The sequence below is a fragment of the Psychrobacter sp. D2 genome (genome assembly GCF_013608135.1).
GTDB lineage: Bacteria > Pseudomonadota > Gammaproteobacteria > Pseudomonadales > Moraxellaceae > Psychrobacter > Psychrobacter cryohalolentis.
The window spans coordinates 173,015-288,357 of record NZ_JACDXZ010000004.1 but is presented as its reverse complement, the minus strand read 5'-3'; the positions used below and the strand labels follow the sequence as shown (position 1 = coordinate 288,357).

92 protein-coding genes, 2 pseudogenes and 2 riboswitches (2 of these 96 running past the window's edge) are annotated in these 115,343 nt (G+C 43.9%); of the genes and pseudogenes, 61 read left to right on the top strand and 33 right to left on the bottom strand.

Translation table 11 applies throughout. The features are described 5' to 3' along the window. The 3 genes from H0262_RS07755 to gcvT form a co-directional block, all read right to left on the bottom strand. A protein-coding gene (locus H0262_RS07755) for a nitroreductase family protein (RefSeq protein ID WP_259275431.1) crosses the window boundary here: on the bottom strand, window positions 1–694 show its 5' portion. 65 nt of this gene lie to the left of the window's left edge; the window shows 694 of its 759 coding nt (coding positions 1–694); its start codon is at window positions 692–694; its stop codon lies off the left edge, out of view. A 349-nt stretch (window positions 695–1,043) separates the two neighbouring features. Next, window positions 1,044–1,424, bottom strand: a complete 381-nt coding sequence (gcvH, locus tag H0262_RS07750) for a glycine cleavage system protein GcvH (protein ID WP_011280078.1) — start codon at window positions 1,422–1,424, stop codon at window positions 1,044–1,046. A 66-nt stretch (window positions 1,425–1,490) separates the two neighbouring features. Beyond that, a complete protein-coding gene (gcvT, locus tag H0262_RS07745; RefSeq protein ID WP_020443087.1) occupies window positions 1,491–2,663 on the bottom strand; it encodes a glycine cleavage system aminomethyltransferase GcvT in 1,173 nt (390 codons plus the stop codon). A 169-nt stretch (window positions 2,664–2,832) separates the two neighbouring features. Next, a riboswitch (glycine riboswitch) is annotated at window positions 2,833–2,971 on the bottom strand. 56 nt (window positions 2,972–3,027) lie between these two features. Further along, window positions 3,028–3,165, bottom strand: a riboswitch (glycine riboswitch). 383 nt (window positions 3,166–3,548) lie between these two features. On the opposite strand from gcvT, the gene H0262_RS07740 reads away from it, so the two are divergent. From H0262_RS07740 to H0262_RS07725, 4 genes are all read left to right on the top strand, one after another. After that, window positions 3,549–3,872, top strand: a complete 324-nt coding sequence (locus H0262_RS07740) for a YcgL domain-containing protein (RefSeq protein WP_011513153.1) — start codon at window positions 3,549–3,551, stop codon at window positions 3,870–3,872. Between the two features lie 222 nt (window positions 3,873–4,094). Then, entirely contained in the window at window positions 4,095–4,682 is a 588-nt protein-coding gene (locus H0262_RS07735; protein ID WP_149492819.1) for a hypothetical protein, read from the top strand. Window positions 4,683–4,910: 228 nt separating this feature from the next. Then, complete coding sequence (locus H0262_RS07730) at window positions 4,911–5,765, top strand: MoxR family ATPase (protein WP_181210335.1); 855 nt, start codon at window positions 4,911–4,913, stop codon at window positions 5,763–5,765. Between the two features lie 132 nt (window positions 5,766–5,897). After that, entirely contained in the window at window positions 5,898–7,121 is a 1,224-nt protein-coding gene (locus H0262_RS07725) for a VWA domain-containing protein (RefSeq protein WP_181210334.1), read from the top strand. Between the two features lie 791 nt (window positions 7,122–7,912). Here the strand turns inward: H0262_RS07725 and H0262_RS13145 are convergent. The 5 genes and pseudogenes from H0262_RS13145 to H0262_RS07705 form a co-directional block, all read right to left on the bottom strand. Further along, window positions 7,913–8,089 (bottom strand): annotated as a pseudogene (locus H0262_RS13145) (glycine zipper domain-containing protein); the annotation flags it as partial. Window positions 8,090–8,179: 90 nt separating this feature from the next. Next, window positions 8,180–8,650: pseudogene (locus H0262_RS13290) on the bottom strand (hypothetical protein); the annotation flags it as partial. A gap of 597 nt (window positions 8,651–9,247) precedes the next feature. Further along, entirely contained in the window at window positions 9,248–10,078 is an 831-nt protein-coding gene (locus H0262_RS07715) for a phosphodiester glycosidase family protein (RefSeq protein ID WP_181210333.1), read from the bottom strand. A 64-nt stretch (window positions 10,079–10,142) separates the two neighbouring features. After that, window positions 10,143–11,945, bottom strand: a complete 1,803-nt coding sequence (locus tag H0262_RS07710) for an FMN-binding glutamate synthase family protein (protein WP_181210332.1) — start codon at window positions 11,943–11,945, stop codon at window positions 10,143–10,145. An 843-nt stretch (window positions 11,946–12,788) separates the two neighbouring features. Continuing rightward, the gene (locus tag H0262_RS07705; RefSeq protein ID WP_181210331.1) at window positions 12,789–13,616 is read right to left on the bottom strand and encodes an IclR family transcriptional regulator; all 828 of its coding nucleotides are present in this window, start codon (window positions 13,614–13,616) and stop codon (window positions 12,789–12,791) included. A 175-nt stretch (window positions 13,617–13,791) separates the two neighbouring features. On the opposite strand from H0262_RS07705, the gene H0262_RS07700 reads away from it, so the two are divergent. Both H0262_RS07700 and H0262_RS07695 read left to right on the top strand, forming a co-directional pair. Continuing rightward, a complete protein-coding gene (locus H0262_RS07700; protein ID WP_020443096.1) occupies window positions 13,792–14,976 on the top strand; it encodes an acyl-CoA dehydrogenase in 1,185 nt (394 codons plus the stop codon). 223 nt (window positions 14,977–15,199) lie between these two features. Further along, window positions 15,200–16,471: a CaiB/BaiF CoA-transferase family protein gene (locus tag H0262_RS07695; RefSeq protein WP_181210330.1), complete on the top strand. Its 1,272-nt coding sequence runs from the start codon at window positions 15,200–15,202 to the stop codon at window positions 16,469–16,471. A gap of 184 nt (window positions 16,472–16,655) precedes the next feature. Here the strand turns inward: H0262_RS07695 and H0262_RS07690 are convergent, their stop codons facing one another. Then, window positions 16,656–17,414 carry an IclR family transcriptional regulator gene (locus H0262_RS07690; RefSeq protein ID WP_011513163.1) on the bottom strand — a complete coding sequence of 253 codons (759 nt, stop codon included), beginning with the start codon at window positions 17,412–17,414 and terminating at the stop codon, window positions 16,656–16,658. A gap of 285 nt (window positions 17,415–17,699) precedes the next feature. Between H0262_RS07690 and H0262_RS07685 the strand changes: the two genes are divergently transcribed. From H0262_RS07685 to H0262_RS07675, 3 genes are all read left to right on the top strand, one after another. Next, on the top strand, window positions 17,700–19,166 hold the full coding sequence (locus H0262_RS07685; protein ID WP_181210329.1) for an NAD-dependent succinate-semialdehyde dehydrogenase: 1,467 nt from the start codon (window positions 17,700–17,702) through the stop codon (window positions 19,164–19,166). 155 nt (window positions 19,167–19,321) lie between these two features. Beyond that, entirely contained in the window at window positions 19,322–20,581 is a 1,260-nt protein-coding gene (gene gabT / locus H0262_RS07680; protein ID WP_181210328.1) for a 4-aminobutyrate--2-oxoglutarate transaminase, read from the top strand. Between the two features lie 269 nt (window positions 20,582–20,850). Then, window positions 20,851–22,293 carry an APC family permease gene (locus H0262_RS07675; RefSeq protein WP_181210327.1) on the top strand — a complete coding sequence of 481 codons (1,443 nt, stop codon included), beginning with the start codon at window positions 20,851–20,853 and terminating at the stop codon, window positions 22,291–22,293. 96 nt (window positions 22,294–22,389) lie between these two features. Here the strand turns inward: H0262_RS07675 and H0262_RS07670 are convergent, their stop codons facing one another. Both H0262_RS07670 and aguA read right to left on the bottom strand, forming a co-directional pair. Further along, the gene (locus H0262_RS07670) at window positions 22,390–23,763 is read right to left on the bottom strand and encodes an NAD-dependent succinate-semialdehyde dehydrogenase (protein ID WP_181210326.1); all 1,374 of its coding nucleotides are present in this window, start codon (window positions 23,761–23,763) and stop codon (window positions 22,390–22,392) included. Window positions 23,764–23,833: 70 nt separating this feature from the next. Then, window positions 23,834–24,970, bottom strand: a complete 1,137-nt coding sequence (aguA, locus tag H0262_RS07665; protein ID WP_310502983.1) for an agmatine deiminase — start codon at window positions 24,968–24,970, stop codon at window positions 23,834–23,836. A 5-nt stretch (window positions 24,971–24,975) separates the two neighbouring features. On the opposite strand from aguA, the gene H0262_RS07660 reads away from it, so the two are divergent. Further along, a complete protein-coding gene (locus H0262_RS07660; protein WP_259275430.1) occupies window positions 24,976–25,353 on the top strand; it encodes a cupin domain-containing protein in 378 nt (125 codons plus the stop codon). A gap of 208 nt (window positions 25,354–25,561) precedes the next feature. Here the strand turns inward: H0262_RS07660 and H0262_RS07655 are convergent, their stop codons facing one another. From H0262_RS07655 to H0262_RS07620, 8 genes are all read right to left on the bottom strand, one after another. Beyond that, window positions 25,562–26,860, bottom strand: coding sequence for a glycosyltransferase (locus H0262_RS07655; protein WP_181210325.1), 1,299 nt, complete (start codon window positions 26,858–26,860; stop codon window positions 25,562–25,564). Window positions 26,861–27,012: 152 nt separating this feature from the next. Next, complete coding sequence (locus H0262_RS07650) at window positions 27,013–27,897, bottom strand: TIGR03915 family putative DNA repair protein (protein WP_181210324.1); 885 nt, start codon at window positions 27,895–27,897, stop codon at window positions 27,013–27,015. A 55-nt stretch (window positions 27,898–27,952) separates the two neighbouring features. After that, window positions 27,953–29,221: a putative DNA modification/repair radical SAM protein gene (locus tag H0262_RS07645; protein ID WP_181210323.1), complete on the bottom strand. Its 1,269-nt coding sequence runs from the start codon at window positions 29,219–29,221 to the stop codon at window positions 27,953–27,955. A gap of 402 nt (window positions 29,222–29,623) precedes the next feature. Beyond that, window positions 29,624–30,568: a hypothetical protein gene (locus H0262_RS07640; protein ID WP_181210322.1), complete on the bottom strand. Its 945-nt coding sequence runs from the start codon at window positions 30,566–30,568 to the stop codon at window positions 29,624–29,626. A gap of 387 nt (window positions 30,569–30,955) precedes the next feature. Further along, the gene (greA, locus tag H0262_RS07635) at window positions 30,956–31,432 is read right to left on the bottom strand and encodes a transcription elongation factor GreA (protein ID WP_011513174.1); all 477 of its coding nucleotides are present in this window, start codon (window positions 31,430–31,432) and stop codon (window positions 30,956–30,958) included. 351 nt (window positions 31,433–31,783) lie between these two features. Beyond that, window positions 31,784–35,053: a carbamoyl-phosphate synthase large subunit gene (gene carB, locus H0262_RS07630; protein ID WP_181210363.1), complete on the bottom strand. Its 3,270-nt coding sequence runs from the start codon at window positions 35,051–35,053 to the stop codon at window positions 31,784–31,786. Between the two features lie 144 nt (window positions 35,054–35,197). After that, window positions 35,198–36,430: a glutamine-hydrolyzing carbamoyl-phosphate synthase small subunit gene (gene carA, locus H0262_RS07625; RefSeq protein WP_181210321.1), complete on the bottom strand. Its 1,233-nt coding sequence runs from the start codon at window positions 36,428–36,430 to the stop codon at window positions 35,198–35,200. A 400-nt stretch (window positions 36,431–36,830) separates the two neighbouring features. Beyond that, on the bottom strand, window positions 36,831–37,400 hold the full coding sequence (locus H0262_RS07620) for a phosphatase PAP2 family protein (protein ID WP_011513177.1): 570 nt from the start codon (window positions 37,398–37,400) through the stop codon (window positions 36,831–36,833). Between the two features lie 174 nt (window positions 37,401–37,574). Between H0262_RS07620 and H0262_RS07615 the strand changes: the two genes are divergently transcribed. The 4 genes from H0262_RS07615 (at window position 37,575) to H0262_RS07600 (ending at window position 40,436) form a co-directional block, all read left to right on the top strand. Beyond that, the gene (locus H0262_RS07615; RefSeq protein WP_020443115.1) at window positions 37,575–38,111 is read left to right on the top strand and encodes a gamma carbonic anhydrase family protein; all 537 of its coding nucleotides are present in this window, start codon (window positions 37,575–37,577) and stop codon (window positions 38,109–38,111) included. Window positions 38,112–38,197: 86 nt separating this feature from the next. Continuing rightward, window positions 38,198–38,905 (top strand): HAD family phosphatase, encoded by a 708-nt coding sequence (locus H0262_RS07610; RefSeq protein ID WP_020443116.1) that lies wholly within the window; start codon window positions 38,198–38,200, stop codon window positions 38,903–38,905. A 94-nt stretch (window positions 38,906–38,999) separates the two neighbouring features. Continuing rightward, window positions 39,000–40,095, top strand: a protein-coding gene (gene prfB / locus H0262_RS07605) for a peptide chain release factor 2 (protein ID WP_181210320.1) whose coding sequence is annotated in 2 segments (ribosomal slippage) — window positions 39,000–39,071 and window positions 39,073–40,095 — 1,095 coding nt in all. Because the reading frame shifts where the segments join, the coding sequence is not laid out codon by codon here. A 56-nt stretch (window positions 40,096–40,151) separates the two neighbouring features. Beyond that, window positions 40,152–40,436, top strand: coding sequence for a pyrimidine/purine nucleoside phosphorylase (locus H0262_RS07600; protein WP_020443118.1), 285 nt, complete (start codon window positions 40,152–40,154; stop codon window positions 40,434–40,436). Between the two features lie 116 nt (window positions 40,437–40,552). Here H0262_RS07600 and H0262_RS07595 read toward each other — a convergent pair whose 3' ends face one another. Continuing rightward, complete coding sequence (locus H0262_RS07595) at window positions 40,553–41,029, bottom strand: GNAT family N-acetyltransferase (RefSeq protein WP_181210319.1); 477 nt, start codon at window positions 41,027–41,029, stop codon at window positions 40,553–40,555. A gap of 174 nt (window positions 41,030–41,203) precedes the next feature. Here H0262_RS07595 and H0262_RS07590 point away from each other — a divergent pair, with 174 nt between their 5' ends. The 8 genes from H0262_RS07590 (at window position 41,204) to H0262_RS07555 (ending at window position 54,095) form a co-directional block, all read left to right on the top strand. Further along, the gene (locus H0262_RS07590; RefSeq protein WP_181210318.1) at window positions 41,204–42,331 is read left to right on the top strand and encodes a DNA topoisomerase IB; all 1,128 of its coding nucleotides are present in this window, start codon (window positions 41,204–41,206) and stop codon (window positions 42,329–42,331) included. 202 nt (window positions 42,332–42,533) lie between these two features. Then, window positions 42,534–44,267, top strand: coding sequence for an AMP-binding protein (locus tag H0262_RS07585; protein WP_181210317.1), 1,734 nt, complete (start codon window positions 42,534–42,536; stop codon window positions 44,265–44,267). A gap of 87 nt (window positions 44,268–44,354) precedes the next feature. Then, window positions 44,355–45,146, top strand: a complete 792-nt coding sequence (locus H0262_RS07580; protein ID WP_181210316.1) for an SDR family NAD(P)-dependent oxidoreductase — start codon at window positions 44,355–44,357, stop codon at window positions 45,144–45,146. Window positions 45,147–45,413: 267 nt separating this feature from the next. After that, window positions 45,414–45,983 (top strand): murein L,D-transpeptidase family protein, encoded by a 570-nt coding sequence (locus H0262_RS07575; protein ID WP_181210315.1) that lies wholly within the window; start codon window positions 45,414–45,416, stop codon window positions 45,981–45,983. A 242-nt stretch (window positions 45,984–46,225) separates the two neighbouring features. Continuing rightward, the gene (gene clpB / locus H0262_RS07570; RefSeq protein WP_181210314.1) at window positions 46,226–48,823 is read left to right on the top strand and encodes an ATP-dependent chaperone ClpB; all 2,598 of its coding nucleotides are present in this window, start codon (window positions 46,226–46,228) and stop codon (window positions 48,821–48,823) included. Window positions 48,824–49,025: 202 nt separating this feature from the next. Continuing rightward, a complete protein-coding gene (locus H0262_RS07565) occupies window positions 49,026–50,249 on the top strand; it encodes a PQQ-dependent sugar dehydrogenase (protein WP_181210313.1) in 1,224 nt (407 codons plus the stop codon). A gap of 241 nt (window positions 50,250–50,490) precedes the next feature. Continuing rightward, the gene (locus H0262_RS07560; RefSeq protein WP_181210312.1) at window positions 50,491–52,140 is read left to right on the top strand and encodes a BCCT family transporter; all 1,650 of its coding nucleotides are present in this window, start codon (window positions 50,491–50,493) and stop codon (window positions 52,138–52,140) included. A gap of 299 nt (window positions 52,141–52,439) precedes the next feature. Continuing rightward, entirely contained in the window at window positions 52,440–54,095 is a 1,656-nt protein-coding gene (locus H0262_RS07555) for a BCCT family transporter (protein WP_181210311.1), read from the top strand. 289 nt (window positions 54,096–54,384) lie between these two features. Here H0262_RS07555 and H0262_RS07550 read toward each other — a convergent pair whose 3' ends face one another. The 8 genes from H0262_RS07550 to dnaQ all read right to left on the bottom strand — a co-directional run bounded on the left by H0262_RS07550 (window position 54,385) and on the right by dnaQ (window position 63,523). After that, window positions 54,385–54,729 (bottom strand): hypothetical protein, encoded by a 345-nt coding sequence (locus H0262_RS07550; protein ID WP_020443128.1) that lies wholly within the window; start codon window positions 54,727–54,729, stop codon window positions 54,385–54,387. Window positions 54,730–55,253: 524 nt separating this feature from the next. Further along, a complete protein-coding gene (locus H0262_RS07545) occupies window positions 55,254–55,610 on the bottom strand; it encodes a DUF3144 domain-containing protein (protein WP_011513191.1) in 357 nt (118 codons plus the stop codon). A 96-nt stretch (window positions 55,611–55,706) separates the two neighbouring features. Then, window positions 55,707–56,873: a methionine adenosyltransferase gene (gene metK, locus H0262_RS07540; RefSeq protein ID WP_133105351.1), complete on the bottom strand. Its 1,167-nt coding sequence runs from the start codon at window positions 56,871–56,873 to the stop codon at window positions 55,707–55,709. A gap of 464 nt (window positions 56,874–57,337) precedes the next feature. Beyond that, window positions 57,338–58,033, bottom strand: a complete 696-nt coding sequence (nth, locus tag H0262_RS07535) for an endonuclease III (protein WP_011513193.1) — start codon at window positions 58,031–58,033, stop codon at window positions 57,338–57,340. A 52-nt stretch (window positions 58,034–58,085) separates the two neighbouring features. Further along, window positions 58,086–58,928: an RnfABCDGE type electron transport complex subunit B gene (locus H0262_RS07530; protein ID WP_181210310.1), complete on the bottom strand. Its 843-nt coding sequence runs from the start codon at window positions 58,926–58,928 to the stop codon at window positions 58,086–58,088. Between the two features lie 99 nt (window positions 58,929–59,027). Then, window positions 59,028–60,023: an NAD(+) diphosphatase gene (nudC, locus tag H0262_RS07525; protein ID WP_181210309.1), complete on the bottom strand. Its 996-nt coding sequence runs from the start codon at window positions 60,021–60,023 to the stop codon at window positions 59,028–59,030. Between the two features lie 68 nt (window positions 60,024–60,091). Then, the gene (locus H0262_RS07520; protein ID WP_259275429.1) at window positions 60,092–61,774 is read right to left on the bottom strand and encodes a hypothetical protein; all 1,683 of its coding nucleotides are present in this window, start codon (window positions 61,772–61,774) and stop codon (window positions 60,092–60,094) included. 150 nt (window positions 61,775–61,924) lie between these two features. Then, window positions 61,925–63,523: a DNA polymerase III subunit epsilon gene (dnaQ, locus tag H0262_RS07515; protein ID WP_181210307.1), complete on the bottom strand. Its 1,599-nt coding sequence runs from the start codon at window positions 63,521–63,523 to the stop codon at window positions 61,925–61,927. Window positions 63,524–63,801: 278 nt separating this feature from the next. Here dnaQ and H0262_RS07510 point away from each other — a divergent pair, with 278 nt between their 5' ends. Together H0262_RS07510 and H0262_RS07505 are read left to right on the top strand one after the other, a co-directional pair. Continuing rightward, complete coding sequence (locus H0262_RS07510) at window positions 63,802–64,359, top strand: hypothetical protein (protein WP_181210306.1); 558 nt, start codon at window positions 63,802–63,804, stop codon at window positions 64,357–64,359. A gap of 105 nt (window positions 64,360–64,464) precedes the next feature. Then, entirely contained in the window at window positions 64,465–64,770 is a 306-nt protein-coding gene (locus tag H0262_RS07505) for a hypothetical protein (RefSeq protein ID WP_010196130.1), read from the top strand. Between the two features lie 146 nt (window positions 64,771–64,916). On the opposite strand, the gene H0262_RS07500 is transcribed toward H0262_RS07505, so the two are convergent. After that, window positions 64,917–65,408: a YkvA family protein gene (locus H0262_RS07500; protein ID WP_181210305.1), complete on the bottom strand. Its 492-nt coding sequence runs from the start codon at window positions 65,406–65,408 to the stop codon at window positions 64,917–64,919. A 315-nt stretch (window positions 65,409–65,723) separates the two neighbouring features. On the opposite strand from H0262_RS07500, the gene H0262_RS07495 reads away from it, so the two are divergent. Continuing rightward, window positions 65,724–66,953: an LD-carboxypeptidase gene (locus H0262_RS07495; protein ID WP_181210304.1), complete on the top strand. Its 1,230-nt coding sequence runs from the start codon at window positions 65,724–65,726 to the stop codon at window positions 66,951–66,953. Between the two features lie 221 nt (window positions 66,954–67,174). Here H0262_RS07495 and H0262_RS07490 read toward each other — a convergent pair whose 3' ends face one another. Next, a complete protein-coding gene (locus H0262_RS07490) occupies window positions 67,175–68,221 on the bottom strand; it encodes a GlxA family transcriptional regulator (protein ID WP_181210303.1) in 1,047 nt (348 codons plus the stop codon). Between the two features lie 199 nt (window positions 68,222–68,420). Between H0262_RS07490 and H0262_RS07485 the strand changes: the two genes are divergently transcribed. The 5 genes from H0262_RS07485 (at window position 68,421) to H0262_RS07465 (ending at window position 74,203) form a co-directional block, all read left to right on the top strand. Continuing rightward, window positions 68,421–70,241: an acyl-CoA dehydrogenase gene (locus H0262_RS07485; RefSeq protein WP_181210302.1), complete on the top strand. Its 1,821-nt coding sequence runs from the start codon at window positions 68,421–68,423 to the stop codon at window positions 70,239–70,241. Window positions 70,242–70,462: 221 nt separating this feature from the next. Beyond that, entirely contained in the window at window positions 70,463–71,470 is a 1,008-nt protein-coding gene (locus H0262_RS07480) for an NADP-dependent oxidoreductase (protein ID WP_181210301.1), read from the top strand. A gap of 3 nt (window positions 71,471–71,473) precedes the next feature. After that, the gene (locus H0262_RS07475; RefSeq protein WP_133105364.1) at window positions 71,474–72,268 is read left to right on the top strand and encodes an SDR family NAD(P)-dependent oxidoreductase; all 795 of its coding nucleotides are present in this window, start codon (window positions 71,474–71,476) and stop codon (window positions 72,266–72,268) included. 181 nt (window positions 72,269–72,449) lie between these two features. Then, window positions 72,450–73,211: an SDR family oxidoreductase gene (locus tag H0262_RS07470; RefSeq protein WP_181210300.1), complete on the top strand. Its 762-nt coding sequence runs from the start codon at window positions 72,450–72,452 to the stop codon at window positions 73,209–73,211. A gap of 158 nt (window positions 73,212–73,369) precedes the next feature. Beyond that, complete coding sequence (locus tag H0262_RS07465) at window positions 73,370–74,203, top strand: CoA ester lyase (RefSeq protein WP_181210299.1); 834 nt, start codon at window positions 73,370–73,372, stop codon at window positions 74,201–74,203. Window positions 74,204–74,234: 31 nt separating this feature from the next. Here the strand turns inward: H0262_RS07465 and uvrA are convergent, their stop codons facing one another. Further along, window positions 74,235–76,796, bottom strand: coding sequence for an excinuclease ABC subunit UvrA (uvrA, locus tag H0262_RS07460; protein WP_181210298.1), 2,562 nt, complete (start codon window positions 76,794–76,796; stop codon window positions 74,235–74,237). A gap of 361 nt (window positions 76,797–77,157) precedes the next feature. Between uvrA and arfB the strand changes: the two genes are divergently transcribed. Next, window positions 77,158–77,571, top strand: coding sequence for an alternative ribosome rescue aminoacyl-tRNA hydrolase ArfB (gene arfB, locus H0262_RS07455; RefSeq protein ID WP_181210297.1), 414 nt, complete (start codon window positions 77,158–77,160; stop codon window positions 77,569–77,571). Between the two features lie 97 nt (window positions 77,572–77,668). On the opposite strand, the gene H0262_RS07450 is transcribed toward arfB, so the two are convergent. After that, window positions 77,669–78,868, bottom strand: a complete 1,200-nt coding sequence (locus tag H0262_RS07450; protein ID WP_181210296.1) for a sugar transporter — start codon at window positions 78,866–78,868, stop codon at window positions 77,669–77,671. 249 nt (window positions 78,869–79,117) lie between these two features. On the opposite strand from H0262_RS07450, the gene H0262_RS07445 reads away from it, so the two are divergent. The 8 genes from H0262_RS07445 to H0262_RS07410 all read left to right on the top strand — a co-directional run bounded on the left by H0262_RS07445 (window position 79,118) and on the right by H0262_RS07410 (window position 89,056). Then, the gene (locus tag H0262_RS07445) at window positions 79,118–79,795 is read left to right on the top strand and encodes a cupin domain-containing protein (RefSeq protein ID WP_181210295.1); all 678 of its coding nucleotides are present in this window, start codon (window positions 79,118–79,120) and stop codon (window positions 79,793–79,795) included. A 28-nt stretch (window positions 79,796–79,823) separates the two neighbouring features. Continuing rightward, the gene (locus tag H0262_RS07440) at window positions 79,824–80,930 is read left to right on the top strand and encodes an FAD-dependent oxidoreductase (RefSeq protein ID WP_259275428.1); all 1,107 of its coding nucleotides are present in this window, start codon (window positions 79,824–79,826) and stop codon (window positions 80,928–80,930) included. A gap of 320 nt (window positions 80,931–81,250) precedes the next feature. Next, window positions 81,251–81,595 carry a multidrug efflux SMR transporter gene (locus H0262_RS07435; RefSeq protein WP_011513213.1) on the top strand — a complete coding sequence of 115 codons (345 nt, stop codon included), beginning with the start codon at window positions 81,251–81,253 and terminating at the stop codon, window positions 81,593–81,595. A 20-nt stretch (window positions 81,596–81,615) separates the two neighbouring features. Beyond that, complete coding sequence (locus H0262_RS07430) at window positions 81,616–82,188, top strand: TetR/AcrR family transcriptional regulator (RefSeq protein WP_181210293.1); 573 nt, start codon at window positions 81,616–81,618, stop codon at window positions 82,186–82,188. Between the two features lie 175 nt (window positions 82,189–82,363). Further along, entirely contained in the window at window positions 82,364–83,878 is a 1,515-nt protein-coding gene (gene betB / locus H0262_RS07425) for a betaine-aldehyde dehydrogenase (RefSeq protein ID WP_181210292.1), read from the top strand. Between the two features lie 114 nt (window positions 83,879–83,992). Then, complete coding sequence (gene betA / locus H0262_RS07420; RefSeq protein ID WP_181210291.1) at window positions 83,993–85,693, top strand: choline dehydrogenase; 1,701 nt, start codon at window positions 83,993–83,995, stop codon at window positions 85,691–85,693. A 283-nt stretch (window positions 85,694–85,976) separates the two neighbouring features. Further along, window positions 85,977–88,022 carry a choline BCCT transporter BetT gene (gene betT / locus H0262_RS07415; protein ID WP_181210290.1) on the top strand — a complete coding sequence of 682 codons (2,046 nt, stop codon included), beginning with the start codon at window positions 85,977–85,979 and terminating at the stop codon, window positions 88,020–88,022. Between the two features lie 401 nt (window positions 88,023–88,423). After that, entirely contained in the window at window positions 88,424–89,056 is a 633-nt protein-coding gene (locus tag H0262_RS07410) for a hypothetical protein (protein ID WP_181210289.1), read from the top strand. Between the two features lie 147 nt (window positions 89,057–89,203). On the opposite strand, the gene H0262_RS07405 is transcribed toward H0262_RS07410, so the two are convergent. Next, complete coding sequence (locus H0262_RS07405) at window positions 89,204–91,090, bottom strand: autotransporter domain-containing protein (protein WP_181210288.1); 1,887 nt, start codon at window positions 91,088–91,090, stop codon at window positions 89,204–89,206. A gap of 329 nt (window positions 91,091–91,419) precedes the next feature. On the opposite strand from H0262_RS07405, the gene H0262_RS07400 reads away from it, so the two are divergent. The 22 genes from H0262_RS07400 to H0262_RS07295 all read left to right on the top strand — a co-directional run. Next, complete coding sequence (locus H0262_RS07400; protein WP_181210287.1) at window positions 91,420–92,064, top strand: glutathione S-transferase; 645 nt, start codon at window positions 91,420–91,422, stop codon at window positions 92,062–92,064. Window positions 92,065–92,584: 520 nt separating this feature from the next. Continuing rightward, window positions 92,585–93,493, top strand: coding sequence for an urease accessory protein UreD (locus H0262_RS07395; protein WP_181210286.1), 909 nt, complete (start codon window positions 92,585–92,587; stop codon window positions 93,491–93,493). Between the two features lie 95 nt (window positions 93,494–93,588). After that, complete coding sequence (ureA, locus tag H0262_RS07390; RefSeq protein ID WP_011513222.1) at window positions 93,589–93,891, top strand: urease subunit gamma; 303 nt, start codon at window positions 93,589–93,591, stop codon at window positions 93,889–93,891. 28 nt (window positions 93,892–93,919) lie between these two features. Then, window positions 93,920–94,255 carry an urease subunit beta gene (locus tag H0262_RS07385; RefSeq protein WP_181210285.1) on the top strand — a complete coding sequence of 112 codons (336 nt, stop codon included), beginning with the start codon at window positions 93,920–93,922 and terminating at the stop codon, window positions 94,253–94,255. Continuing rightward, window positions 94,252–95,955, top strand: coding sequence for an urease subunit alpha (gene ureC / locus H0262_RS07380; RefSeq protein WP_181210284.1), 1,704 nt, complete (start codon window positions 94,252–94,254; stop codon window positions 95,953–95,955). Before H0262_RS07385 ends, ureC begins: the two co-directional genes overlap by 4 nt. Window positions 95,956–96,004: 49 nt before the next feature. Next, window positions 96,005–96,553 (top strand): urease accessory protein UreE, encoded by a 549-nt coding sequence (gene ureE, locus H0262_RS07375; RefSeq protein WP_181210283.1) that lies wholly within the window; start codon window positions 96,005–96,007, stop codon window positions 96,551–96,553. After that, on the top strand, window positions 96,543–97,250 hold the full coding sequence (locus tag H0262_RS07370) for an urease accessory protein UreF (RefSeq protein WP_181210282.1): 708 nt from the start codon (window positions 96,543–96,545) through the stop codon (window positions 97,248–97,250). Before ureE ends, H0262_RS07370 begins: the two co-directional genes overlap by 11 nt. A gap of 34 nt (window positions 97,251–97,284) precedes the next feature. Next, window positions 97,285–97,923, top strand: coding sequence for an urease accessory protein UreG (gene ureG, locus H0262_RS07365; RefSeq protein ID WP_181210281.1), 639 nt, complete (start codon window positions 97,285–97,287; stop codon window positions 97,921–97,923). A gap of 257 nt (window positions 97,924–98,180) precedes the next feature. Next, window positions 98,181–98,765 carry a HupE/UreJ family protein gene (locus H0262_RS07360; RefSeq protein ID WP_181210280.1) on the top strand — a complete coding sequence of 195 codons (585 nt, stop codon included), beginning with the start codon at window positions 98,181–98,183 and terminating at the stop codon, window positions 98,763–98,765. A 174-nt stretch (window positions 98,766–98,939) separates the two neighbouring features. Beyond that, on the top strand, window positions 98,940–100,205 hold the full coding sequence (locus H0262_RS07355; RefSeq protein WP_181210279.1) for a RidA family protein: 1,266 nt from the start codon (window positions 98,940–98,942) through the stop codon (window positions 100,203–100,205). Window positions 100,206–100,501: 296 nt separating this feature from the next. Beyond that, window positions 100,502–101,200, top strand: a complete 699-nt coding sequence (locus H0262_RS07350; protein WP_181210278.1) for a hypothetical protein — start codon at window positions 100,502–100,504, stop codon at window positions 101,198–101,200. Between the two features lie 95 nt (window positions 101,201–101,295). After that, window positions 101,296–102,504, top strand: a complete 1,209-nt coding sequence (gene chrA / locus H0262_RS07345) for a chromate efflux transporter (RefSeq protein ID WP_181210277.1) — start codon at window positions 101,296–101,298, stop codon at window positions 102,502–102,504. A 364-nt stretch (window positions 102,505–102,868) separates the two neighbouring features. Then, entirely contained in the window at window positions 102,869–103,582 is a 714-nt protein-coding gene (locus tag H0262_RS07340; protein WP_020443166.1) for a DUF6977 family protein, read from the top strand. A gap of 152 nt (window positions 103,583–103,734) precedes the next feature. Then, window positions 103,735–104,712, top strand: coding sequence for a LysR substrate-binding domain-containing protein (locus H0262_RS07335; RefSeq protein ID WP_149492592.1), 978 nt, complete (start codon window positions 103,735–103,737; stop codon window positions 104,710–104,712). Window positions 104,713–104,875: 163 nt separating this feature from the next. Further along, on the top strand, window positions 104,876–106,147 hold the full coding sequence (locus H0262_RS07330; RefSeq protein ID WP_181210276.1) for an aspartate aminotransferase family protein: 1,272 nt from the start codon (window positions 104,876–104,878) through the stop codon (window positions 106,145–106,147). A gap of 132 nt (window positions 106,148–106,279) precedes the next feature. Next, entirely contained in the window at window positions 106,280–107,665 is a 1,386-nt protein-coding gene (locus H0262_RS07325) for a VOC family protein (protein WP_181210362.1), read from the top strand. Window positions 107,666–107,933: 268 nt separating this feature from the next. Continuing rightward, window positions 107,934–109,424: an aldehyde dehydrogenase family protein gene (locus tag H0262_RS07320; RefSeq protein ID WP_181210275.1), complete on the top strand. Its 1,491-nt coding sequence runs from the start codon at window positions 107,934–107,936 to the stop codon at window positions 109,422–109,424. Window positions 109,425–109,846: 422 nt separating this feature from the next. Then, window positions 109,847–111,316, top strand: a complete 1,470-nt coding sequence (nhaC, locus tag H0262_RS07315; RefSeq protein WP_181210274.1) for a Na+/H+ antiporter NhaC — start codon at window positions 109,847–109,849, stop codon at window positions 111,314–111,316. Window positions 111,317–111,333: 17 nt separating this feature from the next. After that, window positions 111,334–112,620 carry an FAD-binding oxidoreductase gene (locus tag H0262_RS07310; protein ID WP_181210273.1) on the top strand — a complete coding sequence of 429 codons (1,287 nt, stop codon included), beginning with the start codon at window positions 111,334–111,336 and terminating at the stop codon, window positions 112,618–112,620. Window positions 112,621–112,801: 181 nt separating this feature from the next. Next, window positions 112,802–114,208: an FAD-binding oxidoreductase gene (locus H0262_RS07305; RefSeq protein WP_259275433.1), complete on the top strand. Its 1,407-nt coding sequence runs from the start codon at window positions 112,802–112,804 to the stop codon at window positions 114,206–114,208. A gap of 58 nt (window positions 114,209–114,266) precedes the next feature. Further along, entirely contained in the window at window positions 114,267–115,292 is a 1,026-nt protein-coding gene (locus tag H0262_RS07300) for an ornithine cyclodeaminase family protein (protein WP_181210271.1), read from the top strand. Window positions 115,293–115,296: 4 nt separating this feature from the next. Next, window positions 115,297–115,343 carry the beginning of an FAD-binding oxidoreductase gene (locus H0262_RS07295; RefSeq protein WP_181210270.1) on the top strand. It continues 1,207 nt past the right edge of the window, so only the first 47 of its 1,254 coding nucleotides appear in the window; it begins with the start codon at window positions 115,297–115,299; the stop codon falls past the right edge of the window.

The following is a 115,343-nucleotide window of genomic DNA, read 5'->3' as shown; positions in this document are numbered from 1 at the left end:
CACGCTCGCCAGCACCAATCATCATAACGATATGATGATGATCGCTCAGTTTTAATAAGCGCTTCATCGCAGGCTCATCGAATCCGCCCATCGGACAGCTATCAAAGCCATGCGCGCGCAAGGCAAGCATTAGGTTTCCAGCCGCTAAAGCGGTGTTATTGGTTGCCCAATTTTTGGTGTCTTCAAAGGTATAATAAGGCGATTTTATGGGACCTTTTATACGTCTGACTACTTGAATGGCGCTCCACTTAGCTACTGATACCACGTTAGCAGGTCCACGTAAAAAATCTAAGGCAACGACTTTGTTGTAGTAGTCTTTGACTTTTTTTGGCACCGGCATATCAGGGTATTCACGCAATATTTGCTTTGCATGGTCATGCCAAACATCAGTACGAGCAACGACCGCGATTAGGCGTGCTGAGGTTTTTGCTGCGTTTTGATTCATGCAGTTTTTGACTGCGCTCTTGCGCTTACCAGCATCATCAATAACATAAAATTCCCATGGCTGAAGATTGCTTGAGTTTGGGGCAAGCATCGCCAAACGCAGGCAGTCTGCTAATACATCGTCAGGTATCGGCGCATCTGTAAATCGGCGTACCGAACGGCGCGACTCTACCACGTCACAAAATGCTTGCAGCTGCGGAGTGTGACTAGGCGTCGCAAGACTGTCTTTATTGCCAGTATTAGAATTCATAGTAGGATCCATGCTGAGGAATGAGTAATCAGCTTCAGGCATTATCGATTGCATATCTTCAATAGTGTCTGACAAGTGATTAATATGAATAAATCAGATAGCAGTTGGGCGTCATAAATTGAGTGCTGATTGTCTTGAAAATACTGCATTGAAAACACGGTCTTGCCATTATTGTCTTAAAAGTAAAGCGCACAGATACCAGCGCTTGCCAGTATCTGTCGAGTTGCTTTTTTTAATCAGTAAACATTTTATAAATGACAATCTTATCAAAGACTGTCTTATCAATAAAAATATTAAGGGCAGCAATACTAAAGTTAAATGCTGCCTTTAAGAGAGCGTAAGACTGATATTACAGCTCGTTTTCGTACTCATCAGCGGTTAGCAGTGCTTCATAGTCAGCGATATTGTCAGGCTTCATTCTGAAGAACCAACCTTCACCATATGGATCAGAGTTGATGATTTCTGGATCATCTTCTAAGGCTTCATTGATAGCAACCACTTCACCTGAAATAGGCGCGTAAACGTCAGATGCTGCTTTTACTGATTCAACAACAGAGATTTCGTCATCGACAGCGATGATGTCACCTACGTCTGGCAATTCAACAAATACTACGTCACCCAATAGGTCTTGAGCATGATCAGTGATACCAACCGTGATAGTACCGTCGTCTTCTAAGCGTAACCACTCGTGGCTGGCGATGTATTTTAGTTCTGCTGGGATATTACTCATGGTTTCTCTCCTAGGTGATAGAGGTTAATTAATAAAAAAGAAAGCTAATAATAAATTTTCTGTTGCCTACGAGTCAAACTGCTGCTTGCCATTACGGACAAACGGTAGTTTAAGCACGCGTACATCGACGAACTTACCTTTACCGCGCAGATCAATTTGCACATTGTCATCTTCTGCTAGGGTAGCAGGAACACGGGCGATAGCGATAGAATTTTTGAGGCTAGGAGAGAAAGTACCACTGGTAATGATACCTTTTTGCTCTTTATCAGTGCCTTGATTAATGGTCACTTCCATACCTTCACGTAATACGCCACGGCTAGTCATTAATAAGCCCACTTGCTTCATAGCGGTATTGTCATCTTTTGACTGTTTGCGTTTACTGACCATAGCATCGCGACCAATAAAGTCACGATCGTCTTTCAGCGCCAGTGTCCAGCCCATGTTGCACTCATAAGGGCTAACATCTTCATTCATATCATGACCATAGAGGTTCATGCCCGCTTCCATACGCAAAGTATCACGAGCGCCAAGACCGGCAGGCTTTATACCATTGGCTTTTAATTGCTCAAAGAACGCCGGCGCATCATCGCCATGCATAATGACTTCGACGCCATCTTCACCGGTGTAGCCCGTACGAGCGACGAACCAATCTGTGCCTTCGATGTCTGTTAAATCAGCACCAACGAAAGGCTTAAGACCAGCTAAGGTATCTGCCCAGCTAGGTTTGGTTTGCGCCAGTTTTTCAACGGCGTTTGGTCCTTGCACGGCAATCATGGCAAGCTCTGGACGCTCAGTGATGCTGATGTCAAAACCTTCAGCGACTTTGTCAAATTGCGCCATGTCTTTATCGCGAGTAGCAGCGTTTGAGACGATACGGTATTCAGTAGCGTTTTCGTTCATCAGGTAAACGATTAAGTCATCGATGACGCCACCTTGCTCGTTGAGCATGCCAGAATATAGCGCTTTACCGACGGTTTTGAGTTTATCGACATCATTAGCCAGTAGCTTTTGTAGCCATGCTTTGCTGTCAGCACCTGTGACATCAGCGACGACCATATGTGAGACATCAAACATACCAGCATCAGTACGCACCGCTTCGTGCTCTTCGATTTGTGAGCCATAATGGATTGGCAATTCCCAACCAGAAAAATCCACCAGTTTGCCATCACTCTCGACATGAGACTGATAAAGGGGTGTGCGTTGAGGAGCTTGGCTGTTAGTATTTTGAGTATCGGTCATAACAAATCCTTATGTGGACATTAGCTATACTTAGTAAAAGTATTAGGGCTGATGTACATGATCATAGTAGCGAGAAGCAATATTGCAGGGTACAAGCATTGCAACCAAGGGTAGTACAGAAATAATATAAAACTATCCGCCAAACAAACGCTTAACGTCAGTTTAGAGGGAAGCCCTATCTGTCCTGTGACCTGAGATTTTCAACACGATCCATCATCGTAATTCTTCAACAGAGCAATGATGTCGCGTTTTCTCCCCTTCGGTGGGTAAGACGTCGTCCGTCCTTACCGCTCTCCAGATTTGTTATGCCTAAGGTTTAAAGAGCAATACGCCAATCAGCGTGATGCAAATAAACCGTTATGACATGTGTTTTTCAGTCCTTTTACCTGAGCGATTAGCAGGGTGGATGCGCCTTCGGTGGTCATGTAGCGGCTGTCAGTACAAACTCGTTAATATGAGCATTACTAACATTAGGCTAAAGACTCTCTCCTGAAAAACGCTTTTATTATGAAAGGTTCACAGCTTTTTTACAACCCATCATATAAATTATAGTGAATAATTTTAGCAAACATGCTTTTTTATACGGACAATACACCGAACGACAGCAAAATAGAGTACATGTGTTTCTGTAAAATTACATAGCGTCAATAAAAAATAAAGCTGAAGCATTTGTTATAAAAATTTAAAAGTATAAAATTTATCTATGAGCATCATGCCTGACGGTACAAGGGATACAGAGTGCTCATATGAAGATGCTCCTTACTTTCTCTTAAGCTAAGTTGCGATAGTATTTGGGATGCTTTACCTTATCTGAACGTAAAGTCACTACTGATAATGGCTTGAAATATGCTAATCTATAACGATAGTTTCTGATAGGTTGTTTTTATGCATTGCGATATTTATAAATTCCTTAAACATGATGATATGTATATCTATATTGCCCGTCCTGATTATCCGAATGATACGGATGAAATCAAAGATTGGCTGGGTGTGTTACCCAAAGACTTTCGTGCAGGCTTAGGTCGTAGCAAGTTTGTCATGCATCTGGATTTGGCTACAACGCCTACACTTGCTAGAGTGGACAAAGAAGAAGTGCTAGCAAAGCTTGCGTCGCAAGGGTATTTTGTACAATTACCACCGCAAGATGTCATGCGCCGCCAAGCAGAATTGCGTGCCCGTGAATCTCAAGACAGTATTTATAATACGTAATAGTTATAAAATTATATTTTAACAAGGTTTACGTCGATATTTTGCAGCTCGTTTTATCAAGTCTAATTTCTTAGCTGGCTTTTTTGAACAGAGTGGATAGATACAGATGAAATATCAAAATCTATAGTGTCATGCATTTTGGTGAAGAGTCATGATAAACTAGCAGTTTATTAATATAATCACTATCCCGCACTATTTACGAACGCAGGTAATAAAACACGCATGGACTGGTTAAAAAATATCTTACACAGCTTACCACTAGAAGCCATCAGCGATATTCTCGGTGAGATTGCTATTTGGTGGGGGCAGCTGGTAAAAGACGTACCGGTAGCAGATTTACCAATGTATGCTTATCTTGGTGGCGTCATTATCGTGTTAGTACTTTGGCTACTGGTCGCGCGCATATTACCACGTCCATTAGGCGGCATGAGTTGGATGATACTGTTTGCTGTATTATTAGCACCAGGTACAGCACTGGGCGATCCAAGCGTGATTGCACCTGCTAGTATCAGCGTGGTCTATGCGATTATGATGAAGGACACGACTGGTGCGATTGCTAATATGCTGCCCATCATGGTGGTATTATTTGTTGGTTTATTTGTTGGTTTTGTTTGGCAGCTTATTCGCGGCGCCTTTGAATCAAGCTTAGATAAAGCTCGCAGTCGTACCGCCCAGGACACGCAAGCAAATATGCAGCTAGCTTCTGGCAATTATTTGGCGACAGAATCTGATGAAGTGGTGGCAGTTAAAGATATTGATCCAGCAATTAATCTAAAAAAGGATACACCTGTATCTAAAAATAACGATTAGCCTGAATGCGATTGCTTTAACCTTTTAAAGTATTTCCTTTCTAGTTGACAGTGTTGATTCCTGCATTTTTCTAATGATTATAAAAGACACCATGCGTGTCTTTTTTTATATGATAAATATCTGCGAACGCATGAGTATTTTGGCAATCAATAAGGCTGTGCTAATCTAAATGACAATTTATTAACGCTCTTAAAACCTTTTAACGATAACAATAAATGAGATTGTATTATGACCGATAAAAAAACCAAATTTACGGGTACGCAAAGCTATATCGCTACTGATGATTTGCAATTGGCAGTCAATGCGGCAATGACGCTACAAAAACCGCTACTTATCAAAGGTGAGCCGGGTACAGGCAAGACTTTACTAGCAGAAGAGGTTGCTGAAAGTTTAGGTATGCCACTGATTACGTGGCATATCAAGTCGACGACTAAGGCAGAGCAGGGTTTGTACGAGTATGATGCGGTATCGCGTCTGCGTGATTCGCAAATGGGTGACGATAAAGTCTATGAGATTGGCAATTATATCAAGCCGGGTAAATTGTGGGATGCCTTTACCAGCAAAGAGCGTAGTGTATTATTGATTGATGAAATTGATAAAGCGGATATTGAGTTCCCAAATGACTTGTTGCACGAGCTTGATAAGATGTCTTTTTATGTTTATGAGACGGGCGAAACCATCACAGCGGCGCAGCGTCCCGTGGTTATTATCACCTCAAACAATGAAAAAGAGCTACCGGATGCGTTTTTGCGTCGTTGCTTCTTCCACTATATTGATTTCCCTGAGGAAGAAACCATGCGCCAAATCGTTGAGGTACATTTTCCCAATATTCAAGAGAAGCTGGTCAATGACGCGCTTGATATTTTTTATAAATTGCGTAATGTTCAGGGGCTTAAAAAGCCACCATCAACTTCTGAGCTGGTCGATTGGTTGACCTTGTTACTTGCGGATGATATGGCACAAGCAGAGCTAGAAGAAAACTTGCGTGGTGAAAAGTCTATTCCGCCACTATATGGTGCGTTACTGAAAAACGAAGCCGATGTGAATTTGTTGCAGCGTTTTGCTAATATGATGCGTCGTTAATATTTGTAGCTTGCATTGATTTTAACTTCAGATATCAAAGTCAATGCAAGCGCTTAGCCTATGACTGTATCAATTCATGATGTCAGCAATATCACCAGATAATAATGTCAGCCAATAAGTGATACGACTCTTATGTTTATCAAACTATTTTACACCTTGCGTACTTACGGCGTTCCAGTCAGTACGCGCGAGCTGCTCGATTTAAATGCTGCATTAGAGCAAGGGCTGATGATGCAGCCGCACCCTGAAGATCCAGCATTGACTACTTTTGCCAGTCGTGAAGACATGTATCGTCTGATTCGATTGTGCATGGTCAAAGACGAGCGCCATTTTGATAAGTTTGATCGTGCCATGGCGGATTATTTCGAAGGCGTCGATAGTCTAGACATGGATGAGCTGTTGGCCAAGCTAACGGACGTGCCCAAAGAATGGCTCGATTTAAAGCTCGATCCAAAGAACCTGACCGATGAGCAGAGACGTCTGCTAAAAAAGTACGGCTCGCTTGAGGAGTTGATGAAGGCGTTGGAAGAGCGGTTAAAAGAGCAAAAAGAGCGTCATCAAGGTGGTAGTAAATGGGTCGGTACTGGTGGCACCTCACCGTTTGGCGCTTATGGTGACCATCCTGAGGGCGTGCGTGTCGGCGGTGAGTCACGCAAACGTAGCGCTGCCAAAGTTTGGGAGCAGCGCAAATATCGCAATCTTGATGATGACAGTCAGTTGGGAACGCGCCAAATTCAGATGGCGCTACGCAATCTGCGCCAGTTTGCACGGACGGGCAGTGCTGATGAGCTGGATATTCATGAGACGATTAAACGTACCGCAAAAAAAGGTGTGCTCGATATACATATGCAAGCAGAGCGCCGTAACCGTGTCAAAGTACTGATGTTGTTTGATGTGGGCGGCAGTATGGATATCCATGTCGAAGCGCTCGAAAAACTGTTTTCTGCGGCGAAAAATGAATTTAAAACCTTAGAGTTTTTTTACTTTCATAACTGCCTGTATGATTATGTTTGGAAGGACAATAACCGTCGTCATAGCGCACCGATGCCAACGTTTGAATTGCTTAATAAGTATGGCCGAGAGTATCGGGTCATCTTCGTTGGTGATGCGTCGATGTCACCCTATGAGCTCATGACGGTAGGCGGTAGCGTTGAATATATGAATAATGAAGCAGGCATCGTCTGGTTAAAGAGGGTTCTCGCGCACTTTGATAAAGTCGCTTGGCTCAATCCTGAGACTCCAACCTATTGGCAATATACCCAAACCATTGTTGAGATTAAAAAACTGTTTGATAATAAGATGTATCCGATGACGTTACATGGCGTGGAAGATATGACCAATTATATGGCGCGTTAGTACCCTATTAGCTTTAGAGTAACTCAATGTTAGCTTTGCAGTCAGTTTTTAAATGATATAAATCAGAATAAAAAACAGCTTCTATTATTTAATAGAAGCTGTTTTTTCATAACATTTTAATTGTCTACGATAAGCAATCATTGCCTCATCATTAATAATTAAATAATAGGACGATTCCACGCATCACGTACGGCAAATCTAGCATCTGACCATTCTAAGCGTGAGTTGCCACGTGAATTTAACCAATCTCTCTGCAAGTCTTGCTCTACCAGCTCAAACGTTTGGTCGTTACCATACTGCTTGCGCTGCGCATAACCATAACCATAGGCATTACGATAGTCGGTATCGTAATCATATTGCGGATTATAGTAGTCAGTCGTCGCATGCTGAGTACGCCAGTAAGTGTCTTCTTCCATATTGCCTTCAAACGCATTGGCAACGGCGTTACCAGCTGTTGCACCGACGACTGCACCAACGGCACCGCCTACGACTGAACCTACTGGACCACCTACTGCACCGATAGCTGCGCCTGCTGCTGCACCGCCGACCATACCTGTACCACTACTAACAGGATTTGCTTCTCGTTGTACTTCATTTTGATCAGTAGGATTAACGGCTTCACCAACTTCTTGGCCACCAGCACCACCAGCAACTGCGCCTGCTAAGCCGCCGATTACTGTACCGACTGGACCACCAACTGCCGTACCTACAGCAGCGCCTGCTGCTGCACCGCCCAGTGCACCAGTACCACTAGCAATAGGATGTGGCTTCTCATGAGCTTCTAAGCTATCGGTAGGATTGACCATCTCGCCTGCTTCATGTCCAACTTTGCTACCTGCGATTGCTCCAACAGCGCCACCTACTAAGGTGCCAACTGGACCTCCGACTGCTGTGCCTACGGCTGCACCTGCTGCTGCGCCACTAAGCGCGCCAGTACCAGTGGCTACTGGGTGCGGCTTATCTTCACCATGATGGATCGGCTCAATAGGCTCTCTATGACCTGCATAATGGACGTACTCTTTTGGCTCATAGTTTTCACCATTCATACGGGCATGGGTCTTATCCCAACCATCACGTACCATGTCTTTTGCTTGTAGCCAGGTCATGCGTGAGTCGCCTTTTACCTCATACCAGCGCTGTTCAAGCTCAGCTTCAACTTCTTCAAAGCGTGTAGTATTTGGATAATGCGCACGGGTGGCATAACCTACTGCATAGGCTGGATGATAATCGGTATCATAATCATAATCTTCATGATAATAAGGGCGCGTGGTATGAGTTTCTTGCCAGTATTCATATTCTACTGTTGGGTCTAGCATTTCACCGACTGAACTACCTGCGACACCACCGACGATAGCACCAATAGCACCACCAATCAGCATGCCTAATGGACCACCAATAGCACCAATAGCTGCGCCTGCTGCTGCACCGCCTGTACCACCAAGAGCTGTACCTATTGGATGTGAGCCTGGCTCACCTGTAATGGGGTCAGCGTTGTCATTGACTACTACTGTACGATTGATATTATCCATGAGCTATTATCCTTTTTACTATTATTGTTAAGTTATGAAGAATGATATAAGTAGCCTGCAGTCTAAATGACATTAAAATAAAGGTCATTTTTGACATCCAATCTTAGCTTGTCCTCTAAATCAGTGATTGTTAGCTAGCTATTGAAGCTTGCTAGCAATCACTGTGTAGCTGTTCAAATTTCTAATACTTATTTTAATACTTCGCATTGGCATTACCCTTAAGAAATATAGTAAGCCTTGCTTGCTAAGTAATATAGCCTAAGGGTGCTGGACTAGTCTGTAGCACATAGCTGCTACCTGTATAGCATCTATGTAAACGATACTTCTATAATGAGCATTATTGTTAACCAATGATTATCAAGGCGCACAAAAGTAAATAAGATGTAAGTCGAGCTTATTGGAATCGTTATTTCCAATTACTGATATTATGAGAAGGTTTAAGTAAGCACAAAAACGGCACTATTATTAAGAATAATAGTGCCTTCATTTTTATTAAAAAATACTTAATGTGGCTCAGTGAGTCTAAAAAGATGCAGTCTCAGTAGGCATGGTATTACTGATGATGAATTGGTGGGGTGTAAGTAACCATACTATGGTCTATTGTGCTGACTCAACCAGTCCAATCATCACGCCCATCTCTTTTTTGTCATGCTTATCTATCGTGGGTGCGTATAAAGCGGATGCAATACCGCCATCTAAAAATAAAGCATTCGGACACTTCAATTGGTTTTTAAATAGTGCGGCAAACTGATAAAAGGTCACGGGTGCTTCGCTATTGACAAATTGTAGACTGCCATCGCTACACACGCCTATACCATTGCGAATTTTAGCTGAGGTGCCATCAGGGTCAAACTGCGGATGGATAGCGTCGTTAATAACCAGCATAGGACCAGATTGGGTAGCATACAATGGCTGTGCAGTGCCGTTTTTTAGCTGCTCGGCTAAGGCATTACTTTCAGTGATTTGTACCTTGCCAGACTTATCCCACCACAGTACGCCATTGGGTAAGAGGTGAAAATTGCCGCCGCCTTCTTTCAGGTTTAATGCACGTATCTCTTCAGATTTGATGACGGTATAGCCAATAGGTGCATAATTTTCATTGTACATGCCCGCATTCATGGCAAACTTCAAAGATTGCGACGAGGGCAGGCTGCTCAAGAGATTATCGAAAGTCAGTAGCGGTTGACGACTGTCAGATTGTTGCCAAAACAACTGTAATGAATAGCGCTTATCTGTCAACAAATCAGACTGAATATGACAAGTGCTATAAGCAAACGGTGTGTTGTGTGATTGACATGACCAATCAGTAGAAGCAGTGTCCGTCTGATTGCTATCAGTTGGTTGGCAAGCACTTATACCAACAGTCATAAACGCCATGAGCATCATTGGCAGTACATGAAGAAGTTTTTTGAAAACAGTGTTTGGCATCAATCATCTATCTTTTATAAGGAAATAAATTGCGTGATTGTCACAGCCAAACACTGTTAAATGGTTAAACAGTTGGCGGTATAAAATCGCGGACGGTATTATTGACATTGCCAATCATTTTACCACCATCAATATTGACGTCTACCTCTCCAACCGTTTTTTCTGTTGGCGCACCGGTTTCTTTACCGATATCGCGCGAGTCTTTATTATAAGCAATCAGCGCATCATTATTGGCTAAAAAGCTCGACGAATCTGCCATTACCCACATCTGATTAAAGACCTCTGATCGCGCATTATGATCAAGTAAGGCACCTTTATCGGTGAAATAAAAGAACTTCGACAATAGCTTAATTTGTCCATCATCCAAACGGCGTGCAATGTGATAAGGCTGCAATTGACTTGGGTGCTGTAAGCCGACTGCGCCAACGATGCTGGCAAGCGATTTTAGGGTATTTTTATGATAACTGGCAACGCGTTCAGCCTTACTTGGTACATCAAGTGCTTTTTGACGATAAGGGTCTTGGGTTGCGACACCTGTCGGGCAGGTATTGGTATGACAAGAGCGCGATTGGATACAGCCGACGGCAAACATAAAGCCGCGCGCAGAGTTACACCAATCAGCGCCCAATGCCAATAGGCGGGCGATATCAAAGCCTGATACGATTTTGCCACTCACACCAAGTTTGATTTGGTTGCGGATGCCTGCTCCAACTAAGGTGTTATGAACGAATAAAAAACCATCGATCAATGGCATACCGACGCTATCCATAAACTCAACAGGTGCAGCACCCGTGCCGCCTTCAGCACCATCAATAACGATAAAATCAGGATAATTATCTGCCTCAAGCATGGCTTTGACAATCGCCATAAACTGCCAAGGCTGCCCAATACATAGCTTGAAGCCAACTGGCTTGCCTTCTGATAAATCCCGTAGCTGCTGTAAAAACACAACCAATTCGCGAGGCGTACTAAAAGCAGAATGCGACGCAGGTGATACGCAGTCTTGACCCATCGGCACTTGACGGGTTTCAGCGATTTCTGGGGTGATTTTTTCTGCTGGCAACACGCCGCCCTGACCGGGCTTAGCACCTTGTGAAAGTTTGATTTCAATCATTTTTACTTGCGGGTCAACAGCTTTTTCGGCAAATGACAGTGGGTCAAAGTTGCCATTGTCATCGCGGCAACCGAAGTAACCTGTACCCAGCTCCCAAATCAAATCACCACCGAATTTACGATGATAAGGACTGATAGCACCTTCACCACTATCATGAGTGAAGCCGCCCATTTTTGCGCCTTGATTGAGCGCCATAATGGCATTAGCAGACAAACTGCCAAAGCTCATCGCTGAGATATTAAACACTGACATATCATGCGGCTGCTTACACCGCTCACCGCCCACAATGATGCGGAAGTCTTTATTCTTAATCGGCTCACTGACAGCAGATTGCAAAAACCATTCTTTACCATGAGCATATAAATTGTCCAAAGTGCCAAAAGCATTGGTATCGCTGACGTTTTTGGCGCGCTGATAGACCAAGGCCCGCTGCTGACGTGAGAACGGCACTTGCTCTTTATCGTCTTCGAGCAAATACTGGCGAATCTCAGGACGGAAATCCTCTAACACATAGCGGATGTGACCGGCGATAGGATAGTTGCTTAGGATAGAGTGCTTAGATTGCAATAAGTCATAAATACCTAGCCCAACGGCGAGACCACCGATGATAATGAGTACCCAGTTGACGAGGAGTAATCCTGCTAAAAACAGCAAGATTGCGGCGCCAAAGGTGCTGTAGCGTAGCAAAACACCGGTTAGGTAAGGGGAGTTGTGTTCAGGCTCAGGGTTCAAATTGGTTCTGGAATCGGGCATAACAAGGCTCAACTATAAAAAATAGGAATTAAAAAATGCGGCAGTAAGTTATTTGGTAACTTTGCCGCTATTCATGATTCAATATAGAAAGATTAAGTAAGAGTTTTAAAATGAGCGAAAGCGCTAAAAGCCAACATGCTAAAAGCAGGCCAAACGCCCTTAGGGGCTCAAATTTGTGGTGTGTATCATACGCCTATAATATCACGGCTCCATATCAATTAAGTAACGGCAGACCAATAAAGACCTTGCAATTGCTACTCTCAGGCTTTAATAATTCCAAAAAAATCTTAAGCTTATGTTTTAATGACCGTTTGTCGCGTAGCTATGATTAAATTGTCTATAATCAATGGCAGAAAATATTAAAAATAAAATTGAAACCGACTGTCAGTATCTTGTAGCAAGGTATGAAAAGTACCTTGTAAGGTGTGACGAGGACGATGCATAAAGGTTAAAAAAGCGTTTATCCGCAATGCACAGTAGCCGCTGCAGTATGTTTTCAACCCGCTGCTGCGAGAGTGCAGGGTCTGACACTCGCCCAGTCGGTTGCAAAGGGAGAGTCTATACGCTTATATAAAGCATATAGAAAATTCGGACATTAATAGTTTAAAAGCAATTATTCAACAAGGTCAATTTGCCAGTTATATCAATCGCTTCAATCAATGGCTTATGGCACATTACTTTTATTATTGGTATTTACATTAAATTTTAACGTCTCTTACGCTTTAGCACAAACTACTTGCTACAAAGTGTATAGCACTTAGACCAAATCACTTTGTGATTGTATCGAAACGCTTTAGTATCATTGGTAAACTAAGTTAAAACTTACCTGGCAACTCAATTAGTCTAAACCCCGCTGCCAATCCTTTCAGCCAACGCTTGCAACTTAGGTACTATCATCGCCGCATAGTCTTCGCTTTCCCAGTTAGCACTCGGAACACTGGCATTGAGTGAATAGGCATATTGCCCAGTCGCAACATCAAAGACACCAACGGCCACTGCTAATATGTCCGTAGAAAACTCACCATCCGATACGGTATAACCATGCATTTTATAATGTTCTGCAGCGTCAGATAAAGCAGCCTGCGCATGGTTATAATCTTCTGCTGATAGCTGCTCTTGTAAATTACTACGAATAACAGCCTGTCGTATTTGCGAACTAGCTGCATAAAAAGCACGTCCAATAGCGGTGCGGGCGACGGGAACGGCTGAGCCAACTTGCAAATTGACCGATAGGCGGGCAGGGCTACGACAACAAGCGTGATAGCGCATTTCTCCTTCGACTTCGGTTGCTAAATTCACCGACACCTCGTTTTGACTGGCAAACTGCCGCAATAACGGTTCAGCTGCTGCCACTAAATCATGACGACTCCACGCTGTTGCACTTAATCGTACCGCACTACTACCCAATTGATACTGTCCATGTAGCGTCACGCGCAAAAATCCAAGCGTCATCAAGGTATGAATCAGACGAGTAATCGTCGCTTTTGGCAATTTTGTCATCTGGCATAATTGCTGATGGCTAAGCGCCTCTTCATGTTCAAAAGCTGCCAATATCATTAAGCCACGTCCAAGGGCAGTGACAAATTGCCTATCGTTGTCTTCTTTACCTTGGGTAAGGGAGCTATTTAATCGATCCAATAATGGGGCAGCTACCAGCATATTTTTTCTCATTTTATAACCATCTGAATGAATAAGGGTTTACAGGACGCTAAAATTTTGCTTAAATAGTTTATATTATGAAACTAAGTTTCGCACAGCGGAATTTTGAAGTCAATAGTAAATTTAGCCAAAGCATCATATTCACCATTAATAGTCGGTCAGGATGACTGATAACAAGGAGCACCACATGGCAACTTCTAGCAGCCCACGTTTTGATTGGGAAGATCCATTTTTATTACGTGACCAGCTTACAGATGAAGAGCGCATGGTAACGGACAGTGCGCGTCAGTTTTTTCAAAAAGAGCTGATGCCGGGTATCATTCAGGCCAATCGTAATGAACATTTTGACCGCGATATCATGCGTCAGATGGGCGAGATGGGTCTTCTTGGTGTAACGATTGACGGTTATGGTTGTGCTGGCATGTCAAGCGTGGCTTATGGCTTGATTGCGAAAGAAGTGGAAGCGGTGGATTCGGGCTATCGTTCAGCGATGAGCGTGCAGTCAAGCTTGGTCATGCATCCGATACATGCCTATGGTACAGAAGAGCAGAAAGAAAAATATCTACCAAAACTGGCAACTGGGGAATATGTCGGCTGCTTTGGTCTGACAGAGCCGGATTCGGGTTCAGATCCTTCATCAATGTCAACGCGCGCGCGCGCAGTGGCAGGCGGTTATGAGCTGACTGGTAATAAAATGTGGATTACCAATAGCCCGATTTCTGATGTATTTGTCGTTTGGGCAAAAGATGATGCGGGTGACATTCGTGGTTTTATCTTAGATAAAGGTATGAAAGGGCTGTCCGCACCGAAAATCGAAGGCAAGTTCTCATTGCGTGCATCTGTCACGGGTGAGATTGTCATGGACAAAGTGTTTGTCCCTGAAGCCAATGCTTTCCCAGATATTCGTGGTCTAAAAGGTCCGTTTGGTTGCCTAAATAAAGCCCGTTATGGTATCGCTTGGGGTTCAATGGGTGCGGCTGAATTCTGCTGGAAAGCGGCTCGTCAGTACACCCTTGACCGTAAGCAGTTTGGTCGTCCGCTAGCCGCGACACAGTTGGTACAGCTAAAACTTGCCAATATGCAAACGGAAATCACACTAGGTCTACAAGCAGCATTGCGTGTTGGCCGTTTGATGGATGAGGACAATGCGGCGCCTGAAATGATTTCACTGATTAAGCGTAATAACTGCGGCAAAGCGCTAGAGATTGCCCGTATTGCCCGTGATATGCATGGCGGCAATGGTATCTCTGATGAGTTTCATATTATTCGTCATGTGATGAATTTAGAAGCGGTCAATACTTATGAAGGTACCCATGATATTCATGCGCTCATCTTAGGTCGCGCGCAGACTGGGATTCAGGCATTTTATTAAGCGTTATTAGCTAATAAGTATTAGCTAATTTCCCGATCATTAACGTACGTTACTGTTGTGCTTCTTACGAAGCACTTGATAAGCAGTAGCGTGCGTTTTTCAGTTATTAGTCCTCATTTATATCTGGTTTAGCAGTAGTTTTAAAGAATTAGATAAATGAGGACTAGGCACTGTCTTATCATTTTTACTATTATAAAAAATACGTTATCAATAAGGGATTATTATGACTGTCACTACAACCACACAAGAGCCTGAACAAGCCAACTTTACTAAGAGTGCTACCGCTGATATTGCGACTGATGCTGTATCAAAAGGCGCATTGCATGGTATCAAGGTGCTTGATTTGTCGCGGGTATTGGCAGGTCCTTCTTGCACTCAAGTGCTCGCCGACCTTGGTGCCGATGTGATCAAGGTTGAGCGTCCACATATCGGTGATGAAACCCGTCATTGGGCACCGCCAAAATTCAGCGATGATACATCCGCTTATTACGCCACCATTAATCGCAATAAAAAATCCCTTACGGTCGATATCACCACGCCTGCTGGACAAACCATCATTAAGCAGCTCGCTGAAACAAGCGATATCGTGGTAGAAAACTTTAAAGTTGGCGGTCTGAAAAAATACGGTTTGGACTATGAGAGTTTAAAGCAAAGCAATCCACGTCTGATTTATGCCTCACTAACGGGCTTTGGGCAAACAGGTCCCGATGCTGAGCTTCCGGGCTATGACTATATTATTCAAGGTTTGTCAGGGCTAATGAGCATCACTGGACCTACTGATGGCGAACCGCATAAAGTTGGCGTGGCAGTGGTAGATTTATTTGCAGGCTTGCAGCTGACGATTGGTATTCAAGCGGCGTTAATAGCGCGCCAGCATACTGGACTGGGTCAACATGTCGATGTCGCGTTACTAGACAGTGCGTTGGCAATGCTCGCCAATGTTGGTATGAATCATTTGGCATCTGGCGAGGTGCCGCCAAGACTGGGCAATGGTCACCCTAACATCGTTCCTTATCAAGTGTTTGCCGGTGCAGGGGAGGAGCATTTCATTTTAGCCTGTGGTAATGACAGTCAATTTGCCAGACTATGCCAGATGCTATCCGTAGAGTGGCATACTGACAGTCGTTTTGCGACCAACCCTCAACGCGTTGCCCATCGTGAGCTGATTTGTGAGTGGCTCATAAACGCATTTGCCAAGCATCCACGTGCATATTGGCTTACGCGCTTGCATGAGGCTGGTATTCCTTGCGGTCCTATTCATAATGTTGCAGAAGCTTTGGCTATGCCGCAAGCACTGGCACGAGGGATGATTGTTAATTTTGCCGCGCAAGGCAGTCCGGTAAGAGCGCTTGGCAGTCCCATTAAACTCTCAGGCTCGCCTGTCACTTATCGTACACCGCCACCGCGTTTGAGCGAGCATACTGACAGCACGCTTAGCAATTTGGGCTATGACAGCGATATGATCGCCAAATTGAAAGCTGATGGGATTGTTTGATTAAACCCCTGATTGTCTTGGTCGAAGGCGGTTATTACCTGCAAAAGCTCAATGACAATTTGCAGGCATTTTTATCAGGGCTTATAGTCAGTCCTAAATAAAATAAGTACAAATATCATAAAGTGCTACTGGTATAAATTTTTCTTTCTTTAAACAAGGAAATAGCAGCGTTTAGGTTTTATTGCTAATCAATGAAACCTAAACGCTGTTCAATTTGCTTCGCCAATTCAATCAGTACAGCACTGACCTCAGCACGCTTGGACTCATATTCTGCTTGTAAAAAGCTGACTGCCATACCCGCAACCGCATTGCCTGACGCATTGCGTATGTAAGTCCCTAAGCAATACATACCATCACGCAATTGCCCATCATCCAGTGAAATACGGCTCTGCTGTATGGCAGCAATTTCATCCGCTAAAGTTTCAAAGTTGCTAACTCCGTTAGGTGTCATTGGCTCTGGAAAGATACCTTCATAAAGTGATTTGATATTATGCATGGGCAATGTTGAAAGCATAGCTTTGCCCGTGGCAGAAAATACTGCTGGTACGCGCACACCAGCACGGAAAGTAAAACCAAGCGGAGCTGGTGCTTCATGACATGCTAAAAAAACCACTTCGCCCAAATCCATTTTGGACAAGGTGACGGTGTGCTGTAACAGGATAGGATATTGCATGATAAGGTCTTTAAATAACTGCACCACCCCTTGCTGCTGCTCGTATTTACCCGCCCAATATAGCAAGTAAGACCCTAAGTGAAAGCGCCCTTCGCTATCCTTATAGATGACATGCTTGGTAAGTAAGCTTTGCAAAATATTATGCGTTGAGCTACGTGGTAGCTTTAACTCTTTTGCAATATAAGCTGCCGTTAAGGGCTGCTGGCTTGCCGTGATTAAATCCAGAATTTGAAACGTTTTGTCTAGAGCAGGAACGGCGCTGGTACTCATAAGTTGCCTATTAAAATGTCAGTTGAAAAGTAAAAATAAAAAATATGTTCGAGAACTATCAAAATAACGGTTGCAAAGAGTATCGCATCGTTCTTATAATGATGTCTCATATATGGAATATCTGTTCAGTATATTGAACAGTGCATATATTATCAATCATTATTACTGACTGCTTACGTCAATTTTTCATTGGTTTAATAGCTGTTTAAAAAGACAAGCTTATGCCAACGTTAGATAGCTTTATAAATAATAAATAAGTAATAGCGACAAACATGGAGTGTTACGATGCTAAATACGACCCTAAATCTCTCAAACCCAGATTTGATCAAACAGCAGTGTCTTATCAAAGACGGATGGCACGGTGCCAATGATGATGCCACTATTGAAGTGAGCAATCCATTCAATGGCGATGTTATCGGTACGGTGCCAAGCTTGACGACCGCTGATATCAATGATGCTGTTACTTACTCTCACGAAGCTCAAATCACTTGGGCCGCCAAAACCCCACAAGAACGCGCGCAGCTGCTGCAAAAATGGGCAGATCTTATCGATGCCAACAAAGAAGATTTGGCCATTATCATGACCGCCGAGCAGGGCAAGCCTTTGGCTGAATCACGCGGTGAGATTGGTTATGCCAATAGCTTCATCCGCTGGTTTGCAGAAGAAGGCAAGCGTGTTTATGGTGATGTTATTCCTGCAACCAACTCGCAATTACGCTATGTGGTATTAAAACAGCCGGTTGGCGTTTGTGCTGCCATCACGCCTTGGAACTTTCCAGCGGCGATGATCACGCGTAAAGCAGCTCCTGCACTGGCAGCAGGCTGTACTATCATTATCAAACCTGCGACTGAAACGCCATTTTCTGCCTTAGCACTCGGTGCATTGGCTGAGCAAGCAGGTATTCCTGCAGGCGTTATCCAAGTTGTGACCGGTAAATCATCTGTTATCGGCGATATTCTTACCGGCGATGCTCGCATTCACAAGCTATCATTCACGGGTTCTACCGAAGTCGGTCGCACCTTAATGGCGCAGTGTGCTCCAACGATTAAAAAGCTATCATTAGAGCTTGGCGGCAATGCACCGTTTATCGTTTTTGATGATGCCGATCTTGAAAAAGCTGCTGAAGGTCTAATCGCCTCTAAATACCGTAACGCCGGTCAAACCTGTGTGTGTGCCAACCGCGTTTATGTTCAAGACAGCATTAAAGATGAATTCTTAGATATCTTTATCAAAAAAGTCGCTGAGCTAAAAGTCGGTAATGGCATGGAAGAAGGGGTCAACGTTGGTCCTTTGATTAATGAAAAAGCCCTACAAAAAGTACAAGCGCTACTAAAAGATGCGCTAGATAAAGGCGCGACCCTAATTGCTGGTGGCAGTACGAACAATGCGTCAGCCCTTGCTTACAACCCAACTGTTATCACCGATATCAGCGCTGATATGGATATTGCCAGCGAAGAGATATTTGGTCCTATCGCGCCAGTCTTTACTTTCTCATCTGAAGAAGAGGTTATTCGCGCAGCCAACGACACTATCTACGGTCTAGCAGCTTATTTTTATAGCAGCGACTATGCGCGTGCTTGGCGTGTGACCGAAGGTCTTGAATATGGCATGGTTGGACATAATACGGGCATGCTCTCAACAGAAGTAGCACCATTTGGCGGCGTCAAACAGTCTGGTTTTGGTCGTGAAGGTTCAAAATACGGCATCGAAGAATATGTTGTGACCAAATACTGGTGTTCTGACGTCAGCTAAGCTTTTCAGTTTTATTTTCTATTTTAATGGTCACATATCTAATTGTCACATAGCACGAAATGGGGTTCAGTACCACGAATCCCAACTGTAATTTACTCTATAAACCGCCATCACTTCACTGGCATCTACGTAAAAAGAAAGAAAAGGACATTCTTATGACTACCAATCAATCATTACTTGCACGCCGTAAAGCGGTATTGCCAACCGGACTGGGTGTGGCTTTTCCTATCTTTGCCGAAAAAGCAAAAAACTCAGAAGTTTGGGATATTGAAGGCAATCGTTATATCGATTTCGTTGGCGGCATCTCAGTACTAAATACTGGTCACAGTCATCCAAAAATCACGCAGCGTGTGCATGAGCAGCTAGACAAATTCACCCATACTGCTGCGCAAATGATTAACTATGAATGCTATGTCGATCTTGCCGAAAAACTTTGTGAAAAAGCGCCTATCAGTGGCGACACAAAGGCATTCTTCTTGACCACTGGTGCAGAAGCGGTTGAAAACTGTATCAAAATTGCTCGTGCAAAAACCCGTCGTCCAGGCGTGATTTCTTTCGTTGGCGGTTGGCATGGCCGCACGCTTATGTGCATGAGCTTGACTGGTAAAGTATTGCCATACAAAAAGAACTTTGGTCCGATGCCAGGGCCTGTATTCCATGCATTATTCCCATGCGATGAGCTGAATGTTACTGAAGAACAAGCATTGCATAGCCTTGAGATGATTTTCCAAGCGGATATCGATCCTAGTGAAGTGGCGGCGATGATTATCGAGCCAGTACAAGGTGAGGGTGGCTTCCATCAAGTCACGCCATCATTTGCTAAGTCTTTACGCGACATCTGTGATGAGCACGGCATCGTCCTAATCTTTGATGAAGTACAGTGTGGTTTTGCGCGTACGGGTACGTTGTTTGCCTGTGAACAATTGGGCGTTGAGCCAGATCTGATGACCAGTGCTAAGAGCTTGGCAGGTGGTTATCCTATTTCTGCCGTTATTGGTCGTGCCGATATTATGGATGCCCCGCAAGTAGGTGGCTTGGGTGGTACTTATGCTGGCAACCCACTTGCTTGTGTAGCTGCTTTAGCAGTCATCGAAGTCATCGAAGAGGAAAACCTACTTGAGCGTAGTATTGAGATTGGCGACAAAATTGAGTCATTCTTAAAAGGGCTAAATCTAAGTAGTATCGGACATATTCGCCACAAAGGCGCCATGCTCGCGTTTGAGCTAATCGATAGTGCTGGCAAGCCTGACGTTGAAGCGACGACTAACCTAAAAGCGAAATCATTTGAGCAAGGTTTGTTACTAGCATCTTGCGGTATGCATGGCAATGCCATTCGTGTGATGGTGCCATTGACGGTTGAAGATGAAGTGCTACAAGAAGGTCTTGATATCATCAAAGATATTTTGACTGCCTAAGTATTTGATAGCTTAAAGGATAACAAGTGCTAAAGGTTAGGCTGTGTTTATAGTCAAATCCTAAGCAGTGTTGGTACAACGGCGCCTTGCAAGTCAAGACGCCGTTGTTGTCTCCGCTATCGAGATATTAAAAATACTATCGAGCTTCTCGGCTGAGAAGTATGGAAAGATAAACATGAGGGGCAATGCCCTGTTAAATACAAAATAGTGTCACTCTAAGTGTAATGAAAAAAGATTCACACGGATGAAGCACGGACAAGGAGCAAGTTATGTCTGAATTAAAAAAATCGTTAGGGACGCTAGATGTTATCGCCTTAGCATTTGGTGCAATGGTCGGTTGGGGCTGGGTCGTCTTGGCGGGTGGTTGGATTTTATCTGCTGGTACTTGGGGTGCTATGTTGGCATTCTTTATAGGTGGGCTGGCAGTGATACTGATTGGTGTGACTTATGCTGAGCTTGCGGCATCGATGCCCATCACTGGTGGTGAGCATACTTATACCCATCGCGCGCTGGGAGTAAATGTCTCCTTTATCTGTTCATGGAGTATTCTATTTGGTTATTTCTCTGTGGTCGCCTTTGAGGCGGTTGCCTTGCCGACAGTCGTAGAATATTTTATTCCTAATTATAATCAAGGTTATCTCTGGACCATTGCTGGCTGGGATGTTTATGCCACATGGGTAGGAGTTGGGATGCTAGGCTCCGTCATTGTAACGTGGCTAAATATACGCGGTATGGAAGTCAGTGCATGGTTCCAAAAAACTGCAGTACTAGGTATTTTATTCGTCGGAACCTTGCTATTTATTGGTGCAGTGCTTTATAACCCTGAAACCTCTACAGCAATACAATCGCCAGCCTTCATTGGTGGTGTCGGTGGCATGATGGCCGTCATTGTCATGGTGCCCTTTATGTTTGTGGGTTTTGACGTTATTCCACAAGCGGCAGAAGAGATTGATTTAACTCGTCCTAATATCGGTAAGTTTTTGATTGTCTCTATCGTCGTTGCGGTGATGTGGTATGTGGGTATCGCTTGGAGCGTGGGCACGACGTTGCCGCTTGTACAAGCAGAAAGCTCAACCTTAGCCACAGCTGATGCCATGACCAATGCTTGGCAAGGCAAATGGGCAGGTATTTTACTGGTTATCGGCGGTGTACTGGGTATTTTATCAAGCTGGAATGCGTTCTTAATTGGTGGTAGTCGTCTACTTTATGCGATGTCAAAAGCGCGCATGTTGCCAGCTTTTTTAGGTAAGTTACATCCAAAATACAATACACCTTCGAATGCGATTCTCCTCATTGGTGGTTTAGCAACGCTAGCACCTTTATTTGGTCGCAAGATGTTGGTTTGGATCGTTGATGCTGGTGGTTTTGGTATCGTCATTGCCTATACCTGTGTTGCTATTTCATTCTTGGTACTACGCTACCGCGAGCCTGATATGGTACGTCCCTTTAAGATACCAGCAGGTAAGCTTGTCGGTATGATAACGATTGCGCTTAGCTTTGGTTTATTGATGCTATATATGCCAGGTATGCCATCAGCATTGACACCTGTTGAATGGTGGATTTTCTTTGGCTGGACCGTCTTAGGTATTGTGTTATATAGCTATGCAAGGATTAAATATCCAGGTATTAGTGAATCGATTATGGCAGAAGAGCTACGTGAATTAAAAATCGTCAATCAATTATGGTTAAAAGATAATCCACCTAAGCAATAGTTTTTTCGATGGGTTATTTTTTAATGAAATTGTCCTATAAAAAAAGCCTAACATTGACTGTTAGGCTTTTTATTATTCTAAAAATCGCTCTGTCGATTAAGATTTGTCACGAATCAATTTATAGTTTAAAAATTCAGTAATGCCAAGGTTACCAAGCTCTCGACCAAAACCTGAGCGCTTCACACCGCCAAATGGGGTATTGGCTTCACTACCAGACGGGGCGTTGATCGTTACCATACCGACTTCAAGCTTATCAGCTATCTGAGCCGCCAACTCTGCATCTTGCGTTTGAATAGAAGCGCCAAGTCCAAAGGGAACATCATTGGCAATTTGAATCGCATGATCGACATCACGTGCTTTATAAATGACAGCAACTGGACCAAAAAGCTCTTGACGATAGACATCCATGGACTCATCAACGTCTGTCAGTACCGCAGGCTTAAACCAAGCGCCCGGCTTGTCTTTCACCATACCGCCTTCTACCAATACGGTTGCCCCTGCTTGAATGGCGCTGTCGAGCTGCTCTTGTAAGTTTTTTGCTGCTGCTTTAGAGGACATCGGTCCGATAAAGGTGCCATCATCAAGTGGATCAGCCAAGCTCATATCACGTACGGCATCGGTAAAGCCTTTGACGAAATCATCATAAACTGACTCAATGACGATTAGGCGTTTGGCGGCATTACAGGCTTGGCCAGTATTACCAAAACGACCAGAGATAGCGCCTTGTACCGCTTTTCCGATATCAGCGTCAGCTGCAACGATGAAGGCATCGGAGCCACCAAGCTCTAGCACGACTTTTTTGAGGGCGCCGCCTGCTACTTTAGCAACTGCTTGTCCAGCTCGTTCAGAGCCAGTTAAGGAGATACCTTGTACCCTGCTGTCTTCAATAATAGTCGCTGCTTGTTCATTGGTTGCAAACACATTGTTATAGACACCCTCTGGTAAGCCTGCGTCTTTAAAGATATCGACGATAACTTCTGCTGTCTTAGGGCATTGCGGCGCGTGTTTTAAGATAAGGGTATTGCCTGCCATAAAGTTTGGTGCGGCAAAACGTGCAACCTGATAATGCGGATAGTTCCATGGCATGATACCCAACAGGACACCGACAGGTAGCTTCTCTACAGAGGCAGACCCTGTATCGACATCAATTTTATTGGGCGCTAATAGCTGCTCTGCATTATCGGCATAGTAACGAAAGATATCAGCGACCAATCCAATCTCGCCTTTTGCTTGCGCGACAGGCTTACCCATCTCTGTTGCTACGATACGTGCAAGCTCTTCTTTACGCTCAAGATAGAGATCAGCAATTTTATGCAGTAGCTTACTACGCTCACTTAGCGATACTGTACGCCAGTCTTGATAGGCTGTGTCAGCTTGCTCAATCACTCTTTGGATATCTTGTTCAGTGGCGGTAGGGTAAGTGGCTTCTACTTCACCAGTAGCTGGGTTATTAACTTGATAATCGCTCATAGTTATGTCCTTTTTTAAAATATTATTGGGTTCAAAATCCATTTGGGTCTATATTTTTATGCGGGTGTTTTTAGTTAATGCTTTTAATTGATGATTTTGGTTGCTGCTGCGTAATACAGTGAATATTGCCGCCACCAAAAACAATCTCTTTCGTTTGTACTCCCACTACCTGATGTTGAGGAAAGACTTTTTCAAGCTGCTCGATGGCGAGTGCATCATTTATATCATCATATTGCGGTACGATGACAGCGTCATTACAAATCAAAAAGTTGGCATATGAAGCGATACAAACATCGCCTGTCAGGCGTGGTTTGGCATCATCAGATTGTTCAATATCATAATGTTCAGGCAAGGTGACAGAGTTCTTGGTACAGCACAGCTTATGGACTTTTAGATGCCTACCTTTTGCATCGGTCATATTTGAGAGCTGCTCATAGGCTTTTTGCGTTACCTCATAAAACGGATGCTTAGGGTCGTCAGTAAACAAGCAAACCACTTCACCAGGGCGCGCAAAGCAAGCGATATCGTCAATGTGACCTGTAGTCTCATCAGGATCAATACCATCATCAATCCACAGCACTTTTTGCACATTAAGATAAGTTTTTAGCTTGGCTTCAATTTGAGCTTCGGTTAGGTGCGGGTTACGTCCCGGACTGAGCAGACACATGCGCGTGGTCAGAACGGTGCCTTCACCATCGATATGAAATGCACCGCCTTCCATCACAAAGTCATCCGTTCGATAGCGTTTGATATCTAGATGGTCACATAAGCGTTCAGCCAGCTTATCATCGTCATCCCACGGCGAGTATAGTCCGTCATAGTCGCCGCCCCATGCGTTGAATGTCCAATCACAAGCGCGTAGCTCACCTTTATCATTGATTAAAAATGTCGGGACAGTATCACGCGCCCAAGCATCATTGCTGGGCATGGATATGACGTCGATATCAGCAGGTAGACTATCGCGGCATGATTGATAATCATCAGGATTGACCAGTATGCCAACTTCACAAAATCTGTTAATTGCCAGTGCAACATCAGCATAAGCTTTCTGAGCAGGAATGGCTTGCTGTCGCCAGTTATCAGCACGGTAAGGCCACACCATCCATATTTTTTGTATCGGTTCAAATTCTGCTGGCATGTAAAAGCCGTCTTGTTGTGGTGTTGAGCCCGTGATTAATCGGTTCGGTAATAATGATATATAGAGCACCTTATTTGACGACTTTTTTTAGTGATGAGTGGAAAGAGCCTAAAGCTCGAGTGGTGGTTACGCCAAAAGATTTGATAGAGCTGAGCGAGCCGAGCAGTAGAGTGTCTCTAAAGCAGGTATATAACTGTAGCACCACCAAGAATCTGGGTTTTTTGATCGAAACTTATCAGCCAAACAGCTCAACGGAAGAAAAAATTGCTCATGAAGGTGAAGAAATCGGTACCGTCATCGAAGGTAAAGTGTTGATTCGTATTGAAGAGACAACCTACTTATTAAATGAAGGTGACAGTTATGTGATCGATACGATTAAGCCGCATACTTTTATCAATCCTACTGACGGCGTGACTCGTATCATTAGTGCGCATACGCCAACGACTTACTGAACAAAAATCAGCATAAGCTTTTATACAGTGATAGGTCCATATAGTAATGTATTTTCAAAAGCGTATGATTATTGAACATACAGGATTGCCTTTTACTCACGCTATTTTCTACTAGAAAGTAGCGTTTTTTGTATATGTCTTTGAAGCAAGCCGATAAGAAGAAAGTTAATAATAGATAGGCAAGCAGTCAAATTAGAAATGACGCCAATTAAACATCGTTTGGCTCTTCTGTTACTTTAGAACTGTAAGATGTGTTGGGTTTGTCTTTGACCAACCTGACTTTATTTGCTGTTTTTTTATTAACGATGGGCTCAGAAGTCACGCCAAAGACTTTTTTGTGTCTTCTTACGGCTAAAGCATCCGCTGCCGCTTTTTCTTCTGCTAATGCCTGCTCATGCAGATTTTTATAGACGCCTATTGTCTCATCAATCATCTCACGCATGGTAAATTTGTTGGTCATCTCAGGGCGAGTCACACTTTCTAACTGATTGCGCACCGCTTTGCACAGTGCGTTGGCATTGTATTTTCTAACCAAACCTTGCGGATAGAGTGGGCGCAGAATTTCACTAAATGCCGCTTGATCCCAGCCAATGACAGGCGTACCCAAATGAATGGCTTGTAAGGCATTGATACCGATAGATTCAGGCTGATTGGCAAGTGCCATGACGACATTGGCCGCTGACAACCACTCACGCATATCATTACGTTTGCTGCCGACATAAGTGATACGATCGGCTAGTCCCAAAGTATTGCTGCGTTGACGAAAATCTTCATGGGCGACATCGCCCGCGCGATAATCATCATCCATAATAATGGCATGGATATTGGGGAACTGCTCTTGAAGATTGCCCAAGATATCAATCAGCCATTCTTGGCCATATTCCTTACCGATGATGGTTGGAAATACCAGCCATTTTTTATTCTCAAGCTCAGGGTATTCAGCAAAAGTATGACGTAGCCAATATACTGATGGATTATGACGATAAGGATAACGACGCGTATCAACACCGCGGTAGATACGTTTAATGACTCTGGGATCCAGCTCCTCACGACGCAGCCCTTTTTTTAAGTAATCAGTCACACTATCAGACACAGTAATAATGGTGTGAACATCAAGCAAGGCTTGTGAGTATTTATTGATGGGATAGAAGCCATACATGGTCGATACCAGTTTTGGTCGACGTTTTACCCGTGCACGGCGCAGCGCTAAATGCAGTACCCATGCTGGTGTCCGCGAATGCACATGGATGATATCAGGGTCATATTTTTCAATCAGACGGCGTAGTGGCGCGACCTGTAACAAGGACAGCCAAGATTTTTTATTCATATATAACTGGTGATAATGGTTGCCATCACGCTTTAGGCGTCTGACCAAGTCGTTGTCTTCATTAGCACTAGAGATAATGATTGAGGTATGCTCGTTTTTGACCAAAGCACGCCCAAGATGAAAAATACCGCGCTCGGATTCATCATGCTTCAAAGACGACAGTAAACGCATAACTTTCATAATGGCGTGGGTCACTATTAGAAGATATCAAGCTGCTATTGTCAGTGAAAAGTGCTGAAAACTCAACCACCAAGATAAAAAGATAGCATGGGACAATGACTATTATTTGTCGTCAATAAATATAGGTAATATAAATGACAGTAATCAAATATTTAGCGCTGTTTTTTGAGGTGCTGCGCATTTGGCAGGACTTGCTTTTCACTCAAGTATTTCCAATAGCGCTGCGGTAAGTATTGCTTGTGCAAACGTGGATTTTTACGCTCTTTGATATTGACGTTGGTAAAATAACCTTGCCAAAAACGCTGATAACGTTGCTCATCTTCGCTATGAATGCTGGCAGGATTACGTAGTACTGCCTCATCAAGCTCAGTAATGGTTTGCAGGGCTGCGGGGCGCTTGGGCGTGCTTTGGCTTTTGTCATAATAAATGCCATAGCCACGAGCCAAATCATAAATTGCCCAATGCTGATCTTGATAACGCTGACGAAAATGCTCCCCAATCAAAGGCAAGACATTAAAATCCGGCTCAACACGGGCAAAGTAAATGTCTTCAACTGTATGCTCAAAGCGTACAAAGGCTTCCATGCGGTGTTTTTCACGACCGACAGACTTGACCGTTTGCACGAGCTCTAAAACATTGAGATTACCCAAATCATCCATGATATGGCGACTTGGGTAGTTAATAGCGTATTTCACCACTTGAAACAATGTGCTACCAATATTGTCTTTTTCTGACAAAAAACCCCAAAGTAAATTGCGCATACCTGAGCGACCTAGGAGTTGATTCAATTTCGTAAGTACTCGTTCGGCATGGTTGGCATTGGTCTCTACACTAATGGCGTGAGCGAGTAATGACGGCACATAATAGTCCTGCGCAATAAGCTGTAGCGATGTATCGTCCTGTAAGTGATTGGAATAGACGTAAAATACTGCACTGAGCCACCCCTCAAAACTTGGCTCATAAAGTACAATACTGGGCGTCAATTGACCCAGCTGGTAATTTTGGTTTTTGACAAGTTCTGACAGTAATTGCGACATTATTTGTCCTAAGATAACTTCATAATAGTAGCTAAATTATCAATAATTTTGATATTTAAAACAAAGCCAACTGCCCACTGCGTTGATCTTTAAATTTCGTCTGCGTTTGCGCCAGAACATATTGACGAAAGTTATTACGGGTTAAGTGTGCGAGATGCTCGTTTTTACCAGTAGTTGCAATGAAGTATTTGGCACGATTGACCGCCGCGCCCATTTTCTTCAAGTGATAAAGTGTCAGCTGATTGAACTTGCGGGCTTTGACTATTTTCTTAGCCGTTTTTGTACCGATACCGGGAATACGTACAATCATCTCATAACTTGCTGTTTGGATATTGACCGGAAAATGCTCACGGTGGCGGATTGCCCATGCTAACTTTGGGTCGCAGTCCAAATCTAAAAATGGCGAGTCCGGTTCAACGATTTCGTGCGCACCAAAACCATAAAAACGCATCAGCCAATCCGCTTGATAGAGACGGTTTTCGCGTATCATTGGCACAGGCGTACCGATAGCTGGCAGGCGACTGTCAGATAGCATTGGCACATAGCCAGAATAGTAAACTCGCTTTAAATCATATTGTTTATAAAAATGACTCGATAGCTGAATCACTTGCAAGTCGGTCTCGTTACTTGCGCCAACAATCATCTGGCTAGTCTGACCTGCAGGCACAAATTTCGGCGCTTTTTTATGCGTTTTACGGCTCTCACGAATAGTAATAATTTCTTCTTTTACCGTCTCCATCGGTGCTTTTAATTGTTCGTGAGATTTTTCTGGTGCCAGTAACGCCAATCCTGATTTAGTCGGAATTTCGATATTGACGCTTAAACGGTCAGCATATAATCCAGCTTCTAATAATAATTCTTTTGAAGCTCCGGGAATGGTCTTTAGATGAATATAACCATTAAAACGCTCACGGGTACGTAATATCTTAGCCACCTCAACCAGTCGCTCCATCGTATAATCGCCACTTTTAAAGATACCTGAGCTAAGAAACAGTCCTTCGATATAATTACGGCGGTAAAACTGCATGGTTAAATCAACGACTTCTTCAACACTAAAAGCAGCGCGCGGGGTGTCATTGCTTTTGCGCGAGGTGCAATAAGCGCAATCGTATATGCAATGATTGGTCAGCAGGATTTTCAGCAGGCTAACGCAGCGACCATCTTCGGTATAGCTGTGACAAATACCGGTTGCTGAGGCATCGCCAAGGCCACCGCCTTGGTTTTTCCGCGTACCAGCGGAGGATGAGCAAGAGACATCATACTTAGCAGCGTCCGCTAAAATATTGAGCTTACCTTGTAGTCGTTCATAATTGATGGTTGCCATAAGCGGTATTTACCATGTCAGTAATGAAAGACTATTTTAGCAAAATTGGTGTTAAGTCATTGTATTTATGAGTAAAATAGCAATGATAGACGACAACTGTTGTCGCCTATTCTGAGCTGCACTATACGATTACAAAAGCGATTAAATTTGAAGCAATATAGTTAGTGAAAAGTAATATCGATACATTGAGTACTGCTAGTATTAATTTTTTTTGCTTGCTGTGCCTACACAACAGAGGCTGCAGAAAATTATACTAGCAGTACCGTAACGTTTTTAAGGTGTTTTGACTATGGTTTATGAATAGCCACAAAAAAGGCCTTGCCGGCTAGAGACTTAGCAAACAAGACCTTTTATTAGTTATAGTATTTCTTAAGTTGTAATACTATAACTTCACTGCCGTATTTATTGAACTTTAGCGCGTATCACGACAGTCTGTGCAGCTTTAGGACTAAGATTTACTAAGTTCCATTTAAGACCTGAGTAATTTTCTTTTACCACTACTGTATTGCCAACTTGTTGGATAGTTTGATAGCTATCGCCACCAGTGGTCGCAAGCGTTGGTAGTGGACTGTTTAATGACACCATTCTGACGCCATTTGGCAAAGAAACCATGGCATTGATATCAGTCACTGGTTGTGCTGTGGTATTGGTATAAACGGTATGATACTCAATCACATCACCAGGCGCGATATGGTTGGCAGGTACTGCAACTTCACGTCCATCGCTATTTTTAAGGATTTTCATAACTTTGGTTTGCGCGTTGACCACATCAGGCGTACTAAAGGTTGGTTTGAGCTGCAAGGCTTCTATAGAAGTAATTGTTGTCACAGGGGTAGTGATCACCGGTGCATTGATTACTGACGTATTTATGACTGGCAGCTGAGTTGCTGTGGTTACAGGCAGTATTTGAGTCGTCGGTAATACTTGAGTGACAGTACTGGTTGGCACTGCGATGACATTAACACGACTGCTTTGATTGGTTATTTGGTTGGTCACCGGTACGCTAGTGACAGTCGCACTACCTTGAGTGACGACAGTATTACTAACACCATTACTGGCTACTTGGCGAACCACGTAGCGCGGTACATTGGTAACCTGCGTCACAGCAAACGGCATGCCATCTTGCATACCAATGCTATTAGGCGTAGCAGTAATGACAGCTGTTTTGCCATCAGAATACTGCTCGACCACGGTGGTACTACCGCCTGTAGAAGGTAGAACGGTCACTTCAGTGGCGGCATTGGCAGCAGACATAGCCATAACAGTGCCTACCAACAGTGCGGATACTGCCGTGAATGTAGCTGTTTTTTGCATCACAACGAATGAGCGATTAATAGTGGTGGTCATAATAAAGTCCTTTAAAATGATAATAAGTAACACAAAAATAGAGAACACTTAAAGAAGAAAGCCCAGATAAGAAAACCCCCGTTAATTGACGCTGCAGGGGAGGTCAAATAACGGGGGCAGCATTACTGATAATAGTAGTAAATAGCCAGACGATAAAAGCTATCTGTCAAACCGTCCTATCAAACTATTGATTTATCCGTGATTATTTTAATTAGTTGCTAAGCATACACTTAGCAATCTCAACTCAACAATTATGCGCTAAAACGAGTTAGGTAGAAAAGCAGCGTTGTGTAACTGCTATCCTATAAACGATGACTTTTTGTGTGGTTTACTTTATCTGATTTCTTAAGAAAATTACTATTTGATTCACTACAAAAGACAACTATATTAATCGTAGATGACTTTCATAATTTCGTATTCAACCACACCCTTTGGGGTTTCAATACGCGCTTCATCGCCCTCAGATTTACCAATCAAACCACGCGCAATCGGTGAGTTAACAGAGATTTTACCGGCTTTGAAATCCGCTTCGTCGTCACCAACAATTTTGTACTGCTTTTCTTCTTCAGTGTCCATGTTTTCAATAACGACGCTGACACCGAATATCACACGGCCATCTTTTGGTAACGTCGTAGGATCAATCACTTGTGCACCGCCAAGTTTGGCTTCGATATCACGGATACGAGCTTCACAAAATCCCTGCTGTTCACGCGCTGCATGATATTCAGCATTTTCTTTCAAATCACCGTGTTCGCGCGCTTCAGCGATAGAGGCGGTGATGCGAGGACGGTCAATACTTTTTAACTGTTTTAATTCGGCTTCTAAAGCCGCATGTCCTTGCGGAGTCATGGGATAACGTTGCATGTTTTTTCCTTAAACCAATAACACGGGCACCATCTCCTACTCTTAGTGAATAGTGAGATGGTGTCAGAGTTGTTGCAATGGGTATAAAATAAAAAAAGAATGATGATGCAGACAGCGTAACCAGTCAGGTCGCTATCATTCATTGATATCAATTCAATAATCTGGGTGTTTAAGCTTACGTAATAAAAAGCATAGTCGCAGTTTAGCCACTATGCTTTTTAGGTCTATCATTTAAATTTTATTTCAAGCATGGTCTACAGTATTAAACGCTACACTATGCTCAAATAAGCTCCTAGGCAAGCCTAACGGTTATGCTTAATCTACTGAAATTATTCAGCCAAGTCAATAGAGCTATACAATAGACTTTGCTTGCTCATGTAAATCTTGCAATTTATACACCTCAAAAGGTAGGTCAATCGCATAAGATTTACAAACGGCATCTGCTGCGCCCAAAGTCGTGACGTAGAACACTTTGCCTTGTAGCGCGCTACGACGGATAGAGAATGAATCCTCTTGTGCCTGCTTACCTTCAGTCGTGTTAATAATAATATCGATTTTGCCGTTTTTCAAGGCATCAACGATATGTGGGCGACCTTCGGTGACTTTGTTAATTTGCTTGCATTCAATACCATTGTCGCTTAGTACTTTTTGCGTACCAGTAGTCGCTACAATGTTAAAGCCAAAGTCAGTCAGTTGACGTGCGATAGGGGCAATTTGCGCTTTATCGCTATCACGTACCGAGATAAAGACTGTTTTGGTTTCGCCTTCAGTTGGTAAACCTGGCAGACGCTCGTTACTACCGATAACCGCTTTGTAGAATGCTTCGCCAAAGGTTTTACCAACGCCCATCACTTCGCCAGTCGATTTCATCTCAGGGCTCAAGATTGGGTCAACACCAGGGAATTTAGCAAACGGGAATACCGCTTCTTTTACTGCAAAAAATGCAGGGACGATTTCTGTAGTAAAGCCTTGGTCTTTTAGCGAGGTGCCAGCCATACAGCGCGCGGCGATTTGCGCTAATGACGTACCGATACATTTAGAGACAAACGGCACCGTGCGCGCTGCACGAGGATTGACTTCTAAAATATAAACGGTTTCACCTTTTACCGCAAACTGGACGTTCATCAAACCGATAACACCAAGCTCTTTAGCCATGGCGACGGTTTGTGCGCGCATCACATCGCACAGCTCATCAGACAATGAGTAAGGCGGCAATGAACAGGCTGAGTCACCAGAGTGTACGCCAGCTTGTTCGATATGTTGCATAATACCGCCAATCACGACGTCTGTACCGTCGCTAACACAGTCGACATCGACTTCAATCGCATCATCTAAGAAACGATCTAATAATACCGGCGCTTCATTTGATGCTTGTACGGCCGTGCGTAGATAATGTCTGAGCTCATCTTCGTTATAGACGATTTCCATCGCGCGACCACCCAATACATAGGATGGGCGTACCACCAATGGATAGCCAACGTCTTTTGCTTTGACCAAACCGTCTTCTAAGCTCGTCGCCAAGGCATTGGTTGGCTGCACAAGGTTCAATTGCTGAATCATATGCTGGAAGCGTTCGCGGTCTTCTGCGCGGTCAATCGCATCAGGGCTGGTACCGATGATTTTGACACCAGCGGCTTCAAGGGCGCGGGCTAGTTTTAATGGCGTTTGACCACCGAACTGTACAATCACGCCATCAGGATTTTCAATACGGACAATCTCTAGCACGTCTTCTAAGGTAATTGGTTCAAAATAGAGACGGTCAGAGGTGTCATAATCGGTTGAAACGGTTTCAGGGTTACAGTTGACCATGATGGTCTCATAGCCGTCTTCGCGCATGGCAAGGGCGGCGTGTACACAGCAATAGTCAAACTCAATACCTTGACCGATACGGTTAGGACCGCCGCCAATAACCATAATTTTTTTGTTATTCGTTGGATTGGCTTCACATTCGCTATCGTATGTTGAGTACATATAAGCAGTGCTGGTGGCAAACTCTGCCGCACAAGTATCAACGCGCTTATAAACGGGATAGACGTTTAAGTCCCAACGCTTTTTACGTAGCTGCTTTTGTGAGACGCCAAGCAACTTCGCCAAACGCAAATCTGATAGACCTTTACGTTTAAAGCTACGTAAGTTCTTTTCAGTTAAACCACCAAAGCCTAGCGCTTTAACTTGAGCTTCGGTTTTAACGATATCTTCGATTTGCACCAAGAACCATGGGTCAATTTTGGTCAAGTTAAAGACCTCATCGACGCTCATACCAATACGGAAAGCATCGGCAATATAATAGATGCGTTCAGGCGTTGGAATGGTCAAACGATTGGTAATCTCGCTACGGGCTTTTTCAGTGCTAAGCTTACCGTCTTTTATCGCTGCAAAATCGATTTGCTCATCAAAGCCATCATTGCCGGTTTCCATGCCGCGTAATGCTTTTTGCATCGACTCTTGGAAGTTACGCCCAATCGCCATGACTTCACCAACCGATTTCATTTGGGTTGATAATACGCTGTCCGCTTGGGGGAATTTTTCAAAGTTAAAGCGTGGAATCTTAGTGACGACATAATCAAGCGCAGGCTCAAAGCTGGCTGGAGTTTTACCGCCCGTGATGTCATTTTGCAATTCATCTAGGGTATAGCCAATTGCTAATTTTGCCGCAATTTTTGCAATCGGGAAGCCCGTGGCTTTTGAGGCCAATGCTGATGAACGTGATACGCGTGGGTTCATCTCGATGACGACCATACGACCCGTTTCAGGGTTGATACCGAATTGCACGTTTGAGCCGCCCGTTTCCACACCAATCTCACGCAGTACTGCTAATGAAGCATTACGCATGATTTGATATTCTTTGTCCGTCAAGGTTTGTGCTGGCGCAACCGTGATCGAGTCGCCGGTATGTACGCCCATTGGGTCAAAGTTTTCAATGGCACAAATGATGATGCAGTTGTCGTTTTTGTCACGAACCACTTCCATCTCATATTCTTTCCAACCGATAAGTGACTCATCGATAAGCAATTGATGGTTTGGTGATAAGTCAAAGCCGCGCTCGCAGATTTCAATAAACTCATCGCGGTTATAGGCGATACCACCGCCTGAACCACCCATCGTAAATGAAGGGCGAATGATACACGGATAGCCCATTTTTTCTTGGGTCGCAAACGCTTCTTCCATGGTTTCGGCAGTTTCAGCGCGTGGGCACTCAAGGCCGATGCGCTTCATGGCTTTATCGAACAAGTTGCGGTCTTCTGCCATCTCTATTGAATCTTTGGTTGCCCCAATCAATTCGCAGTTATATTTGGTTAATACGCCGTGCTTGTCTAACTCTAAGGCACAGTTTAGAGCGGTCTGACCACCCATGGTTGGCAAGATAGCGTCAGGGCGTTCTTTGGCAATGATTTGCTCAACCGTCTGCCAAGTAATCGGCTCGATATAGGTCGCATCCGCCATGGTTGGGTCAGTCATAATAGTCGCAGGGTTTGAGTTGACCAAGATGACGCGGTAGCCTTCTTCTTTTAGCGCTTTACACGCCTGCGCGCCTGAGTAGTCAAACTCACATGCTTGGCCGATGACGATAGGGCCTGCGCCAATGATAAGAATGCTTTTTATGTCGGTACGTTTTGGCATAGTTAGGGCTACCTTCGTTTGAGTGATATTTTGAGTAATCTGCATTTTAACGATATGTTCAATAACGCTTATCGTGTTTGGCATGGTGTAGCTTGAATCACCATCTGTGCTTCAAGCTTTATACTTATTATTTATGGCTAGGGATTAAGCTTTCGCTGCTGCCATCATATCGGCAAATTTATCGAACAGTGGCGCAGCATCATGCGGGCCAGGGCTGGCTTCTGGGTGACCTTGGAAACTAAAGACTGGCTTATTGGTCAGCTCAATCCCTTGGTTGGTACCGTCAAATAATGAGCGATGGGTCGATTTAACATTGGCAGGCAGCGTGTCTTCATCAACCGCAAAACCATGATTTTGACTGGTAATCATAACCGTGCCAGTTGCCAAGTCTTGTACCGGGTGGTTGGCACCATGATGACCGGTTTTCATTTTAATGGTTTTTGCACCGCTCGCAAGACCAATCAGTTGATGACCTAAGCAGATACCAAAGGTTGGAATCTTCGTTTCTTCAATAATATGACGTACCGCATCGATAGCATAATCACAGGCAGCAGGGTCACCAGGACCATTTGATAAGAAGATACCATCTGGATTCATCGCGAGGACATCTGCGATAGGCGTTTGTGCTGGCACGACAGTGACATGACAACCGCGGTCAACGAGCATACGTAGGATATTGGTTTTGCTACCAAAGTCATAGGCGACAACGTTGTATTTTGCTTCGACGTGCGTGCCCAAATGCTTAAAGAAGCCGCCTGTACCGCTATCATGGCTACCAGCTACATCGCGGTTAAGTAGGGTGTCTGATAAATCCCAGCTACCAGCGGTCCATTCAAATGTCGTCGGTGTACAGCATTCTTTTGCCAAGTCCATGCCTTCGATACCAGCAAATTCTTGCGCCAGTTTGATGGCTTGCTGTTCATCTTCGCTGCTAATTGTTGTACCGTTAGAAGCGGTCATGATACAACCGTTTTGCGCGCCTTTATCACGTAGCAGGCGGGTCAATTGACGGGTATCAATATCAGCAATGGCGACGGTATTATGGCTCTGTAAATAATCACTCAATGACTCTGAGTTGCGGAAGTTTGATGTCACCATGGTTGCATCACGGATGATAAGACCTTCAGCCCATACTTGATGGCCATTACCAGACTCGACATCTTCAGCGTTGGTGCCGGTATTGCCAATGTGCGGATAGGTAAGCGTGACCAGTTGGCGCGCGTAACTTGGGTCGGTTAGAATTTCTTGGTACCCTGTCATGGCTGTATTAAATACCACCTCACCGACACGATGACCAAGACTACCGATACTCAAACCGCGAAAAATCGTACCGTCTGCTAGTGCCAAAATTGCTTGTATTTCTGCCGATGAATTCAAGGGTTGCCTCCGCTGTTATTAGTGAGTGCTGTGCTGTTTTTTGGTTAAAATAAAGCGCTGCTTTTTTGATTATTGCTATTTAACTGCGGCTAAATAACCATAATAAAAGAGACAGCGCCAAAATTTTTCCACAAAAAAGCGAGAAGACATCATAGATGAAAAGGTACAGGATTCACTAGGTGGTGAATAAGTAACTTACATCATGTCCGCTCGCTTTGGCACAGATTTTGCGCATTATACTAGAGTTTTGCACTAAGGGCCAGCATCTTAAGCTGATGCTTGACTAATAAATTTAAGATGTTTCTTATTTAACCTTCAATCATGAGCAGCCATAGTAGATTTGGCTATAGGTAGTGACTAGGAGGTGATATAAATAGGTATGAAGACTAGAATTTATTGATCAAAAGTTATAATGTACTGATAAGCCATAATAATCTGGCGATAAGTTGGTGGCGATATGCAGCTGGTCATCTTGATAGCTTTTCGTCAGATACATACTGCTCGCCATACCTAAGGCAGCGCCTGCCAATACATCGACAGCATCATGCTCATCAGCTTCAATGCGGCTATAAGCCACAAAACCTGCGCCAATATAGGCAGGAACACTATATTTTAGTCCATAGCGTTTATGAATAAAGCTGGCTCCCTGAAAGGCTCTTGAGGTATGACCAGATGGATAAGAATCATCATCGCTGCCATCTGGGCGCTCTTTACTAATCACAGATTTTAGGGCATAAGTGGCTGCAACATTGGTTGCAAATGAATAATAAAATTGCTCTCGTCCCTCTTTATCATCCATATAATAAGTGCTACCGTAAGCAACGGCTGGTATAGCGAAAGATAGAATGTCACCCGCCTTGTCGATATTATCGCTACTACTGGCGTGAGCTGGCATAGCGACAAGCAAGCTGCTCGATAATAAAAAACTACTGGGTAATAAAATGATAGCGGAAGCGTTTTTGCTGATCATTGCGGCAATCCTAAAGAGGGTTTATAGGGCAGATGAAGGAAAACCGCATTATACTACAAATGCTTGCTCCTAAATTCAGCGCTCACATATTTACAGGTCAGTTTTATAGCCGATATCTGTCTCAACTACATTTATTAATAATAACAACTGAATAAAACCTATCAAGGATAGAGTATGATTTATCAATATTTAGACAAAGTGCCTACATTCGCTGTACCCTTTAATGGTTGGGTTGCAGACTCAGCACGCGTGATAGGCGACGTGTATTTGGGTCATCAGTCAAGCGTCTGGTTTGGCGCGGTGATTCGTGGCGACAATGAACGCATCCAGATCGGTGACTATACTAACGTGCAAGAAAACAGTGTTATTCATACTGATGCTGGTATCGAGGTAAAAATCGGTAATCATGTCACCATTGGTCATTTAGCGATGCTGCATGGCTGCGAAGTCGGGGATAATAGCTTGATTGGGATTGGTGCTGTCATTTTGAATAATGCCAAAATCGGCAAAAACTGTATTATCGGTGCCAAAGCCTTGGTCACCGAAGGCAAAGAGATACCAGATAATTCTCTCGTTGTGGGCGCGCCTGCAACAGTGGTCAAAACCTTGACTGATGAACAGGCAGTCATGATGAAACTGTCAGCGTTACATTATAGCGATCGTTGTCAGAAGTTTAAAACGGGTCTTAGAGAGATTGAGCAACCAGAATAAATTGCTAATGAACAATCACTAATCAACAGTTACTAACGACCGATTACTATTAATTATTATCAATTGTCATTAATGAGTATTGTATTATGAGCACGCCAAGCATTGTCAGCCAGACTGTCTCACGCACCTTAGCACTATTTGATTTAGACCATACTTTGCTCGATGTCGATAGCGACTACTTATGGGGCGAATATATCGTCAAGCATAATCTTGTCGACGAAGCCGAGTATCGCACTGCCAACCAGAAATTTTATAATGATTATATCGAAGGTACGCTTGATGCGACGGAATATAATGAATTTGTGGCACAGTTTTTAAGCAGCTTACCAATGGATAGGTTGCATGAGTTGCGCGAAGACTATATAAAAAGTGAGATTGAGCCGCACATCCGCCCAAAAGCAATGGAAGTCCTGTGTCAGCATGTTGAAGCAGGTCACGATGTGGTGATTATTTCGGCGACCAATGACTTTGTCGTTTCGGCGATTGCTAAGCGTTTTGGGATTGAAGACGGCAATGTGCTCTCAACGCCTCTTGAAATAAAAGATGAGCGCTATACGGGTAAACTGACCGATAAGCCAAACTTTAAAGAAGGTAAAATTTATCATTTGGATAAATGGATTGGCAAACAGCAACTGACAGGTATTAATTTTGACAAGACTTATGCGTATTCAGACTCCAAAAATGATATTCCTTTACTAGAGTGGGCAGATGTGGCGATTTGTGTATCACCTGATGATGCGCTACATGCCCATGCGTTGGCACACCGCTGGGCGGTTGAGGATTGGTCAATTTAAAAGATGAAAATAGCGGCTAAAATTAGCCAAACATTTCACCTGAATCTCATTTAAAATAGCGCTATCGTATCTTTTAAAATATATAGGAACCTTTATGGAAATCAATCCGTATCAAGAACGTATTAAAGACTTATCTGAGCGTGGGCAGGACTTGCGGAGGTATCTTTGACTTCGATGGTAAGCAAGAACGCTTAGAAGAAGTCAATTTAGAGTTAGAAAATCCCGAGCTATGGAATGATCCAGAGCGTGCGACCAAAATTAATAAAGAAAAAAGTCATCTTGATGGGGTCATCGATGTCGTCGTTTCGCTTGAGAGCACATTAGAAGATGCGTCTGCGATGCTAGAGCTGGCGGTAGAAGCAGAAGATGAGTCGTTGCTTGCTGACGTGCAATCCGAGCTGGATAATGCTGAAAAACGCGTTGCTGATTTAGAGTTTCGCCGGATGTTTAGCGGTGAGATGGACCCAAATAATTGCTACTTGGACATCCAGTCAGGTAGTGGGGGTACAGAGGCGCAAGATTGGGCAGAAATGCTACTGCGTATGTATACGCGCTGGGCGGAAGCGCATGGTTTTAAAGTTGAAGTGATTGAAGTATCATCAGGTAGCGTCGCTGGTATCAAGTCGGCAACCATTGAGATTAAAGGTGACTATGCCTTTGGTTGGTTACGTACCGAAATCGGCGTCCATCGCTTAGTGCGTAAGTCACCATTTGATAGTAATAACGGTCGTCATACTTCATTTGCTGCAGTCTTTGTATCACCTGAAATTGATGATAATATCGAGATTGATATCAATCCAGCAGATTTGCGTATCGATACCTATCGCTCATCTGGCGCAGGTGGTCAGCATGTGAACACGACCGATTCTGCGGTACGTATCACCCACGAGCCAAGTGGCGTGGTGGTCACTTGTCAGAACGAGCGTAGCCAACATGGTAATAAAGCGACGGCGATGAAAATGTTGCGTGCCAAACTTTATGAGCTTGAGATGCAAAAACGAATGGAATCTCAGCAAGCAGTCGAGGACGGTAAGTCAGACGTCGGTTGGGGCAGTCAAATTCGCTCTTATGTGCTTGATGATTCACGTATCAAAGACTTGCGTACTGGCGTTGAAACTTTTAACACTGGTGCGGTACTCGATGGCGATCTCGATCAATTTATCGAAGCGAGCCTAAAAGCTGGACTGTAAAAATAGAGTATAAAGACAGATTTAAAATATCAATCAACACTTAATTAAGGAAAATTATGCCAAGCGTTAATAATTATTTTGAAAACAAAGTGACTTCTATCGCCTTTCAAACCGCAACTAAGCCTGCTACTGTCGGTGTAATGGAAATTGGTGAATACGAATTTGGCACCAGCGAATTTGAAACCATGTCAGTCGTTAGCGGTGCCTTGACGGTCAAGCTGCCAGAGAGTGATGAGTGGCAAACCTTTAATGCAGGTGAGCAATTTACCATTGATGCCAACCAAAAGTTTCAAGTAAAAGTGGAAGTTGAGTCTGCTTATTTATGTACTTACGGTAAATAGCCATTTCCCATATGAGTACAGTCGTCAAAAAAACGCCAAGCATCAACTTGGCGTTTTTTTGACGACTGTACTTTATTCTCCGACTAATTTCAAAAAATAAAACAAGCTAATACAATCTATAAGTTCTTACGGTATTGCACCATATCTGTTTGAGTGGCGATTGTGTCATAGAGTTTGCGCGCTGTGGTGTTTCCCTCTTGGGTTGTCCAATAAACGCGGTTGCAGTTTTGCTGGCGGGCAAACTCATAAACCTGTTCAATCAATGCACGTCCTACGCCTTGCCCTCGCACAGATTGATTCACATATAAATCCTCTAAGTAGCAACATTCAGTGCTATTCCAAGTATTAGGGTGTAGCACCACATGAGTGATACCGACTAACTTATCCTCTAACCAAGCCCCAAAACTATAAATCGGCACATTACTATCGAGCAAACTGTGCCACGTTGCATTCGTCGTTTCTAATGGCAAGCTGCTCTCATAAAACGTCAGATAGCTTTGCCATAGGCTTAACCAAGCATCGTAATCACTTTGAGATAATGGCATTATTTTTAAAGAGCCATTAGTTGGGTTTATAGGAGTGGCGTTTGTCATGTTGGCGGTGCCTTCAGTAAATGTATCTTAAATTATGTCGTAACGCTCAAAATCTACAAGCCATTTATCGCCTTTATTTTACACAGGATTACACATTGTCCATGGCAAATACACAGCAAAGATAAGGGCAGTTGATTATGCTAAAACAACGATATTATCAGATGAGTATTTTTTATGGCGAAGTCAAATCAACCAATCAATACGCAAGACATACGCCATGATTATGAGCACTTGGCGAGCCTCGCGAACTTGCGATATGTCAGCGATACCGATCCAGGATACGGGCGTCGGCGTTCGGGACGTGGCTTTACTTATCTAGATGCCACAGGCAAAACAGTTAAAGATAAAGCCTTGCGTCAGCGCTTTGATGCCTTAGTGATACCGCCGATGTGGTCGGAGGTTTGGATATGCCATGATGACAAAGGGCATTTACAGTCGACAGGACGTGATGACAAAGCCCGTAAGCAGTATCTATATCATTCAGAGTGGGATCGGGTACGTGACCAAGCCAAGTTTAATGCCATGATAGGTTTTGCTGAAGCGTTGCCCAATCTGCGTGCGCAAGTTGAAAAAGATTTAGAAGCCAAACCCTTATCACGTGACAATGTGTTGGCAGCAGTGGTCAAATTACTTGAGACCACCTTGATTCGTATCGGTAATAGTCGTTACGCCAAGCTCAATAAAAGTTATGGTTTAAGCACGTTACGCAGTAAACATGTCAGCGAAACGGATACTGGACTGGCATTTGACTTTGTCGGTAAAAGCGCTAAAGAGCATCATATAGAATTGCAAGATGAGCGTTTGATTGACATCATCCAAGCGTGCTCTGAGCTGCCCGGTTATCAAGTATTCAAATACTTAGATGAAGAGGGCAATAAGCAAGTCGTTGATAGCGCTGATATCAATGATTATCTGCGTACGCACACCTGTGGTAATGAGTGTGAAAGTTATAGCGGCAATTTATACAGTGCAAAAGACTTTCGTACTTGGATGGCAAGTGTATTGGCAGCAAGCTACCTTTATGATGAGCTGCAAACCAAATCTGGTAAATTGATTTTAGCCAGTGCGCTCGATAGTAAAGAGCGTCAGCAACTGGTGACTGATATGGTAAAAAGCGTCGCCGATGAGCTCGGCAATACCCCAACGGTCTGCCGATCCTCTTATATCAATCCTATTATTATCCAGCAGTTTTTAGCGGGGGAGTTTTTTGAGCCTTATAAACAAGCGCGCCGTGGACGTACCAAACGGCATCAAAGCTGTGAAGAGAAGGCGTTACTTGGGTTTTTGAGCGCGCTACAGTAAACCATTACTAAGTAACCGTCTTTAGAGAATAATAAAAATGATACGTTATGTATTGAAATAAGTATAAAAATACGTTACTAATAGAGCATGTGCCATTTAAGATGTTTAAATGGTTGATCAAATATAGCTGTTTTACGATTTATTCTATTATTTCTAACTCTCTGATTTTGTCAGTGATTCTCGATTGCTAAAGGATTAGCTTATGAATACCTCTCCTTCAAGTACTACCTCTTTAAACACCCCTTCAAATCATATTGTAAATACCTCACAGGCGCTAACGAGTTATAGTGACTATTATAATAATTTTGATATGAACGCATTACTGACAGAGATATTTGGTGAAAATGTAGATGATCGTTTAAACGCCTATATGGCGTGCTGTGGACGTCATGTACGTGACGGTCGCGGTGATAATATTGCGCTAGTTCATGAAGATACGGCTGGCAATGTCACGCGTATGAGCTTTGCTGAGCTTGATAAAGCAAGTGCACAGGTTGCCAGTTTACTACTTTCTTATGGCGTGCAAGCGGGTGACCAAGTGGCAACTATGCTACCGCGTACCCCTGAGTTACTCACCATTGTATTAGCCACTTGGCGGATTGGCGCAGTCTATCAACCGCTGTTTACCGCCTTTGGTTATGATTCGATTAAGTATCGAATGGACAAAGCTAATACTAAAGTTGTTTTTACCAATCAAGACAATCGTGGCAAGTTTGACGACTTGGCGAAGCAAACCAAAATGGTGTTGGTTGGTAGCAAAGTAGATGCGCAAAGCTGGGGTGATGATAACTATGCTGACAAGATATCAAAGCAGCCACAAACTATAGAACCAGTGTTACTAAATACCGATGCACCATTTTTACAGATGTTTACCTCGGGTACGGTGGGTAAGTCAAAAGGCGTTAGTGTGCCACTAAGCGCACTTTCGGCTTTTTATCTGTACATGCGTTATGCGATTGACTTGCGAGCGGATGATAACTACTGGAATATGGCAGATCCAGGCTGGGCGTATGGGTTATATTACGCGATTACTGGACCTCTATTGATGGGTGTCACCACCTATTTTAATGAAGCGGGCTTTGACGCTGCTAATACCCGCGACTTTATGGTACGCCATAAAATTAGCAATTTAGCGTCCTCGCCAACTGCATTTCGTATGATGAAATCGAGTGGCGTGTTTGAAGCTGCTCACAATGACAATAGTAATGATAATGAGGCTAAACTATCACTGCGCTGTGCCAATTCAGCAGGCGAAACCTTAAATACCGAAGTGGTCAACTGGGTTGAGACCTACTTAAGCTGCAAGGTTTGTGATCAGTACGGACAGACAGAAACGGGTATGACCTGCTGTGAGCATCATGCGTTAGCACATGAATGTCCAGTTGGCTCGATGGGCATGGCGCTACCGGGGCACACATTGGTAGTGTTAGATGATGATATGAATATATTGCCTGATGGCGAGCAAGGACAGCTTGCCGTAGTGGTCAGCCAATCGTCCGCGTTTTATTTCCGCGGCTATAGCTGGAATGAAAAAGATGCCTTCGCTGATGACTATTATTTAACAGGTGACGTGGTTGAGCGTCATAGTGATGGCAGCTATTGGTTTTCAGGGCGTGATGACGACATTATCATTACAGCAGGTTACCGCGTTGGACCAACCGATGTTGAAAACACCGTGCTGGAGCATGAGGCAGTCGCAGAGTCAGCGGCAGTTGGGGTGCCAGACGAAGTGCGTGGTCATACCATTAAGTCTTATGTGGTACTAAAAGAAGGTATCGAAGGCACAGACGAGATTGCTAAAGAGATTCAAGACTTGGTACGCAGGCGTCTATCAACTCATGCTTATCCACGTGAGGTTGAGTTTGTGAAAGAGTTGCCAAAAACCCCAAGTGGTAAAATTCAGCGCTTTTTGCTGCGCAGTTTATCTGCGGCTTAATAAAGCAATGCACTCATATCGTCAGGTTAAGATAAAAATCGATGACTGATAAAAATAACAGCAAAAATATTAATTAAAGGAAAAATTATGCAAATTGAACAACACAGCTTTTTGGTCACGGGCGGTGCGTCAGGTCTGGGTGAGTCGGTAGTGCGTGCTATCGTGGCTCAAGGCGGCAAGGTTGTCATCGCTGATCTTAATGAGTCGATGGGGCAAGCACTGGTTGATGAATTGGGTGACCATGCTCGTTTTGTACGCTGTGATGTGACCAGTGGCGATGAGGTACAAGCGGCTGTGGATATGGCTGAAAGCGACTTTGGTGGTCTGCAGGGGTCGATTAATTGTGCTGGTATCGCTGTCGTACAGAAGCTCTTAGACCGTGAAAACAATCCGGCAGATCTCGATGCTTTTAGTCGCGGCGTCAATATTAATCTTGTTGGTTCCTTTAATGTCGCGCGTTTGGTCGCAGCGAGTATTGCAAAGCGTGTAGCGAATGCCAATAACGCAGACAGCTCCGTAGAGAAGAACGCTGATAATGGCGTCATTATTAATACGGCTTCTATCGCGGCTTTTGATGGGCAAGTCGGACAAGGGAGTTATGCTTCATCTAAAGCTGGCGTCGTTGGTATGATGTTGCCGCTCGCACGTGAGCTGACTCGTCATGGTATCCGTGTCATGACTATCGCGCCTGGGGTATTTGCAACGCCTATGATGCAAAGTTTGCCTGAAAAGGCGCGCGAGCAACTAGAGGCTGCGGTACCGTATCCTAAGCGCTTGGGTAATCCTAATGAGTTTGCCAAATTGGTCATGCACATCATTGATAATGCCTATCTCAATGGCGAAGTGATTCGTTTGGATGGCGCGATTCGTATGGTGTAATAGAATTCTAAGAATTTAATGTCGCATTTTTAAGTCTCATTCGTACAACTCGCACAACGCTTGGCATGGTTTTTTGTTATAGTTGATCCACTTTTAAAAGAGTACGGAACTACTGAGGTTCATTATTCGCAGCCTCTGTCTGCGTAGGCACAGCAAGCAAGAAAAATTAACCCCAGTAGTGATTGATAATATTTGTATTTCTTTGATTAAGGACTGACTATATCTTATAGATAATAATTTTATTTATTAATAATAAGAAGCAATACCATGCCATTTTTTCGTGCAGATTTTAGTCAGTATCTTGTTTGGTTAGTAAGTGCAATAAGTCTTAGCCTTGTGCCTCTCATGAGTACCAATGCCGCGCCAAACATACAAAATACTTCAAAATCTACCCCCTCTATTCCTGATACTGCCATTATCGACAAAGTTTTCGTTGATAAATCAGCGCGTGTTCTACAATTATTAAGTGGTGACACTGTTATCAAGTCTTATCATATAGCGCTTGGTGGCAATCCTATTGGTCACAAGCAGCAGCAGGGTGATAAGCGTACCCCATCAGGTTCTTATACACTCGATTATAAGAATGAAAAATCCAAATTTTATCGCTCTATTCACGTAAGTTATCCTAATGCGGTTGATAAGGCACATGCTAAGAAGATGGGCGTCAATCCGGGCGGTGATATTATGATTCATGGTCAAAAGAACGATTCTAGACATCTGGCGTCGGTCAATCAATTACGCGATTGGACCGAGGGCTGTATCGCCGTCACTGATGAAGAGATAGATGAAATCATGGCGATTGTCAAGGTCGGTACCGCTATTGAAATCGTAGAATGAAAATCTTAAATAATCGGTATCTACAGGCGTATTTTTTCTAAAATAAAATTCATTATGTATTAAATGTTAGCACGATTTAGTGACTTGATTTCAAGCAATTAATATCATTGCTATTAATAAGGTTTTAGTGCTAAGTAGGTTGAAATTCCTCTCTATATACCGCATATATAAAGGCAGACGAAGGCAAGTAAACAGCATAAGTTTGCTGCCTGATGATATATAAATGATAAAAGGATACGACTATGAGATTTGAGAAATTTACCCAAAAACTGCAATCTGCCATTCAAGAAGCACAAAGTTTGGCGTTAGGGCGTGACCATACCGGAATAGACCCTGTGCATCTGCTTGCGGTATTGCTACAAGATGAGTCTAACTTGTCCATTTGCCAACAAGCGGGCGCGTCTATCCCTGCGCTAAAAAATGGCGTGGCAAAGGCGCTCGACAATCAAGCAACGATTAGTGAGCCAACAGGAGACGTTAATTTAAACCCAAATTCAGTCAAAATTCTGAACTTGGCAGACCGCCAAGCACAAAAAGAAGGTGATGATTTTATCGCCACCGAATGGGTAATGTTGGCACTGGCTGAACAAGGCGATACCAAAAAGATATTTGAAAGTGCGGGCGTTACAGCGAGTAAATTAAAAACAGTCATTGAGCAATTGCGAGGTGATGATACCGTGAATAATCAAAATGCTGAAGATCAGCGTGATGCGCTGAATAAATATACCATTAACTTAACTGAGCAGGCGGAACTTGGTAAGCTTGACCCTGTGATTGGTCGCGATGAAGAGATTCGTCGTACCATTCAAGTACTCTCGCGTCGTACCAAAAATAACCCAGTACTGATTGGTGAGCCAGGTGTTGGTAAAACGGCTATCATTGAAGGTTTGGCACAAAAAATCATCAATGGTGACGTACCAGAAGGACTACGCCGCAAAGAAGTGTTGTCGTTAGATTTGGGCTCATTGATTGCGGGTGCAAAATTCCGTGGTGAGTTCGAAGAGCGACTTAAAGCGGTACTTAGCGACTTATCGAAGCAAGAAGGTAACGTCATTTTATTCATCGATGAGTTACATACCCTAGTCGGTGCGGGTAAGGCGGATGGCGCGATGGACGCTGGTAATATGCTCAAACCAGCGCTTGCTCGTGGTGAGCTGCACTGCGTCGGTGCGACGACTTTAGATGAATATCGTAAGTATATTGAAAAAGATGCGGCACTTGAGCGTCGTTTCCAAAAAGTATTGGTCGATGAGCCAACGGTCGAAGACACCATTGCGATATTGCGTGGTCTCAAAGAGCGCTATGAGCTTCATCATGGGGTCGATATTCAAGACAGCGCAATTATTGCAGCTGCGCGGATGAGCCATCGTTATATTACCGATCGCAAGCTGCCAGATAAAGCGATTGATTTGATTGATGAAGCGGCAAGTCGTTTACGTATGGAGATGGACAGCAAGCCTGAAGCCTTAGGTAAGCTTGATAGTCGCTTGATTCAGTTGAAAATGCAGCGCGAAGTGCTCAAAAATGAAGAAGACGCTGGTGCGCAAGCCGAGCGTAAAGTGCTTGATGCACAAATTGAAGAGCTAGAAAAAGAGTACGCTGACCTTAATGAGATTTGGCAAGCAGAAAAAGCCTTGGTCAAAGGCAGTCAGCAGCTAAAAGACGAGCTGGATAAAGCGCGTATCGCCTATGACAAAGCCAGTCGTGAAGGTGATTACGAGACCATGAGTAAGCTGCAGTATGAAACGATTCCGCAGCTTGAGCGCCGCATTACTGAGTCTGACTTGGCAGAACAAAAAGAGCAGACAGGCGAAGGTAGTGGTGTAAAACTGCTACGTAACAAAGTCACGGATAATGAAATTGCCGAAGTCGTAGCGGCAGCGACTGGTATTCCAGTCAGTAAAATGATGCAAGGCGAGCGTGACAAGATGATAGCGATGGAAGAAAAGCTCCATGAACGTGTCATCGGTCAAGATGAAGCAGTCGAAGCGGTAGCCAATGCGGTACGTCGTAGTCGTGCTGGCTTGTCGGATCCGAATCGCCCTTCCGGTTCGTTCTTGTTCTTAGGACCTACGGGTGTCGGTAAGACTGAGCTGACCAAATCGTTGGCGAACTTCTTGTTCGATAGTGAGGATGCTATTGTACGTATCGATATGAGTGAGTATATGGAGAAGCACAGTGTCAGCCGCTTGGTTGGTGCGCCTCCAGGCTATGTCGGTTATGAAGAAGGTGGTGCCTTGACTGAAGCGGTACGCCGTAAACCTTATAGTGTGATTTTGTTTGATGAAGTTGAAAAAGCGCATCCTGATGTGTTCAATATCTTGCTACAAGTGTTGGATGATGGTCGCTTGACCGATTCACAAGGTCGTGTCGTTGATTTCAAGAATACTGTGATTATTATGACCAGTAACTTAGGCTCGCATAAAATCCAAGAAATGGTCGGCGAGAGCTACGAGGATATCAAAGCAGAAGTGATGGATTCAGTTGGGCAGCATTTCCGTCCAGAGTTTGTCAACCGTATCGATGAGATCGTGGTATTCCATCCACTAGGTATGTCGCAGATGGCAGGTATTGCTGCGATTCAGTTAAACCGCTTGCGTCAGCGTTTATATGAGCGTGAGTTAGACATCGAGTTATCAGCAGAAGCGATGAATAAGCTGGTTGCGGTTGGTTATGATCCTGTTTATGGCGCGCGTCCACTCAAGCGTGCCATTCAGCAAGAGATTGAAAACCCATTGTCATTGAAGCTGCTGGCGGGTGACTTTGTTGCTGGTGATATCATCAAAGTCGATATCGGCGTGGATGATAAGCTGACATTTGATAAGCTTAGAATGAGCTAATCGTTCATTTTAGCCCTTGATCCGAAAATAAGCCCCTTATTTGCCCATTTTTTATACAGGCAAGTAAGGGGTTTTTACTTTGTGCGCCATCATTATTTTTACTCTTGCCATACTTAGATTATGTTATAAATAATCTAAGCTCTAATTATAGAAATATAAAATTTATGGAGATAAAAGAATGATAATAATAAATAGGCAGTATATGAGTAAACCATTAACGTTACCGATAATTATCACAGCATTACTGTTTAGTACTTCTGCTTGTTCCAATCAATCTGCAACTGATACCAATGCCGATTTGGCAGAATATCAAGAAGTTGAAACTTCAGTAGCAGATATTGCAAGTACGGACAAACCTGCCTTTACCACAAAAGCCGCTGCCACCTTTGATGAGCCATGGGCAATGACTGCATTACCTATCGTTAGTAATAAACCATCAAAACTGCTTGTCACACAAAAGACAGGCGAATTATTCATTGTTGATACGGCAAAAGGTACTAAGACAGAAATCGCTAGCGTGCCTAAAGTCGCTTACGGGGGACAAGGCGGTCTTGGCGATATTATCCTTGCGCCAGATTTTGCTACCTCTAATAATATATATCTTAGCTACGTAGAGGCAGGCAAAGGGGTTGATAATAATAAATTTGGTGCAAAAGTCATCAAAGCCAAGCTGTCAGGTTTGGATACTGATAAGCCAAGTTTGCAGAAGATGGTCCCAATTTGGCAGCAGACGCCAAAGGTAGATGGGCAAGGGCATTACAGCCACCGTTTATTATTTTCACCTGATGGGCAATATTTATATATCAGCTCGGGCGAACGTCAAGAAAAAACTCCTGCTCAAGACATGACTGTCAATTTGGGCAAAATAATACGGTTAAATACTGACGGCTCGATGCCAATGGACAATCCATTTGTGAATAATAATGACATCGCTGCTCAATTTTGGAGCATAGGACATCGTAATGTACTCGGGATGGCATTCGATAGTAAAGGGCAGTTGTGGGCGCATGAAATGGGGCCACGAGGTGGCGATGAATTTAATTTGATTGAGAAAGGTAAGAATTACGGCTGGCCAATCGTATCTAATGGTCGCAATTATTCTGGTGTGGATATTCCTGATCACAGTACGCGTCCTGAGCTTGAAGCACCCAAAATCACATGGACACCAGTCATATCCCCTTCATCAATCAGTATGTATTCGACTGGTACACATGCTGATTTTCCTGCTTGGCAAGGCAATGCGCTGATCAGTGGTTTATCCTCCAAAGCACTGATAGTCGTTAATTTCGATGAAAATAATGGTGCGACTGAGCGCTATCGCTATGATATGGGCGAGCGTATTCGTAGTGTACTGGTTGTAGATGGGCAGGTTTGGGCGCTAGAAGACGGCAACGATGGTGATTTGTTGCAGTTGTTACCGCAGTAGCAATTGATTTCTACTATCCTTTTTACTTAAGAAAGACTAAACGCTCCTAACGAAGTTGATAAGCGAATAAATATAGGGGTTACTTGCTAAGTTTCTGAGGTTTTACGGTATTGTGGTTTGCGTGACCAGAGAGTTTTGATTCATGTCTATCAATGAGAAAAGCGTAAATACTTAATTAAATTTGATAGTTGGCAGCTATCTTGTTAAGGTTACCTTCCTAAAAACTAAGGCTAACAAACAAATGGATCATGTAAAAGTTGGCAGGTTAGGCCCTTTTCCACGGGTGAGTAAACCTGTATTTATTACTTCAGCGTTACTTATCGTTGGATTTATCATCTTCGGTGCTTTCTTTACCGAGACCGCTGGCGCGCTATTTAGCTTTTTGCAGGACTTTATCACCGATAAGTTCGGCTGGATGTTTATTATATTAATGAACGTGGCACTGGTTTTTTGTATTTATCTAGCGGCAAGTCGTTACGGCGACATACGTTTAGGTCAACAAACAGAGAAACCGCAGTACAGTCTGTTTTCTTGGATTGGCATGTTGTTCTCTGCTGGTATCGGTATTGGACTGGTCTATTGGGGAACAGCTGAGCCCCTATACCACTTTATGGCACCGCCATTAGGTGAAGCTGTAACGGTAGAAGCTGCCAAGCAAGCTATGAGCATCTCATTCCTGCATTGGGGATTACATGCTTGGGCAATTTATACCATAGTGGCATTAGCACTGGCTTATTTTCACTTTCGCCGTGGACTGCCGCTATCTATCCGTTCGACGTTATACCCGCTAATAGGCGAGAAGATATATGGTCGCTGGGGTCATACAGTTGATATCCTAGCCGTATTCGGGACGATGTTTGGTGTGGTAACTTCCTTAGGTCTAGGGGTTATGCAGATCAATTCAGGTCTTGAAAACTTATTTGGTATACCAAATTCTTTAACCGTACAGTTTATTATTATTGCTTTTGTGACTGCATTGGCATGTGGCTCATTGATGCTCGGTCTTGATAAAGGTATCAAGCGCTTAAGTGATATCAATATGGGTTTTACAGGTGTGCTCTTAGCCTTTATGGTCATTTTAGGGCCAACCTTATTCATTTTTGATAGTTTTATAGAAAACATCGGTAATTACATTGTTGCTATGGTGCCGTTATCAACATGGGGCGAAGCTTATAGTAATACCGATTGGCAGAGTGGTTGGACGATCTTCTACTGGGCATGGTGGGTAAGTTGGGCACCATTTGTAGGCGTATTTATTGCTCGTATCAGTCGTGGTCGTACTATCCGTGAGTTTGTATTGGGTGTGCTGTTGATTCCGATGGTAATTTTGTTCTTCTGGTTCACCGCTTTTGGTGGTGTCGCTATCCATATGGAGCTTTTAGCGACGCTTGATCCAGCTATGGCCAGTCCAGGATTGGTAGAAGCGGTGCAAGCAGATTCGGGTAGCGCTATTTTTAAATTGGTTGAGTACTATCCATTTGCAAAACCAATTACTTTTCTTATCGTGATTATGATTGTCTTATGGTTCGTGACCTCATCGGATTCAGCAAGTTTCGTGATCGACATGTTGACGGCTGGTGGCGATACCAACCCACCCAAGATCCAACGTTTATTCTGGGCGTTGATGGAAGGTTTGATTGCCGCTATATTGTTAGCGGCAGGCGGACTAGGCGCATTGCAAGCCGCTGCTATTGTGGCTGGACTGCCATTTGCTTTGGTGATATTTGTCATGATGTATGCGTTACTTCGTGGCTTAAGTCGAGATCGATTGATACTGTATCGAGCTCAACAGCACTTTATTACTGAAGAATCTGCAGATCATAATTCAGCCAATGAGTTTGCAGATGAGCATTTGTTGAAAGGCCCACCTAAAATTGTAAAGGGTGATTAGTCAACACGATGCTGTTTAATAGTCATGAATTAGGGCTTAGATAAGCAAGCTGTGATTAAGCGAAGAAAAATCAAAAGTGCGCTGACAGTTGCTTTATTCAATGATTGGCAGCTCACTATATCTGTTTATTATTTATTAAAAGACGATAAAATACTTGTAATATCAAATCCTAAGATGCATGGTTATCTTAGGATTTTTTTATTTGTTGACCAATAGCAAGGTTATAAAGTGTCTGATTCGATTTGATAGTTGTGTAATATCTTGTTAAGGTGAGCCCCTTCAAAAACTGAGACGACTAAATGGATCATGTAAAAGTTGGCCGCTTGGGCCCTTTTCCACGGGTAAGTAAACCTGTGTTCTTAACTTCAGCACTATTGATTTTGGCATTTATTATATTTGGTGCTTTTTTTAATGAGCAAGCTGAACTGGTATTTGGTCACGCTAAAGCATTCGTGTCTTTGCGCTTTGGCTGGTTCTTTATTGTGGTGGTCAACTTAACGCTGGTGATGAGTATTTACATGATATTCAGTCGCTATGGCGATATCAGACTTGGTCATCAGAATGAGAAGCCTGAGTATAATATAGTCTCTTGGATCGGTATGCTGTTTTCAGCTGGCATCGGTATTGGACTGCTCTATTGGGGCACCGCTGAACCCTTGTATCATTTTATGGCGCCGCCATTAGGAGAGCCCGAGACAATCGCCGCCGCCAAGCAAGCAATGAATATCTCGTTCCTACATTATGGCCTACATGTATGGGCACTATACGGCATGGTTGCTTTGTCATTGGCGTATTTTCACTACCGAGTGGGCTTACCACTAGCAATCCGCTCGACACTTTATCCTATATTGGGTAAGAAAATCTATGGCGGTTGGGGTCATACGGTCGATACGCTAGCAGTGTTTGGGACGATGTTTGGGGTAGTGACAACGTTAGGTCTTGGGGTGTTACAGATTAACTCAGGTCTTGAGACGTTATTTGGTATTCCCAATAATATTACAGTGCAAATTATGTTGATTGCCTTTATCACTATGCTGGCAGGACTGTCTCTATTTATGGGACTCGATAAAGGGATTAAGCGCTTAAGCGATACCAATATATTATTTACTGTGATATTACTCAGTTTTGTGATTATTTTAGGACCGACTCAGTTTATCTTTAATAGTTTTGTAGAAAATATCGGTAATTATTTACATGAGATTGTACCATTAGGTCTTTGGACAGAATCTTATAACGGTGAAGAAAATTGGCAAGCCTCATGGACAATTTTCTATTGGGCATGGTGGATAAGTTGGTCGCCTTTTGTTGGGGTGTTCGTGGCTCGTATCTCTCGTGGTCGTACGATTCGTGAATTCATATTGGGAGTGTTGTTGATTCCTATTACCATATTGTTCTTATGGTTTACCGCTTTTGGTGGTTCAGCCGTTAATATGGAGCTAATGGCGGCGGCGGACCCCAATATTATCAGTCCTGGCTTGATCGAGGCGGTCCAAGCAGATACTGGCAGTGCCATCTTTAAGTTGATGGAGTCTTATCCGCTAACATCGGCTGTGAACTTGCTCATCGTGGTAATGATTGTTCTTTGGTTTGTCACGTCATCGGATTCAGCCAGTTTCGTCATTGACATGTTGACCTCAGGTGGCGATGCTAATCCACCGAAAATTCAGCGCTTATTTTGGGCGGGTACCGAAGGTGTCATCGCAGCGGTACTATTGGCAGCAGGTGGCTTGAGTGCGCTACAAGCGGCTTCCATTGTATCAGGCTTTCCTTTTGCGATAGTGATAGTCGTAATGATGTATTCGCTACTACGTGGCTTAAGTCGTGACCGTTTGATACTGTATCGCAATCAGCAATGGTTTGTCACCGAAGAGTCAGCAGAGCATAATTCAGCCAATGAATTTCGTGATGAAGACTTGCTAACAGGTCCACCTGATATTGAAAAGCCTGAAGGTTAAAGGTCTTGGACAATATCTAAAAAGTAATATAGCTATAAAATTGAATAAAAAAGCCCCAACTTATAATAAAGCTGGGGCTTTTTTATTCAATTTTATAGCTATAGTCAATCCACTGTAAATAAAACACAGTGCTACAGGGATAAGTTTTGCGTCGCCTCTGTCTGCGCAGGCACAGCAAGCAAGAAAATTATACCAGTAGCGCGTTATAATATTTGTACTTATTTTATTTAGGACTGACTATATTATGATGAAAAGTATTTGATTAGAGTTACCAGAGGTAAGATGTAAACTACACACATTGTCCTTTTACATAACCGACTGCAGAGGTAGTACCACATGCTGAACAGGCGTTGCCCGCAGTACGATAACTGACACCTGATTGGTTTTTGACAGTGACACAGACAGGATCATACTGTGCGGTACACATGGTTTGCTCAGGATTAAAAGGCGGGCATTTATTGAAAGGATTGTTAATTGAGCCTTGATTGCTGCTAGCACTGTGGTCTTTGTTGTTTTCAGTGCTATGAATAGGCGGCTCAGAATGGGTGCTGATTGGAAGATTATTACAACCAGATAATGTGATGGCTACTGAGAGCCCTAGTATTGACAGCCACGGTTTAGATAAATGATTCATAATGATGTTTCCTTATAAATAGCGCTCGATAACTTCCTGTTATCAACAGTCAACGACAACCATATCAGAAATAGAATGATACAAATGGATAGTAACTTATTTAGGGAAAGTCATCCACCACATCATATGATAAGTACAAAATAAAATCGAGAAAATTATACATACATATATATATAGTTAGGGAAAAGTAATATCGATACATCAAGTACTGCTGATATTAATTTTTCTTGCTTGCTGTGCCTACGCAGACAGAGACTGCAAAAAATTTATACCAGCAGCACTGTAGCGTTTTTGAGATATTTTAACTATAGCTATACTACTGCTATGTATTTTGCTCAATGCGTGAGAAAAGCCGCAAAAACTTCATAGCAATAGCATTGTTGGCTTTAATAATAGCTTTCTATCATTTACAAGCAAATAAAAATCCCAAACTTAATAGTAAGCTTAGGGTTTTTTATTTGCTCAAAGATAATTTCTGCCACTAAAGATGCTCAGATAAATATCTTTAACCAAGCATAACTGTTTTATTTAGCAGGCTTATCATCTTGATTAAGCTGAATATATTTATCAAAGTTCTGCGCATAATCAGTCAAGTTGTCGCTCAGCATTTGGCGATATTGTTTGGTATAAAATTCGACAATATCATCCTTTTCTTTGGCAAAATCATCGCCCTTTACAAAGCCGATCGAGGCGACCGATGCGCTATAACGTGCTGCGGCATAAAGCAGTGACGCACCTACTTGACCTGAGTGCGCATCAGGACCTAATTGACTGTTTGCTACACCAATAATGGCATCAGCACGTTGATAAAACGATTGCATTTCAGGGGTGATTTCAAGACTTGCATCAATCTCATTGTTTTGAGCATTCTCTTGAGACATAAACGACTCCTAATAATGGTAGGTAAATTTAAATGTATCACAGCAGTCTAATAACTGGATAAGATAATAGGTACAAAAAGGGTTTTAGCAAAAATTTTATAAGCCAGCATCCGCTTTTAAAATCTCAGCTTTGTCAGTTTTTTCCCACGTAAAGGCGGTTTCAGAACCTTGGCGACCAAAATGTCCAAAACTGGCGGTTTGCTGATACATCGGCTGCAATAAATTCAGCATACGAGTGATACCATACGGACGTAGGTCAAAATGCGTACGAATCAAGCTAATGATTTCATCGTTGCTAATTTTGTTAGTACCAAAAGTATTAATCGAAATAGAAGTCGGTTCAGCAACGCCAATGGCATAGCTTACTTGTACTTCACAGCGATCGGCAATACCAGCAGCGACGATGTTTTTAGCCACATAACGCACCGCATAAGCCGCACTGCGATCGACTTTTGAGGGATCTTTACCACTAAATGCGCCGCCACCGTGACGCGCCATACCGCCATAAGTATCAACAATAATCTTACGACCGGTCAGTCCTGCATCACCAACAGGACCACCGATGACGAATTTGCCAGTCGGGTTGATATGATAACGTGTACCAGCATGTAATAGCTCTGCTGGGAGTACTTGTTTGATAATTGACTCCATGATCGCTTCTTGTAAATCGGCTTGCGAGATACTTGGATCATGCTGCGTAGATAAGACGACCGCGTCAATAGCAACAGGTTTATTGCCATCATATTTAAGCGTGACTTGTGCTTTGGCATCCGGACGTAACCAAGGTAGTTCGCCTGCGCGGCGCAACTCCGACTGACGCTCCATCAAGCGATGAGCATACTCGATAGGGGCGGGCATCAATACTTCAGTTTCATTGCTAGCATAACCAAACATCAAACCTTGGTCACCAGCGCCTTGTTCTTCTGGGTCAGCGCGGTCAACACCTTGGGCAATCTCAGGCGATTGTTTACCAAGCATATTAATAACCGCACATGTTTCGCCATCAAAACCCAAGTCTGAATGATGATAACCAATGCCATTAACCGTATCACGCACGATACGCTCAACGTCGATATTTGCCGTAGTGGTTATTTCACCTGCCAATACGACAGCGCCAGTTTTGACTAGGGTCTCACATGCCACGCGTGCATGTAAATCTTGCCGTAAGATCGCATCAAGGATAGCGTCTGAGATTTGATCAGCCATTTTGTCAGGATGACCTTCGCTCACAGATTCTGAGGTAAATAAGTTGTATTCGCGCATAATAGGATCGCTTAATTGAATCAATAAAGATAGGAAAAAGCATAACGTCTGGGCGCTGCTTTAATTGGTATTGGCCAAACAATGTATTGCTTGGTGTTTAATTGGTACTACTTAATTCACTTATTCATAAATGCATGTGTTATATAAATTTACATAAGGCACAGATTTCTATAAATCATATGGGGTCAGGCTAAGAGAGCGATAGCTTTGCGTTGTACTATATCGAATTATTAACTGACAACGTGCTTGAAGCTGTCGCCAATCATACGTCTATCACCTGATTATCAGCAGGATCAAAAATATGACGTACTTGCCTAAAAATACGCTTATTCTAACTCGAAACGCAATAAAACTCTAGTGAGCTGCACTCGTTCTATTATAAGTAATGCTCAATCATGACATTATTATAATTTAGCATAAGTATATTGATCGATAGGCTTTGCGATCATTATCATCTGCTCACATTACAACTCTAAAAATACTGCTTTATCTTTAAACATACATTCGTCATAAACAGGACAAGCGCCGCATTTTGGGGTACGAGCCTGACAAGTATAGCGCCCGTGCAAAATAAGATAATGATGAGCATCAACGATAAAGTCATCGGGGATACGTTCGACCAGTTTCTTCTCAACGATTAAGACGTTTTTGCCAGTGGCAAGTCCCGTACGATTACCCACTCGAAAGATATGGGTATCGACCGCCATCGTCGGCTGTCCAAAGGCTGTATTTAGAACTACATTCGCCGTCTTCCGCCCGACGCCCGCTAGAGACTCTAAGTCTTTACGGTTGTCAGGGACGGTGCTATTAAATTTCTCAATCAAGTCACGGCAAGTTTTGATGACGTTTTTGGCTTTGGCATTAAACAAGCCGATATTCTTAATATAGGATTTCAAACCTTCTTCGCCTAAAGCGAGTATTGCCTCAGGCGTATTCGCCACCGGATAGAGCTGATTGGTGGCAATATTGACGCTGACATCAGTCGCCTGTGCTGATAATATGACTGCGATAAGCAGCTCAAAGTTACTCTTATAATTGAGCTCAGTCACTGGCTCATCAATCGTCGCCGCCAATTTCTCAAAAAATGGACGCACATCACGGTTGGGCATGCGCCTCGATGGCGGAGTATCAGCTGTTTTATGTTTGACGGTTTTACTCATGGTATTTTTACCATTATTTTGTTTGTTGGTTATTCAAAGTAGATATTGGCTATTAAAGTTGTGCAAGCTCAGCTTTTAATTCATTCAATTCTGCTTGTTTGCTTTCATTGGAACGTACGCTAAGCTGCTTTTCTAACTTTTTAATTTTACTGCGCAGCTTTGCCGCTGCAATAGTGTTTTTTGCTTGAGCTTCACTGATATTTAACGACTGACTGGCGGCATTATTCAGTTTTGCCTCCACCATGCTGACCACGGGTCTACTATTGCTGCTATCCGCAAGTTGCTTGCTGACACGATTTAAATGGGTATGATAACGCTGTCTCAAATTCTCTTGCTCAAGGGTGCGCTCAGGTGTTGAAAGCGTGCGCTCAACTGTGACCAAATCGATGCAGTCAACAGGGCAGGGCGCTATACATAATTCACAGCCCGTGCATAAATCCGTAAAAATAGTATGCATATGCTTGCCAGTACCAACGATGGCATCAACAGGGCAAGCGGGAATACATTTGGTACAGCCAATGCAATCATCTTCACGAATAACGGCGCGCACTTCAACAGGCCGCTGCGAAGTACTATCTAGTGGCCATTTTGAAGATTCAGCGCTTAGTGTTGGCATATCAGCATTGATAATCTGCGCGATAGTATCCGTCACTGGCTGACCACCCGGTACACACTTATTATGTGGCTCACCATCCATCACGATAGCAACTGCATAAGGTAAGCAACCATCAGCATGGTCGCATAGACCGCACTGTGTTTGCGGTAGGCTGCCATCAATGCGCGCAATTTTTTCCTGAACATCAGCAGGCAATGTTTCTATCTTTAGCGAATCGAATAAGATTGGCAGATTGGTTAAACGGATATGATTGCTGTTTTTATTCATGGTGCTTTGCATTTAATGTAAAACCTTTATATCAGTGCTAGATGCTGATATTAAAATAAATAGGATAATAGTAATATGGATGAAGGCTGAATGAGGCGTTGATATGATAGATTAAAGCAAAATACCTTGCTCATTGGCAATTTGCGCAATCAGCTCATAAGCAATGCTACCCTTAAAGGGTATTTTTGGCAGCTTTGATAGATCGAAAAAATCTGCATGTGATAGCTCATCTTCTTGTATAACGATATCGCCATCTGCATAAGATGCTCGAAAGCCCAACATCAAATTAGACGGAAACGGCCATGGTTGACTGTTCACATAGCGAATATCGGACAAGCTAAGACCCACTTCTTCTGCCACTTCGCGTACCACAGCATGCTCTAGACTTTCACCTACTTCTACAAAGCCTGCAATCAAACCGTATAGTAACGGTTGGGTCGACTGTAATAAATGAGAGGCTGTTTTTTGCTGACCGTAACGATGATGATGAGCCAATAAAATTTGCATTTCACCCGTTTGCGGGTTGGGTCGAGTAATGGCGGTAATGACACAGGGCTGTACACGCGGATACTGACGCAATCGACAAACGTCACAAACCATAGCACGCTCACCGCATTTGGCAGCTACAGTGCGTGCCGCGCATCGACTACAAAACCGTGTATCTGCTTGCCAACGAAGTAATTGTATGGCTTGGCTAAGCTGAGCAGCTAATGCTATGTGCAGGTGCGTGATAAGCTGTCGATAAGGTATAAAAGTGTTAATACTGTTCTCTACATTGCTAATAACGCTGCTATCCAAGTCACTACTTGTTAATTCATCACTGTCTAAAATACTGGGCAAGGCGATATTATGTGCTATTGCATAATCATAAGTGATAGCGCGGCTTGCTTGTACAGTGACAGCATTAGCGTTATCAGTATCATCTACATCACTCGGCAGCCAGCTATTGGGCGCTACGCTATCAAACAATGTAACCTGTCCTAATTGATAAGCTTGCTCACTACTGACATCAGAGTGTGCTAGCTCAACCTGTAAAGGCCACCAGCCATTAGGCGTTTGACGACATAAGATCGTTTCATCAGATAGGACAAAGGCGAAGATCATCATATAGGTTTCCAAACGGTCAAAGACAAGCTCATATCAGCTTGTCTTTGTATAAAAATTTACATAAACGATTAAGCGGCAAGCAATTGGCTTAAGCTATGCTGCCCAACATCCAATGCTTGTTTGCTGACAGGGCGATTGTTCTCGAAACCGTCTAGATGATGGTCAACTGCCATGATAACATCAGCAATATAAGATAAGGTGCCATCATCGATACGATTACCACTATTGATACGTTGCTGTAAATAATTTGCCAATTGACTGAGCATACTGGCAGGCGTTGGCAATTGCAAGAAGCGTACCGCACCGCTTACTTGACGCAGCATTTCAGGGGTATTTTGAATATTAAGAATATCGCGCTCAGGCTCCGCAAGGTAGTCATTGATTGCTTGTTCAGCACTGGCAATTGCCGTACGACTCTCTTCTATCAAGGTATCATAAGCGGTATTCAACTGATGTAGTGAGATATGAGGATTGTTCAACGGCAGATAAATTGCACCTGGAGTATGCATCTCAGCCATGGCGATGGTCGCGTTTTCTGCATGCATGAGTGCCAATAATAAATGATCAAAATCTTCTGGAGTAGGCGAGCGCCATGTGCTGACGGCTTCTGACGCTTTAATCAGGCTATTGGCGGCATTAGATAGACCAAGAAGATGCAACGCAGAGCTTAAAGTAGTGAGTTCTTCAATAATTTGCGAGGTCTGCATATCGACTGGATTGATTGAGTCGCCACGGGCATAGCTGTCGACATTTTCTTTAATAGTATTGATTTGAGTCTGGATAATGATATTCAAAGTATCCGTCAGCTCACGGTTTGGACCAAACAAGAAGCGCTCCATCTGCTGGCGCTGTGGATCTTCTAAACGGTTGGCGGCGTATTGATCGCGCAGTATTTTTGCCGCTTCAGTATCACGTTGTCCGGCAAAACTGACCAAATCAGCAAAACGCGTATCCATGACAGGCAAATAGCTTTGGAATTGCTGCTCAACATAAATAAGCGTGTGCTTTTGACTGACATTAAGCGGCAGGATGGCTGCAATATCAGTGACCGCAGCGGACGCTGCTTGCCAAAATAGACTGCTGGTATTTTTCGCTATCAACGCACAGGCAGCTGACATAGCATCCAATTTTTGCTGATCAGCTTGATTGATGTTGCCATCCCGATTGATCAAAGTAACACCAAGCCCACTACGATAAGCATAGGTCAGTAGCTCTTGATCAAGGTTGAGCTCATTTAGCGGCTGAAAATTCTTTTCAGGATTGGCGATAATGACGCTACTATTACCAAAAGCAGAAAAATAATCAGCAGCAATAGGCGCTATTTGGCTATGAGCATTCAGCTTATTAATAATAGGTAATAATAAAGTAGGCTCTACCGACTCAGTCAGTAGCACAAATTCAATATAACGATCAAGCGTCATGATCGCTTCGGACAGATCCATGATTAAGTCAATATCACTATTGTCGCCACTGTCATAAAGCTCCTGTAAACCGTGTACAATCGCATTATTGAGTGCCTCTGCACCCACCAAAGATATCAGCTCAAAAATACAAGAAAGCTGTTTTAATACAATAATAGAGTCTAATAATAAGGGCGCTTGGCTATTGTCGTCATTAAATTCGCCCAAATGAATCTCAGTATCTTTAAGTATGACCTTGACCTCATCGTGCAATAAGTGCAGCGATGGCAAATTAAAGTCAGTAACACTAAGCGTTGGCGCGGTCAATTTTATTTGCGTAGAGTGGTTCATAATTATTTTTTCCATAAGATACTGACGAAAATAGCAAATAGTTAGAGAGTAAATTAAAAAATAGCGCTAGATAAGGTTTTACTTTTTATCGTTATAATAATCAAGACTATATTCTCTAATCGCCAATATAAGAAGCGATTTTAATGCCTGTTACATTTTGGCTTTCAGCTCAGGATAATCTTCTGCGAGCGCCGCATACCAGCTTTGATTGGCGCCCTCATCAGTACTTGACTCAAGCAATAAAGCCGCTAAATTGGCAAAGCTAGCATGGGCTGTGTGTCCGCCATCCGCTTGCGCGTCATCCTCAATGCCTAGCGTTACTTGTCCGCCAGTCATCGCCAAATATACTTCTGCTAAAATCTCTGAATCTAATAATGCCCCGTGAAAGGTACGGTCTTGCTTGCCCACGTCTAAACGACGTACGAGAGCATCAAGAGTGTTTTTCTGTCCAGGATACTGCTGCTTTGCCATGACCAGCGAGTCGGTCACTTTTACTCGCTCAGCAAAGTCATGCATGCCAACTTTGGCAAACTCCATATTTAAGAAGTTCATATCAAACGAGGCATTATGAGCAATGACTTCTGCACCATCCATAAAGTCATAGAGCGACTGCGCGACTTGGTCAAAGGTTGGTTTGTCCGTTAAAAATGCTTCAGAAATACCGTGAATTCGAATAACTTCTTCATCCATACCGCGCTGTGGGTTGATATAGACGTGGAGCTTTTCGCCGGTGAACTTACGTCCAATCATCTCTACAATACCGACTTCGATAATGCGATCGCCTTTTAGCGGATCAAGACCGGTGGTCTCAGTATCCATAATGAGCTGACGATCTGATTCATGACGATGGATTGGCTTGGGTAGCAGCGGTATAAAATACGGATTGGCACGGCTGGTATCACCATCGAATTTTGGCGTATCTGCTTCAACATTAGTAACCATGTTGGACGCATGGTTATTGATGCTTGTGTCAATCAAAGGCGTCTGGGCGTCTGGCATTTCTATAGCACTCATTGAATTGGTGGCATTGTACGGACTAATGTTTTCTTCAGCGAAAGCATGAGTATTTATTACACTGTCATTATAACTTTGATTATCTAGTAGTTCGGCATCAAGCTCATGATCCATCATATCAAAACCTAATGGATCAAAATTCAGCCAATCATCACTGGTTGACGGCTTTTTATCAGCTGTTATTTGCTCTTTTTTTTTAGTACTATCTTGAACGTCTGTTATCAAATCTTCACTACGTGAGGTCACACCTAGGTTTGCAAGCTCATCCGCTTTTTCATTGCCAGCATGTCCAGCATGACCTTTTACCCAATGCCAATCAACATCGCGTTTCTGGCAGAGCTCATCGAGTTGCTGCCATAGGTCTTGATTGGCGACGGGTTTTTTACTGGCCGTTTTCCAGCCTCTTTTTTTCCAACCTTCAATCCACTCAGTGATGCCTTTTTTGACATAACTTGAGTCTGTCCAAATCTCGAGTTTCTGCTCATGCGGGCTATGGGTCAATGCTTGTATCGCACCCATCAATTCCATACGATTATTGGTTGTTTCTTTATCACCGCCATAAAAATCCTGCGTCCTTCCGTCGCTAAATATCAGATGAGCGCCCCAGCCACCAGCACCAGGATTGCCTTTACACGCGCCATCTGTGTAAGCAACCGTAGTATCTGCTTTGGCAGCCAATGGGTTTATGGCATTACTGGTGTTAAATGGCTGCGCTGCGCTGCGATTTTCTGACATAAAAATTTACTGACCTAATAGAGAATAAATACAGGATATAGCGAAGCGATTTCACTGATATATTGGAGGCTTATTTTAGCTACCTATGTTGGAATTGAGTATAACAAATCCAGCGTTAATAGGGGCAATTGCCATGCACAAAAAACCAAAAACAGATATCCTAATAGTAAGCTTATCGTTTTCTGTTAAAATAGAGCGGTTGTAAGGATATGTCTAGCCAGACATTAACTATAATTTGCTTAACTAAAGCTTTCGATGCTCGAATGCAGGATTACCCTATGATGTCCTTAGCCTCAAAATCTTCTTCTAAAAACCTCAGTCATTTGATGATTGCGATGGCTGCGAGCAGTATGCTGCTTTTGAGTGCTTGTAATGATAGTAATACTCAAGCGGATACCAAAAAGGTTGAGAAGGTAGCAGATTTATCTATCTTTGAGGGCTGTTACACCGTCAGTCATGATGAGCCGGCGCAAATAAAAGTCAGCCAACAGGGCGGCGCATGGGTCATGCAGATGAAAGAGCCTGCAAGTGCCAAACGTGTTTGGGATGATGCTGAGCCGTTAGAGGTGATTGAAAATAGCGACATACCACAGTTTTTTTCTATTGATCCTGATAATGTCGATGCGGTGATTGGTCGTCCGGATAGAGTGTTGGTATTAGCTCATGTTAAGCCTGTTTATGCCAATATCGATCCGCTACTTGATAGTGAGTACTTGTCTTATATCTATAAAGGGGCAAACACTATTTACCGAGTCGAATGTGATGACGTTAATACTGATATTTTAGCCAATCCGCATGCCAATATTATTATTGATAATGTTAAAGAGACTATTTAGTTAGATATTATCAGTCAATATTACATATCTGTTATTTATGATAAAAAGTGCTTTTTTATCAATACAATTTTGTTATAAACCGTCGTATCATTAGAGTTAGGCAATATGAATTTTTTTAGTTATGTGGTGCTGGGTGGATTTTCTTATGCGGCTGGTTGGGCGATAAGAACCTATGTACTAAACAAAAAACCTGAACCTGAGCAGCCTTACAATCTTAAGCATCCAGCTATCTTGGCATATTTGGGCGGGTTCTTTATTGTTATGCTGATTGTCTCATGGCTCATCGGTCGCTACGTGCTTGGACATACCGCTATTGATTTCCCGTTCATCATTATAAACAGCCTCGTTGCGACCTTTGTATATTCATTCGGTCTTAATCCAGAAAAAGCCCGTTATGATGTGCCGGACTAATGGTTTGTTAGACAGCTAAAATCCATAAAGATATTATTAATCTCATACGAAGACCCGGTCAATGTATACCTCATTGACCGGGTCTTTATAACAATTACTATATTAAGTTATGCTAGGTATATCACTTAATATAGATGACTAAATAGCTATGACGACTTTTTAGTATCTACCTTATCGTCTTCCGCCTTAGACTCTTCGTCTTTATCTGCTTTTTCCGTACTTTTATCTTTGAGCTTTTTATTAGTAGGCTTTGAGTCTTTATCTTTAGATGCGCTTTGTTCATCCTTCCAAGTTTTGTATTTCAACAAATCCTTTTCCATGAGCTTGAGACAAAATTTCAGTACCAAAGCATCATCGATTTGACCGATAAAAGGGATAAAGTCTGGAATAAGATCAATAGGGTTTATAACATAGAGCAGACCAACAACTGCCGCTGAAATAGTTTTATAAGGGATATTACGATAGTTACCTTGGTAGTAGTCTTTTACCAAGCTCATGAGCAATAGTAAATCCTTGGTATAACGTTCAAGACCGCGACCATTTTCAAGTTGGTCTTTTATTTTGTCTTCTTTACCCAAGATGAGTCTAATACTATCCATTAGGCTTTTATTCTCTTTCTCTTTCTCTTTGTCAGCCATGCTTATGATCCTTTTGTATTAGTAAATATTTATGGTTTATTGCGATTAATCGTTCTTTACTATAACAAGAGTAGCGATTTCATCCAAATAAGACGATGGGTGATTCTGTATTGTTTTGTTGACTAGTATAACAATGGGTTGAGCTGCCCTAGACAATCTTAAACCAAATTACCGTCCCAACTTCCGTTATAATGCAATGTTTCAAAGATAAAGGCTTAGCGTATGTTAAATGAAATCGCGTGCATTTAAAGCATCAATGCTAAATAAGTATCCTTGTTAAACAAGCATTAACTGAATAGTACAAAAGGTAAAATAATGACCAAGATATCTTCTGGACTTAATCGTCGCCAGTTTTTACGTCAAGTCGGAATCAGTGCAGGGGCAGGGCTGTTAGCGACCCAAAGCATGGCTCAGGCGCTAGCCGCCAATGCTATTCAGCAAGATAAAAGTACTCAGCTTACCAAAGATGATCTGCCAACGGCGTTGACACCGCAACAAGCAGCACAAAACGTATCGTCTGAGACGCTGCAACCGAACACCTACTGTATCAACTCAAGTATTGAGACGCGGCTTTTTGCCAGCTCTAATGTCGGTGGTAGTAACGAGCGTAATGAATTGGCATTAGATCGCATGGCTTGTGCGGGTTTTAAGGTGGATAATCCTGCCATCACTAAGCGGCAGTATCTGCGCTTTGCAGGTACTGATTCGCAGCGCGCGAGTGATTTGCAAAACATCGCTACGGGTGCGATCGCAGCACCGAAACTGCTACTTGGTGTACGCGGTGGCTATGGTGCTGTGCGTTTATTGCCGATGGTGGATTGGTCGACGCTGGGACGTATTATGAAGGAGCGCGGCACGATACTCGCAGGCTTTAGTGATGTGACCGCTATTCAATGCGCATTGCTGGCAAAGGGTGATATGAGTTCGCTTGCTGCACCGATGCTTTATAGTGAGTTTGGCAAAACCAGACCCGACCAAGTCAGCTGTCGACAATTTGCGGAAGCACTAACCAATCCTAATTTGGCTATCAATATACCAGATGCGTCGTTAACCAGTCCGAATTTACCGAGTATCTTGGCAAGCTCTGAGCCAAAAACGATAACGGGCACTATTTGGGGTGGCAATCTAAGCGTGGTGTCAGCGCTGGCAGGCAGTGAGTATTTGCCACGAATTGCTGGCGGGATTGTATTTTTAGAAGATGTCGGCGAGCAAGCCTATCGTATTGAGCGCATGCTGTATGATTTGTATTTAGCAGGCGTATTTAAAGGTCAGCAAGCCATCGTGTTTGGCGTGCTATCGGGTAGCGGTGAGGATAGCTATGACAAGCGTTATGATGTCGCCACCGTGATTCGTCAATTGCATAAGCTGACAGGGTTACCGATTTATAACGGCATGCGCTTTGGTCATATTGGACAAAAACACAGCTTTCCACTTGGCGCGATGTGTCAGATTAGTCCAAATACAGTCGATGGCTATCAGTTAGTATTTAGTGATTATCCAACGATTAAAGCCGATGCCATTCATGTCGAAGGCTTATGGCAATAAAATTTAGTTCTATAGTCGAATCTAAATAAATCAGATACGTAACTATCAAGTCGCTCAATGAAAAGTTGTTTTTCTTGCGTGCTGTGCCTACGCCGACAGATGCTGCGAAAAACAACTTTTCGTCTCGCTGTATCGTTTTTATATCGAATTAATTATATAAAATTGTTGCTGTAATAAATTTGTTGCAGCAACGTATTACTTCTAAAAAATCTACTATAAAGTTAAATCGCCAAGCGTGAAAATTTATCCTGATATTCTTTCGGGGTCAGTTCAGTAGCGCGTTTAAAAAGCCTAGTGAATGAGGAAATATCATCGTAACCAACTCGCTCCGCTAACGATTTTATAGTCACATCGCCCAATTCCAGTAAGCGCTTGGCCTGCTCAATTCTCACCGCTTGAATATACTCAATCGGGCGCATCGCAACGCAAGATTGAAAGCGTCTGTTTAAGGTGCGTGGGGTGATATTTACCATGGCTGCCAAGCCGCTAACTTGAATAGATTGCTTGAAGTTTTCCTCGATAAACTCTTGTACTTGCTTAACCAGCTGATCTGAATGTGGTTTATGCAACGTCACATTGGTATAGCTGTTTTGATTGCCTCTTTTACTGTCAATAATCTGGGTTTTTGCCACTTGGGTAGAAATCTCACGCCCGCAATACCGCTCAATTAATAGCAATCCCAAGTCATAAAAGGCGCTACCACCTGCCGCACAAAATATATTGCCTGATTGGTGTGCTGAATCACTTTTTGGCTGGCTTTTTGAATGGTTCTTTGATTGAGTGACAAATTGATTCTCTTGCAAATCAACCAGTGGAAAATCTGCCTTAAACTTACTGGCATAGCCCCAATGAGTGGTCGCTACTTTGCCATCGAGCAAGCCTGCTTTTGCCAAAAAGAAAGCCCCGCTACAATTACTAGCGATATCCGCCTTGGTATTCGCCAGTCGCTTTATATGCGGAATTAACTCACTATTTTGGCTCAATACTTTATCGATTGAATCGCCAATGGTTGGAATTAATAGTAAGTCGCACTCTGTGACTTCCTGAATATCGCAATGCGCTCGCATAATCAAACGATTGCTACATCTGATATCCGCGCCACCTAAGCTTGCAATCTGCACACTAAATCTAGGCTCTACTTCTTCATCCAAAAATCGTTGCCAGCTGACGCCAGTAAATGAAAATAAATCTAGCGCCCCAGCGAGCACACTGCCGAGCACGCCATCGAAGCCAACGATAATCACTTTAAACGGTTTGAAGTAGGGCAAAATTTGGCTTCCTTTAAGTGTATGCAAATTTATAGCTGATATTCACCAGCTGCACGATACGTAATTTGAAATTCACTCACTATAGGTTAGAGAGAATGTCTTATTTGACCATAATTATGTCATAAATGACAATACGGCAAGGCGTTAAATTAGATTAATATCAATGAATCACCAAATTTAATGAGTTAACGAGAATACTATGGCAGCAGATACGCTTATCAATGACTTTGAGTTACCGTTCCAACTATATGATGTATTGGGCACTGAACATTTAACCGAGCATCCGAAGTTTTCAGAACACAGCCGCGAAACCTTCGATGCGGTATTGGACACCGCCAATAAAATCGCGACCAATTTATTCTTGCCCCATAACCATGTGGCAGATAAAAACGAGCCACAGTTCGATGGCAAAAAAGTCAGCATGATAAGTGACGTAAAAGTCGCCTTTGATGCGTTCCGCGAGTCGGGCTTCATCGCTGGCCGTTATAGCTTTGACGATGGTGGCATGCAATTACCCGAAACGGTTATGACAGCAGTGGCAGGCTATTTTATAGCGGCCAACCCATCAACGACGGCTTATCCATTTTTGACCACGGCGGCGATTAATGTTATCTCACATTTCGCCAGTGATGAGATTAAAAATGCCTTTATGCCGCGCATGTTGACGGGTGAATTTACCGGCACGATGGCATTAACTGAGCCACATGCTGGCTCATCGCTTGCCGATATCAAAACTACCGCCGTTAAACAAGACGACGGCAGCTATCGCGTAAAAGGCAGCAAGATTTATATCTCAGCAGGCGATCACGAATTGTCTGACAATATTGTGCATTTGGTATTAGCCAAAGTGCCGGGCGGTCCTGGTGGCGTCAAAGGCATTTCTTTATTTGCCGTACCTAAGTATCGTCTAAATAATGATGCATCGGTTGGCGAGCGTAATGACGTGCATTTAACGGGTCTTATTCATAAGCTGGGTTATAGAGGCGCGACTTCTACCGCATTAAGCTTTGGCGATGCAGGCGAGTGCTATGGCTATCTTATCGGCGAAGAGCATTTTGGTCTGCGTTATATGTTTAAGATGATGAATGAAGCGCGCATCGCGGTTGGCTTTGGTGCCGCGATGATTGGCTATCGTGGTTATCAATACTCGCTCGATTATGCCAAAGACAGAACGCAGGGCAGAATCGCACCGAATAATAAACCTGAAGATGCAGCAACGGCGATTATCCAGCATGGCGATGTTAAGCGTATGCTGTTGGCGCAAAAAGCCTATAGCGAGGGTGGCATATCACTGTGTTTATATGGCTCAAATCTGATTGACCGTATCAATACCTGTGAAGATGCAACACTAAAAGCTGAGCTATCAGAACTGCTGGATTTATTAACCCCAGTATTAAAAGCATGGCCCTCTGAATATGGTCCAAAAGCCAATGACTTGGGCATTCAAGTATTGGGCGGTGCAGGCTATACGCGCGAGTATCAAGCCGAGCAATTTTGGCGTGACAATCGTCTTAATCCCATTCATGAAGGCACAAATGGTGTGCAAGCGTTAGATTTGTCATTTCGTAAGTTATGGCAAAACAAGGGTCTTGGTATTCAAATTCTCAAACGTGAAATCACCCAAGACTTAGAGTCTATTACCACGCCAGAGAGTGCAAAACTCGCTGGTAAATTGATGCCTTATATGGGTCATCTTCATGAAGTGTTGGTACATTTAAGCAAAATCCTGCAAACGGAAAAAGCAGTTACATTAACGGGTAACGCACAAGCACTAATGAATATTTTTGCCTCTATCGTGGTCAGCTGGATTTGGATTCGCCAAGCGAGTAAAGCTGAGCAATTGCTAAGCGAAATTAACGACAGCGCAACACAGGATGTTGAAAAACAAAACTTCTATCATGGAAAAATCCAAGCAGCCAAATACTTTATCGATTGGGAATTGCCGTTAATCAATCGCGATATCGAACTGTTAAATAATGACAATGCGGTATGTACCAATATGCAAGCAGAATGGTTTTAAGTGACTGTTTGGAATGTTTTCAACATAAGAACATGCCTGAACAATACGACTAATGTGATGCTGGGATGAATTTTTCGAAGCCTCTGGAGTGCAAAGCGCACAGCAAGCGAGAAAAATTTATCCCAGAAGAACGCTTTTTAATATATTTGTCTTATTTTGAATAAACTCTTTTTAAGCAAACGATACCAATGGCTTTTTATAAAAATTTAAAGGAATAAATAATGACAACAATGAATAAGCAGTGGCGTTTAAAAGAAAGACCTGTTGGCGCACCGAGTGCGGAGACTTGGGATTATACTGAGTCAAAACTACCGACTATCACAGACGGTCAGTTACTGATAAAAATTGAATATATCTCGATGGATCCAGCGATGCGTGGCTGGTTAAACGATGCCAAATCTTATATCGAACCAGTACAGATTGGTGATGTCATGCGCGCGGGTACCGTGGGCGAAGTCATTGAAAGTAAGCATGAGAAGTTTGCCGTCGGCGATTATGTCTGTGGTCATAATGGCGTGCAGTCGTATGCGGTCAGTGATGGTACTGGGTTATACAAAGTCGATCCAAACCTTGCACCCTTATCTTATTACTTAGGCGTGCTCGGTATGCCAGGTATGACCGGTTACTTTGGCTTATCAAAAACTGGTCAACCAAAAGCTGGCGAGACAGTCGTTGTTTCTGGTGCTGCGGGTGCGGTTGGTGGTTTGGTTGGACAGATTGCAAAACTAAAAGGCTGCCGAGTCGTTGGCATCGCGGGCGGTGCTGAGAAATGTAAATTTTTAGTCGATGAGTTGGGTTTTGATGCTGCGGTAGATTATAAAAATGAGGATGTCAAAAAAGGCTTAAAGCAAGCCTGTCCAAACGGTGTCGATGTCTTCTTTGATAACGTAGGCGGCGATATCTTAAATGACGTCCTCACCCAAATTAATCTGCGTGCGCGTATCGTGATTTGCGGTGCGATCAGCCAATATAACAACACCACAGCGGTAGAAGGGCCGTCAAACTATCTGTCATTATTGGTCAATCGTGCCCGTATGGAAGGCATCGTTGTCTTTGATAATATCAAAGAGTATCCAATCGCGATGAAAGAGATTGCTGGCTGGATTCAGTCAGGTGATATGAAAGTAAAAGACCATATCGTTGAAGGTATCGAGACGTTCCCCGATACTTTGATGATGCTCTTTAAAGGTGAAAACTTCGGCAAACTGGTACTTAAGGTAGAGGGATAAATCATGACACTGAATACAAATGGAATTGCATCAGACGTAGCCAGTAACGTTTCTGGTAAACGAATTTTAATCACGGGTGGTGCTTCAGGCATTGGTGCAGCAAGTGCGCTACTGTTAGCCAGTCGCGGTGCGAAAGTCGTTATCGGTGATATGGCCGAAGAGATGGGCGCTGCGGTTGCCAAGCAAGGTCAAGATGCGGGCAATAGTATCGTCTTTAAAAAGGTCGATGTGACGAGTGGCGATGAAGTACGCGCATTATTTGCCTTTGCCATGGAAACGCTGGGTGGTCTTGATGTCGTAGTAAATAATGCGGGCATCGACCATCAGCCTGCACCGATGCATGAGCTAAGTGATGATGATTTTGACCGTAATATTGCCGTTAATCTAAAAGGTGTCTGGCATTGCATGCGTGCGGCTGTTACTTGTATGGCAGCCAATGGTGGCGGTCACGTGATTAATGTCGCCTCTATCGCAGGGCTGCGTTCTGCGCCGTTATTGTCAGCGTATAGCGCCGCTAAACATGGCGTGATGGGACTGACGAAGTCTGCTGCTCATGAATATGCGCGCGTCAATATCCGCTTTAATGCCGTTTGTCCAAGCTTTATTGATACCCCTATGGTGCAAAATACCATGGCGAAGATGGGCGAGCGAGCGCAAAAAGCAACAATTAATGCCAGCCCGCTACGCCGTTTAGGGACAGTTGATGAAGTATCCGGCGCGATTGCTTGGCTCGCGAGCGATGAAAGCAGCTTTATGAATGGTCATGCCTTTACCCTTGATGGTGGCATGTTGGCTTAGCTGACTTAATGCAATTTCTTAAAACGATTGGTATGAAATTTCTAAGCTAAGTATCTCAGAGCTGGTAAAAATTTTCTTGCTTGCTGTGTGCGTTGCACTCCAGAGGCTGCAAAAATTTCTTCCAGCTCTGCTACACATTTAAAATGTATAAATAATATATTTAAAAATATAAGGAATAATAATGAAAGATTTATTTGATTTAACGGGTAAGATTGCTTTGGTCACAGGTGCTAGTCGTGGTATTGGCGAATCTATTGCACGCTTATTAGCTTCTAGAGGCGCGCACGTCATTGTCTCTAGCCGCAAGATTGATGCTTGCCAAGCAGTGGCAAATAGCATCGTCGCTGATGGACATAAAGCCAGTGCTTTTGCCTGTCACGTGGGTGAGATGGATCAGATTGATGCTATTTTTGAGCATATCAAAAGCGAATTTGGTCAAATTGATATCTTGGTCAATAATGCCGCTGCCAACCCTTACTACGGGCATATCTTAGATACAGATTTAGCCGCTTTTGATAAGACCGTTGAAGTCAACATTCGTGGTTATTTCTTTATGTCGACAGCTGCTGGTAAGATGATGCGCGAGCAGGGCGGCGGGGTTATCTTAAATACCGCTTCGGTCAATGGCTTAGTCGCGGGTGATAAGCAAGGTATCTACTCAATCACCAAGGCGGCTGTCATTAGCATGACTAAAGCGTTTGCCAAAGAATGTGGCCCATTAAACATTCGTGTCAACGCGTTGTTGCCTGGTTTAACCGATACTAAGTTTGCCTCAGCGTTAACGACTAATGATAAAGTCTTAAAAATGGCGCTACATGCAATTCCATTAGGACGCGTAGCAGATCCAGATGAAATGGCTGGCACGGTTTTATATCTAGTGTCTGATGCCTCAAGTTATACGACGGGCGCAACGATAGTCGTTGATGGTGGGATGTTGGCTTAGTTAGCCGTTCGCCCTCTAAAAGTAGAGTCATTTCTAAAACCGTATGCTGATAAATGGCATACGGTTTTTTATTTGGCTATAGTAAGGACTAATATTTTAAGTAATAGTGTTTGAAATAATAATGTTTGAAGTAATAGTGTTTAAGGAAGGAGTAAAGCATGCAAGCATCTATTGTTAAAAAATTTTCCAATATCAAAACATGGTTATTCGTGCCAGCCACTCGCATAGATAGAGTGGAAAAAGCCTTTGCCAGTGGGACAGATGCAGTGATTGTGGATTTAGAAGATGCGGTTGCTGAAGCGAACAAGGTGCAAGCTCGCAAAGATTTACAAGTTTATTATAATAGTCAGGCTTATCAGCCGATTTGGGTACGCATCAATAAAGCAGGTAGTGAGGAGTTTTTCAAAGACGTAGTGCTCTGTCAGAAAATGCCTAATTTGGCTGGCGTGTTACTAGCCAAAGCTGAGCAAGCATCAGATATTGAAAACGCTCATAACATGACTGGACTGCCCGTCATTGCGTTAATAGAGACAGCGCTTGGTTTATATCAAATCGATAGTATGGCAAAATCTGCTGGACTGCTTGCATTTAGCTATGGGTTTTTAGATTTATGCAATGATTTACAGGTGCACGTAGGTACAGCGGCAGCAGATGTTATTGCCAATCAAATTCGTTATCAGCTTTTACTCACATCAAAAGTACATCAATTATTAGCGCCTATTGATACGGTTTATACTGATTTTAACGATGCTAAAGGGCTTGGGCAGCGAGTGCAATTATGGTCACAAATGGGCATGTCCGGAATGCTTTGTATCCATCCAAAGCAAGTAGCAACTGTTAAGCAATATCTGCAACCGACTGACGCCGATATTGAGTTTGCAAGACGTGTAATAGAAGAATACGAGCGGAGCGGGCAGGCGATATTTAAAATAGATGGCAAGATGGTCGATGCGCCCGTGATTGAGCGCTGCCGTCAGTTGCTGAGTTCATAAGAGGTTTTTTAATAGAATGCGCTCTAAGAGACTAAAACAGCAAAAAAGGCGCGGTACGACTGGCTTTTGATTTCGCAACCTCTGCTGGTGTGCCTTCTGCCACAATAAGACCGCCCTCATCACCAGCGCCCGGCCCAATATCGATAATCCAATCGCTGTTACTAGCGACTTGCATGTCATGCTCAACCATAATCACAGTGTTACCAGCGTCAACGAGTCCGTTCAATTGTGCCATCAATAGCGACACGTCCGAAGGATGCAGGCCAGTTGTTGGTTCATCAAGGATATAAAGCGTGTCTCCTCGTTGTGTTCGTTGCAGTTCGGTGGCAAGCTTAATGCGCTGTGCTTCACCGCCCGACAGCTCGGTCGCGGGTTGACCAAGGCGTAAGTAGCCAAGCCCGACTTTTAGCAACGCGTCTAATGCTCGTAGTATGGGTGCTTCTTCTACAAAGAATTCATAAGCAGATTCGACGGTGAGATCAAGGATTTCAGCGATATTTTTGTCTCGATAAGTGATCTCAAGGGTTTCATCGTTGTAGCGTTGCCCATGACATACTTGGCACGGCGAGTAAACACTCGGCAGAAATAGCAGTTCAACACTCACAAAACCAACACCTTCGCAATTTGGACAGCGGCCTTTTTTAACGTTAAAGGAGAAGCGACCGGCATCGTAACGTCGTGCCTTGGCTTCTGGCGTTGCGGCAAATAATTTGCGCACGTGATCGAACAGTCCGGTATAAGTGGCAAGGTTTGAGCGCGGCGTACGACCGATGGCTTTTTGATCAACGGTCACCAATCGACTCACGTGTTCCATACCATCAGCAATCTTACCGCTGGTCTGAGTTTCTAGCTCTTGCTCTAGTAAATCAGCTTCGCCAGTCGGTGCTTCGATAATTGTCTTCTGCCCTAATTCGCTATAAATGATATCGACCAGCGCTTGACTGACTAGACTTGATTTGCCTGAACCTGATACGCCCGTCACCGTTGTCATCACCCCTAGAGGAAACGCTACATCTAGCCCTTGCAAGTTGTTGCGTTCGATATTGACCAGCTGTAGCGAGGCTTTTGCTTTTCTTGGGGTATGCTCAACCGCCCCTTCAGTCTCAAAAAGATACTGTCCTGTGCGTGATTGTGCAACGTCCCGCAAGCCTGCTACAGGGCCACTGTAAATAACTTCGCCGCCATGGGTTCCAGCCTTTGGCCCCACATCGACAATCCAATCGGCGTGCCGAATCACGCTGACGTCATGCTCAACAATAAATAACGAGTTACCAGCCGCTGTTAGCTCATCCAATGCGCCCAATAGCGCTTGAGTATCGGCAGGATGTAATCCAGCAGACGGCTCGTCAAGCACATAGACCACACCAAACAGTTTAGAGCGAATTTGGGTAGCGAGTCTTAGGCGTTGTAATTCACCCGGAGACAAAGTAGGTGTAGTGCGTTCAAGCGAAAGATACCCTAAGCCTAGTGTGGTCAACGCCTCAACTCGAGACAGAATGTCACTGGCAATACGTTGAGCAACAATGGCCTTTTCTCGGTTTGGCATGTTGTCAGTTGGTTTGGTCTTGGCAGCATCCTGAAGTTTGAGTGCCATTTCAGTCAGGGTTAATTGAGACAGTTCACCAATATCAAGACCCGCGAATTTCACCGATAGCGATTCTTTTTTGAGTTTTTTGCCATGGCATTCTGGACATTCAGAAATTTGCATAAACTGGGAAACGCGCTTTTTGGTACGCGGACTTTGAGTGCTAGCAAAAGAATGCAAAACAAAATTCTTAGCACTGGTAAACGTCCCTTTATAATTGGGCTTTTCGCCTTTTTTAATAGCGTCGCGTACTTGTTCAATGTTGTACTCTGGATAGACAGGGACTTCTGGCGTGTCTTCGGTAAAGAGAATCCAATCACGAGTTTTTTGGGGCAGGGTATTCCACGGCTTATCGATATCGTAGCCAAGTGTGGTCAGGATGCGGCTTAGGTTTTGACCTTGCCACGCAGGCGGCCAAGCGGCAATCGCGCGTTCGCGAATGGTTTTGGTATTGTCAGGAACTAGCAATTCTTCTGTTACCTCAAACACGCGGCCAATACCGGAGCAAGTAGGGCAAGCGCCATCTGGCGTATTTGGAGAGAACGCGTCGGCGTAGAGTATGCCTTGACCAGCGGGGTATTCGCCCGCTCGTGAGTAGAGCATGCGTAAACCATTTGAAATCGTTGTCACGCTACCGACCGATGAGCGCACAGACGGCGTACCTCGTTGTTGTTGCAGGGCAACAGCGGGCGGCAAGCCTTCTATTGAATCGACATCAGGCTGATCCACTTGATCGATCAAGCGTCTGGCATAAGGTGACACTGAGTCAAGATAGCGATGTTGTGACTCTGCAAAAAGAGTACCAAATGCCAGTGAAGATTTGCCTGAGCCTGATATACCCGTGAATACCACAAGGGCATTACGCGGCAAGTCAACATCGACGTTTTTTAGATTATGAACTCTTGCGCCTCTGACTTGGATGCTGTGAGCTGGGTCGCAAGCGATATTTTTAATGGCCTTGTTATCGACTTTTGCAGTGGATTTTACTTTTTTATTTTTAGTGGTCATAAAACAGTTATTCCTATCAAATCGTATTTTTAGCTTTATTTTGAAAAAGACGGGGAAAGTTTTGGCCAAGAAACTGCTTGCTAAATAATTAGCTAATTAAACAATGTCTTGGCAATTTAAAACTATCCTAGCATGTCGATATCGAATCCTTAGATAGGCTTACGCTTTACAGACAGATGACAGACATAGCAATGCCAAACAATAACATTTATAAGGTTTCATCTCTGAATTTCAGCTTGTAAGTTTTGAAAAACTGCTTTTAAGACATGCGGATTTTGGAAGTGGTGAGCTGGCAAGTGGCGAGGTAGCTGATAATGGTTTATCATTAATCATAACTATCAATTATTTATAAAAGCATCCTATGATTTTTATCAGCAATACCATTAGTCTAAATGACAGTGACGTAGAGATTAGCGCCATACGTGCGCAAGGCGCAGGTGGGCAAAACGTCAATAAAGTCTCTTCTGCGATTCATCTGCGTTTTGATATCCATGCCTCAAGCTTAAGTGATGTAAATAAGCAGCGTTTGCTTGATAGTAAAGACAGCCGAATTACTAAAGAAGGTGTGCTCATTATTAAGGCGCAGCAATTTCGCACCCAAGAACGCAATAAGATTGATGCGTTTGAGCGCTTACAAAGCTTTATCACCAAAGCTACTTACGTCAATAAAACACGCAGGCCGACCAAACCGAGCAGAAATGCTAAGCGTAAACGCGTCGATCAAAAAACCCAGCGCGGTAAGACCAAAGCGTTACGCGGTAAGGTGGATTTTTAAATAAGCGGCTTAATTTTTTAATAAATCAAACAGCAAAATGCCAGCCCATTTAAATAGCTGGCATTTTGTATAGGCTTATTTACTATCAGATTTTTAGCTAACCAAGCCTTTTACTTAACTCAGGAAAGCGCTTTATCATAAATAGCATCAGTAGCAATGCCATAACCGCGATAGCCGCCCCAACATAGCCCACGCTCGATAGTGAAATATGCGTTACTGCATAGCCTCCGAACAGTGCACCCGTCCCAATGCCTAAATTGATAATGCCCGAGAACATCGACATCAGCATGTCTTGTGCATTGACATCGACCATGATGACCTTGGCTTGCATGGAGATAATCAGCAGCATGAGCGCCGCGCCCCAGAGTAGGGCAATCAAGCTGAGCGCCCATATTGAGGTTACCGAAAATAACAGCATGAGCATAGACAATAGTATCAGTATCGTCGATATCAGCATTAATCTGGTATTGAATTTATCACCCCAACGACTGAATATCACACTGCCCGCAATCCCTGCGACACCGAACAATAGCAGCACAATAGTCGCAGCGTTTTCGCTGATTGAGCCGACTTGACGCATAAAAGGCTCGATATACGAGTAAGCTGTATAGTGCGCGGTAAAGACCAGTAAAATTAGCAGATATAGGCAGACCAATAAGGGGTTTTTGAGTAATTCTGGAATCTTTCTAAAAGACCCTTCAAACATACTAGGCAGCGTGGGCAACAGTCTCATTTGCAGAATGAATACGATAAGGGCAAGCCCGCCAATACCACCAAAAGTCGCGCGCCAGCCAAACCATTGACCGACCACGCGTCCTAAAGGCACACCCAACACCATCGCTAATGACGTGCCAGTCGCAAGCACGCTAAGCGCCAGCGCCTTTTTGCCTTCCGGTGCCACACGTATCGCAATCGCTGCGGTGATTGACCAAAATATCGCATGCGTGAGCGCAATGCCAACTCGGCTGATGAGCAGCACTTCAAAGCTCCACGCAAATACTGACAATACATGACTGGCAATAAACACCGCAAATAACGCCAACAGCAAACGCTTGCGTTCAAAGCGACTGGTCAGCAGCATCAATGGCAATGACATGGCCGCGACAATCCACGCATACAGCGTCAACATCCAGCCCGTCTCTGCCGTGGTGATAGAGAAATCTTGGGCGATGTCGCTTAATAGGGCAACAGGAACGAATTCGGTGGTATTCATGATAAAGGCGCTAACCCCCATCAAAAATACTTGGAAATACTGAGTGCGGCGAGCGTCTGAGCTCACCTCAAGGTTATGTTTCATATGATCCAACGGTCAGAAAGAATGCTAAAAAATTAGCGTAAAAACGGGGCAGGAAGTGAGATGTTCATAGAAAAGCTAAGCAAGATAGCAAGTCAATGGCTTTAGTTAAAGGGGTTTTTTGCTAATGTCATTAATGCTTAGCCTTTTAATGATAAATACTGACTTCGACAATAAGTTTATCTGGTTTGTCAAAATAGATAAATCAGAGGATAATTCCAAACAATATCATACTTATTTAGAAGTTATATTATGCTCATCAATGCAGACTTTTCATGCCGTGCTGCCTTAGCACCTGAACACTATCAGTGGGTCCAATCACCACAAAACGGCGTCGAGCGCGTGATGCTTGACCGAGTTGGCGCCGAAAAAGCACGTGCTACCAGTATCGTACGCTATGCCCCTGAGTCAAATTTTCCGCATCATCTGCACCCAGGTGGCGAGGAGATTCTGGTATTGTCAGGCACTTTTTCTGCGGATAATAGTGATTATCCTGCTGGTTGGTATCTACGCAATCCACCGACTTCAGGGCATCAGCCTTATAGTCATGAGGGGGCTGTTATTTTTGTCAAACTTTGGCAGATGACGGTCGACGAGACCCGTCATGTCGCTATCGATACCAACGATGCTGACAACTGGCAAGAACAAGGCGGCCGTGAGGTTTGCCATTTATACTCGGATGCAAAGGAGCAAGTGATCTTGCAACGTATCAATGCAGGCGAGGCATTGTTTACAGGTATAATCGTAGGAGGTACTGAGCTATTGGTGCTAGAGGGCACGTTGATAGAAGCGGGACAGAGTTATCAGCGCGGTAGTTGGATACGTCTGCCTGTCGATGCGACATCGCAAATAACAGCAGGAGAGAATGGCGCCACGGTTTATCTAAAAACTGGACATTTATCACAAATCATCGGTATCGATGTTCACTGAGTTTATAAGTACTGTTGAGAAAAATAATATGAAGAAAGCATCGGTAGCGATTATTGGCGGCGGTCTAAGCGGCTTGTATGCGGCTTATTTATTAGAAAAAAAAGGCATCGATTATGTGCTGTTAGAGGCGCGCCCGACGCTAGGTGGTCGTATCGTTACTGCAAAATTTTCGAGAGATAATAAAAATATAGATAGCTTTGATTTGGGGCCTTCTTGGTTTTGGCCAGACTATCAGCAGCAGTTGGCGCATCTTATTGCAGAACTGCAATTAGAGACCGTAACGCAGTTTGAAGACGGCGATATGATGGTCGAGCGCACGCCTGATATGCCTGCTATTCGTACCCACGGCTATAAAAGCGAGCCACCATCCATGCGACTTAAAGGCGGTATGGCAGCATTGATAGAGGCTCTGTATCTTCATCTTGATGCCTCACGTATTTTGACTGGCCAAATCGTATATCAACTTAATCATGCTGGTCAATATATTGAGATTGCTAGTAAAGATATATCTGAGCAAGTAGTGACTTGGCAGGCACAACATGTGCTGTTAGCGCTACCGCCACGTTTGGTACAAGAAAGTATTACGTTTCAACCTGCTTTACCTTCCAATCTAGCTGCGCAGTGGCAGCAGACTGCAACTTGGATGGCGCCACACGCCAAATATGTGGCGGTTTATGACACGCCTTTTTGGCAAAAACAGGGTCTTTCTGGAGCGGCGAGAAGCGCCCAAGGTCCTATGGTTGAGATTAATGATGCTTCGGTGACAGACGGTAGTGGTGCGCTGTTTGGTTTTATAGGTGTACCTGCAGAAATACGTCAAAATGTTTCTGAAGCAATCTTAAAAGCACATTGCCGTGCACAGTTGGTAAGACTGTTTGGTGTAGAGGCAGAGAATCCTAAAAGAGAATATCTCAAAGACTGGGCGCAAGAACCGTTTACAGCGACTGCTGCTGACGCGAGTGGCAATGGTCAACATGCGTCAGCACCTGTGTCTAAAGCAACATCCGGCGTATGGGAAAATTGTCTGACAGGTATTGGCAGCGAATGGTCAACACAATTCCCAGGTTACCTTGCTGGGGCAATCGATGCTGCTAGCATAGGGACGCTAAACCTTCCTGAGTCAGTCTTGACTTAATTAATCCTGCTTATACCAATATAAAGAACCGCCTCTAAACAGTCGTTTTTGGATCAGCTCTTCCCTTACTATACGGGCGTTTCACTCTTTATAGTAAGGAGAGGTTTGAGCTCAATGTAAAGTGCAGTGAGTCAAGTAAAGCCACATTATCAGTCCGCCTTGCCCCCATAATTCCATCTAGCCTTATCTCATCTAAAATAAACAAAATACATATTAACCCTTCACATTGCTAGATTATTTCTATAAAATACCGACCGTGTGGTTTCTTTAATGTATATACATTATTAATATATGCTCAATTTGAGACAGGTATCCTAATTATGAGTCCTACCACTATTGCTTACGGTTACCTTGCCATTGCTATCATTTGTGAAGTCATTGGCACTACCTTTTTAGCTAAGTCAGAGCAGTTTACACGTTTGGTGCCGACAGTGATTATGGGTGTGCTCTACGCCATCTCGTTTTACTTATTGACACAGACTATCAAGACCATACCGCTTGGTATCGCTTATGCGTTGTGGGCTGGACTTGGGATTGTATTGACCTCATTGGTAGGCTTGGTGTTTTTTAAGCAAACACTGGATACAGCAGCGGTGGTCGGTATTGCGATGATTGTGGGCGGTGTCGTTGTGATGAATTTACTATCTAATTCTGTCGGGCATTAATCGTGTATCTGGAGATAAAAATGGAAGCTGAAAACGCGCATAAGCGCAAAAAACAACCAGAAGTAGTACGTCGGGCATTACTTGATCAAGCGGCACGCATTACTTTAGAGCAAGGTTTGGCCAAGGTAACCTTCCAAGCGGTTGCTGATGCAGTCGGAGTAACCAAAGGCGGCGTGATGCATCATTTCACCACCAAAAACGCCTTAGTCATGGAAGTGTTTCATGACGCGATGAAAAAGTTTGAGCTAGAGGTTGACGCGGCTATGGCAAAAGACCCTGTACGTTTTGGCTCTTTTACCCGTGCATATATCAATGCCACGATTAGCTTGGGCGAAAAAGGGCAGCATGAGTTCAATAGCCAAGCGACATTATATGCATTGATGCTAGGCGATAGTGAGCTACGTGACTTATGGGCAGAGTGGGCAAATGCACAATTAAAGAAACATGAAGCAACCGACAATACCGAAACACTATGTATGGTGCGTTTAGTCGCTGATGGTATTTGGCTCTCTGATTTTTCAGGAATTAATATCTCAGATAAAACATCCATTCATAAACGCTTGATAAACATGACGCAATCTGAGAAAGAGTAAGACGCTGCTCTCAACTGATTTATCGAAGAAGCGTTTTTTATTATAGAAGCATTGAAAGAAAATCCTGTAGAAATAGACGCTATAAATTTATTTTAAATACTTAACCCATGACGAGATTATTTGGTATTAACTTTTTTATAAAGCTTTTGCCAGTCGTCGTAAGGAGAAAGAACACATGACAGATTCAAAAACAGTGCTAAATAACTTAACAGACATCATTGATTTAGAACAAATACAAACTGCCTATATTAACGGTCGTTATTTGGCGGTAGATGAAACGCTGACGACTTTTGAAGATATCAATCCAGCGACGGGTGAAGTGCTGGCGACTATCCAACAAACGACCAATGAGCAAATTGATGAGGCGGTTAAAGCGGCACAAAAAGGTCAAAAAGTTTGGGCAGCACTGACAGCAGTTGAGCGTGGTCGAATTCTATCAAAGGCGGTTGAGATATTACGCGAGCGCAATGACGTACTGGCATTGCTCGAAACCAAAGACACAGGTAAAGCTTACTCTGAAACCAAGTATGTCGATATCGTCACCGGTGCCGATGTCGTTGAATATTATGCGGGTCTGGCACCGATGATTGAAGGTCGTCAGATTCCATTGCGTGATACCAGCTTTGTCTATACTCGCCGTGAGCCACTTGGCGTGGTTGCTGGTATTGGTGCATGGAACTATCCGATTCAAATCGCGATGTGGAAGGCAGCGCCGGCACTAGCTGCTGGTAATGCGATGATCTTTAAGCCATCAGAAGTGACGCCGTTGACCGCGTTGAAACTGGCAGAAATTTTGACAGAAGCAGGATTACCAGATGGCGTATTTAACGTCGTCCAAGGCAATTATAAAGTGGGTGAGGCCTTAACTCAGCATCCTGATATCGCCAAAGTATCGTTTACCGGTGGCGTACCGACGGGCAAAAAAGTCATGTCGAGCGCGGCATCATCGTCTCTTAAAGACGTGACATTAGAGCTGGGTGGCAAGTCGCCATTAATTATCTTTGATGATGCGGACATCGATACGGCGGCGGACATCGCAATGATGGCGAACTTCTATAGTAGTGGTCAGGTATGTACCAATGGTACGCGCGTGTTCATTCCTAAAGCGATGCAAGCTAAGTTTGAGCAGGCTATCTTAACGCGTGTTGAGCGTATTAAGTTGGGTGATCCAATGGATGAAAATATCAATATGGGCCCACTAGTCAGCTTCCCGCATATGGAAAGAGTGCTTGGCTATATCGAGCAAGGTAAAGCCAGTGGCGCACGCTTGCTAACAGGTGGTGACCGTGTGATGACAGGCGAATTGGCAAATGGCGCATTCGTCGCACCGACGGTATTCACTGATTGCACCGATGAGATGACTATCGTGCGTAAGGAGATATTTGGCCCAGTGATGTCTATATTGACTTATGAGACCGAAGAAGAGGTTATTCGCCGTGCCAACGATACCGAATATGGATTGGCAGCTGGGGTCGTGACTGCTGATTTGACCCGAGCACATCGAGTTATCGCTCAAATTGAAGCGGGTATCTGCTGGTTAAATACATGGGGCGAATCAGCCGCTCAAATGCCAGTCGGCGGTTATAAGCATTCAGGTATTGGCCGCGAAAACGGCATTGAAGCCCTTGAGCATTATACGCAGACCAAATCTATCCAAGTAGAATTGGGTAAATTTGAATCTGTATTTTAATCATTTGTATTGAGAAAATTCTTAATCAGCAAAGTAGTTCAGTAGAGCTAATTTGTTCTTTGTTCGACTTTGCTGATAGTAAATGATTTATTTTTCAATATTATGGAGCGTTTTATGACATCGACCACACCTGAGTATGACTACATTATCGTTGGTGCAGGATCAGCAGGCAATGTGCTGGCCACCCGTTTGACCGAAGATGCCAACATTAAGGTGCTGCTGCTAGAAGCGGGTCGTCCAGACCATCGCTTAGATTTTCGTACGCAGATGCCAGCGGCGCTCGCAATGCCGTTACAAGGAACGACCTATAACTGGGGCTACAAAACCGATCCTGAGCCATATATGAATAACCGAGTCATGGACTGCGGTCGCGGTAAAGGACTTGGCGGCTCGTCATTGATTAACGGTATGTGTTATATCCGTGGTAATGCACTAGATTTTGATGATTGGTCTGAAATTAAAGGCTTAGAAGATTGGACGTATTTGGACTGCCTGCCTTATTTTAAAAAGTTAGAAAACCGTGATGCGGGCGAAAACGACTATCATGGTGTGGGTGGTCCCGTTGAGATGACCACCTCAAAGCCAGGGGTCAATCCACTGTTTCAGGCGATGATTGAAGCAGGCGTGCAAGCTGGCTATCCAAGTACCGACGATTTAAACGGCTATCAGCAAGAAGGCTTTGGGCCGATGGATCGCTTTGTGACGCCCAATGGTCGCCGTGCCTCAACGTCCCGTGGCTATCTGGACCGTGCCAAATCGCGCAGTAATATCACAATTTTGACGGGTGCACTGACCGATGTAATCTTGTTCGATGGTAAGCGTGCTATCGGTGTCAAAGTCGAGCATCAAGGTCAAACCAAGAATTTTCATGCCTCTCGTGAGGTGATTGTTTCCTCTGGTGCAATTGCTTCGCCACAATTATTGCAGCGTTCTGGTATTGGCCCCGGTCAATGGCTAAAAGATCTAGGTGTCAATGAGATTATAGATTTGCCGGGTGTTGGTAATAACCTGCAAGATCATTTAGAGCTGTATATGCAATATGAATGTAAGCTGCCTGTGTCGATTGCCCCTGCCAATAAATGGTGGAACAAGCCCGCCATCGGTGCTGAGTGGTTATTCAATGGTACTGGGCTAGGCGCATCAAACCAGTTTGAAGGGGGCGGTTTTATTCGCACGGATGAAAAATTCACCCACCCAAATATCCAGTATCACTTCTTGCCATTAGCGGTACGCTACGATGGTCGCAGTGCCGTGAAGTCTCATAGCTTCCAAGCACACGTGGGCTCGTTACGCTCGCCAAGTCGTGGTCGCGTCAAGCTAACCTCAAAAGATCCAAGCGCGCATCCGAGCATCTTGTTTAACTACATGTCTCATGATCAAGATTGGCAAGAGTTCCGTGCTGCCATGCGCATCACTCGTGAGATTATGCATCAGCCAGCGCTTGACCCTTATCGTGGTCGCTCGATTGCACCAACGGATGATTTAGTGACGGACGCCCAGTTGGACGAGTACGTCCGTAATCACAGCGAGACGGCTTATCATCCATCTTGTACCTGTGCGATGGGCGAAGACAATGATTCGGTCGTCAACGGTGAAGGGCTGGTACATGGTGTCGATGGACTGCGTGTCGTTGATGCATCGATTATGCCAAATATCATCAGTGGCAATCTCAACGCGACGACTATTATGTTAGCAGAAAAAATCGTCGATAAAATGCGCGGTGTGCAGCTGCCACGCTCGACGGTAGATTATTATGTCGCTAATGGTGCACCACTCAGAGCGGAGCCGATGCGGAGTTATAGTTCTACGGTATAAGCGGTTGAATCATCAATCATATAAGACAGTTTTAATAAGAAGGCCTTTTACAGTAAAGGTCTTTTTTATCAGCGCTAACGTTTAAGAAGATGAGTGCCGTTATGGCTGCCTCTGTTTATCGTTTGCTTTGCTATTTTTTCACATTGTTGATTTAGCAAATTTCATTTATTGGTACTGCTTTGTGCGTCATGCAGTTATTTGTATGTCATGCGGTTATCGGTCATAAGATTATGACGGACAAAGCAATATCAGACCCTGTTTAATTTACCTATTGAGGTCTTTTATGTACAGCTCGCCATCAAAGGATGCGACGAAACCCCTGACTCTAAATAAGACGGTTTTTTTAGGCTCAGCTATTATTTCTATTTTATTGATAATCTGGACGATTGCGTTTCCAGATTATAGTGAGGCATTATTAAGTTCAAGTATGGCATGGGTATCAGAGAGTTTTGGCTGGTATTACATGCTGGTGGTTGCCGCGTATAGTATATTCGCCTTGTTTGTTGGCTTTTCTAAGTATGGCGATATCAAGCTTGGTCAAGATCACGAAAAAGCACAATTTCCCTTTTTAGCGTGGGCAGCGATGCTGTTCTCCGCTGGTATCGGTATTGATTTATTGTTTTTTGGTGCGTCTGAGCCGTTGATGCATTACCTGACGCCGCATACGGGGTTAGAGCCTGCCAGTGAGGCGGCCATGCGTGAAGCACTTGCGCAGACCTTTTTACATTGGGGTCTACATGGCTGGGGCATTTATGCCTTAATCGGGATGGCATTGGCGTACTTTGCTTATCGTAAAAACATGCCACTCGCGTTACGTTCACCACTGACGCCTATCTTTGGCGAGCGCTTAATCAAAGGCTGGCTTGGTGATGGTATTGATACCTTTGGTGTTGTTTGTACGCTAATGGGTATCGCTACCAGTTTGGGTATTGGTGTATTGCAAGCCAATGCGGGTTTGACTCATGTGTTTGGGATTGAATCCAGCAAAATGGTTCAAACCTTTATCATCATAGGTGTTGTCGCTGCCGCGGCGATCTCTGCGATGACTGGTGTAGAAAGAGGCGTCCGCCGTTTATCCGAATTCAACATGCTGTCTTCGATATTGCTATTAATCGCGATATTGGTGATGGGTAACACGGTTTATTTGCTGAATACCTTTACTCAAAATATCGGACAGTACTTCCAAACCATCGTTTTCAAAACTTTTGATGTTTATGCTTATGATGGTCAAGCTGGCGCTGACTGGAAGTCAGGCTGGACGATATTTTTCTGGGCATGGTGGGTCGCTTGGGCACCGTTCGTAGGTCTGTTTATTGCGCGTATTAGCCGTGGTCGTACCCTGCGTGAGTTCGTATTTGGTGTGATGTTTATCCCACTTGGATTCATCTTTGCTTGGTTCTCTATCTTTGGTAACTCAGCGATAGATTTGGTTGCCAATGGTGCCACTGAACTTGGTGAAATCGCAGTCAATGATGCGGCAATGGGCATGTTTGCCTTGTTTGAGTATTTTCCTTACAGCGAAGTGCTATCATTTGCAGGTGTTGTGATTGGGTTAGTATTCTTTGTGACTTCAGCTGACTCAGGCGCTTTAGTATTGGCGAACCTAAGCTCAAAAGGAATGACCAATGATACGGATGCACCTGTTTGGTTACGCTTATTTTGGGCAGCAGCGACCGGTCTTATTACCCTAGGCTTATTGTTTGCTGGTGGTTTTGCCTCATTACAGTCAGTATCTGTCATTGCAGGTTTGCCATTCTCACTCATCCTTGTACTCTATATGATGTCGATGTGGAAGTCGCTCAAAGAGGAAGGTAATAAGCGTAAAGCCAGTACGATTGGTACGGCTAATGTGCTTGATAGTGGTAAAAGCTGGAAAGCACGCTTGCAACGTATTGTCAGTTTCCCTAAACATGCACAAGTGGAACAGTTTTTACAAAATGTGGTCAGACCTGCCATGACGGAAGTTGAAAAAGAATTTGCGGCAGGCGGTTTAAAAACCTCTTTGGATATCCGTAACCCTGAACATATCGGACAAGATATAGATGAAGGTATGGATGAGAGTAGCGGTCAAATAGATGGTCTGAAATTACGGGTTGGACATGGTGATGAAGACGACTTTATTTATGAAGTTAATTTGATCAAAGCGGAGCGTCCTAACTTTACATTGAGCACATCAACTAAGAATGCAGAGTACTATTATCGTGCGGAAGTGTTCTTAAGTGAAGGCTCGCAAGAGTATGACTTGGTTGGTTACTCCAAAGAGCAAGTGTTGGTCGATATCTTAAATCAGTACGAGCGCCATTTGCAGTATCTACATTTAGAGCGTTAATAGCTAAGTAATATACTCGACTTTACACTGACCCTATAAGTTGAATGCAGCTTATAGGGTTTTTTAAATGTCAGCGTTATAGTCTATTTGCTATAAAAGGAATAGGATATATACTGCTACGTTTTATAATGAAGATTAACAGTATTACCATTATCTGATGTGCTATCATTATTAAAAATGGTCATTCAGACCTATCGTGGGTTTAATGGTTTCGTAGCTTTCACTTGCCATTGTGAATCAATCAATGACAGCGCTACAAGCCTTGCAACTTCCAGCACGATATAAAATAACTCTGGTAAAGCGCATGAGCCTTTTCTCCGACAAAGTCATCCATGCCTTATTTGATTTGCCGAATTTGGCTTATTATTATACTTTTATTGTCGGAGTTATAGGAGTCTCACTTGTTTAATCTTCCTGCTACTCATTCCAAATATACCCGCTATTATAGACCGCAGCATTCTTTGGCGCGCCGTATCATTACTCAAATCGATACGTGTGAGCGCCGTCCGCAAGATATTACCAGAGCAATGGGCTATCCGCTTAAGCATACTATTCCTGCCTGTGATCGCCTGCGTCACGTACTGTCTAGCGAAAAATTGGGCTTGGATGGCAGTTATATCGATGCTTATTTTACCCCTGAGCAATTCTTAGAAAAGCTGGTTTCAGTACTTGATATGCAGGATGAGACGTTTGAAGAAGACATCGCTCAAATCAAGTATGATTTGGCGCATTATGCGTATCCTTTGCCTAAATATCGGTTAAGAGCAGATGTTGATTTTGAGTTTACTGCTGGCGCAAATTGGATATCCCGTGGTGGCGCGGCTCAATTGGCTCATGCTCACTTGCCTGAAAATATTGCTCGAATGACTGAGACAGAACGTGAGTTCATCGTACAAAAGTGTATTGATGAGCATTACAAAAACTACAATGGCAATTTGCCATATGGCGGCGTGATTAAAGGCTACTGGCTAACGATTGAGCAGCATGGTGAGGTTATTAGCAAAGTGGAATATGGACTGCCAGTTAAATCATGATAGTACTCATAACGATGTAAGAGAAAAGCTTAAAAAGCCTATTTAAAATTCATCTCAATAGAAAACCGCCAAGCACTTTTTATCATTTGGCGGTTTTTTTGAGCTTCAATATATAAACTATCAGCAACTAAGCTTGATTCAAACCGTTTAGTAAGTGCTGCTAAGACCGACAAACAAACTCGTTGATTTGTCATCATCACCTTGCGAGTGCGTAACACCAGCATTGGCATTTAATTGACCAAAGCTTTTGGATACACCAAGCGTCATGCCAAAATTATCATCGTCGGTCTGTACCATTGGCGTATCAAAGCTGACATTTGCTATGGTGTTAAGACGCGCAGAAGCCGCTTCACGATTGTCACTCAACTGCTTTTGATAATGAACATCCCCGAATACATTAAGTGAATCGCCTAGATTATGGTTGGCTTTCACGCCAAGTTTGCCATAAGTGGTAGTATATTTTTGCTCATCAAACTGCATGGCGATACCAGACATTTCTTGCTCTTTTAGCGCGTCCAATCTCACACGGCTAGCCGTTGCACCGATATATGGCGTGATAGCAAGGCTGCTGAACTGCATCGGATATCCTGCCTGCAAGTTAGCATAGTAACGTTTACCATCAGCATTAGAGTTAAACTCTTGTTTATTGCCACCAAGTGTGACCGCACGTGTGACATCAACGTCTAGATTACCAAAGCCAACCGCGCCATTAAGCTGCACGCCGCCAAGCTTATCTAGCGTATTGCTATGATAGACACCAAAGCCTACTTCTTCTAAGTCGATATTGCTTAAGCCAGTGCGAACCCCTGAGTTCTCAAAATCTTTTTGAGTGATATTGCCATACAAGCCTGTTACCGCATGTGCTGAGTTAGGATGAGCAAAATCTACACCTAATAATACTTGGGTATTACTATCGCCTTCAAACCTTGCAATATCTTGATTTTCAAACTCACCGGTTGCCCATAACTTACGGGCAGGTTTTTGTTCACTACTTTGGATTTTATTGATGTGAGATTGCAAGCGCTCGCTAGTTGCTAGCCCTGCTGTCGTCGCAATGTGCGGCAACACGCCAATAAGACTAGGAGCGGTAACGACGGCACTGGCGTAATCTGCAATCATTTGATGCGCACGTCCCGACGGATGGATACCATCAGCAAAGAAATAGCTTTCATTGGCACCTGGCGCGACTAAATTACTTGATCCACATAAAAGCGAGCTTGAAGTGTTGCAAGCTTTTTGAGTCATATTTGTAAAGCCATAAGCCGTAGGGTTGGCAGCGACTTGTTGTAATAAGCTAAAAGTATCGAGCGGTATGATATTAGCACCCGTAGCTACTGCGCCACTATACATAGTTTGATTATATAAATTTGCTAACATCGTACCAGACGATTGAAACCCTGCTCCTGCAGCGATAGCAGTAGGTGTTAGACCTATATCAGGGATATTAGGTACTAAAATATAGTTCGCACCATTATCTTTGAGCGCTTTAATAGCGGCGACTTGGCTGCCAGCCGCTGATGAAATCGTATTTATCGCATTAGCAGGATTTGCAGCTGCCGCAAGTAAATCGTTTGCGCCTCCCCACACCACATACATACCATTAGGATCAACTTTTTTATTAGCCAGATAACCAGTTACTTGAGTGTTCACAGACGCAACAGGAACGTTAACGCCAAAGTCCGTATTAACGATATCCTTGCCTGCTCTTGCACCACCAATAGCATAGTTATTACCAGCTTGATTTCCAAGATAAACGATGGGAACAGCTGTTGTACCTAGCTGCTCAGCGAATGACGTTGCCCATACGTTATCAGGATTGGTCGTAAATTGACCTGACTCTTTAATACCGAGCTTGCCTTGGGTAATGGGACTAAAATAACCGCCATCGGTCAAGCTATCACCAAAAAATGTCACACTGCTATAAAGCTCAGCATGCGCTAGACCTGCCATTGATAGCGAGATGGCAAGTATACTTTTGGTCAATGTTTTAAGGGTGGTAGGGTTAACAATAGCGTGAGAGATATTACGAGGCATATCGACTTCCTTGTCGTGAATGTAGCGGTTTATTAAGGAAGTGTAACTGCTTTAGAAAATCCTATCAATCGAATTTATCGTAAATCCCAATATAAGTTGAATAAGCTAACAAGTATAAAACTTTTAACCATGGTGCTGTAAATATCGTTCTAAACTAATGCTCTATCTTCTAAATTATCCAGACCATCATAACAATGCAATTACTTGCATTGTTATGATGTGCAAATGAAGGTATCGTCCCTAGTATTTTTAAAATGATGAAACACCCTAGTAATGATCAACCTCCGCGTCTAAACTTATTAGTCTCAATTCAACTACGAACCCTACCTATGACTTCCTCTTATCATTGCCTGTATTCTTTTCGTCGCTGCCCTTATGCCATGCGCGCCCGTCTCGGCATACTGTTTGCCGAGCTACAGGTAGAGCTGCGCGAAATAACACTGAAAAATAAGCCGTCGCAGATGCTAGCCATTAGCCCAAAAGGTACGGTGCCTGTTTTACAACTTGTAGATGGGACGGTGATTGAAGAGAGTACAGAGATAATGATATGGGCGCTTGAGCAGCAAGATCCGCAAGGGCTTTTGGATGCAGAGGTTTTGCAGCAGGCAAATGCGCTGATTGATAAAAACGACAACGAATTTAAATATTGGCTCGATCGCTATAAATATGCCGATCGTCATCTTGAGATGACCCAGACAGAGTATCGACAGAAGGGTGAAATATCTTTACAAGTGTTAGAGGAATTACTGACTAAAAATCTTTATTTGCTAGGGAAAACTGTAACGATTGCCGATATTGGTATTATGCCTTTTGTCCGTCAATTCGCTCATGTCGATCGTGATATTTTTTATAGCCTCCCTTATCCAAACCTACAGCGATGGTTACAAGATTGGCTGCAGCATCCGTTTTTTTTGCAAACGATGACCAAATTTCAGCCGTGGCAGGATGGGGATGAAGCAGTAATTTTTTGCTGAGACTTCCTCCAAAATATTTAATAAGTGTTAATACTTTGAAATTTTCGTCTCATGTTTGTTAGGGTTACTACCCTCTAGCTATCTATCTTATTGAATTACTACAAGATTCACAGTACAGATTAACTAAAAATAAGATTAAGCTGCCATAATTTTTACCAATGTGTAAAGAAATAATTTGACAATTATGTACGGTTGGCTTATAAGAGATAAACAGTATGGCTGTTTGCCAATAAGTGCTTTTTTAGAGTGCCTATTTGCATTGATTAAGCTCATACACATATCAAGGGAAGCATCTTCTACCCTGATGGTATATCGCAATTTATCTGCACTACTCGTTTTATGGTTTTTAGGCAATCATTGCCCAACTGATGACATTCGCTGACAGCTACTAGGCTGCCACTGTCACTCTAACCTCACCCGCGCACGTGAATGTATTTTCTCATTTTGCTATTGTCAGCCAATTTGCTGACGATTCAGCGATGTATGTCGCGCTGGGCCTATAAAAAAGGTTTCCAATCGCATGACGATTTTATCTTCTATGCCTGTGCATCCGCAGCCAATCATAGATTCTGGGCATCGTTTTGATGCCAGCCGCCATTGGCCAGCCTCATTAACTTTAGGGTTTGCAGCTTATCCTGAAGCGGACACTCGCATTACCCGCATGAATGTCGCACGTCACTATGGTCCACTTCGGGTACAGCGCGCTTTTTACCCTGAAGGTCGTGATGGCTGCTGTCATGTGTATCTTTTACATCCACCCGGCGGTATTGCCAGCGGTGATTCTTTAACCATTGATGTTACGGTGTCTGAAAACGCCCACGCTTTATTAACCACCCCAGCTGCCAACAAACTGTATCGAGCCGATAGTAATAATGTCGCTTGGACACAGCATACTCATCTTAAAATCGAAGACGGTGCCACGCTTGAATGGCTGCCACAAGAAACGCTGGCTTTTGATGGGTCACGCGGTGAGCAAACGGTGATTATTGATTTGGCTGAAACGGCTAAATGCTTGGGCTGGGAAATTATAGGCCTTGGCCGCCCAGCCAGTGACTTACCTTATGTCAGCGGCATCATTGAACAGCGCTTTCAGCTTAGCCGAAATGGTCAGCCACTATGGTTAGAGCGCCAAGCTATTGACCCGACACATCCTCGATTTTTAGGTAAATGGGGACAAGGCGGTGCTACGGTTCACGCTACTCTGTGGGCAGTCGGACTGAGTGACCCTGCTGAGACCATTGCCGAACTACGCGACAAAATACCTGCCAACCACAATTGGGCGGTGACTTATCGCCGCGGTGTGCTTTTACTTCGCTATTTGGGTATGGAGCGCAATGAGGCATGGGATTTATTGCAACAAGCGAGGGAAATTCTGCGCCCAAGACTGATGGATGTTGAGGCAGTGACGCCGCGCATTTGGTTAACCTAAGAATTCTTTTGCGTATTTTTTTCGATTACGCATAAAAGCAAGCCGCAAATCAATCGGTTTTCAGCATAACAATATCAATAATAATGGAGACAATAATGGAACTAACCCCCAGAGACAAAGACAAATTAATGCTTTTTACTGCTGGGCTTTTGGCTGAGCGCCGTAAGGCAAAAGGGCTGAAGCTTAATTATCCAGAAGCGATTGCTCTGATAAGTTGTGAGATTATGGAAGGCGCACGAGAAGGGCGCACGGTGGCAGAAATGATGGGCGCCGGTCGCGAAATTTTAACTCGTGATGATGTGATGGAAGGTGTACCTGAGATGATTGAAAGTATTCAGGTCGAAGCGACTTTCCCTGATGGCACCAAACTGGTGACTGTTCACAGTCCTATTATCTAATAAGAGCATAAAGTTTAAGGAGAGCATGATGATTCCGGGTGAATATCAATTAAAGACAGGCGATATTGAACTGTGCGTAGGTCGCGACAGCTTTGTGATTGAAGTGGCCAATACTGGTGATCGCCCTATCCAAGTGGGCTCTCATTATCATTTCGCTGAAACCAATAGCGCGCTGAGCTTTGATCGCAAAAAAGCCTATGGCCATCGCCTAGCGATACCTGCTGGCACCGCCACGCGCTTTGAGCCGGGTCAAAAACGTGAGGTGTCGTTGCTGCCTTATGCCGGATTGCGCCGCATCTTTGGTTTTAGAGGTGAGGTAATGGGTGCGCTAGATGACAATTCAGATTCAGGAGAGACACGATGAAAATATCTCGCGACGCCTATGCCAATATGTATGGTCCGACCGTTGGCGACCGCCTCCGTTTGGGCGATACCGAACTTTGGATCGAGATTGAAAAAGACCATACCCATTATGGTGAAGAGGTGGTATTTGGTGGCGGTAAAGTGATTCGTGATGGTATGGGTCAAAGCCAGCTGTGCTCAGACTCAGTGATGGATACCGTGATTACCAACGTGATTATTATTGATTGGTGGGGCATCGTAAAAGCCGATGTTGGCTTAAAAGACGGTCGTATTGCCGCTATTGGTAAAGCCGGCAACCCAGATACGCAGCCAGATGTTGATATTATTATTGGCGCCGGTACTGAAATCATCGCTGGTGAAAACCAAATATTGACTGCAGGTGGGGTAGATACTCACGTGCACTTTATCTGCCCGCAACAAGTAGATGAAGCGTTAATGAGCGGTCTAACCACTATGATTGGCGGTGGTACAGGCCCTGCGACCGGCTCAATGGCTACCACCAATACCCCTGGTCCATGGCATATCGGCAAAATGATGCAAGCGGTAGATGACTTGCCTATTAACATCGGATTTTTGGGTAAGGGTAGTGCCAGTACCCCAGAAGCGCTTGAAGAGCAAGTTAAAGCAGGTGTGATGAGCTTAAAAGTCCATGAAGACTGGGCAGCAACGCCAGCAACGATTAGTAATGCGCTTGATGTTGCTGACCGTTACGATATTCAGGTAGCGCTACATGCTGATAGTTTAAATGAGTCAGGCTTTGTTAAAGATACGCTAGAGGCCTTTAAAGACCGCTGTATCCATTCGTATCATACTGAAGGTGCGGGTGGTGGTCATGCGCCAGATATTATTGTCGCTTGTGGTCAGCCAAATGTTTTACCGTCATCGACCAATCCAACACGCCCGTACACCATCAACACTGTTGACGAGCATCTCGACATGCTGATGGAGTGTCATCACTTAGACCCAAATATTCCTGAAGATGTGGCCTTTGCTGACTCGCGTATCCGCCGTGAGACCATTGCTGCAGAAGATATTTTGCATGATCTTGGTGCCATTTCAATGATTTCATCGGACTCTCAAGCCATGGGCCGTATTGGTGAAGTGGTCTGCCGTACGTGGCAAACCGCGCACAAAATGCGCCTGCAACGTGGTCTGCTACCAGAAGATCAAGAGCGCGGTACTGATAACTTCCGAGTCAAACGTTATATTGCCAAATACACCATCAATCCTGCCATTACCCATGGTGTATCACATGAAGTGGGCTCGGTAGAGATTGGCAAAATGGCAGACTTGGTACTATGGCGTCCTAAGTTTTTTGGTGTTAAGCCCTCCATTATCTTAAAAGGCGGCATGATTGCTGGTGCTGCAATGGGCGATCCTAACGCAGCGATTTCGACCCCGCAGCCAGTGCATTACCGCCGTATGTTTGGCGCGCTAGGACGTGCAGTTTCTGCTACTCGCGTTACCTTTGTTAGCCAAGCTGCGATGGGCACAGGTCTTGAAGAAAAACTGGGACTAAAAAGCCGATTTGTCGCGTGTAAAAACGTTCGTAGTATGCGCAAAAAAGACATGAAGCTGAATGATTACTGCCCGAACATTACGGTAGATCCAGAAACTTATGAAGTTCATGTAGACGGTGTGCTCTTAACTTGCGAGCCGCTCTCTGAATTGCCATTAGCTCAGCTTTATCATTTGTTTTAGGTCATCTGTTCTAGACCAATTGTTTTAAATCGTTCGTAAGGATAATAATATGCTTGAATTAATAAAAAGAATGGATGGTAATACTTCGGTCGATATCTATGACACCTTGACCCTGCCTTATGAGCTACGTATTCGTGGTCGTTTAAAGGCAATTAGTGATAACGAACGTGATATGGGTCTGTTTCTTGACCGAGGTCCTGTGCTTCGTCATGGTGATTTGCTACAAGCCAATAGTGGTGAGGTGATTCAGGTTCTTGCAGCTGATGAGCCAGTGGCTACTGCTTATATCGAAAGCGGTTTACCACTAGCCAGACTGTGCTACCACTTAGGTAATCGACATGTGTCACTCGCCCTTGGTAGCGATGAAGATGGGCGTCATTGGGTGCGTTTTCCTCCAGATCATGTGCTTGAAGAGCTGGCAGTACTATTGGGAGCAGATTTGAGGCATCACGACGCACCATTTGATCCTGAATCTGGTGCTTATGCGCAGGCTGGTCGCGAGCACTCGCACTCAAATAGTCATGCGCATTCTCACTCTCACTCTCATTCTCATGACCACGACCATTCTGAACACGACGGTCATAACCATGCGCATTAATGAGCCGTCAAATGCTGTGAGCGATCTAGCATTGTTAGGTTTGATGCAATTAATTAGCCCAGCATTACCTATTGGTGCTTTTGCTTGGTCACAAGGTTTGGAAAGTGCGTTTGAGCTGGGTTGGGTCAATAATGAAGCTCAACTGGGCGAATGGTTGGAAGGCGTTTTAGGTGACGGTTTGACGCGTTGTGAACTGCCTGTCTTAGCACGTTTACAGAGATGTTGGGCAAATAATGACGGTGATGGTCTGGCCTTTTGGAATGACTGGCTACATGCCAATCGGGAAACGGCTGAGCTGAGCGATGAAGATACACGTTTGGGTCAAGCATTGATACGCTTACTAAACAGTTTGGATTTGCAGCCACAGACAGCGTTAGGTCATGCCGAGCTACCAAAGGAACCGGGTTATGTCACTGTGTTTGCATGGACGGCTCATCAAAGGCAGGTACCTGTACGTCAAGCTCTACTGGGATTTGCTTGGGGCTGGCTGGAAAATCAGCTTGCGGCTGCCTGTAAAGCCCTGCCACTCGGTCATACCGCTGCACAACGTTTGAATGAAACGTTACGGCCACAACTGGTGACGGCAGTCGATAAGGCTTTAATCTTAACTGATGAGCAGTTGGGTCCGATTTTACCCGGCTTAGCACTGGGTAGTGCTCAGCATGAAACTCAATATTCACGATTATTTCGAAGCTAAATTATTGCTTCGTTTTTAGATAAGGAAAATATACATGAAACATTGCTTAAGAGTAGGCGTTGGTGGTCCGGTTGGTTCCGGAAAAACAGCTTTATTACGTCAGTTATGTAGTGCGCTAAAAGATCACTATGATATCGCTGTGGTTACTAACGATATCTATACGCGTGAAGATGCCGATTTTTTGTTAAAGCATGATGCCTTGCCTGCTGACCGTATTCTTGGCGTAGAAACTGGCGGCTGTCCGCATACGGCTATCCGCGAAGATGCCTCGATGAATCTGGCCGCAATTGATGATTTGCAAACGCGCCATCCTAACCTAGAGCTGGTGTTAGTAGAGTCTGGCGGCGATAACCTCGCGGCGACCTTTAGCCCAGAGCTTTCTGATTTGACCTTATATGTCATTGACGTCGCTGCTGGTGACAAAATCCCTCGTAAAGGTGGCCCAGGTATAACTAAGTCAGACCTGCTGATTATTAATAAAATTGACATCGCCAAATACGTACATGCTTCGCTAGATATCATGGAGCGTGACTCAAAGAAAATGCGCGGAGAACGTCCTTTTATATTCACTAATCTATATGACGGCGTAGGTGTAGAAGAAATTATTAGCTTTATCTTAAAGCAAGGTATGTTACCTGAGCGTCGTCCTGGAAAGCCAATGCTCAATGCTTAATGCTTAATGGTTAATTGCTCGCATTTAATAATTACAGTCAGTCCTAAATAAAAAAATGCAAATATTATCAATCACTACTGGGGTTAATTTTTCTTGCTTGCTGTGGCTACGCTGACAGAGGCTGCGAATAATCAACCTTAGTAGTTCTGTACTCTTTTAAAAGTGGATCAACTATAAGTAGGCGGACAGTACTTCAAAGTATTATCTAGACCAATCAATTAGTTAGATAATAGAAAACAAGAAAATAGGAGAGAAAGATGAATAAAATGACTAAATTGCTGCTGACAGTAGGGCTGATGATGACTGCCACTTTGGCGATGGCCCACCCTGGCCATGGCGAGCAGGTGAGCAATGGTTTCCTTAGCGGCTTACTGCATCCGATGATGGGCCTTGACCACTTATTGGCTATGGGCGCGATTGGTTTTTGGAGTATCCGCCAAAACACTACGATGAAACGTGGCACGCCGTTATTTGTCGTAGGCGGCATGATAGCTGGCGCAGGCCTTGCTTGGGCGGGTATCAGTTTGGCTGGGGTAGAGACCGGCATCGCCATGTCAGTATTGCTAGTCGGTGTACTAATCGCCACGTTAGCAAAACTGCCGACTGCTGTTGGTGGAACCTTAGTTGCCCTGTTTATGGTCGCCCACGGTTATGCTCATGGTACTGAAATGACACAAGGTTCAAGCTTATTGCTTTATATGGCTGGCTTCGTTGTCGCCACCTTAGCTATTACCTTTATCGGTCGTAGTCTGGGTACCATGATGCTCAAAGCCGATAACCGTATTACCCGTGCATTAGGCGGCGTGGTTGCTATTATTGGTGGGGTATTGGCTGCGGGCTAATATGTATTAATCAAAAAAAATCTCGTTTCGCATCAAGCTAAGAAGCCGTAGGGACTTCCTACGGTTTTTTAGTTTCTCATATTCCTTTTCGCATCTGCTAAAGATATTAAAGCGACGACAGTGGGCTAGATGCCTGCTGCATTAATAAATATATCAAATAGGGATTATCACGATATGAATGATACCATCATAAAATTATCTAGAAACACGAACCGTGCGCCGATTAGCGCAACCTCAACTCAGAGCGTTGCTTTTTCTCATTACAATAACATCTCAGCGCAGTTACCAATCGATCCTAAGACGGGAGCATTAGCCTCTGCTGACATCACAGCCCAAGCCAAACAGTGCTTAGATAATATCAAGGCGGTTGTGGAAAGTACCGATCACCTCATGGATGATGTGATTAAAATCACTGTATTTTTAAAAGATATTGCAGATATGCAGGCAGTAGATGCTGTCTATCGTACTTTCTTTACCGACTATTTGCCGACACGTAACGTAGTGATGGTTGCAGAGCTGCCTATTGATAATGCGTTAGTACAAATGGATGCATTACTTTCAAATGGCGAAGGTACTCATCCGCAAGCACCTTGTAAGCTTATAAAAGTGGCAAAAAACACCGATAACGCGGCAATAGATTCTCTATCTACCCAAACCGTTGCTTTTTCTCATTATAATAACGTCTCAGCACAATTACCGATCGATCCTACTTCAGGGCAATTAGTAGCAGGCGGTATAGTAGAGCAGACAGCGCAATGCCTAACCAATATTAAGGCAATTTTGACCAGTATCGCTGTCGGTATTGATGATATTGTCAAAATAAATATTAGTCTAACCAACCTTACTGATATCGCAGCCGTCGATGACGTTTATAGCACTTTTTTTCCAGATACTGCTATTGCCAGAGCCGTCAATTATCTACCAGCGCGCACAGTGACTATGGTTTCAGGGCTACCTATGGCTGCTTTGGTACAAGTTGAAGCTGTGGTATCACATGGAGATGGCACACCGCCACAAGCCGTTGAAGATCGACATGGCATTGTGATCAAAGCCAATAATACTGAGCAAGCACCAAAGCACTCGTTAAGCACGCAGATGGTTGCTTTTTCTCACTATAATCACCTTTCAGGTCAATTGCCTATCAATCCTGATACAGGTAAGCTCATCAATGGTGATATAAAGGCGCAGACTCAGCAGTGCTTAGATAATATCAAAGCCATTGCCAAGAGTATCGATCATAAAATGGATGACATCGTTAAAGTAACTGTGCAACTCAAGGACATTAGCGATATTGACACGGTCAATGATATTTACGCTACGTTCTTTGACGGTGAACTGCCTGCCAGAACCGTGTTTGGCGTATCAGCAATCCCTATGGATGCATTGATACAAATCGATGCGGTGCTTTCTAATGCTGAAGGTACGCCACCTGTCAGATAGTGGTAATTCAGATTTTGCCATAACAATTGGTTCGACGCACGTTTTCTAGATCGTCATAATCCAGTCATGACTAATCACTCAACTTGAATACAAAAGGCTTTCAACTATTTGGAAGCCTTTTTTATGAGAATAATTCAAGGGGTATGTCTAGCTGTCTATCTAAAATTGTCCAAATAAGCGACAATACCCGCATAAATTTCAAGCGTATATTAAGAGTGATATATGCGCTTAGAGACTCTCATTTTTTTTGATAGCAGACATCTATTAAATCTAACATATATAAAAGGCCGTCCCAAATGACCAATGATAACCCATATGATTTTTTACCATTACAGCCTACCGGTAGAAACGAGACTGATACTGCCAACACTTACGCGCCCGAAGACATGATCAAGATATACGAGCAGCAATTTCTCATACCAGTCCCTGAAGAGCAGCTAACTGAATTTTTACCTGCGCTAAAAAGCTTCTATGATATTGATAATCACACTCTAGATGTTAGCGCCATTATTTTCGAAGCAATCGCGGATGCGAGTATTATTTACAATCACAAAATAAAAGCAGGGCGTTACCAACTCCTGGAAGGCTTGGTAAAAGAAGTGCTTGAACGTGGCGAAGACGACCAAAATGATGCAGGTATTGATGGTATTGACAGCAACGACAGTGAAGAAGCACAAGCCTATACCCTAGAGTGCAAGCGTACTTTTTTTATTAATGATGTAGAGATGCCCTATTATTTTAATTTATTTATTCAGGGCGATAGCTATTCAACATTAACCAAACAAGACACCTTGCTAGAGCAGATGTATTGGTTCGCGAGTGACGGCGCTGAAGATAACGAGGGCTTAGAGGCGATTAATGCGCAGTTAACTGACTTAGGTATTCGCGCAATGGATCTGGCGACGCTCTATCAGATAGTGGATTATGTAGAAGACCACATCATAGACGATGCCATGATAGAAACCCTTAATAAATTATTAGATGATGCTGAGTAGTAAGTAAAAATAATACTAAACAGCCAATCAAATTTTGTATGTGACTTTAAGTTATAACACTTTCTCTTTATACGGTCTGCCAAGGAGAGTGACTCGTGGTACATCATAATAACGCCAATATTGAAAGCAAATCAGCATGGGCTGTTTTTCTTATCTTCCTTAGATTGGGGTTAACCTCATTTGGTGGCCCTGTCGCTCATTTGGGCTATTTCCGTGATGAGTTTGTGATACGCCGCAAGTGGCTGACTGAGAACAGCTATGCCGATTTAATCGCGCTTTGTCAGTTTTTACCAGGACCAGCTAGTAGCCAAGTTGGCATTGCTATCGGGTTATCTCGAGCAGGATATGCTGGCGCGCTTGCTGCTTGGACGGGTTTTACCTTACCCTCTGCCATAGTGCTTATGTTGTTTGCCATAGGTATTAGCAGTTATGGGGATATTGTTCCACTTGGTGTATTGCATGGTTTAAAGGTCGCGGCAGTGGCTGTGGTTGCGCAAGCGGTATGGGGTATGGGGAAAAATCTCTGTACCGATGTTGCGCGAATTTCTATCATGGCGCTGGCTGTTTGTTTTGTACTTTTGGTGCCTTCTGCATTAGCTCAAGTAAGCGTTATTGCGATTGCCGCCATTATTGGGCTGCTATGGTTCAAACCTGAAAAAGTGATTGCTCATGACCCGCTTCCTATTACTGTGAGACGTCGGACTGGGCTCGTTTGGTTGTTCTTGTTTTTTTCATTGCTCATTGGCTTACCGCTGCTAACTGCATTGTATCCAAGCCAAACCCTATCTATGGTAGATACCTTTTTTCGTGCAGGATCACTTGTGTTTGGTGGCGGACACGTAGTATTGCCATTATTACAGGCTGAGATTGTTCCCGCAGGCTGGATAAGTAATGATACTTTTTTAGCAGGTTACGGCGCTACGCAAGCAGTGCCAGGACCTTTATTTACCTTCGCAGCATTTCTAGGTGCCTCGATGAATCAAGCTCCTAGTGGCTGGCTAGGAGGGGTGATTTGCTTGATAGCAATCTTTGCGCCGTCATTTTTATTGGTTATGGGCGTCCTGCCGTTTTGGGAGCGTTTACGCCAAAATCTGCGCACACGAGCTGCACTGTCTGGCATCAATGCAGCGGTCGTTGGTTTGTTATTGGCAGCGCTTTATCAGCCTGTATGGACAAGCGCTATTGTTGAAGCAAAAGATTTTGGTCTGGCATTGGTCGCTCTCATTGCTTTGATGTTCTGGAAATTCCCTGCTTGGCTGGTAGTGACTGGCTGCGGAGCTGCTGGATGGTTATTAACACTATAAAATGGCAACTACCTGTATAGTAATCAGATACATTCAGAAATTTCTAATTTTAAAAATTGCTCATTATTAAGCAGTTTTTTCTAATTTTAGAAGGTTTAACTCTCTCAAGAGTCACCACATCAAGTTACGTTTCAACATCCACCTCAAACAGTAAAGCTGAAATTCACCAAATTTATCTTTACCGTTTATGCAGCATAGCTCAAGGTTATTGATAACGCTAAAATAGAGCAGGATAAATGACCCATAATAAGATAAACTGCCCCGCGAGCGCTGATTGGATTCGATATATTTCGGACTGCCCAGACGCATTTAATCAGTTATAAAAGAACATTGATAAAAGATTATTGATATAAGGTACATCACGATGGAACAAGCACAAAGCGCGGTAGAAAAAAGACCTGTATTCATGCCTAGAGTGAACAGTGATAATCTGGTAAAAACAGACATGGTTCGGTTTGAGCGCCATGTGGGATTTGCGAGTCGGCAAAAGAAAAAATCTATCAATGATATGCATCAAGTTATTCGCAAAAAATATGGATTTAATCACGTTTTAGAGCTGTCGAGTAAATCGGGTAATAAGCTGAGTTTTCTGCTGAGCCCTTTGAGCCTAAAGCTGACTAATGAGAATGGTGGCGAGCAGTATAGTGTCGAAAACGCCTTTCAAAGCAGTATGGTTTTTGAGGATGGTGGCCCCTATATCGACTTGCTAAGTGCACCGCCCAGACAAGCCAAAAAAGATGAGCGATTAATCACCTCGGGTGAACTCATTGGCTATAATTATTTCGGTATGGAGTGGAGTGTAGAGCCATTAACGACGTTTTATGATTGGCTATATGTGAATGCCCTAAAGCAAAACCCTCAGCTGCATGAAGAGGTCATGCAATATCAAGCCTTTACTGATATGGAGTTTAATCCAAAAAAATCTATCCACTCTGCAGCTTATGCACTGGCTATGTTTGTGGCGCTCCATAAACGAGAGCTACTCGATAATGTTGAAGATCCAGCGGTGTTTTTTAACTTATATCATGACTTTAAAGTGAGTAACACCGAGGAGCTTTTGGAAGCGGGTTGGATCTGACCACTAGACCAGCACTTAATTTAGTATAAGAAATCGGTGAACTAATTTTCTTGCTAGGCTGTAGTGGCATAATAACCTTAGACTGTGCTTAAAAGAAGCGATGTGATACGAAGTACCACATCTATTATCATGGAAGAAAATAAAAACAGACTATGAAAACTGATACCAATCCTTCGCTTGCGTTTAGAAGATACCCTTCGACGACTGCTCTGCAATGCTTCGAGACAGCGGCTCGTCACCTAAGCTTTACTAATGCTGCCTTAGAGCTGCATATGACGCAAAGTGCGATTAGTAAGCAAGTGGCGCAGTTGGAAGAGATGCTGAATATCTCTTTATTTTATCGTACCTCGCAGCGTATTTCGTTAACGCCTGCCGGCAAAGCTTACTATATCGATGTACTAAGTATTCTTAAGCATATCGAGACTGCGACGACCAATTTGATGTCGCATAGCAGTAATTTGGAAGTGCTAAAAATGGTCTCGCATCCCACCTTTTGTGCACGTTGGCTGATTCCTGCGCTTCACGGCTTTAGTCAGGAAAATCCTTTAATTAGGCTGGATATTAAAGAGCAGGTAGGTCCATTTTTCTCCGAAGAGCATGATATCGATATTGCGTTCTTATACGGAGAAGGGACGTGGTCGGGAATGCAAAATGTTAAATTGTTTGATGAGTACTGTGTGGCGGTTTGTCGCCCTGATTATTTGCAAGGTAAAGACTTGCAACCGCAGCAGTCGGACAGCTATGTGCTGCTACAGCTGAGCTCACGTCCTAGCGCATGGTACGAGTACTTTAAGCAGCAGCAGATTAGCTTGGATGGTACGTTTGTAGGTCCACGCTTTGATACGTTTCATGCTTGCATTTCGGCAGCATTAACGGGTTATGGTGTTGCCTTAGTGCCGTTACGATTGGTGGCTCCTGAGCTACAATCGGGTCAGCTGGTGATGGCTTGGCATTATGCGGCTAAGGGGAGAGGGGCTTACTATATGTCTTATCCTTTATCGCTTGGCAACTCGCACAAGACCAAAGTGATGCAAGAGTGGATTGCACGCTACTTAGAGACGTCCAGTCAGAGTCAAGTAGAATTAGCCAGTTTGCTTGGCATCACTTGTACGAGTGTCAGCCACGGATAACGACAGTAAGATGATTAACTGCTAAAAGCCAGTGGTGAAAAAAATAACCGTTCCAATCAGCCACGATGACAAAAAGGAATGCCCGCCCAACTATTATTCGTTTGCCCAAATCCTAGGTTTTTGTTGAAATGAGCGTCTAACTCAAGGAAGATGAGAGACGTTCATGGATTCGTTGTATAACGTTACCGATGCATTCACCATGGTGCATCCAGTGACCCTTAGCAAAGGTAAAAATGCGCACGTTTGGGATACGGGTGGCAAGCGCTATATTGATTTCGTCGGTGGTATCGGCGTATTAAATTTTGGTCATTGCCACCCACATATCGTTGACGCTATCATCGCTCAATCACAAAACCTCATTCACTACGCCTACAATGCGGCAGGTCACCTGCCTTACCAAAAGCTCATGCCGAGACTTTGCGATTTAGTTCCTATTGCAGGTGAGCTTGCAGGCATGTTGACCAATTGCGGCGCCGAAGCAACCGAAAACGCGATCAAAATTGCCCGTATGAAGACTGGTCGTGTCGGTGTGATTGCTTTTGATGGCGGCTTTCATGGCCGTACCCTCGCAGCTGTCAACCTCAATGGTAAAGTGGCCCCATATAAACGCGGTCTTGGCCCTCTTGCTGGCAGTGTCTATCATATTCCCTTCCCAAGCCCTGACAATAACATCAGTGACCAGCAAGCCATTGACGCTTTGCTGCGCCTGTTCGAAGTCGAAACGGATATTGGTAATATCGGCGCTATCATCGCAGAACCGGTGCAAGGTGAGGGCGGTTTTCAATTAATGTCGCCAAAATTTGCTCAATACCTACGTAAGTTCTGTGATGATAATGGCATCTTGCTCATTATGGATGAGATTCAGTCAGGATTTGGGCGTACGGGCACACCGTTCGCCTTTAGTCATCTAGGTATCGAGCCCGATATGGTGTTGCTGGGTAAAAGTATTGCTGGCGGTCTACCATTAGGGGCAGTCATTGGTAAAGGCACTGTCATGAACGACTTGCCAAAGGGCAGCTTGGGCGGTACTTATTCTGGCAACCCAGTAGCATGTGCTGCTGCCAATGCCACGCTCGATATTATGGCAGAAGATGCCGTATGGGACTCAGCAGAACACTATCAGCAAACCATTGAAACCACTATTGAACAGTGGCAAAAAGAAGGTCTAACGCCTTGGTTGTATGGACTAACGGGTATCGGCGCTATGCGCGGTATTGAATTGCGTCATCCATCTCATGGTACGCACCCAAGCGTGATGACTTATATTTTAGCGGAAGCTCGTAAGCAAGGACTGCTGTTGATGCCTAGTGGTAAATACCGCCATATCATTCGCTTATTACCGCCATTAACGATTGAGCCTGAAACCCTACAAGAAGGCCTCGATATCTTAAAAGGCATCCTAGCATCCATCCCAGACGAGCTGCCGATTCAATGAGTGTTTTTGCTTGTAGCTTCTATTTGGCTACATAAAGCAGCCATCATTTTTAACTATTATTCATTTGTCATCACAAGCAGTTTAAGGAGAATAACCGTGAGTTCAGAGCATCTAAGCTCAAACCAACAAGACATGAGCAGTGACGATATCCGTCATCGTTTTTCGCTCGCTATGTCAAATATGTATCAAAAAGAAGTGCCGCTATATATTGATCTTATGAATCTGGTCGCTGAGGTTAATAAGGATGTATTGAACAAGCAGCCTGAGATTGCTGAACAGCTTAAGAATACCGATGAAATAGATAGACTGAGCATGGAGCGCCATGGAGCGATTCGTTTGGGTACTGCGGCAGAGCTTATGATGATGCGTCGTTTGTTTGCAGTTATGGGTATGCACCCGGTCGGCTACTATGATCTAGCGCCTGCTGGCGTGCCAGTGCATTCTACAGCGTTTCGCGCGATTAATACGGCATCGCTCAATAATAGCCCGTTTCGCGTATTTACCTCATTATTGCGTTTAGATTTGATTGGCGATGAGGCGCTCAAGCAACAAGCCCAAGCGGCACTGGATGCGCGCTGTATTTTTACCGATGACGCAATCAAACTGATTGAAACTTATGAAAACGAGGGCGGTCTAACGAATGAGCAGGGTGAGCAATTTGTCCAAGAAGCGCTAGAGACCTTTCGTTGGCATGAGCAGTCGCCTATCTCGAAAGACGTATATGAGCAGTTGGCAGGTCAGCATCAACTGATTGCCGATGTGGTTGGGTTTAAAGGACCACATATCAATCATCTGACCCCAAGGACGCTAGATATTGATGCCGTCCAACAAGGTATGAAGAGCCGTGGGATTACGCCAAAAGCGATCATTGAGGGACCGCCACGCCGTCACTGTCCTATTCTTTTGCGCCAGACCAGTTTTAAGGCATTAGTAGAGCCAGTGAGTTTTAAAGGTGCTGACGGTCAGTATGAATCAGGTCAGCATACTGCTCGCTTTGGTGAAATTGAGCAGCGCGGTGTAGCCTTGACCCCAAAAGGCCGTGCCCTTTACGACCAATTGCTAACCGAAGCTCGTGAAAAATTGGGTACAACCCCAAATGAAGACAATGCTGAACAATATTATCGATTATTAAGCGAATCTTTTGCCGCTTTTCCAGACGATTATAAGAAACTGCATCATGAGCAGCTTGCTTATTTCCTTTATCAGGTAGCTGATAAAGAGGCTTTTGCAAACCACATTATAGATTCACCGTCAAACGAGCTCTCTGCTGCTAATCTGCAAAGCCTGATTGAGCAAAGTATCATTCTTATTGAGCCGATTGTTTATGAAGACTTTTTGCCTGTGAGTGCAGCTGGTATCTTCCAGTCCAATCTTCATATTGATAGAGAGAACAGCTATGAGGGTCAGTCTAATCAACAAGAGTTTGAGCAAGCCTTAGGCATGCGTGTGCAAGATGAATTGGCATTATATGCGCAGCGACAGAATGAGAGTCTACAGGCGTGTTTGGCCTTGTTATGACAAGTGGCTTAAAGCAACTTATGGTTAAAAGACAAAACAGTGGCGCTGTGAAAAACATTTTTTTAGAGCAGTGAGGTTTAATCCGCTTTAATACAATGAGAATTATATCAGTCAATATATTGATTCATTAAGATTTTATCTACTAAGTTTAGAATGCCATTCCAAAAATGAATGACAGCAAGAAATTTATTATTTTGCAACTTGAGCGACGGCAGGGTAGTTTATAGATCTGCACGGACGTAATGAAATACTATACAAAGGAGTCAGTATGATTAAGCAATACATGTCAGCCATGGGCGTCGACGAAAGCCAGTACCAAGCAGGCGATTTCGCAGTCCATAGCCCTATCGATGGTGAAGTCATCGGTAAGGTCGCTTTGCATCAAGTGAACGATGTCGACACACAAATACAAGATGCTAAAAAAGCCTTCAAAGAATGGCGTACAGTGCCTGCTCCTAAGCGTGGCGAATTGGTCCGTATTTTGGGCGAAGTGCTCCGTGAGCACAAAGAAGATCTAGGCGCGCTAGTTTCTCTAGAAGCCGGTAAAATCAAAGAAGAAGGTCTAGGTGAGGTCCAAGAGATGATCGATATCTGCGACTTTGCAGTAGGTCTATCTCGTCAGCTTTATGGTTTGACTATCGCCTCAGAGCGTCCTGGTCACCACATGCGCGAAACTTGGCAGCCATTAGGCGTCATCGCGGTCATCTCAGCTTTTAACTTTCCCGTTGCTGTTTGGTCATGGAACACGGCGCTAGCCTTGGTCTGTGGTAATCCTGTGATCTGGAAGCCTTCAGAAAAAACCCCTTTAACTGCCATCGCTTGCCAAGCGCTATTCGAGAAAGCCCTAGCCAAATTTGGCGATGCGCCTGCCAATCTATCTCAGCTCTTATTGGGTGAAGCCGATGTTGGTAATGCGTTGGTTGAGCATAAAGATGTGGCTCTCGTCAGTGCGACGGGCAGCACACGTATGGGCAGAATCGTAGGGCCAAAAGTCGCTGAGCGTTTCGGTAAGTCTTTACTAGAGCTTGGTGGTAACAATGCCATGATTCTAACCCCAAGTGCTGATTTAGACCTAGCCTTACGCGGTATTCTGTTCTCAGCAGTTGGTACTGCGGGTCAGCGTTGTACCTCGCTACGCCGTCTATTCGTCCACGAATCTGTAAAAAATGACATTTTACCACGCGTAAAATCTGCTTATTCAACAGTGAGTATCGGTCATCCACTAGAAGGCAACTTGGTCGGTCCACTTATCGACCAAGATAGCTTCAATAATATGCAAGACGCCTTGACCAAAGCCCGTGCAGCCGGCGGTACAGTCACTGGTGGTGAGCGCGTCTTACAAGATAAGTATCCAAACGCTTACTACGTCACGCCAGCTATTGTTGAGATGGATGCGCAAAACGACGTCGTCCGTCATGAGACTTTCGCACCGATCTTATATGTCATGACCTATACAGACTTCGACGAAGCTTTAGAGCTACAAAATGACGTACCACAAGGCTTATCTTCTTGCGTCTTTACCAATGACTTGCGTGAAGCTGAGCTGTTCTTAAGTGCCCGCGGTAGTGACTGTGGTATTGCCAACGTCAACATCGGTACCAGCGGTGCTGAGATTGGTGGCGCATTCGGCGGCGAAAAAGAAACCGGCGGTGGTCGTGAGTCAGGCTCTGATGCGTGGAAAAACTACATGCGTCGTCAGACCAATACGGTCAACTACTCAACTGAGCTACCACTAGCACAGGGTATTAACTTTGGTTAATACAAAGTATGGTTTCTAATGTAAAAGTATATTTTTATCCAGTTAAGCGCGTTATGTGCGCTTAACTGCCCTTAGCATTACTTGTATCCTTTTAAATTCTGTTTTGAATCTATTTTTAAACCGTCAATAAGCCGCAAAGATAGCGGATAGCCGTTTTAATTAAGATTACTGTTTAACGCTTTATTTTTTAAACCCTTTTAATGATTCATGAATATCTTTCAAATATTTATTTTGATTGATGACAATACTTTATTCCTTAAGATAATTAATAAGCTATTGTTTTAATTGGTTATTTAATATAAATGCATTTAGAGAAGTGACTTAGGTCACTAGATTGGTTTGCATCTGACCAATGAGCAACATCGTACGATGACTATATACCAATGGATTTGGTTTTAACTACTAGGATAGGTAGATATATTATGATTGCAGATAAACCTCACAAACCGCATGACCCTGATATCGAAGGTTATGATCCTTCTTCTAGCTTCCTGCTAGATATTGCCCCACTGATATTGACTGCCATTATTCTAATGGTGCAATTTTTTGTCTTTAAAGACTTTACTCCGCATATTCCGCTAGCATGTGGCATCTTGATCACCGGTCTGTTCATGAAGTTACGTGGGCGCAGCTGGGACGGTATGGAAGAGCGTTTTTTAAAGGTTGTGAAAATTGGTCTGCCTGCCATGATTATCTTGATGGGTGTAGGAATGCTCATCGGTGCTTGGATTATCGCCGGCACTGTACCCACTATTTTATACTACGGCTTTAGCGTTTTTTCTCCCTCCTCATTCCTAGTCTCTGTTTGTCTTATTTGTGCCATTATTTCAGTAGCAACGGGTACCTCGTGGGGCACGGTTGGTACAGTCGGTTTAGCTATGATGGGTATTGGTCTAGGGTTAGGTATTCCACCGTCACTAACAGGTGGTGCCATCGTCTCCGGTGCTTTCTTTGGCGACAAAATGTCTCCGTTATCTGATACCACGAACTTAACACCAGCTGCTGCCGGCGTGGATCTTTGGGACCATATCCGTGGCATGTTGCCGACGACTGTACCTGCCATGGTTACAGCTCTGATTCTCTATGCTTGGATTGGTATGAGCTACGGCGCAGACAATGTCGATCTCACTTCAATCAAAGAAATACAAACCTCATTAGCAGCGAACTATAACCTGAGCATTATTACTTTATTACCTGCTGTTGTCGTCGTCATTGCAGCTGTTATGAAAATGCCAGCCATTCCAACGGTATTGTCAGGTGTGGTAGTCGCAGGTCTTGTCGCATTTTTTATGCAAGGCGTTGGTGTCCATGACATCTTTAACGTCCTACAAAACGGTTTTAAAAGTGAGACCGGCTTTGCTGTGGTCGATCAACTGTTGTCTAAAGGTGGCGTGATGTCCATGACTTGGGTCGTGACCTTAACTATCTTTGCACTAGCTTTTGTCGGTTCAATTGAGCATTACGGTACATTAAAAGCCATCATGGCCAAAATCAACAACATGGTGAAATCGAGATTTGGTTTAGTGATTACGACTTATGCCAGTACCATCGGTGTTGGTACGCTTATCGGTGATGTCTATACCACGCTAGTCTTACCGGGTCGTCTGCTCAAAGATAAGTATAAAGAGATGGGTTACAAGCGCACGACGCTTACTCGCTCTATCGAAGATACGGGTACGCTGTTATCGCCACTTATTCCTTGGAATATGGGCGGTAGCTTTGTCGCGGCAACCCTAGGTATTGCGACCTTAACTTACGCGCCATTCGCCTTTGCCTGCTGGTTATCACCATTGTTTGGCTTGCTATGGGTCGTCTTAAATAAATTTATTCCTCATGAAGAACCGACTGTCATCGATAACACAAGCACGCTCTCTACCGTAGAAAACGCATAATTTAGAAGGAACTTGAGATGTTGCAAGAGCAATGTTTGTGGAGCGTCACTACGCCCAAAACTCACCACTACGATACCCTAACGAGCGAAACGCAAACACGAGTTTGTATCATCGGCGGTGGTTATACTGGACTGTCTGCTGCGATTCATCTGGCAGAGCAAGGAGTGGCGGTGGTGTTGCTAGAGAGTAAGATCATCGGTAGCGGCGGTTCAGGACGCAATGTGGGTTTTGTGAATGCCGGTACTTGGGCTCGTCCTGATGACCTCAATAAAATCATGGGAGAAGAGGTTGGTGAACGTTTAGGGACTGCGCTCGGTCATGCGCCAAGTCTCGTGTTTGACATCATCGATCGCCATCATATTGATGCAAAGGATACGCGTACGGGCAATATCCATATGGCACACAATGCCAAGGGTGAAGCCGATGTGGACATCCGTTATGATCAGTTGATACGTCGCGGTGTTCATGCCGAGGTGTTAACCGGTGCGCGCTGCCATGAATACTGCGGGACAACCAGTATCAATAAAGCCTTGCTTGATCATCGTGCGGGCACTATTAACCCATCTGCATACGTCAATGGCTTAGCGGCAGCTGCGACTAAACTGGGCGTACGTATCTATGAGCACTCGGCGGTAACCTCAGTTGAGAAGTCTGATGGTAATTGGTATGTGCGTACGGCTGATGCGGCGGTGAAAGCTGAAAAAGTCATCATCGCGACCAATGCTTATACTGAAGGCGAATGGACGGATATTAAAAAGACGTTCTATTTGGTTGATTACTATCAGATTGCCTCTGAGCCATTGACCGGTAAAGTGGCAGATCGAATATTGCCTTATAAAACAGGCGCTTGGGATACGCGCTTGGCCTTGTCCAGTATTCGCCGTGATAACGAGGGTCGTTTACTCCTTGGCACGGTCGGTGGCAAAGCCATGAAGTCCAAAACCTTCTATCAAAACTGGGCGAATGTCGTACAAAAGAGCTATTTCCCAGATCTGCCTAAATTTAAGTGGCAGTATGAGTGGTACGGTCACTTTGGCTTTACCCAAGATCATATCATGCGTATCTTTGAGCCAGAAGACGGTATCCTTGCCGCGACTGCATACAATGGGCGTGGGATTACTACGGGCACCATGATTGGTAAATGCTTTGCCGATTATATTATCTCAGGTGACCGCGATGTCTTGCCATTACCTTTTAAGACCGTTAAAGAAGCTAAGGTGAGCATGTCGGGACTGCGTTCGGGCTATACGGAGCTGGGGCTGACTTTGTATCATATGGGTCAATGTCTCAAAATCATAGCCTAGTTTTTTGACGCAGGGCGTTGTGTTTATTTATTGCCGCCGCTGATTTGGCGGAGAGATTAAGTGAACGGCGCGCCGCTTTTATTTATTTGGAGTGTATATTGTGACTGATTTTTCAGCACTGCCTACTTTAGAAGCTATGCATACAGAAGCTGGGGATACAGAAGCTGGGCATGCTTCAACCATGCTAGCATTGACTCAGCAAGTATGGTCTATATTGCAAGAACAGCATGGTTATGATGTATCACAGATTAAGACAGATGCTGTGAGCTTAGAGCATTGGGGTAAAGACTGGACCAAACATTTTGCGCCAGCACCCTCTGCGATCGTATTTCCGAAAACTACTGAGCAAGTCCAAGCCCTAGTAAAATTGGCAAATGAGCACAATATTGTCATCACACCGAGTGGTGGTCGTACCGGGCTATCCGCAGGTGCAGTCGCTAGCAATGGCGAGATAGTTGTCAGCCTAGATAAGATGAATAAAATTGGTCAGTTCTATCCGGCTGATCGTTTGGTAGAGGTGGAGGCCGGTGTGATTACTGAGCAGCTACAGCAGTTTGCTGAAGCGCAGGATTTGTATTATCCGGTTGATTTTGCCTCAGCAGGTTCAAGTCAGATGGGTGGTAATATTGGTACCAATGCGGGCGGGATTAAAGTCATTCGCTATGGCATGACACGTCAATGGGTAATGGGTCTCACCGTCGTGACGGGCAAAGGTGATATCCTTAAGCTGAATCGAGGCATGGTTAAAAACGCTACTGGCTATGATTTACGTCAATTATTTATTGGCGCTGAAGGCACATTAGGTATCGTCACCGAAGCACAAATGAAGCTCAACCGTCCACCCCAAGATTTGACCGTGATGGTGCTCGGCATGGATGAATTTGACCATGTGATGCAGGTGTTAGCGGCTTTTCAAGCACAAATTGATTTGACTGCGTTTGAGTTCTTTGATGAGGTGGCGATTGATAAATTAATGGCGACTGGACATGTGCAAGAGCCGTTTGAAGCTCGAACCAAATACTACGTTTTATTAGAATTCGAAGCGCCGTATGAGCCGATTATGGATAAGGCGATGGCTATCTTTGAAGACTGTATGGAGAATGGTTGGATAGTCGATGGGGTAATGAGTCAGAGTATGGCTCAGGCGATGGACTTATGGAAGCTGCGCGAGTATATCTCTGAGACGATTTCAGTATTCACGCCGTATAAAAATGACATATCAGTACTCATCAGCCATGTGCCAAACTTTATCCATGATATAGAAACGATCGTAAACGCCAAATATCCAGATTTTGAGATTTGCTGGTTTGGACATATCGGCGATGGCAACTTGCATCTCAATATTCTAAAGCCCGAGAATTTATCGAAAGATGAGTTCTTTGAGCAATGCCAAACGGCGAATGATTCTATCTTTGAGGTAGTGCAGCAGTATGGTGGTTCGGTCTCAGCAGAACATGGCGTGGGTATGACTAAAAAGCCTTATCTACACTACAGCCGTAGCGAAACCGAGATTGATTATCTGCGTGAGATTAAGAAAGTGCTCGATCCCAATGGTATTATGAATCGCGGCAAGATTTTTGATCTCTAGGTGAGTGGTATTGTAATCAACTAAGACTTATTTTTAATAAAAACTATAAGGAACTCTCATGCATATTTTAGACAGCAAAACGGTACAGAGTCAATTGACAATGACCATGGCTATCGACTCAATCGAGAAGCTATTGACCCTACAAGCGCAGCATCCAGAGTGGGTTAAATGTCCTGAGCGCTTGGTCATTCCGACCTTCACTGCCAGTGATAAAAGCAGTGGCTCACATTTATCGATGCCTTCGGTATTGTTCGATGGTCATGAGGAGTTTGCTATCGTTAAACTGGTCACCATTTGTCCAGATAATCCAAAGCGAAATCTACCGACGACGACCGCTATGGTAAGCGTCTCTAACAATGATACGGGTGAAATTCTAGCCTTTATGGATGGGGTTTACGTCACTCAAGTACGTACGGCCGCGCTATCGGGTATCGCGAGTAAGTATTTAGCGAAACCAGACAGCCAGCAAGTAGCAGTCATCGGCTGTGGCGGGATGGCATATGAGCAGCTAAATGCTATGCTCACTGTGTGTCCAAATATCAAAACGGTCACGCTATGGAATCGAACTATTAAAGGAGCCGATACCTTTAAAACACAGTTTGCTGAACAGTATCCAGAATGGTCGGTGACTATGGAGGTCTGCGAAGATATCGCGAGCGCTGTAAAAGATGCCGATGTGATTAATTTGGCGACACGTGCAACCGAAGGCTTGTTTGAGAGGAATCAAATCAAAGCTGACGCTCATATTAATGCCGTAGGTGCTTATCAACCTGAGATGAAAGAAGTCAGTGATTCTGTCATCGAAGCCTGCTCACATATATTTATTGATGATATCGCGGGTGGACGTCATGAAGCGGGCGATTTGATTCAAGCGGATGCTGCTGATACTTGCAGTTGGACTTGGGAGGATCTACGTGGTGATTTAGCTGACTTGGTCACGAACAATATTACCGTCGACCAAGATAAAAAGGGCGTTACATTATTTAAATCGGTCGGTGCGGCCAGCTTTGATGCGGCAGTCGCTTTGAAAGTGGCTCAAAAAGCCAAAGACGAAGGGTTGGGTCAGCTGATTACTTGGGGGTAGTGATATGCGCTATGACGTTATTGTGATTGGTGCCGGCATCGTAGGAACCTC

Coding starts and splice junctions, on each gene's coding strand:
- gcvH (WP_011280078.1), bottom strand. CDS start 1,424: ATGAGTAATATCCCAGCAGAACTAAAATACATCGCCAGCCACGAGTGG.
- gcvT (WP_020443087.1), bottom strand. CDS start 2,663: ATGACCGATACTCAAAATACTAACAGCCAAGCTCCTCAACGCACACCC.
- H0262_RS07740 (WP_011513153.1), top strand. CDS start 3,549: ATGCATTGCGATATTTATAAATTCCTTAAACATGATGATATGTATATC.
- H0262_RS07735 (WP_149492819.1), top strand. CDS start 4,095: ATGGACTGGTTAAAAAATATCTTACACAGCTTACCACTAGAAGCCATC.
- H0262_RS07730 (WP_181210335.1), top strand. CDS start 4,911: ATGACCGATAAAAAAACCAAATTTACGGGTACGCAAAGCTATATCGCT.
- H0262_RS07725 (WP_181210334.1), top strand. CDS start 5,898: ATGTTTATCAAACTATTTTACACCTTGCGTACTTACGGCGTTCCAGTC.
- H0262_RS07715 (WP_181210333.1), bottom strand. CDS start 10,078: ATGCCAAACACTGTTTTCAAAAAACTTCTTCATGTACTGCCAATGATG.
- H0262_RS07710 (WP_181210332.1), bottom strand. CDS start 11,945: ATGCCCGATTCCAGAACCAATTTGAACCCTGAGCCTGAACACAACTCC.
- H0262_RS07705 (WP_181210331.1), bottom strand. CDS start 13,616: ATGAGAAAAAATATGCTGGTAGCTGCCCCATTATTGGATCGATTAAAT.
- H0262_RS07700 (WP_020443096.1), top strand. CDS start 13,792: ATGGCAACTTCTAGCAGCCCACGTTTTGATTGGGAAGATCCATTTTTA.
- H0262_RS07695 (WP_181210330.1), top strand. CDS start 15,200: ATGACTGTCACTACAACCACACAAGAGCCTGAACAAGCCAACTTTACT.
- H0262_RS07690 (WP_011513163.1), bottom strand. CDS start 17,414: ATGAGTACCAGCGCCGTTCCTGCTCTAGACAAAACGTTTCAAATTCTG.
- H0262_RS07685 (WP_181210329.1), top strand. CDS start 17,700: ATGCTAAATACGACCCTAAATCTCTCAAACCCAGATTTGATCAAACAG.
- gabT (WP_181210328.1), top strand. CDS start 19,322: ATGACTACCAATCAATCATTACTTGCACGCCGTAAAGCGGTATTGCCA.
- H0262_RS07675 (WP_181210327.1), top strand. CDS start 20,851: ATGTCTGAATTAAAAAAATCGTTAGGGACGCTAGATGTTATCGCCTTA.
- H0262_RS07670 (WP_181210326.1), bottom strand. CDS start 23,763: ATGAGCGATTATCAAGTTAATAACCCAGCTACTGGTGAAGTAGAAGCC.
- H0262_RS07655 (WP_181210325.1), bottom strand. CDS start 26,860: ATGAAAGTTATGCGTTTACTGTCGTCTTTGAAGCATGATGAATCCGAG.
- H0262_RS07650 (WP_181210324.1), bottom strand. CDS start 27,897: ATGTCGCAATTACTGTCAGAACTTGTCAAAAACCAAAATTACCAGCTG.
- H0262_RS07645 (WP_181210323.1), bottom strand. CDS start 29,221: ATGGCAACCATCAATTATGAACGACTACAAGGTAAGCTCAATATTTTA.
- H0262_RS07640 (WP_181210322.1), bottom strand. CDS start 30,568: ATGACCACCACTATTAATCGCTCATTCGTTGTGATGCAAAAAACAGCT.
- greA (WP_011513174.1), bottom strand. CDS start 31,432: ATGCAACGTTATCCCATGACTCCGCAAGGACATGCGGCTTTAGAAGCC.
- carB (WP_181210363.1), bottom strand. CDS start 35,053: ATGCCAAAACGTACCGACATAAAAAGCATTCTTATCATTGGCGCAGGC.
- H0262_RS07620 (WP_011513177.1), bottom strand. CDS start 37,400: ATGATCAGCAAAAACGCTTCCGCTATCATTTTATTACCCAGTAGTTTT.
- H0262_RS07615 (WP_020443115.1), top strand. CDS start 37,575: ATGATTTATCAATATTTAGACAAAGTGCCTACATTCGCTGTACCCTTT.
- H0262_RS07610 (WP_020443116.1), top strand. CDS start 38,198: ATGAGCACGCCAAGCATTGTCAGCCAGACTGTCTCACGCACCTTAGCA.
- H0262_RS07600 (WP_020443118.1), top strand. CDS start 40,152: ATGCCAAGCGTTAATAATTATTTTGAAAACAAAGTGACTTCTATCGCC.
- H0262_RS07595 (WP_181210319.1), bottom strand. CDS start 41,029: ATGACAAACGCCACTCCTATAAACCCAACTAATGGCTCTTTAAAAATA.
- H0262_RS07590 (WP_181210318.1), top strand. CDS start 41,204: ATGGCGAAGTCAAATCAACCAATCAATACGCAAGACATACGCCATGAT.
- H0262_RS07585 (WP_181210317.1), top strand. CDS start 42,534: ATGAATACCTCTCCTTCAAGTACTACCTCTTTAAACACCCCTTCAAAT.
- H0262_RS07580 (WP_181210316.1), top strand. CDS start 44,355: ATGCAAATTGAACAACACAGCTTTTTGGTCACGGGCGGTGCGTCAGGT.
- H0262_RS07575 (WP_181210315.1), top strand. CDS start 45,414: ATGCCATTTTTTCGTGCAGATTTTAGTCAGTATCTTGTTTGGTTAGTA.
- clpB (WP_181210314.1), top strand. CDS start 46,226: ATGAGATTTGAGAAATTTACCCAAAAACTGCAATCTGCCATTCAAGAA.
- H0262_RS07565 (WP_181210313.1), top strand. CDS start 49,026: ATGAGTAAACCATTAACGTTACCGATAATTATCACAGCATTACTGTTT.
- H0262_RS07560 (WP_181210312.1), top strand. CDS start 50,491: ATGGATCATGTAAAAGTTGGCAGGTTAGGCCCTTTTCCACGGGTGAGT.
- H0262_RS07555 (WP_181210311.1), top strand. CDS start 52,440: ATGGATCATGTAAAAGTTGGCCGCTTGGGCCCTTTTCCACGGGTAAGT.
- H0262_RS07550 (WP_020443128.1), bottom strand. CDS start 54,729: ATGAATCATTTATCTAAACCGTGGCTGTCAATACTAGGGCTCTCAGTA.
- H0262_RS07545 (WP_011513191.1), bottom strand. CDS start 55,610: ATGTCTCAAGAGAATGCTCAAAACAATGAGATTGATGCAAGTCTTGAA.
- metK (WP_133105351.1), bottom strand. CDS start 56,873: ATGCGCGAATACAACTTATTTACCTCAGAATCTGTGAGCGAAGGTCAT.
- nth (WP_011513193.1), bottom strand. CDS start 58,033: ATGAGTAAAACCGTCAAACATAAAACAGCTGATACTCCGCCATCGAGG.
- H0262_RS07530 (WP_181210310.1), bottom strand. CDS start 58,928: ATGCAAAGCACCATGAATAAAAACAGCAATCATATCCGTTTAACCAAT.
- nudC (WP_181210309.1), bottom strand. CDS start 60,023: ATGATGATCTTCGCCTTTGTCCTATCTGATGAAACGATCTTATGTCGT.
- H0262_RS07520 (WP_259275429.1), bottom strand. CDS start 61,774: ATGAACCACTCTACGCAAATAAAATTGACCGCGCCAACGCTTAGTGTT.
- dnaQ (WP_181210307.1), bottom strand. CDS start 63,523: ATGTCAGAAAATCGCAGCGCAGCGCAGCCATTTAACACCAGTAATGCC.
- H0262_RS07510 (WP_181210306.1), top strand. CDS start 63,802: ATGATGTCCTTAGCCTCAAAATCTTCTTCTAAAAACCTCAGTCATTTG.
- H0262_RS07505 (WP_010196130.1), top strand. CDS start 64,465: ATGAATTTTTTTAGTTATGTGGTGCTGGGTGGATTTTCTTATGCGGCT.
- H0262_RS07500 (WP_181210305.1), bottom strand. CDS start 65,408: ATGGCTGACAAAGAGAAAGAGAAAGAGAATAAAAGCCTAATGGATAGT.
- H0262_RS07495 (WP_181210304.1), top strand. CDS start 65,724: ATGACCAAGATATCTTCTGGACTTAATCGTCGCCAGTTTTTACGTCAA.
- H0262_RS07485 (WP_181210302.1), top strand. CDS start 68,421: ATGGCAGCAGATACGCTTATCAATGACTTTGAGTTACCGTTCCAACTA.
- H0262_RS07480 (WP_181210301.1), top strand. CDS start 70,463: ATGACAACAATGAATAAGCAGTGGCGTTTAAAAGAAAGACCTGTTGGC.
- H0262_RS07475 (WP_133105364.1), top strand. CDS start 71,474: ATGACACTGAATACAAATGGAATTGCATCAGACGTAGCCAGTAACGTT.
- H0262_RS07470 (WP_181210300.1), top strand. CDS start 72,450: ATGAAAGATTTATTTGATTTAACGGGTAAGATTGCTTTGGTCACAGGT.
- H0262_RS07465 (WP_181210299.1), top strand. CDS start 73,370: ATGCAAGCATCTATTGTTAAAAAATTTTCCAATATCAAAACATGGTTA.
- uvrA (WP_181210298.1), bottom strand. CDS start 76,796: ATGACCACTAAAAATAAAAAAGTAAAATCCACTGCAAAAGTCGATAAC.
- arfB (WP_181210297.1), top strand. CDS start 77,158: ATGATTTTTATCAGCAATACCATTAGTCTAAATGACAGTGACGTAGAG.
- H0262_RS07450 (WP_181210296.1), bottom strand. CDS start 78,868: ATGAAACATAACCTTGAGGTGAGCTCAGACGCTCGCCGCACTCAGTAT.
- H0262_RS07445 (WP_181210295.1), top strand. CDS start 79,118: ATGCTCATCAATGCAGACTTTTCATGCCGTGCTGCCTTAGCACCTGAA.
- H0262_RS07440 (WP_259275428.1), top strand. CDS start 79,824: ATGAAGAAAGCATCGGTAGCGATTATTGGCGGCGGTCTAAGCGGCTTG.
- H0262_RS07435 (WP_011513213.1), top strand. CDS start 81,251: ATGAGTCCTACCACTATTGCTTACGGTTACCTTGCCATTGCTATCATT.
- H0262_RS07430 (WP_181210293.1), top strand. CDS start 81,616: ATGGAAGCTGAAAACGCGCATAAGCGCAAAAAACAACCAGAAGTAGTA.
- betB (WP_181210292.1), top strand. CDS start 82,364: ATGACAGATTCAAAAACAGTGCTAAATAACTTAACAGACATCATTGAT.
- betA (WP_181210291.1), top strand. CDS start 83,993: ATGACATCGACCACACCTGAGTATGACTACATTATCGTTGGTGCAGGA.
- betT (WP_181210290.1), top strand. CDS start 85,977: ATGTACAGCTCGCCATCAAAGGATGCGACGAAACCCCTGACTCTAAAT.
- H0262_RS07405 (WP_181210288.1), bottom strand. CDS start 91,090: ATGCCTCGTAATATCTCTCACGCTATTGTTAACCCTACCACCCTTAAA.
- H0262_RS07400 (WP_181210287.1), top strand. CDS start 91,420: ATGACTTCCTCTTATCATTGCCTGTATTCTTTTCGTCGCTGCCCTTAT.
- H0262_RS07395 (WP_181210286.1), top strand. CDS start 92,585: ATGACGATTTTATCTTCTATGCCTGTGCATCCGCAGCCAATCATAGAT.
- ureA (WP_011513222.1), top strand. CDS start 93,589: ATGGAACTAACCCCCAGAGACAAAGACAAATTAATGCTTTTTACTGCT.
- H0262_RS07385 (WP_181210285.1), top strand. CDS start 93,920: ATGATTCCGGGTGAATATCAATTAAAGACAGGCGATATTGAACTGTGC.
- ureC (WP_181210284.1), top strand. CDS start 94,252: ATGAAAATATCTCGCGACGCCTATGCCAATATGTATGGTCCGACCGTT.
- ureE (WP_181210283.1), top strand. CDS start 96,005: ATGCTTGAATTAATAAAAAGAATGGATGGTAATACTTCGGTCGATATC.
- H0262_RS07370 (WP_181210282.1), top strand. CDS start 96,543: ATGCGCATTAATGAGCCGTCAAATGCTGTGAGCGATCTAGCATTGTTA.
- ureG (WP_181210281.1), top strand. CDS start 97,285: ATGAAACATTGCTTAAGAGTAGGCGTTGGTGGTCCGGTTGGTTCCGGA.
- H0262_RS07360 (WP_181210280.1), top strand. CDS start 98,181: ATGAATAAAATGACTAAATTGCTGCTGACAGTAGGGCTGATGATGACT.
- H0262_RS07355 (WP_181210279.1), top strand. CDS start 98,940: ATGAATGATACCATCATAAAATTATCTAGAAACACGAACCGTGCGCCG.
- H0262_RS07350 (WP_181210278.1), top strand. CDS start 100,502: ATGACCAATGATAACCCATATGATTTTTTACCATTACAGCCTACCGGT.
- H0262_RS07340 (WP_020443166.1), top strand. CDS start 102,869: ATGGAACAAGCACAAAGCGCGGTAGAAAAAAGACCTGTATTCATGCCT.
- H0262_RS07335 (WP_149492592.1), top strand. CDS start 103,735: ATGAAAACTGATACCAATCCTTCGCTTGCGTTTAGAAGATACCCTTCG.
- H0262_RS07330 (WP_181210276.1), top strand. CDS start 104,876: ATGGATTCGTTGTATAACGTTACCGATGCATTCACCATGGTGCATCCA.
- H0262_RS07325 (WP_181210362.1), top strand. CDS start 106,280: ATGAGCAGTGACGATATCCGTCATCGTTTTTCGCTCGCTATGTCAAAT.
- H0262_RS07320 (WP_181210275.1), top strand. CDS start 107,934: ATGATTAAGCAATACATGTCAGCCATGGGCGTCGACGAAAGCCAGTAC.
- nhaC (WP_181210274.1), top strand. CDS start 109,847: ATGATTGCAGATAAACCTCACAAACCGCATGACCCTGATATCGAAGGT.
- H0262_RS07310 (WP_181210273.1), top strand. CDS start 111,334: ATGTTGCAAGAGCAATGTTTGTGGAGCGTCACTACGCCCAAAACTCAC.
- H0262_RS07305 (WP_259275433.1), top strand. CDS start 112,802: ATGCTAGCATTGACTCAGCAAGTATGGTCTATATTGCAAGAACAGCAT.
- H0262_RS07300 (WP_181210271.1), top strand. CDS start 114,267: ATGCATATTTTAGACAGCAAAACGGTACAGAGTCAATTGACAATGACC.